The sequence below is a fragment of the Mesorhizobium sp. M0815 genome (assembly GCF_040319995.1).
Lineage (GTDB): Bacteria > Pseudomonadota > Alphaproteobacteria > Rhizobiales > Rhizobiaceae > Mesorhizobium.
In genome coordinates, this window is sequence record NZ_JAMYOU010000018.1 from 1 (window position 1) to 113,942 (window position 113,942).

Below are 113,942 nucleotides of genomic sequence, written 5' to 3' on the forward strand. Positions count from 1 at the left end.
TCTGCGCCGGCCAGCCGGCTTAACCCTCGTACCGTTGCATATCGGATGACGGGCCGCCCTCAGGCCCAGCAATCATAGGGACTAGTTTCTGGTCAAATTGAACAAAACGGGAACAAAAATGTCACGGGCGAATTGAATTCGCGTTCGCCGTCCGGCGTGTTGCGCACCACAGGGCCTGGCTGGTTGGGATAGATGTCGATGGAGGGTTCGAGATTGCCGAGGATATCCCGCAAGGCGCGGGTCCACTGGCGAATGGCCTCCTGGCTGGTCGTGATATTGTAAAGATTGCACATTTCAGGCCGTTCCCGGATGCTTAGGCATCTTGTTGGAAACGGCCCGGAATTTCCAGCGCTGTCCGTTAGGTTGCTGACACGGCAGGCCGTGTCAGCAATGGCTTTGTGAGACCTACCGCGCCGATTGTCTCATAGCTTGTGCGGCGACTGCCGCCAGAAAAGCCCTCGCCGCGGCATCGCAGGCCGCTCGAGACGGGCCCTTGGCGAAAAGAAGAAGCTCGGCGGCTCGAATGTTGAGCCCGTGCTTCCTTGCGAATGTGGCTAGATCGTAAGGCTTGTTGTCGTAAGGCACGTCGTCGTAGTCGATCGTCAGATCGTAGTTTTCTTTCATTTTCTTCCTCCCGTTAGCGATCTTCCCCCTCCTGTCGCTAACGCAAAATTAACGTCGATGGCGTCGGGCGAGTCCACCAATCAGAGATTGTGTAAAAAACGTACGAGCTCGGATGCTCGCCCTCGCCACGGCGCCGCGAGCAATCGCCGCGAGCCGGACCGCTCGAAAGAGCCGATTATGGAGGCACGTTGGAAAAGGCAGCCACGGCCTGGTGCCACGGGGTGTCCGCGACCCTACCGTGCCTAATGGCCGTCATTTTCATCTTCCTGGCCCGGTCCGCAAAGCCGGCCTCGTTGGGTCAGCTAAAGAATAAATCCGGCTAATAACACCGTAAGGAGCAGTGACAGCGGAACAGCCGCAAGACACCAGATCTCCAACGTGTTGTTTTGCAGCGGGTCCATCGTCAGCCTCACTTTTTGGTTCGTCATTGTGACACTAACGGTTGGTCGGAGGTAGCGGTTCCAAGCGACGCTGTTCATAGAGCGCTGCCTGTGCTGCATATTAGCAACAGCTTGACGACCGCTGAGCCCGTACCGCTTGGAGAACTTCACTTGGCGCCGGTGGATGGGCATTCCGCAGGAATGCAAGCGCCCCTCCATCAGGCGTGCGGGGATCGATCGCCGCCTATGATCAGCGCCGAGCCATGCCCCGGAACCCAATGGCTGCGTCGACCTCCGGCCGAAGTTTCGCTACCACCGAGCAGACCCGATGTTCACTCCAGCCAGCGATGCCCGTTTATAGGACCTAAGTCTGACCTGCCTGCGCAATGGTCTCGTGTACGGCCGGCGCCGGGAACAACTGCGCCCGTCTTCAGTTGATGGCGTCACCTCCTCGAGGAGAGATCGGCGCAGAATCAGTCCCTTCAGCGCTGATTAGGGTCCGCCTGCCATTGATGGATTTGGCAGGCGGACCCTTGGTTCTGTACGCTCCAGATCGAAAGCGGGTAAGCTCGGGATCACTCATCATCCCAGAAATCCTGCAGAGAGGCATGGCGGAGGGCTCCTCGCCCTGAGATGCTTGACCTGGCTTGACATCCGAGACGACCTCCCAGCGCGCGCACGCAGCGGGGGGCGCCCTCAGCCCTCCAGCGCCTCGTGCTGGTAAAGCTCGTCCATGCTGAGCGTCGCGAGCGCCGCGAAGGGCGCCTGCTTTTTCACGCGGCCGTGGCTCAGGATCACCACGTCGTCGCAGAACGAGATGGTGCTGCGATGGTGGCTGATGACGATGGTGGTGCGGCGGCCGGCGCGCGACTTCAGCGTCTCGACGATCGCCGCTTCCGACAGCCCGTCCACCGCATTGGTGGCTTCGTCGAGGATGAGGATATCGGGATCGCGCACCAGGGCTCTGGCCAGCGCGATCCGCTGCCGCTGTCCCGCCGAGAGGTTGACGCCGCGGTAGCCGACGACGGTCCTGTAGCCTTGCGGCAGTTGCTCGATGAAGCCATGCGCTTCGGCCAGTTTTGCCGCGCGCTCGGCGTCATCGGCCGAGGCCGCGTCCTGGCCGTAGATAATGTTGTCGAAAATCGTGCCGTCGACCAGCTCCAGCTCCTGGCTGGCGAGCGCGATGTGCTTTCGCCATTGGCTGGGGTCGATGCGGTCCAGAGGCGATCCATCGACGAGGATCCTGCCGCTATCCGGTTCGACGAAGCGGCACAGGAGATTGACGATCGTCGTCTTGCCGGCGCCAGAGCGGCCGATCAGCGCGGTCGAGCGGCCGCTGCGGATGTCGAAATTCGCCGCATGCAGCACCACCGCGCGCTGTTCCGAACCAGAATAGGTAAAGGTGACGTCCTCGAACTTGATGCCTTGGCTGAGCCCGGGGAACGCCGCGTCACCTTGCGGCGGCTCGGGCTTACCGGATGGGTCCAGCATCCACGTCACCTCTTCAAGCGATCCGCTCAGGCCCTGCAACTGGCTCCAGGCCATTTGCAGCGACCGCATGTAGGGCTGCAGCCTGTAGAGCAGGATGACGAAGGCGACGATCAGCGGGAAGCTGACATTGGCGAACCAGGCGCCGATCACCACCGCCAGGAACAGCATGGCGTGCAGAACCTCGGTCAGCGGCGGCAACGCTCCCTGACGCGTCAAAAGCACGAACGCCGCCCGGCGCACTGCATCCGATGCCTGGTCGAATGCCGCCTTCTCGCGTTGCTCCTGGCCGAAGATGCGGATCAGCCGTCCGGCATGCACCAGATGCAGCATCTGTGATGCGAGCTGGCTGTTGCGGGAGGCGACGCTGCGGCTCGGCGCCTTCAGATTGGCCGACAGCATGGCGTGCGCGACCTGCACCAGCGCCAGGCCCAGCGTGACCAGCAGCGTCATCTGCCACGACAGGAGCAGCAGGAAGGTCAGCAGGATGATCGCGGCCGATGCGTTGACGATTGCCCCCAGCGTGATCTGGATGGCATCCGAGGCCCGCCAGGATTCGTTGGAGATGATGTTGAGCAGCCGTCCAGGGCTTTGCTGCAGGAAGAACGGGTAGCCCACCCGCAGCAGCTGCTCCGACAGCGCGCTGCGGATCGAATGGCTTGCCTTGCCGTAGATGAAGGTGGTCAGCAGCGTATTGGCGTAGGCGAACAGGTTCTTGAGCACGATCGAGCCGAGGATGGCGACGGATATGACGATCAGCCGGTCGCGCTCGCTCAGGCTGGATCCGACATGCTGGAAGACGGCGGAAAAGCCAGCCATGCCGGTCTGCCCCTGCCCCATGATTATGTTCAGCAACGGGATGATCAGGCCGATGCCGAACCCCTCAAGCGCCGCACTGAGCAGCCCGAGCACCACCACGGCCGGAAGCAGGCGCAACTGCTTTTGCCCGAGCGCGCGGCGCAGCATCGGCAGGCTGGGCGGCATCAATCGCATGATTGCGGATCACCTCGCCTCGGCATTTGCCTGTTGCTCCTGTCGCATTTGCGCCGGCTGCGGCGATTTCACCAGCGAAAGCACCGCGAACTTGGCCGCGCCGAGCAAGTTCATGCCGATGATCGGCCAGTGCGACAGCTTGAGTTCACGGTCGAACAGAGGGCCTTTCCTCAGTTCGCGCAAGGCCGCCCTCATGGACCAGTAGAAATGGCGAAGCAGCCACGGCGCGTGCCGGATATGTTTCAGGCAAAGCCCGCCATTGCCCATGCTGTAGTCGCGGTGCAGCTTTTCTATGGCCTTGCGATCGCGCCGACCATGATGGTGGTAAATCGTCATGTCGGGCACATATTCGACCGGAATCCCAAGCAGCACCGCCCGCACGAGATAGTCCGTATCCTCGGCCGAGCGCAGCGGGCCGCCGGCGCCGAAGCGTTCGTCGAAACGGCCGATGCGGGCTGCAACATCACGGTGCATCGTCATGTTGCAGCCAAGCACGAAGCCACCGGGATGGACATCCGGCGTAAGCCGCGCGCGCACCGGCGACCGCTTGATGGTGAACGGCAGGTCGCGGGGATCGCCGATCTCGACGCGGCCACCACGGATGACCCGTTCGCCGGCCGAATAGTGCCGTTGCAGATCGTGCAGATAATCCTTGTGGACTGCGCAATCGTCGTCGACGAAGACGAGCACGCGGCCCCGCGCCCGCTCCAGCCCGGCGTTGCGCGCGGCCGCCAGTCCAGGTCGTGGTTCGCGAATAGCGGTGAACGGGATGTCCGACAGTTCGGCGATGCTGGCCAGCCGTTTGGCGGTGCTGTCGGTCGAGCCGTTGTCGACAACCACCAGCTCGGCGGCAAAGTCGGCATAGGCACGACACGCGGCCTGGATCGACCTGATACAGGGCTCGAGCACGGCGACGCGGTCGCGTGTGCAGACAATGAAACTGACCGCCGGCGCCGGTCCTTGCTGCGGCCGCGGCGACATGGCCGCCGGAACCGTCGAGTGGCCGCGCTGCTGGAGCTGGTGCGATTTGACGAACATGCGTTGCTAGCTCAACTGGTTCGAAGGCAAAACCGCCGCGGCCGGCACGGATTGCAGATACCGCGACAGGGCATCCACCTGCCTGGTGACCGACATCGAGGCGAGACTGAAGCGCGGCGCGAAGGCACCGGTGCGAAACACGTACTGCTCGCGGCGCCGGATGAGCTTCCATTTCGCGGTCCGCGTCAGGAATTCGTGCATCAGCAACGGCTGTCTTTCTCCCGATATGAGCTGATAGAGGAAGTAGAACAGGTTCAGCGTGCCGGCCTGGTAGCTCGGCCTCGCCTCGGCCGGCAGCGCGGCAATCCTTTCTTCCAGCGCAAGGATCCACTCGGCGGCACGGCGAACCGTGCCCATCGACAGGACCTCACTGATGTCGCGGAGGTCTTGCGTCTCTTCCGCGAGCCCCTCGCGCTCGAGGTTCTCGGCGACGATCTTCAAATGCGTCCTGCGCATTTCGCGCTTGTGCCTGTTGGTCACGCTGTCGTCATGGATACGATAGGCGATCAGGCTTTCGGGGATCATGGCCGCCGGGTAGCGGTCGGTCAGCCGCCTGAACAGGTCGAAGTCTTCGGCGTGCTTGTACCTTTCGTTATAAAATAGAACGCTCTCTTCGATGACCTTCCTGTTGTAGACGACCGTGGAATGCATGCAGATCGTGAAGAACATCGACAAGATGCGCAGGCTATTGTCCTGGAATATCGGATCGGGCGAACCCCTGACGATGCGGTTGCCGAGCAAGGTGTCGAAACCCGCGCCGCACAGCGCGAGGTCAGGCTGCTGGTTGAACAGCGCGACCTGTCGCGACAGGCGCCGGGGATAGGCGACATCGTCGGCGTCCATCCTGGCGACCAGATCGCCGCGGGCCATGGCCAGGCCTTCGTTCAAAGTTGCAATCAGGCCACGGTTTTCGCGTGAGATGATCGAGATGCGATTGTCGGCCTGGCGGTATTTCTGTAGGATCTGCAGTGAGTTGTCGGTCGAGCCATCATCGATGGCGATGACCTCCAGACGATCGTAATCCTGGCGCAGGATGCTACCCAGCGCAGCGGCAAGATAAGGTCCCGCATTGTAGGTCGGCAGCAGAACGGAGACTAAGGGAGCAGCCATTGGTCAGCCCCGACCGCTTCGTTGCAACTTGCGTGGCAAGCGCGATGCGCCATCAAGCGGCCTGCTCGGATATGCTCCTGCCGCGAGCCAACCGCTGTTGGTCGTATCGATGCCTGTCGGGAAGCCGGCTCGGCCTCTCCGGGCAACATAGGGGAAGTGGCGCTTTAGGCTGTTGAGCGGCTTCTCGAAAAGCAGCCATGAAACCGACGCCAGCATGAGCGTCACCGTTCCCGCCACCAGGAACCGTCCCGGCCCTTGTTCCGAGACGTTGAGCGGAATCCAGGGCTGCGATTTGACGACGAGCGACAGCACTATCGGATGGTAGAGATAAACGCCGTAGCTGATGCGGCCAAGGCCAAGCAGCGGCGGCAGTTCGAGACCTTTTCCGATATAGCCACCAACGCCTGTCGAACAGCTTGCAACGATGACCACCAGCGGCACGAGAGGCAGGATCTGCAACAGCAGCCAGAGGCTCCATTCCTGCACCGGATTTGCGGGCGCCGGCGCAAACCACTGCAGAACGAAAAACGCCACGGCCAGCCACGGCCAGCCAGCTCGAAGCCATTGCGGCAAGCCAGCAGCTCTTGACCGGTAAGCGGCAAGCAGCGCGCCTGACGCCAATGCATCCATCGACGCCGGCGGCAGCAGGTCGCGCGCCAAACCGGGTGTTCCCGCGATCGGCCAATAAAACCGGTAGGCCAGCGACAGCCCGATAACGCCGATGCAGATCGCTTCGAGGCGCCGGCGCGGCGCCAGCAGGACGATCAACGGCCAGGCGATATAGAACTGCTCCTCGATGCTCAGGCTCCAGAAATGGCAGAGCAGCCAGGGCGTCCATTCATTCTGCGCTGCGTACCAGAAATTCGACAGATAGAGCGCGTGCCAGGCCAGCGATCCTCTCGACTGCTCCATGTCCGTAAGCCAGACGAAACCCAGCACGGCGAAATAGGGCGGGAATATCCGCAGCGCCCGCCTGATATAGAAGGATCTCAGCGCCGGTCCGGTTTCGAATTCGGCGGCCGAGCGGGCTTCGAGCAGCAGGCGGGTAATCAGAAAGCCGCTCAGCACGAAGAACAGACGTACGCCGATATGGCCCCAGAACGAGGATCCTCCGGCCGCGAAGAAGTGTGCGTACAGCACCATCGTCACGGCGATGGCCCTCAGCGCGTCCAATTGGGTGTCGCGCGCATTTCCCATCAGCGGCGTGCGCCGGCGGGACGGCGAAACTGCCAATCGGTCAACATAGCGGCGTCGTTCACGGCGCATTTCCAATCGGAAGCGCCCCCCTCACGCAGGATAAGGCGCCACCATTGTGCAACGCAACACAAAAAGTTGACATATTTGAAACAGGAACGTGAGGCGCGGCTAATAAAAGCCAAAAAACAGCGGGAACCAGCCCGAATTGTCCATTTTTGACGATTTTCGCGCGCTGCCTTGGCCCGCCGATATCGGCGGCAGGGTGCTGCGATGCAGCATGTTCGCCGCCATCACGGAACGCGTGAAGCTGATCCGTTCGATCGCCGCCAGCGGCACTGGCGTCAGCCTCGTCACACACGATCTCGCCACGGTGCGGGCGCTGGCCGACAGGATCGTGGTTCTCAGCCTCGGACGCGTGGCCTATGACGGATCCGCCAGGCACTTGAGCGCCGACCAGTTGTGGGGCCTCATGGCGAGCGGCACCCTCGCATCCGCCGGGCAGTAGAAGGCGTTTTGAAGCGGGGACCCGCTTCGCGCGAGCTTCCCGCCTCCGAGCGACAATTACGCCTCCTTGCCGGCATTCGCGAGCGCCACTGTGCGACGCTCCGGAAGCCCCATTCCGACGAGCGCGCCGGCGAGCGAGAGCAGCGCGGAGACGTCGATTGCCGCGGTGAAGCCATCGCTGAACGCGTCGGTGGACGAGAAGCTTCCAGTGCCGGCGAACACCGCACCGGCGATCGCGATCCCGGATACGCCGCCCAGAAAGCGGAATGTATTGAACGTGCCGGCAGCCTTGCCGACCTCCGGCCGCGCGACCGCATTGAGGACCGCATTCTGCGCGGCAGGCATGGCCATCGACACGCCGGCACCGGTAATGATCAGGGGCGCGACTAGCTGGATGTAGGGCAGATCAGGTGCTGCGATCTGCGCCAGCCAGGCCATTCCAGCCGCTTGCAGGATCAATCCGGCCACGACAAGCCAGCGCTCGCCGACGCGGTTGATCAGGCTGCCGGCGATCGGTGCGACCACGAAAAGCGTGGCGGTCCAGGGCAGCAAACCCATGCCGGCGCCGAGCGGCCCACGGCTCTGGGCAAACTGCAGAAACTGCGGCAGCAGGAATACGAGGCCGTACATGGCGGCGCAAAGCAGGAAATTCGCGCCGACGCCCGAGGAGAATGCGCGCGCCTGAAAGAACCGCAAAGGCAGCATGGGCTCACGGGTACGCAGCTGCCAAAGGACGAATGCGATGGCCAGAAGCAGCCCGGCCGTCAGCGCCGACAGCACTTCAGAGCTGCTCCAGCCCACGATGTTGCCGCGCATCAGACCCCAGACCACTCCAAATGCCGCCGCAGTCACCAGGGCGACGCCGAGGACATCGATTGCCGTACCCGGCCCGTGACTCTCCGGAATCCGACGCATCACCAGCGGGATGAGAACGATGCCGACCGGAACATTGAGCCAGAAGATCCAGTACCAGGAGAGGCCTTCGGAGATCGCCCCGCCCGCCATCGGACCGATGATCAGGGCCAGGCCGGTGATGCTGCTAAAGATGCCCAGCGCCTTGCCTCGTTCCTCCGGGGGAAAAGCGACGCTCAGCAGCGCCATGGCCAGCGGCATGACCATTGCGGCACCCGCGCCCTGAACCGCACGGGCCGCAATCAGCAATCCGGCATTTCCAGCGAGCGCGCAGGCAACCGACGCTGCGATGAACAACGCCAATCCGGCAACGAGCGTACGGCGGCGGCCGAACCGGTCACCGAGCGCAGCCCCGGTCATGAGCAGGACGGCAAAGCTCAAATTATAGGCGTTCATCGTCCATTGCAGCGTCTCCAGCGAGGCATCGAGTTCGACCCGCATCGTGCTCAATGCGGTCGCCACGACCATCGCATCGAGAACGACCATCAAGGAGCCTATCGACGTGAGGGCGAGAACCCAGACCTTCGTTGATCCCGCACTTTGCTTGCTCATGATTATGGCGCCTCCGGCTTGAACAGATGGCCCACCAGTCTCGCGGTCCCATGATCCAGAGACGCGGAGGCACCACCAAAGGATTCCAGCTAAAGAAAGTTTTTTTCGACCGAATCCTTTGCCATCGTCGAGCGTCTATAAGACGCTGCGCCTGATGGCGGGCGCGCCTGCCCTGGGAGATACGCAATGAAATCGATCCTTGTGCGATGACCGGATCCGCATCCGGCACGCCAGAAGGACGGGAGCCATTTGACCGGCTGCTCGGCGAATTGCGGCCGAAACTGCACCGCTATTGTGCCCGCATGACCGGTTCGGTGATCGATGCCGAGGATGTCGTCCAGGAAGCTACGGTCAAGGCGCTCGAGGCGTTCCCAGGGACCGGACCGATAGCCAATGTCGAGGGCTGGCTGTTCCGCATCGCGCACAATGCAGCGCTCGACCACCTGCGCCGTCGCGCCAGGGTGGATGCCGCGCATGCCATCGAGGATATCGACATGATACCTGACCCCGGCATGTCGGCCGAGGGTCGACACACTGCAGCCGCAAGCCTGCAGACCTTCATGCGCCTCCCCGCGGCGCAGCGTAGCAGCGTCATCCTCATGGATGTGCTCGGCTATACGATCGAAGAGATCGGCAACATTATCGACAGCAGCGTTCCGGCGGTGAAAGCCGCACTGCATCGCGGCCGTCTGCGCCTGCGCGAAGTCGCCGGCGAGCCTAACGATCGGCCTGTGCCGGTGTTGGCCGAGCCCGAGCGGGCGCGTCTGGCAGCCTATGTGGAGCGGTTCAACGCCCGCGACTTCGATACGATCCGCGACATGCTGGCCGAGGACGTGCGGCTTGACCTCGTCAACCGGCTCCGGGCGAGCGGCCGCACGAAAGTGGGCCGGTACTTCCACAATTACGCGGGTATCCACGATTGGCGGCTGCTTCCAGGCCTGGTGGATCGGCACCCAGCCATACTTGTCATCGATCCGGATGACTCGGCCGGAGGGCCAAGATACTTTATCCTGCTGGAATGGACGGGCGACAGATTGGCGAGAATTCGCGATTTCCGCTATGCGCGCTACACGCTTGATGGCGCCGAGGTGGTGCCTCTGCGAGCATAGCAATTCGCTTTTCATAATGCCGAACAAGCACTGCCAGATCGCGGCCGCTTGCCATCCAAGCGGCCGCCCTTTTCTGCTGATCCGGCTTTAAGCCGGTTGCAACTCCCGGCGCGGCAGCGGCGGGAAGGCGATCGCAATCGCCATCGCGCCAAGCCCGACAAGGGCCGAGCCGATGAACAGCCAGGAATAGCTGGCATAGGCATCGAACACCATGCCGCCGGCGAGCGGGCCGAAAGCCATGCCGAGGCTGGACAGCATGGTTACGGCACCGAACACCGTGCCGAGGATGCGCTGGCCGAAATATTCGCGCGCCAGCACCGCATAGAGCGGCATGACACCGCCATAGGTGGCGCCGAAGATGACGGCGAGCGTGTAGAATTGACCAAGCTCGCTGACCGCCAGATAGGCGGCGATGACCACCGCCTGTATGGCCAGCCCGGTGATCAGCACCGGCTTGACGCCCAGCCGATCGGCAAGCACGCCGTAAAGCAGCCGGCCACCCAGCCCTGCCAGGCCCTCGATGCTGTAGATGCTGACCGCCGCCATCGGCGCTATGCCGCACAGCATCGCATAGCTCACCATATGGAAGATCGGCCCCGAATGCGCTGCGCAGCAGGCAAAGAAGGTCAGTCCCAACACGATGAATTGCGGCGAGCGCAGCGCCTGCGGAACCGTCATGCCGGCACCCTCGGCGGCAACGGTTGGGGCAGCGCCGTCGGCAGCGGGCTGGGGCGGCTGGCGCACCAGAAGCGCGGCCGGCAGTAGCAGCACCCACGCGGTTATGCCGATATCGAACATCGCCGTGCGCCAGTCATAGGCCGAAATCAGCCAGCGCGCGAAGGGCGAGATGGTCATTGGCGCTACGCCCATGCCGGCCGAGACCAGCGAGACCGCGAGGCTGCGGTTCGTGTCGAACCAGGCGGAGGTCAGCGCGATCATCGGCGCGAAGAAGGCGCTTGCCGCGAGGCCGACGAGCACGCCATAGGTCAGCTGGAAAACGAGCAGCGAGCCGGTGCGGCTGGCCAGGACCAGCGCCAGGCCAAGCAATACGGCGCCGGTCATGACGACGATGCGAGCGCCGAAGCGGTCGTAAATGGCGCCCCAGGCGAAGCCGCCGAGGCCCATTACCAGGAAGTTCAGCGTCATCGCACTCGATATGCCGGCGCGCGACCATTGTGTGTCGAGCGCCATCGGTTCGAGGAAGATCGCCAGCGAGAACATCGCCCCGAGGGCGACACAGGTCATCAGCGCGCCAGCCGCGACGATAACCCAACGATAGGGAAGGCTCATTTCACTTTTCTCCCATGCCGGAAGCGTTGATACGGCACGACCTTTTCGAGCTTCGCCGAGCCGCTTGCGTCCGAAGGACGTTGGAGACGTTTTGAATCCGACAATCCGGTTGCATTTTTTATCCAGTCAAGAAATTGCGCCGCTCAATTGCTCCATTGCATTGACCGTGCACAGTGCTGAGCTAGATTTCCAGCCTGGCGATAAGGAGCTATCAGGTATGGAACTTCATCGCGGCCGTCTCATCGACCACATCCAGTTGGTGGTCAGGGATCTCAAGGCCAGCCGGCGCTTTTACGAGGCGGTTTTCAAGGTGCTCGATATTCCGATCGGCGGCAGCGCCGAGGATTATTTCTGGGCCGACGAGCTGTTCATCTCCAGCCCCGACAGCCCGGCAGCCCAGGGAAAGCTGACGGGGCGCCACCACCTTGCCTTCCAGGCAAAGGACCGCGCCATGGTCGACGCCTTCTACAGGGCCGGCCTCGATGGCGGCGGCACGGACAATGGCGCACCGGGCGAGCGGCAGCACTACCATCCCGGCTACTACGCCGCCTTCCTGCTCGATCCCGACGGCAACAATATCGAGGCCGTCCACCACGGCCCGGCCAACCGCAGCGCCGAGTCAGTGAAGATTGCGTTCTGAAGATCGGGTGATGGGGCAAGAATCTTGCTTGCGACGGCGTCGGATCGGCTGCGGAGGTCATTCCGCGCTGCGCTATCGCATCAGCGCCGCCATCTGGCCCGCCAGGAAGTCGACGAACAGCCGCGCCCGGACGGGTAGCTGTCGCCCATACGCATGGACGATGTACACCGGCATGGTCGGCATCGCCACCTCGGGCAGGATGCGGACCAGGCGGCCCGTGTCGAGATCGTCCTGCACGGCAAACCGCATCAGATGCGCGATGCCGGCGCCGGCAAGTGCCGCATTGCGGATGGCACCACCATCATCGGTATCGAGCCGCCCATCCGGCACGATCATCGTACCGTCGGCAAAAGTGACGGGATAGGGCCGGCCGGCCATCTGGTAGCGGACGAATTCGTGGTTCGGTAAATCCTCAACCGATGCCGGACGGCCGCGCCGCTCGACATAGGCCGGTGAGGCCACCAGCACGATCGGCAGATTGGCGATCTTGCGCGCGATGAGCCCGGTGTCCGAGAGCTGCCCCATGCGCACCGCAACGTCATAGCCTTCGCGGATCAGGTCGGCGTGGCGGTCGGTGACGCTGAGCTCTAGTTTGACTGCGCCATGCCGCGAAAGGAACGCCTGCGCCCATGCCGCGATCAGGCCGCGGCCGAGTTCGACCGGCGCTGTGACGCGCAGCAGGCCGCGCGCTGTATCGGCCAGCTGGACGATGTCTTCGGCATCGTCCAGCGCCCTGAGCAGCGGCGCCACGCGCTCGTAATAAGCGATGCCTTCACTGGTCAGCCCGAGCCGGCGCGTCGAGCGCTTGATCAGCCTGACGCCCAGCCGCCGCTCGAGCCGCGCCACGCTTTTCGACACCGCCGATGGGCTGGAGCCGACCAGCCGGCTGGCGGCATGGAACGAGCCGGCATCGACCGTGCGGACGAAGGCGACGAGACCGGCGGTCTTTTCGAGGATGGTGGTCATTCCGGAATTCCAGGCACGAAAGAATGGATCATGATGATCCTAATACGATTTCTGATCATCATTAAATACCGCTCATCATCGACAAAGGAGAGATTTGATGAGCAAGCTGAACGGCAAGGTCGCCATCGTCACCGGCGCCTCCAAGGGTATCGGCGCTGCCATCGCCAAGGGTCTTGCCACGGCCGGCGCCGCGGTGGTCGTCAACTACGCCTCGTCACAGGAAGGCGCCGACCGCGTCGTCGCCGAGATCGAGGACCGTGGCGGCCGCGCCGTCACCGTCCAGGGCGACGTGTCGCAAGCGGCCGACGTGCGCCGCCTGTTCGAGGCGGCGAAATCGGAGTTTGGCGGGCTCGACATCCTGGTCAACAATGCCGGCGTCTTCGCGTTCGAGCCGCTGGAAGCGGTTACCGAGGCCGAGTTCCACCGTGAGTTCGACACCAATGTGTTGGGCATCATTCTGACCACGCAAGCAGCAGTGAGCCATTTTGGCCCGGGCGGCGGCAGCATCATCAACATAAGCTCGGTTGCCAGCCGCAATCCGCAGCCGAACTCGCTCGTCTACGCCGCCACCAAGGGAGCGGTGGACACGATCACGCTGTCGATGTCGCGGGAGCTCGGCGCACGCAACATCCGCGTCAACGCGATCGCGCCCGGCGGCATCGATACCGAAGGCCTCGCGCGCATCGGCATCGTCGGCAGCGAATTCGAGAAGCAGATTATCGCCATGACCCCGCTCGGTCGCTTCGGCCTGCCCGATGACGTCGCCCGCGTCGCGGTGTTCCTCGCCTCCGACGAGGCGTCATGGCTGACCGGCGAGCGCATCACCGCCTCGGGCGGCTGGCGATAGGCATGGAGGGCGCGGACCTGCCGTTTCACGGACCATGCCCCACGCCGCGCGACGTCGAGGACCACCGCAATCGATGACGACAGCGATCTAAGCCCTATGTTTCAGCGAGGGGGAAGCGCCGTGCGCTATCGATGACGGCGAGATGCCAGGGAGGTAACGGATGACGGGCGACGAAACAGCAATCCGAAAGCTGGTCGAGACGTGGATGGATGCGAGTAAGCGTGGAGACATCGCGACTGTCCTCAGCTTGATGACGGACGATGCGATCTTCATGGTTCCCGGCCGGGAACCCTTCGACAAGGAGATCTTCGCGGCGGCCGCGCAGGAGACGGCCGGCGTTCATATCGACGGCACGAGCGATATCGTGGAACTACAGCTTCTCGGCAATTGGGCCTTCATCCGCAGCCGCATCGACATGACCGCGACCCCGCCGAATGGCGAGCCGGTCCATCGATCGGGATATGCGCTGACGCTCCTGCGTAAGGAGCCAGATGGTGAGTGGCGGCTCGCGCGCGACGCTAACCTGCTGACCCTGCAAGGCTAGAGCCGGTCTCCGGCATCTCTGCACCAGGAGGCGCGCTAGGGGGAGCGACAAGGTGGCGAAGATGCGTTCAACGTCGCCCTGAACAGCATTCCCCTCCTCCATCTGATTACACCGGCAAGAGGGCGTTCGGCTTGACATCGGCGATGGAGGCGAAAGTGTGCGTTTCGCGCACGCCGGGCAGAGGCAGGATGACCCGCTGCAGGAAATCCTGGAACACCGCCATTTCAGCGATCCGCGCCTTGACCAGATAATCGAAACCGCCAACCACCATATGGCACTCCAGAACCTCCGGAGCTTTCGCCACGGCTTCGGCGAAGCGGTCAAAGACATGCGGCGCCGTGTGGTCAAGCCTGACCTCGATGAACACCAGCGTTCCCCTGCCGACCTTGCGCGGATCGAGCATAGCCCTGACCGCGGTGATGAACCCGTCGCGGAACAGGCGCTTCACCCGCTGGCTGGTTCCGGTCGGCGACAGCCCGACACGCCCGGCAAGATCAAGCGTCGTCCGGCGCCCATCCTCCTGCAGCAGCCGGAGCAGGCTGCGGTCTATCTGGTCGAGATCGTCCATTCACAATCCACTCTATCTCAGGGATTTGTGTGCTTAATTCACGCACAGATGCCAAAATCAACGTATTTCATCACATAAAACCTCGCAATAGCCTGCGCTTCCCTCACCCACTCAAAGCAGATGTGGTGAGCCGATTTCGACGAACACAGGAGTGCAGGATGACCAAGGAAGCGTGCAGCCCAGCCGGCAAGAGTGCGGCGGAAATCAGCAAGGGAGCGACCGAGATCCTGGTGCTGAGCGAAGCCGACGTGATGGCGTGCATCGACCTCAGCCAGCTTCTCGACGTTCTGGAAGACGGCTTCAAGGCGCTGTCACAAGGTAAGGTCGTCAATCCACCCCGACCACAGCTCGACATCCCCGGAGCCGGCTACAGCCTCGCCATGCCGGCCTGGATGGAGGACATGAACCTGACCGTCAAGATCGTCAATGTCTTCGAAGGCAACCTGGCCAAGAACCTGCCCAGCCATCTCGCCACCATCAGCCTGTTCGATCCGCTGTCCGGCCTGCCGGTCTGCATCATGGACGGCACCTTCATAACCGCGGTGCGAACCTCCGGCTCCGCCGTGCTGTCGGTGCGCGCGCTTGCCCGCCGGGATGCCAGGATAGCGACAGTGATCGGCGCCGGCGTGCAGGCCAACCAGCACCTGCATCTGTTGCCGCTGGTGCGCGACTTTGCCGAAATCCGGGTCGCTTCGAAGAGCTTCGACGATGCGGCAGCGCTTGCCCGGCTGCATCCGTCGGTGGTGGCGGTCGCCGACCTCGAGGCGGCAGTGCGCAGTTCGGACGTGGTGTGCCTGGCGACCCACTCCTACCAGCCGGTGATCGACGCAGGCTGGGTCCAGCCGGGCACGCATGTCTCGTCGGTCGGGGTGGCGCCGCCCGGCGGAGAAATGCCGATCGAGCTCATCGGCAAATCCAGTCTTTTTGTCGAAACCAAGGATGCGTTCAAACCGACCCCGGTCGGTTCTTGCGAGCTTGCCGGCTTCGACCCGGATTTCGGCACCGAGCTTGGCGCCATGCTGCTCGACCGCGCGCCGGGTCGCGTTTCGAATCAACAGATCACCACCTACAAGGCGATGGGCATTGCGATGGAAGACATGGTCGCCGCCGACCTCGCCTATCGTTGCGCCAAGCGTCTGCGCAAGGGAAAGCTCATCGTGCTGTAGGCGCGTGCCGCGAGCCAGGCGGGTTCGACGTTGCTGACAATGGCGCTTTCGTGGGAGCGTTGGGGCTAAAGGCCGGCCCCTCAGGCCGGCTCGCGCTTCAGCGCCTGTGCCATGCAGTGGATGCCGCCGCCGGTCTTCGAGATCTCGCTCATATCGATGGCCGCGACCTCGAAGCCGCGTGCCTTGAGCTGGCCGATCAGCGCCTGGCTGGACGTCGGCGCGATCACCCTGTCCTTGCCCAGCGACATGAAGTTGCAGCCGAGCGCCATCGTGTCCTGGAACGGCACGTCGATGATCTCGTGGCCCTTGCCCTTCAGCCAGTCGACGATGCCCGGCTCCGTGCAGGCGAGGCAGACGGCGGTCAGCTTCTCGGCGATCGGCACCACCATCAGGTCGATATGGACGTAATATTCGTCGATGAACGCGATGCGGGTCTCCCAGCCCTCCTTGTCGAACCAGGCCTGGACCTGGCGGGCGCCCTCCTCCTGCGTGCGGGCGCCGCCGCACCCGATCAGCACCACGCCGTCCTCGATGACGTTGAAGTCGCCGCCTTCGAATGTGCCGGCGGTGACCATGTCATAGACCGGGATGCCGAGCTTCTCATAGGTGCGGATCGCCGCGTAGTTCTCGCCGCGCCGCCACCAGTTGGCCATCGCGGTGATGATGACGCCATATGGCGTCATCACGCTGGAATCGCGTGAATAGACCTGCATCGGCAGTTCCGGCGTCGGCTCATGCCAGTGGATGTTGACGGCGAAATGCTCATAGGCGGCGACAAGGTCCTTGTGCTGCGCCTGCGCGATCTGGACATTGCAAGGCGCCTCGCGCAGATGTTTTCGCGATAGCGAGCTGGTCGAGAGATGGCGCAGGAAATTGGGCGAGCCGAGCAGCACGTCGGTCAGCACGTCGGTCTCGTTGGCGAAGCCCCAGGCGGTCAGCTTCTTGGTGCCGCCGGCCGGGTTGCGGCGCTGCAGCGAAAACGGCTCGGTGACGATGCGGTCATGGACGGTCATGGGTTCTCCTCGTGAAGGGGCGGCCTGGTTGAGTCATGCGGCTTGGTTGCTCGGTATCCACCAGTCCCGTCCGCGCGGGGAGGTGATGTATTCCGGCCAGCGAAATCCAATTGGCGGCTCGTAGTCGCAGAGCGGCGCGATCCAGTTCGAGCCGCCGATGCCGCCACCGGTGCGGGCGACGAATTCGTCCATCGCCGCGTCGCGCGCGGCCTCGTCTTCCAACAGGCGAAGTGCTGCCAGCGCGACCGTCTTTGCGGCGCAGATGACCATCGGGTCGATGGTGGCAGAAATGCCGCCCAGCGCATTCATCGCCCAGGACGGAAAGGCGTGACCGTTCTCCGAGCGCAATGCCGGGCGAGCGACATAGAACCGCGCCGTCGGCGTATGCCATGACATGTCGGTGTAGTCGTCGGACGTCGAATTCACCTGCGACGGCGCCAGGTCGCGGCGCAGGATCGCTTCTGCCTCGCGAGGTTCGATCAGCAGTTCCAGTTCCTCGATGAAAGGCTCCTCGCTCGCCACCCCGCCGGCATTGACCTGGATTTCGCGGGCGATCGCCTTAGCCGTCTCGTCCCAGCGCGGCGGCCCGACCGCCGCCAGCGCGTCGAAGGCAATGCCAGCCATTACGTGATTGGCGAGCCCCGGCCGCGACTTCGACACCCAGTGCCGCTCATAGCGGCAGCCGCCCATCACCGCGACGGCTTCCGCATTGCGGTCAAGCACGGCGGTGACCTGCTCGGCCATCGCCAGCGTCGGCACGCGGATCATGTACTGGATCTCGGCCAGCCCGGCCGGCAGATTGTCGGCGGTCGCCTGCCCCGCCGTCAGGATCGCCTCGCTGATCGACCAGCCGCCCTGATGCGGCAGCACGGAATCGCGTAGCGCCTTCGAGGCCATGTACATCATCATGAGCGCGTCGTTGGCGCCCGGCGCCCGGACCGCCGAATGCGCCTGCGGGATCGGCGCCGCGTTGCCTGCCGCCCTCGCCCAATGTTCCGGCTCGTCGCAGATGAAGCGGTAGATCATCGCATAGGCCGCACCGCAATGCGTGTCCCAGCGCGCCGTGTTGCACAGCGGCAGCATGTAAAAAGGATGGAAGGAGATCATGCCCGCCAGCCCATCGTAATAGCCCTTCGCGGCATGGATCGGCTTCGATCCCCTCACCTTCTCCGCCGGCTCTCCGGTGAAGCGCAGCGTGCCCGATATGCCGTGGCGCTGCATCGCCGCCTTGGTCGCCAGCAGCCCGCCGAGGCTGGCAATGCCGAGCCCGGAATGCGGATCGGTGTGGCCGCCGGCCTGTTCGCCGAGGCCCGGACGCGGTCGCTTCACCGTCGCCGCATCCTGGCAATTGCCAGGCACCGCGTCGTACTCGGCATACATGCCGATTGTCGGGCCGGTCCCGTTGGTCCAGTGGGCGCAGAAGGCGGTCGGCATGCCGCCAGAGCCCTCTTCAACGGTAAAGCCTTCGTGCTTCAGGCGCTCGACATACCAGGCGGCCGACTGGTATTCGCGCCAGGCGGTCTCGCCGAAGTCGAAGATGGTCCGCGTCCACGCCGACAGCGACGGCTGGATGTCGTCCAGACAGGCAAGCGCGGTCGCTTGCGCCGAGGTCACCGGTTTCTCCATGGCGGAAAGAAAGCAGTGAAGCGCCTCGCCAAAAAGTGATATGTTTTCCCGGCTCATGCAAATTCGGTTCACCTCTTGAGAATTCCCTCGACGCAGGCGCTGCGCGCGCTCGACAGTTTTGCCCGCCACGGCAGCGTCTGGCGCGCCGCTGACGAACTGCATCTGACCCGCAGTGCGGTCAGTCATCAATTGCGCCTGCTCGAACGCGATCTCGGCTTCGACCTGCTCGCGCGCATCGGCAAGGGCGTGGCGCTGACGCCACGCGGCCAACGCTATGCCAGCGACGTGCGCAAGGCGCTGACGGTGCTAGGCGACGCGGTGACACGCCATGCCGGCACCGGCATCGGCGGCTCGTTCAGTGTCAGTTGTACGCCGGGTTTCGCCTCGCTGTTCCTGTGCACCCATATCGGCGAGTTCCGGCAGATGTACCCCGATGTCGCACTGCGCATCCTGACGCCGCGGCGCCTCGACGACGTCAGCAATGCCGAGGCCGACGCCTTCATCGCCTTCGGCGTCGGCAACTGGCCGAACCGCGTGGTCGAACCATTGTGCGAAATCTCCTTCACGCCGCTGTGCAGCCCCACGCTGCTCAACAAGATCGGCGGCTTCTCCAAGCCGGCAGACGTGCTGCGCGCCAATCTCCTGCATCTCGGTGACACCGAGGACTGGGCGCGCTGGCTGGCCCTGTCCAAGGTCGAGAACCCCGACCCGGAAGGCGGCATCTTCTTTTCCGACATGAACCTGGTCTTTTCGGCGGCGATTGCCGGCCAGGGCATCGCCATGGGCGACGAGCTGACCAGTCGCCGGGCGCTGAGCGAAGGCCGGCTGGTGCGTCCCTTCGACATCGCGATCAATTCGCCGCGCTCGTATTTTCTGGTTTCCGAGCACGCCAAGGCAGCGCATCCGGTGCTGGAGGCGTTTGGGCGATGGCTGAGGTCGAAGCTGTCGGAGAACAAGGAGCGCTAATCTCCCCCTTGAGGAGGAGATTGGCGCATAGATGAATCAAATTTGCCGATCAGGCGAAAACTATTCGGTTGCGGTGAGCCGCCGCCCTGCCTACGATTTCGCCTACGCTAAGGAAAGGGCAGGATGCAGCAACCCGGCCGGGCCGCAGAGATCAAGGCAATCGGGATCGGCAAGAGCTTCGGCTCGTTCCGTGCGCTGGATGATCTGACGCTCGATATCGGCCGTGGCGAGTTCCTCACCCTGCTCGGCCCCTCCGGTTCCGGCAAGACCACCTTCCTGATGATCCTTGCCGGCTTCATTCAGCCGACCGACGGCCGCCTTTACAGCGACGGCGTCGACATCACCGAGCGGCCGGCCGAGCAGCGTGCCGCCGGCATGGTTTTCCAGGGCTACGCATTGTTCCCGCATATGAGCGTCGAGGCCAACATCGCCTTCCCGCTCAAGGTGCGCAAGAAACCGGCGGCCGAGATCAAACGCCGCGTCGGCGAAATGATCGAGCGCGTCGGGCTCAAGGGCCACGAGAAGAAACTGCCGTCGCAATTGTCCGGCGGCCAGCAGCAGCGCGTGGCGTTGGCGCGGGCGCTGGTGTTCGAGCCGGGCGTACTTTTGCTCGATGAGCCGTTTTCGGCACTCGACAAGGGCCTGCGCGGCCAGATGCAGGCCGAGATGAAGCGGTTGCACCAGGAGACCGGCACCACCTTCGTCTTCGTCACCCATGATCAGAGCGAGGCGCTGGCGTTGTCGTCTCGCGTCGCCATCTTCAACCATGGCAAACTGCTGCAGGTCGGCGCGCCGGACGAGGTCTATGATCGGCCGGACAACCGCTTCGTCGCCGAGTTCCTGGGCGAGATCAACATGCTGCCGCTGAAGGGCGTGCGCCCGGCCGACAATGGCTCGACGGGCCTCTGCGAAGACCGCGCGATCAGCATGCGCTGCAAGGCCGAGAAGGTCCGGGGCGACGCCATCCTGGCGATCCGGCCCGAATACATGTCGATCGCCCGCGAAGCCGCCGCAGGCGAGAACGGCATTGCCGCGACTGCCGTCGCCTCGACCTATCTCGGCGCTGCAACGCGGCTCGATCTGACGACGCGCCAAGGCGCCAAGATGACGGTCTCGGTGCCGAACGAGGTTGCCGCTTCCGCGCTCAGCCAAGGCAATTCCGTCTGGCTGACCTGGCCGGCGGAGAAAGGTTTCCTCCTTCCGGATGGAGGACAATGACGATCGGCGTGGCGAATTCGCCAAGCTGACTTTCAGGAAATACCAACGACAAAAAAGGGGAACTGACATGACAAACCAAACCAAGAAACATTCCATCGAGGCGCTGTCCGCCAGGGCCGTGCGCGGAGAGATCTCGCGCCGGCAGTTCACGCAGCTGGCCGCGCTGGTGCTGGCCGGCACGCCGATGCTGCTGCGCTCGACCGGCGCCTTTGCCGCGGCGAAGGAACTGGTGCTGGTCAACTGGGGCGGCGACGCCATCACCGCCTATGACGCGGCTTACGGCCAGGCCTTCACCAAGGAGACCGGCATCGTCGTTAAGATGGATGGCTCCGGCCCGACCGAAGGCGCAATCGCGGCGCAGTTCAAGAGCGGCGCCCCGACCTGGGACCTGGTCGACGTCGATCCGTTCTCGGCCATCACGCTCGGCGCGCAGGGCATGCTTGAGCCGATCGACTATACGATCGTCGACAAGAAGAAGATGCGCGAGGGCTTCGGTTGGGAACACGCCGCCTCGACCTATTTCTTCTCCTATGTCATCGCCTACGATGCCGAGAAATACGGCAGCCAGGCACCGACCGGCATGGCCGACTTCTTCGACGTGGCAAAATTCCCCGGCAAGCGCTCGCTCTACAAATGGGGCGTGTCGAGCTGGGAAGCGGCACTGCTTGCTGACGGCATCGCGCCGGCCTCGCTCTACCCGCTCGACCTCAAACGCGCGCATGACAAGATCGCCGCCTTCAAGGAGAACGTCGTCGCCTATTGGGGTGGCGGCGCCGAAAGCCAGAGCGTACTGCTCAATGGCGAGGCGTCGATGGCGATCGTCTGGTCGACCCGGGCTTCGCTCATCGAGCAGGATTCCGGCGGCAAGATCAAGTTCATCTGGGACCAGGGTCTGATCTCGCCCGGCGCGCTCGCCGTGCTCAAGGGCAATCCCGGCGGCAAGGACGCGGCGATGAAGTTCATCGCCAGCACCCAGGACCCGGAGAAGGAACTCATCATGTTCGACAAGCTCGGCCAGGGTCCGGCCAATCCGGCCACCGATGCGCTGATCCCCGCCGACAAGAAGCGCATCAACCCGGTCGATCCCGAGAACATGAAAAAGCAGATCCCGCTCGACATGGATTGGTACGCCAAGAACTATGGGGCAGCACTCGACGAATACACGAAGATCATCTCCGCCTGACAAGCCGGGATAACCGGATGAGAGCATACCTCTCCGACAGGATGGGCGCGGCGCTGTTGATGGCGCCGCTGCTCCTCTTTCTTGTGCTGGCCTATGCCTGGCCATTCCTCGGCGTGGTCAAATGGAGTTTTACGCTGCCCACGCCGGGGCTGGGGCAGTACAATGCGCTGCTCACGGATCAGTTGGTGCAGTCGGTCTTTATCCGCACGCTGCGCATCGCGGCGATCGTGACGATCGTTTCGGTTGCCGCCGCCTACGCCATCACCGTTGTCTGGGTGCGCGGCACGCCGGTGCAGCGCGTCGTGGCCGAATTCTGCATCCTGGTGCCGTTCTGGATCTCGGTGCTGACCCGCGCCTTCGGCTGGGTGGCGCTTTTGTCCAATCGCGGCCTGATTAACACCTGGCTGCAGGCGGTCGGCTTCATCTCGGAGCCGCTGGCGCTGGTGCGCAACGAGTTCGGCGTCATCGTCGGCATGACGCATTTCCTCATCCCCTTCGCCGTGTTTCCGCTGGCCTCTTCGATGCGCAGTCTCGACGACCGCGTGCTGCTGGCGGCGCGCGGCCTCGGCTCCAGCCGCATGCGGACCTTCTGGTCGGTGTTCGTGCCGATGACCCGCTCCGGCATCATCGGCTCGGCGCTGATCGTTTTCGTCTTTTCGCTCGGCTTCTTCGTCACGCCGGCGATCCTCGGCGGCGGTCGTAGCGTGATGATCGCCGAGTTGATCTATCTCCGCATCTTCCAGAGCCCGGACTGGGGCCTGGGCGCTGCGATCAGCGTGGTGCTGGTGCTGTTCGTCGGCGCGCTGATGGCGCTGCTGTTCCGCTATATCAGACCAAAGCAGTTGGTGTAGCGCGATGCCGACCTATCGCCCCGGTCCCGTCTCGCTGGTCCTCGCCGCCCTGGTCGCGCTGTTTCTGCTGTTGCCGCTGCTCGCCGTCATTCCGGTGTCGCTGACGCCGAGCCGCATGCTGGCGATGCCGTCGGGCGAATTGTCGCTGCGCCATTACCGGGCGTTGATCGAGGATCCGCGCTGGATCAACTCGATCCTGCTCTCGATCAGGATCGGCGTCGTCAGCAGCGCCTTTTCCACCGTGCTCGCGCTCTGCTTCGGCCTCGGCGTCTGGATGTTCCAGCCGCGCTTCACCGCAGCATTGGTCGGCTTCGTGCTGCTGCCGATGGTGGTACCGCCGGTGGTCTCGGCAATCACGCTCTATTTCCTGCTGACCTCGATCTCGGGTTTCTCGTCGTTCTTCGGCTATGACACCTGGCTGGGTGTCGCCATGGCGCATGCGGTGATGACGGTGCCCTTCGCCACGGTGCTGATCCTGGTGTCGCTCAGCCAGCTCGACCGCCGCATCGATCTTGCCGCGCGCGGCCTCGGCGCCACCGTGTGGGAGCGCGCCACCCGCATCATCATGCCCAACATCAAGTTCGGCATCGTCACCGCGGCGTTGTTGTCCTTCGTGCTGTCCTGGGAAGAGATCGGCGTCACCCTGTTCATCACCTCGGTCAACGCCATCACGCTGCCGCGCTTGATGTGGATGGGCCTGCGCGACAACATCGACCCGGCGATCGCCGCACTCTCGGTGATCCTGATCGTCATCACGGTGCTGGTGCTTGTGGCGCGCAGCGTCGTGGTCAGGCTGCGCGCGGCGCAGTGAGGGCCGCCTCACTGCCGCGGTGACTGGCGCGAATGAAACCTTGCGCCACGATTTTCGTTATAGGTAGTTCAACACGTCGAAGGCTTCGCCATGAATCAAGGATGGTTTTCCAAGCCGGTTGCGATTGCGGTCGGCATCGTGGGAGATATCCGCAACATTTCCAACGCACGGCAGGCTGTCGAATTGCTGGAAGCCCACTGGCGCGACGCTGGCAGCGCCAAACACGGCTTGGCACGGCGCACATGCCGCCGCGCTATGAGCGACGACCGCTGGACCGAAGCCGCCAGGGACGCGTTCATCGAGGCCGCGCGGGAAGCGCATGTCCTGGTCGAGCGAGCCGTTGAACCGCAGGACCGGTCCAGGCAGGCGGGACCGTGATCGATTTGTGAGCCTCGGTGGTTCGGCCGATCTATTGCATCTCAGGCAGCATGCAGCCTTGGAATGGCACTGACGTCAACCTCGCGCTCCGCGTGCCACGCATCGTAAGCGGCCTGCATCCTGAGCCAGATCGCGGCGCCGTCGCCGAACATCTTTCCAAGGCGCGCCGCGACGGCCGGCGAGACCGGCTTCTTTTCGCGGATGATGTCGTAAAGCTGCTGGCGCGAGATTCCGAGCAGATTGGCGATTTCCACCTTGGTCTTTCCGGTTGCCGGGATAATGTCGTCGAGCAGCGCCCCAGGGTGGGATGGGCAGCGCTCCATCGGACGCATCGGCTTATAACAGGTCATGGGCTGGTTGTCCTTCGGTTGGGTCGCCACGTGCCCATAGTGATATTGCTCGAAATCTACCCGGGTTGCCAGACCTCCCGAAAACCTGGCGGCGTTGTGTCACTGCGCCACCCACTACCCCATAGCGTGGCGGATTCTCTTGGACAGGCGGCTCAAAAATGCCGGCCTCGACGACGCATCGAGCTTCCACGACAGCACCGCCGTGGCCATTTTCCGCGGCAACACCCCGACCGACAGGAACCATGCGGCAAGGATGACGCGCCGCCGCAGGGATGCGGTCATTTCGAGGCTGGCGACGGCGCCGGCCGCCCCGAGCGCCAGCCGGGAATCGTCGGCCACCGGATGTCGGTCTCTGTCGGCGCAGAGCGACGCCAGCCGCTCCTCCAGGTGGACCGGATCGTGGCGGACAGCATCCGACGGCACGATGGTCAGGCCGATCCCGGAGGCCTGGTCCGACAGTGCCTGCATGCGGCGGAAATCGTGGGTTACCCGCCAGCGTGCCCGCTCGGCGAGCTTTTCGCCGAAGACCGAATGGTTGGCGCCGTGGATCCGGTAGGCGCCGAGGCATTCGTCGATGGATTGGACGTGCCCGTACATCGGCGCCAGCGTTGCCAGATAGCCGTCAGCGCCCTGGCGGAACTCCGGCTCCGGTATCGGCATGATCGATTCGAGCGTTGCGCGGTCAAAGGCGAGCCCGCTGGTCACGGTCGTCTGATAGCGGCCCTTGTGCAGGAGTTTCGGCATGACGTCGCCGCTGTCGAAAGCCAGTTCGGGCGGCGGAAAGACATCCTTGATGCGTTGCCCTTCGTCGACGATGTGCAGTCTGGACTGGACCTGGGCGGTTGCCTCGTCCCAGGTCTCGACGATGGTGGAGACGGCGGTCGGATAGAGATAATCGTCGGCGTCGAGGAACAGGACGATCTTGCCCGAGCTCGCTGCGAAGCCGGTGTTGAATGCCGCGGCGTGTCCGCCATTTTGCGCTCGCGGACATGCGAGGATCTCGTCGCGATACGATTCCATGATTGTCGTGGAATTGTCCTGCGATGCATCGTCGACGACGATGACTTCGACATCCGCGTAGTCCTGCTCGAGGGCGCTGTCGATGCTGCGTTTGAGGAACCGCGCGTAGTTGTAGTTCGGGATGATGATGGATACCGGAATTCTCGGGACAGTCTGCATCGCGTTTGACCTCGCATCTTGCTTTGGTTCGGCAAAGGCCCGCTCATGGGCCTGCCCCCCTCTTCAAGCGCCCTCTTGGCGCGCAACGAGTTCCCTGGGAGAAAGCCTGCGCTTTCTATCAGGAGACGGGTCACGTTTCGCTTTGCGACTTCGTACTGAGGCCGCCATGCCTTCGAGGGCTGCTGCCATGGTAAGGGGTCGGCGGCAGCAAAAGCCCAGACGGTTCGGCCAAGGTGATGTCGCAACCGAGCCCGACGGAAATGTCTCGCCTCGCGATCAGGTCGGGAGCGAAGCGGACGGGTGCCCTGAAGGCATGGCGGATACTGGCCTTCAAATGCGGCTGGAACAAGCCCCGCGTCGAAAACAGGGCCACTTCAGGTTGCGTTCAGGCGGCATGCCGCGACCGCCGGTGCTTTGCCCCGGAGCCGGCGAACCGCCTCCGGGGCTTATAGTCATGTGGCCTAGACAGTCAGGCGGCCTGCAACCCTGGCAGCGACAGGTCGACTTCCTCGGGCAAGTCGCCGGCCATGGCCGCGGCAAACTTCGTCTGGTCGAGTTCTCCCTCCCAGCGTGCCACCACCACTGTCGCCACCGCATTGCCGATGAAGTTGGTCAGCGCCCGGCACTCCGACATAAAGCGGTCGACGCCGAGGATCAGCGCCATGCCGGCGACCGGCACGGTGGGGACGACCGAAAGCGTTGCCGCCAGCGTGATGAAGCCGGCGCCGGTGATGCCGGCGGCACCCTTGGAGCTCAGCATGGCGACGGCGAGCAGCAGGATCTGGTCGCCGTAGGTGAGTGGCGTGTCGGTCGCCTGCGCGATGAACAGCGCCGCCAGCGTCATGTAGATGTTGGTGCCGTCCAGATTGAAGGAATAGCCGGTCGGGATGACCAGGCCGACCACCGAGCGGTTGCAGCCGGCGCGCTCCATCTTGGCCATGAGGCCCGGCAATGCCGCTTCCGAGGACGAGGTGCCGAGCACCAGCAGCAGCTCTTCTTTGATGTAGCGGATCAGCGCCAGGATCGAGAAGCCATTGTAGCGGGCAACCGCGCCGAGCACCACCAGCACGAACAGCAGCGCGGTCAGGTAGAATGTGCCGATCAGCATGGCGAGGTTGGCGATCGAGCCGATGCCGTATTTGCCGATTGTGAAGGCAATGGCGCCGAAGGCGCCGATCGGTGCGGCCTTCATCAGGATGGCGACGAGGCGGAAGATCGGCGTGGTCAGTGCCTGCAGGAAATCGACGACCGGACGGCCGCGATCGCCGACCAGTGCCAGGGCGACACCGAACAGCACCGAGAAGAACAACACCTGCAGGATGTCGCCCTGCGCGAAGGCGCCGGTGATGGTGTCGGGGATGATGTTCATCAGGAAGCCGACGATGGTTGTGTCGTGCGCCTTCTCGGCATAGGCCGTCACCTTGGTGGTATCGAGCGTGGCCGGATTGATGTGCATGCCGGCGCCGGGCTGGACGACATTGGAGACGACCAGGCCGACGACAAGCGCCAGCGTCGAGAACACCAGGAAATAGATCATCGCCTTGCCGGCGACGCGGCCGACCTTCTGCAGGTCGGAAACACCGGCGATGCCGGTCGCCACCGTCAGGAAGATCACCGGCGCGATCACCATCTTCACCAGCTTGATGAAGGCATCGCCGAACGGCTTCATCGCCTCGCCGGTTTCCGGATAGAAGTGGCCGAGCAGCACACCGGCGGCGATCGCCGCCAGCACCTGCACATAAAGATGCCGGTATAAGGGAAGTTTGCCGCGCGGCTCGGCGGCAGCGATTGCTGTCTGCATGACGTCCTCCATGGCGCCCCGATCGAAAGCTCGACTCCCCGGGGCAGTTGTTTTGACCAGCAGCCTCGCGACTGCTGAATTCGTGTTTGCAACAGCCGTGCCAGATACACAGAAGGGCCTTTCATCATTGATTTTGTTGAGCATTCACAAATGTCCGCACTGCTGGACACACAGACAAGTGCGAATCTCCGCATAGGTCGAATTGTGTTTTGTGCGAGTTCATGCACAAATGGGCGATGCTGCAACGCCCCGCCGGTGCCTTGTCTTCGACGCCCGAGCAACTCGCCAGGCGGGCGCGCCGAGCCTGGCTGCTGTTTGCGGCCGTCGCCCTGCTGATCGTCACGGCAGCGCTCTACGGTGCCGGCCTCTACGGCCGCACCGCCGAGGTCGGGACCCTGGCGGCGCAGGGGCGTACCGACGCCAATCTGAAGGTCGCGCTGCTGCGCGCCGTGCTCGAAAGCCCGCGCGCCCTGCCGCTGCTTCTGTCCGCGGACCAGCAAGTGCGTGACGCGCTGTCGCAGAAAAATGCCGCGGCAATCGATGTTCTGAACCGCAAGCTCGAGGGGCTGGTCTCCGGCACCAAGGCGTCGGTGCTCTATGTCGTCGGCACCGACGGACTGGCGATCGCCTCCAGCAACTGGCGCGAGCCGATCAGCTTCGTCGGCAATGACTACCGTTTTCGCGATTATTTCTCCGGCGCAATGCAGGCCGGAACCGCCGAGTACTTTGCGCTCGGCAATGTCAGCAAGCGTCCCGGCCTCTACATTTCGCGACGCGTCGGCGATGCCGCCGCACCGCTCGGCGTCGTCGTCGTCAAGATGGAGTTCGACCAGCTCGAAGCCGACTGGCGCGAGGCCAACCGCCCGGCCTATGTCAGCGACGAGAACGGCGTCGTGCTGATCACCAGCGTGCCGTCCTGGCGCTTCATGACAACCGCGCCGCTGGCCGGACCTGAGCAAGCCGCGATCCGCGACAGCCAACAGTTCGGCGACGCGCCGCTGGTTCCGCTGCCGATCATGCACCGGCAGGCGCTCAGCCCGGATGTGTCGATCGTCCACGCGGTGACGCCCGGCGGCAGTGAGGCGGAGTATCTCAGCCTTTCCACGCCGGTCCCTTCGACCCCATGGCAGCTCGACTATCTGATCCCGGCCGAAGCGCCGATCGCCGCTGCCGTCCGCGAAATGCGGCTTCTGGCACTGGGTGCCGTCGTCCCGCTGCTCGGCCTGGCCGCGTATCTGTTGTGGCGGCGGCAGTCGGCGCAGATGCGGATTGCCGCCGAACAGGCGGCGCGCACCGAACTCGAACGCCGCGTCGTCGAACGCACCGAGGATCTGAGCCAAGCCCGCGACCGGCTGCAGGCCGAGATAGCAGGCCACCGCAGCACCGAAGCCAAGCTCCAAATCGTGCAGCAGGATCTGGTCCAGGCCAACCGCCTCGCCATCCTCGGCCAGGTCGCCGCCGGTGTCGCCCATGAGATCAACCAGCCGGTCGCCACCATCCGCGCCTATGCCGACAATGCCCGCACCTTCCTCGACCGCAAGCAGACCGGGCCGGCCGAGGAAAACCTCGGCGCCATTGCAGCACTTACCGAACGCATCGGCTCAATCACCGAGGAGTTGAAGGCATTTGCCCGCAAGGGCCGCACCGCCGCCGAGCCTGTTGAATTACGTGGTGTTGTCGAGGGCGCGGTCATGCTGTTGAGAAGCCGCTTTGCCGGTCGGCTCGACGCATTGGCCATCGACCTGCCGCCGCCGAGCCTCAAAGTCATGGGCAATCGGGTCCGGCTCGAACAGGTGCTGATCAACCTCTTCCAGAACGCGCTCGAAGCACTCGACGGCCGCGACGACGCTTATGTGCAGGTATCGGTCGAGGAGACCGCGGACGGCGTGACGGTCGGCGTGTCCGATAACGGACCTGGCATTCCGCCCGGGATTCTCAAGTCGCTGTTCACGCCGTTCAACACCTCCAAGGAAAAAGGCCTCGGCCTTGGCCTCGTCATCTCGAAGGACATCGTCGCCGATTATGGCGGCCGCATCGAGGTTTCAAGCAACGACGGCGGCACCCGCTTCTCCATCCATCTCATGAAAGCAGCGTAAGCCATCATGACGAACGACAATGCCGCGCCGGTCATCTTGATCGACGACGATCGCGATCTCCTCAAGGCCACCGCGCAGACGCTGGAGCTTGCCGGCTTCTCGATCTCGGCCTCTGCGGTGGCGGCCGAGGCGCTGGCCAGGCTCGACGCCGATTTTGCCGGCGTCGTGGTGTCCGATATCCGCATGCCGCAGATCGACGGCTTGCAGCTTTTCAACCGCATCCTGCGGCTGGATGCCGACATTCCCGTCATCCTCGTCACCGGGCATGGCGACATCGCCATGGCCGTCAAGGCGATCAAGGACGGCGCCTACGACTTCATCACCAAGCCTTTCGCCGCCGACCGGCTGGTGCAGAGCGTGCGTCGCGCAGCGGAAAAGCGCCGCCTGGTGATGGAGAACCGCGCCTTGCGCGAGGCGGCCGGAGAGGCGCAGGACGGCCTGCCGCTGATCGGCCAGACACCGGCGATGGACAGGCTGCGCCGCACACTGCGCCAGATCGCCGACACCGATGTCGACGTGCTGGTGACCGGCGAGACCGGCTCCGGCAAGGAGGTGGTGGCAAGCCTTCTGCATCGCTGGAGCCGCCGCGCCAAGGGCAATTTCGTCGCGCTGAATTGCGGTACGCTGCCGGAGACCGTCATCGAGAGCGAGTTGTTCGGCCATGAGGCCGGCGCCTTCACCGGCGCGCAGAAGAAACGGATCGGCCGCATCGAGCATGCCAGCGGCGGCACGCTGTTCCTCGACGAGATCGAAAGCATGCCGGTCTCGACACAGGTGCAGATGCTGCGCGTCTTGGAGATGCGCGAGGTCACTCCGCTCGGCACCAACGAGGTGCGGCCGGTGGATCTGCGCGTCGTCGCCGCCGCCAAGGTCGATCTCGGCGATCCGCGCCAGCGCGGCGCCTTCCGCGAGGATCTCTACTATCGGCTCAACGTGGTGACGATCTCCATTCCGCCGCTGCGCGAGCGCCGCGACGACGTCGCCCTGCTGTTCTTCTATTTCGCCGAGCGCGCCGCCGCCCGCTTCCATCGTCCGGTGCCGGCAGTGCCGGCGACGGTACATCGCCATCTGAGCGACCATGACTGGCCGGGCAATGTGCGCGAACTGGCGCATTTCGCCGAGCGGTTCGTGCTTGGATTGGAGGAAGGCGCCGAAGCACAACCCCCTGCCCCAACTGAATCGAACGCCGCCATGAAGCTGCCGGAGCGGCTGGAGCGCTACGAGGCCGACATCATCCGCGAGGCGCTTGGCCGCAACGAGGGCGATGTCAGGCGCACGATCGAAGCGCTGGGGATTCCGCGCAAGACCTTCTACGACAAGCTCCAGCGCCACGGCATCGTGCGCAGCGATTTTTCCAGGTAATCGCCGCCGGGCCGAGAGGCTCGGTTACTTGGCGTCGTGGAAGATGATACCGACAGTGTGGCGCATGCCGGAGCGTAGCCGGCTGACGCCGTGCCTGAGGTTGACGCGGTAATTGCCCTTGCTGCCCTGGACCGGACGATTGTGGACCGCGAAGGCGACTGCATCGCCCTGGCGCAGCGGCACCACCTCGGCGCGGCTCTGCATGCGCGGACGCTGCTCGGTCAGCACGAATTCGCCGCCGGTGAAATCCTTGCCGGGCTCGGACAACAGGATCGCCACCTGCAGCGGGAAGGCAAGATCGCCGTAGAGATCCTGGTGCAGGCAGTTGAAGTCGCCGGGGACATATTGCAGCAGGAGCGGCGTCGGCCGCGTCTGGCCCTGCTCGTGGCATTGCTCGAGGAACGCGGCGTGTTCGTCGGGATAGCGCTGCGCGACACCCATGCGCTCGTTCCAGTCGTTGGCGACCGCAGCCAGGCGCGGATAGAGCGCGGTGCGCAAGCCGCCGATCAGATCGGGCAAGGGATAGCGGAAATAGCCGTACTCGCCCTTGCCGAAACCATGCCGCGCCATGTGGACATGGCTGCGGAAATGGCTCTCGTCCGGATAAAGTCCGGCAATCTGCCGGCACTCCTGCGGCGTCAGCAGCTCTTCCATCACCGCGCAGCCATAGCCGCTCAGCTCATCGGCCAGCTTCCGCCAGTCATATCCGGCAACGCGCACCTCCGCCGATTTCACCGCCGCTTTCGCGCCTATCGAATGGATGGTCATGGCTTCGCCTCCTGTGGCTTCTCTGTCATTGAGATGGGTGAAACGGCGCGCGCGGACCACCCGTTTCTTGCCGGGTGAACTCGTTAGCGATTGTCTCGGGGATTTCGTTGAATACAATGCAGCGGGGCTTGCCGCGATGGGGGGGGCGAATTGAGCGGACGGGTTCGACAAAGGGACGGGGCAGTCCGGCAATTCCTCGTTTGCCTCGTCGCGATGCTGGTCTCGGCGCTCCCGGCCTTGTCCGCCAGCAGCGACTGCGTCAGCGACGACAAGGTCGAGGCCAGCACGCGGATCGCCGCCTGCACGCGCATGATCGAGGATGCGACAGAGCCCCTCGAAAACCGCGGTATTGCCTATTTCAAGCGCGGCAATGCCCTGACGGAACGAGGCGACTATGACCGCGCGATCGCCGACTACAGCGCGTTCATCGGCATCGCACCGACCGTCGCCAGCGGCTACTACAACCGGGGCATCAGCTGGGTCTTCAAGGGCGACTACGACAAGGGCATCGCCGATCTGGACAAGGCGATCAGCCTGGACCCGAAATATGGCGATGCCTACTACAACCGCGGCGTCGCCTGGACCTTCAAGGGCGAGGACGACCGGGCTTTGGCCGACTATGACAGGGCAATCAGCCTCGATCCCGAAGACGGCAGAAATTACCACAATCGTGGGCTGATCTGGTCACGCAAAGGCGACGACGACCGCGCGATAGCCGACTTCGACCGGGCCATCAGGCTCAACCCGAACGACGTCGGTTCCCTGAATGGCCGAGCCGATGCGTTGACCGGCAGGGGCGAAGAGGAGCGCGCGCTGGCCGACTATGACAAGGTGATCAGCCTCGATCCGAAAAACGCACATGCCTACTACCGGCGCGGCAACGCCCGGCTGACGGGCGGCGATTTTGACGGTGCTATCGCCGACTACAACCAAGTGATCAGCCTCGATCCGAACGATGAGAGCATCTGGTACAACAGAGGGGTGGCCTGGTCAGGCAAGAGCGACAATGACCGCGCCATCGCCGACTACGACAAGGCGATCAGCCTCGATCCGAAAGACCCCAAAGCGTACTTCAATCGAGGTATCGCCTGGGCTAGCAAGGGAGACAATGATCGCGCCATCGCCGACTACGACCAGGTGATCAAGCTCGACCCGAAACAAGCCCTCGCGTATAATAATCGGGGCTTGGCCTGGGTGGCAAAGGAGAACGATGTTCGCGCCTTCGCGGACTACAGCCACGCAATCGATATCGACCCAACACTTGCCATCGCCTACAGCAACCGAGGCTTTCTCTGGAACAAGCGAGGTGAGTACGATCGGGCCATCGACGAATACGACCGGGCGATTGGTCTCGATCCGAAAAATGCAAGAATTTACCACAACCGCGGCATTGCCTGGATGGGAAAGGCCGGCGACGGTCGAGCCATTGCTGACTTCGACCAAGCGATCCTGCTCGATCCGAATTATCCGTACAGCTACTCAAACAGGGGTGTTCTCTATTTCTATTCTGGCTCGCTGGCCAAGGCGCAGGCTGACTTTGAAAAGGCGGCCGCGCTCAGGCCCGACTACGCCTATTTTGCCATCTGGCTGGATATTGTTGAACGACGCAACGGTGCGGCGGGCCATTTGCGGAAGGCAGCTTCCAAGCTCGACATGACGAAGTGGCCGGCGCCTGTGGTTCGAATGCTGCTTGGCGAAAAGACGCCCACCGCGACATTGAACGACGCCGATGACTCGGATCCAACCAAGAAACACGGCAAGTTTTGCGAGATCGGTTTCTACAACGCAGAACTCAGCCGGCTCAAAGGGCAACGCGATCACGCCCTATGGCTTTACAGGCATACCGTCAGCCATTGTCCAAAGAGTTTTATCGAATACCGTGCCGCCAACGCTGCATTACGCGAGTTGGGTGTTTCGCCGTAACTCTGCCCGACGGATGTTCGTTTGCTAAGAAGACTAAGCCGAACAACACGATATAGGTGCATTCTGCCAGACTGATTCAGGCTGTGCCACGTCCATATGTCAGGAGCCTTCGCCAGCGCGATTCCGGTTTTCACTGGCCCGCGCTAGACTGGCAGCAACCGCAACCGGACTGCCCATAGCATGATTGTCCAGACCTGCATCAATGGCGCGCGCAGCGCCGATTTCCACCCCAACCTGCCGCTCGACGCGGAGGCCCTGGCGCGCGACGGCGCCGCCTGCGTCGCCACCGGCGCGGCTGAGCTGCATGTCCATGCGCGCGGGCTGGACGGCCGCGAAAGCCTGGCTCCGGCGGCGATGGACCAGACTGTGCTAGCGCTTCGTCGCGCCTGCCCTGGAACGCTGATCGGCGTGTCGACCGGCGCCTGGATCGAGAATGACGACGAGCGGACGCTGGCCGCGATCGCCGCTTGGAGCGAGCTGCCCGACTATGCCTCGGTCAATCTGAGCGAAGACGCCGCGCCCGCCGTCATGGAGAGTCTGCGCCAGCGCGGCATCGGCATCGAGGCGGGGCTTGCCTCCGTCGCCGACGCCGAACGCCTGGTGAGCCTCGACCATGGCAAACGGGTGCTGCGCATCCTGCTCGAAATCTCCGAGCAGCCCTTGGACGCGGCGCTGGAGGTCAGTGACGATATCGCCGCCGTGCTCGACGGCGCCGGGATGCGCCGCGCGATCCTGCTGCACGGTGCCGACGCCACGGTCTGGCCTTTCGTGCACCGGGCGGCGGAACGCCGTTGGTCGACGCGCGTCGGGCTGGAAGACGGCAAGGAGCTTCCTGATGGAACAGTAGCACCCGGTAACGCCGCGCTGACAGCGGCAGCCGTCGCTATCTTCGAGACCAGCCGTTAGCGCGGGGAAACAGCCAATCTCCTCTTCACTGGGGAGATGCCAGGTTTTGACAGAGAGGCAGGCCAAAGTCGGGCGGGTCTAAAGTATAGCCGCGTGCTGGTGTCAGTAAAACTTATCTAAAACTTTACGCATTAATTAAACTAGCAATTAATCAGCACATCAACGACCCCGTGTGTTAATGCTCCCCGCACAGGGGACCATTTTTCGATGAACATCATTCCAGAGAATGATCACGCTGCGCCGCGCCGGGTTCAACAGTATACATCGGTACAGATCCTGCGGGGGCTAGCAGCCCTCATGGTTGTTATCTATCATCTTCCGGCCGCACTGGGCATGCTCGATCTGGGTATTCCCATCCTAAACAGTGGTGTCGATCTGTTTTTCGTCATCAGCGGTTTTGTCATGGTTCTCTCGACGGAGAACAGACGTCGCGACCATCGTGCTTTTTTGATGCAGCGCTTCACGCGCGTCGTTCCGTTCTATTGGGTTATGACCTTCGTCATGGTCGCCGCACTTTGGTTGTTTGCCGGTCGTGCAGTGTCTCTTGAGCAGCTCACCAATAGCCTGCTTTTCATTCCCTATCTCGACACTGTTACAGGTTATGTCCAACCAGTGCTTGGCGTGGGTTGGACGCTCAATCTGGAAATCCTGTTTTACATTCTGTTCGCGGCAACTATGGGTCTTGGCACCTTGACGCAAATGGCCATGGTCGGCGTTGTCTTTGCAATCGCCGTAGCGGCGCGCATCATCTTCAAACCCGCCGCCGATACTGTGCTGTTTTTCTATACCACGCCAATCCTGTTTGAGTTCCTTGCCGGCATGGCTCTCGGCCACCTGGTCGGCAGGCTGGCGCGTTCGCCTGCCGTCCTGGGTGTCTCGGCACTCGTGTTCGCCATCGTGTCCATGCTGGTGATGGGCCTTGGCTTCAACTTGCCGCGAACCCTTGCTCAGGGAATCCCGGCGTTGATCCTTGTCGCGGCTTGCATAAGCCTGGAAAGCTACTTCCGGCTTCTTGCTCCTCGCGTGCTGGCAAGGTTGGGTGATGCTTCCTACTCTCTCTATCTGACACATCCTATCGTGCTGCTTGCGACCGCTCCTGTCGTTGCAAGCGCCAATGTATCACCATGGCTCGCAGGCATGGTTATTGTCACCGCCTGCATTGCCGTCTCCCTGGCCAGCTATAGTTTTATTGAGAAGCCGCTTTTGGCGATATCTCGGATGAGCCTCTCCGCCTATCAGGTGAAGGCACAATAAGTTGCGGTTGCGCCTCGCAACGATTTTGCGACAACGACATGCATAAAACAAGAAACTTAAAGCGCGTCGCAGGATCCGTTCAATGCGACGCGCTCTAGGTACAAAAATAGCCGCCCGGTTGGACCCGAAGCAGCTTGTTATGCACTTCGACAATGTGTCAGTGGCTACTTTGCAATCATGTAGGCATCGTCAGTGTAGAGTTTGCCAACTCCACCATAGTGGCCCACGCCAAACACGAATGACTGAGGTGTACCTGATCCGTCGGAATCCCGCCCGACCGGCCAGGTTGCGTTCGACGACGATTGCCAAAACACCCCGTCCAGATACCAATCGATGCCTACCCCTTCATAGAGATCCGCGCGCAGCTGAAACCAGCGCCCCTTCGGGGCGGGAACATCGTTAGCCGGATTGTGGACTCCGGCCGCCGCATTCTCCACATGCAGCATCACCACATCGTCAGTCGGATTGTCGGTCAGGTTGACCCACCATGTTGGGTCCTGCTTGAAAGGCGATTGCTCGGTCACCTTGAACTGGAAGATATTCGTCCAGCCGTTTCCCGCGTATTGGTAATCGGAGGAAATGAAAAACCACGCGACATAAGTTCCATCGATCCCTGACGGCGACACCGCCTGGAGCGGACGTCCGAAAGCGTCGTTCTTGGCCAGGCCGCCTGCAAAGAGCCACTCCTTGTAGACTTTGGAGTGGGGCTTCCCGGCATTGATGGCAGCCAGCGTCGTTTCGAACTTTCCGAAGCTGTTGCCGCCGTGCGAGGATACATTCCCTGCGCCGGTCGAGACCAGGCCGCTGATAATTGCGTTCAGGCTGGGATCGGCTTCCGCCGGATTCTCCGCCTGGACGAAAGACCAGTCGGTATAGCACGAGGCTCCGGTGCAAGGCCCCTCCTCCCAGTCCGCTCGCCAGTAGGGCGCATTCTTGGCATATGCGGCGCCAGCTGGCGCCATGGCGGCGGTAATGGTGCAGATTGCCGTCAGCACCAACAGATGAGAAATCTTCTTCATGTCGATCTACCGTTCCTTTCTAAGCTATGGATTCCAGGCACCTCTTGCGCCACTTGCTTCTTTCACCCTCGAACACAGCGCGTCCCGAACGGCGCTGTACCGCCAACTCAAGCCGGCGGCGCTGAACCTTCAAAGGGTATCCGGAAAACAAAAAACCCGCCTCGGGAGGGCGGGTCGGCGGCGCGATTAGCACCATACCCAAATTAGTAGCATAGCTGCCGGCACAAAGCAAGAACAAAATGTGGCATCTGCGACGAAACTGCCGACAGGCACAGGGGCACCGCGGATGACGTGGCTCTTGCCGTTGTTAAAAATCTCTCATAAGGTATTTTCATATCAGAAAGAAAATCCGACCGTTTATTTCCTTTTATGAAAGCCTGAGCGTTTGCGGGAACATCTCGATCAGACCGACCGGCGACTGGTCAAGCTGCTGTCGCAGGATGCGCAGCTTGGCGTCAACCGCCTCGCGGAGAAGATGGCGATCTCGGTGCCGACGGTGCGCATGCGGCTGCGCAACCTGCTCGACCGCAACCTGCTCAAGATCGTCGGACTGCTTAACCTGACCGAACGCCCCGAGCTGATCTCGGCCATCGTCGGCATCAACGCGCAAGGGCGCGGCCGGGCGCGTGAACTGGCGCAGCGCATCTCCGAACTGCCTTTCGTGAACTCGGCCGCCGTCGTCACCGGACGCTTCGACATCATCGTCGACGTAACGGTGGCCGGCGATGTCGCCGATCTCTACCGCGTCACCAGCGAGCTGATCCCCGGCGCCGGTGAGCCGGGCGAAGTCGTGCGCAGCGAGACCTTCGTCGTCATGGCGTCCTGCAACAAATGGGTCAGCCTGCCTGAAGGCTGCTGGTCGGACGAGACGCGAAAGGAAATGGCATGAAGATCGCGGTTCTCGGCGGCCTCGGCCTGCAAGGCCGGGCGGCGATCGCCGATCTCGTTGCCAGCGACGGCGTCGAGCAAGTGGTCTGCCTCGACACCGCAACCGACGGCGCGGCGCGGCTTGGCGGCCTGACCGACCTTGCCCGGGTGCGTTTTGTCGTGCCGGAGGGCGCGATCGGTCCGGTGCTGGCCGATGTGATGAAGGACGTCGACGCGGTCATCGACCTGTTGCCGCAGCCGCTGATGCGCGAGGCGGTGCAGGCGGCGATCGCGACGCGCACGCCGCTGGTCACCACCAATTACGGCAAGGCCATCGCCGATCTCGCTCCCGAGGCCGAAAAGGCCGGCGTCTCGATCGTCACCGAATGCGGGCTCGACCCCGGCATCGACCTTGTGCTCTACGCGCGCGCCGCAAGCCAGTTCGACACCATCACCGCGATCGATTCCTATTGCGGCGGCATTCCCGAACCGAAGGCGGTGGTCGAGCCGCTCCGCTACAAGGTGAGCTGGAATTTCGACATGGTTCTGGTCAGCCAGAACCGCGACAGCGTGCTGGTCGAGGACGGCAACCGGGTCGATGTGCCGGCCGCCCGCCAGCACGACAATCGTTTCATCCACGATATCGAGATCGCCGGGCTGGGCAGGCTCGAGGCCTTCCCCAATGGTGACGCGCCGCATTATGCCGGCATGCTCGCCGCCGCCAAGGGGCTGCAGCGCTCCGGCCGCTATTCGCTGCGCTGGCCCGGCTGGTCGGCGTTCTGGGCGCCGCTGAAGCAGCTTGGCCTCCTGTCCGAGGACAAGGTACCCGGCACCGGCGTCAGCCCACGCGAATTCCTCGGCCGGCTGCTCGGTCCGCAACTGCAATATGGCGCCGACGAAAAGGACCTTTGCGTGATGCGCAACGTCTTTGTCGGCAGCGAAGGCGGCCGCCGCAAGACGGTGACCTCGGAGCTGGTCATCGAACGCGACCTCGCCTCCGGCCTGTTCGGCATGAGCCTTGGCGTCGGCTATCCCGCCAGTATCGTGGCGCAGATGCTGGCACGGCGCGAGATCGCCACGCCCGGCCTGCTCAACCCGCTGCTGCATGTGCCCGATGGCCGCTTCCTCGACGAGCTGGCCAGGCGCGGCATCAAGGTCGCCGAAACGGTGAGCTGGGATTGAAGATTTTCGAACGGTGGTTGCCGCCGGCAACGGCGCCGCCGCTCAAAAGGCGCCCCGATGGGGTGAAACAACAAGTGGAACAACAAACGACAACAAGGAGGAATGCCCAAATGAAGATTGCCAAGCTTTTCATCGCCGGACTTGCGCTCGCCGGCCTCACCGCTGCCGCCAGTGCCGGAACGCTCGACGAGATTACCAAGCGCGGTGAGTTGCGCGTCGCCGTGCAGACGCAGGGACCGCCCTTCTCGCTGGTCGGCGCCGCCGGCGAACGCACCGGCAGTTCGGTCGAACTCGCCGAACTGATGGCCAAGGAAATGGGCGTCAAGATCACCTTCCTCGACTTCGACTGGGACGGCCTGATCCCGGCGCTGCTGTCGGGCAAGGCCGATCTTCTGGTTGCCGACATGACGCCGACACTGGCGCGTGGCATGAAGGTCGCCTTCACCAAGCCTTACATGTACACGGGCAGCACCGTCTTCACCAAGGCTGGGACCGCCTTCAAGTCCACCGAGGACTGCAAGGCCAAGGGCACCAAGATCGCGGTGCTGCTCGGCGCCACCGGCGAGAAGGAAGCCAAGGCCGCCTTCCCCGATGCCGACATCAAGAGCTACAAGGGCGGCGGCCCGCTGCTGCTCGACGCCGTCAACAACGGCCAGGCCGATTGCGGCGTCAACGACGTCTCGGCGGTCAAGGGCCAGTCAACCGCTTATCCGGCCGGCAGCTTCATCATCATGCCGGACATGCTGTCGAAGGAGCCACTGGCCTTCGCCACGCGCTATGACGAGCAGGACCTGCTGACCTGGATGAACCTGTTCCTCGACCAGGTCAGCCTCGACGGCCGCCTGCAGAAGAACCTCGATTACTGGGTCAATTCCGACGCCTGGAAGAAGGATCACTGAGTAGAGGGAATAGGGAGTAGGGAGTAGGGAGTAGGGAACGCTACTCGCTACTCGCTACTCGCTACTCGCTACTCGCCATTCACCAGTCACCAGTCACCGCCTCACCATGCTCGAAAACTTCAGCTTCCGCACCATCGTCGAATATCTGCCCCTGTTCGGGCAGGGCCTCGTCACGACCGTGTGGCTGTCTGTCCTCTCCTTTGCCGGCGCGCTCGCCGTCGGCATCGTACTCGCCGCGATGAACCTGCAGCGCGGCCGGCTGTTCCGCGTCCCGGCCAAGGCCTATATCGATGCAGTGCGCGCCACGCCGCTGCTGGCGCAGCTTTATTTCCTCTATTTCGGCCTGCCGCGGCTCGGCTTCGTCCTGCCCGAGCTCGTCGTCGGCATCCTGGCCCTGTCGCTGAACAGCGGCGCCTATGTCGCCGAGATCATCCGCGCCGGCATCCTGTCGATCCCGCGCGGCCAGGTGGAGGCCGGCGTCGCTTCGGGCATGACCTATGTCCAGCGCATGCGCCTCGTCATCCTGCCGCAGGCGTTTAAGGTGACGATCCCGCCGCTGCTCGGCCAGGCGATCGTGCTGGTCAAGGATTCCGCGCTGTTGTCGCTGATCTCGGTCGCCGAACTGACGCGCGCCGGACAATTGCTCGCTTCCGACCGCTTCATGCCGGCCGAAGGTTTTATCACCATCGCCGCCTTCTACCTGCTGCTCTATTACGGGCTGAAGGGACTGGCGGCACTCTCCGGGCGCTGGCTCGGCCTGGCGGGGGCACGGACATGATCTGGCAGCAACTGCAAAGCATCGCCGGCAGCTATCCCCTCGCCTTGCGCGGCCTCGGCATGACCGTGGTGCTGTCGTTGATCAGCCTGGTGCTGGGCACCTTGCTCGGCTTCGGCCTCGGCATCCTGCGCACAGGCGGCAACCGGCTGATCGGCAGCGCGATCGGCGGCTGGGTCGACCTGATCCGCGGCACTCCGTTCCTGGTGCAGATTTTCCTGATCTTCTTCATCCTGCCGGAACTCGGCATCGAGCTCGACGCCTTCACCGCCGGCATCATCGCGCTGACCAATCTGGCCGCCTGCTTCATCTGCGAGATCGTCGTCGCCGGCATCCGCTCGGTGCCGACCGGCCAGGTCGAGGCGGCGCTGGCGTCCGGCCTGTCGCGCTGGCAGCGCATGCGCCAGGTGGTGCTGCCGCAAGCGATGCGCATCGTGCTGCCGCCGCTGGTCGGGCAATATGTGCTGCTGATCAAGGATTCCTCGGTCGTTTCGGCCATCGGGCTCACCGATCTCACCCGCGTCGGCTGGCTGGTGGTGCAGCGTGTGCCGAACGGCCTGCTCGTCTTCTTCCTCGTCGGCGTCGGTTATTTCATCGTCTGCTACCCCCTGATCATGCTGGCCCGACGGCTGGAACAGCGCATGGGCGCAGCCCATGGCGAGGTGCAGCTATGACGAACCTCAGCAGCAAGAATGGTGCCGGCATGATCGAATTTCGCGGCGTCAACAAATGGTTCGGCCAGCTCAACGTGCTCAGGGATATTACGCTGAGCGTCGAGCCGCGCGAAGTGGTCGTCGTCTGCGGCCCGAGCGGCTCGGGCAAGAGCACCCTGATCCGCTGCATCAACGGGCTGGAGACGATCCGCGACGGCGACCTGACGGTCGACGGCCAGCGCCTCGGCGACCCCGCCACCAACATGACGCGACTGCGTACCGAGATCGGCTTCGTCTTCCAGTCGTTCAACCTCTATCCGCACAAGACGGCGCTCGAGAACGTCACCCTGGCGCCGATCCATGTCCGCAAGATCCCGCGGACTGAGGCCGAGAAGGCCGGGCGCGAGCTGCTCGCCAAGGTCGGCCTCGCCGACAAGGTCGATGCCTATCCGGCGCAGCTCTCAGGCGGCCAGCAGCAGCGCGTGGCGATCGCGCGCTGCCTCGGCATGCGCCCCAAGATCATGCTGTTCGACGAGCCGACCTCGGCGCTCGACCCCGAGATGATCTCGGAAGTCCTCGACGTCATGGTTGCGGTGGCCGAGGAAGGCATGACCATGATGGTGGTGACGCACGAGATGGGCTTTGCCCGCAAGGTCGCCCAGCGCGTCGTGTTCATGGACGCAGGCGCCATCGTCGAGAGCGGCACGCCGGACAAGTTCTTCTCCAACCCGAAGACCGACCGCAGCCGCGCCTTTCTGAGCAAGATCCTGCGGCATTAGAGTTCAAACTCAACTCAGCTGGCTGTCGTCGATGGCCGAGATGGATGGAAAGCGGCCCTTCGCTGGACATTCCCTAATACGACAGATGCGCGCCGGGCTTCCTCTTAGGGCGGCCATTGCCGCACTTCCACCAGCCGCTTCCCTTATGCGGGCATCAAATCGATGACCCGCATGATCGCGACCGCACTGCTCGTGTTCTGGGTGCCTTCTGTCGTAGCGCCATTAGCGCAGGCCCAAACATCGCCCTTCTTGACTGTGAACTTTTGTTTGTTGTGAACGACCGAAAGTTCTCCCTCAGTCATGTGGCAGAGCATGTCGTTCTTCATCATGTTGTCAGCCGTCTTCGCTCCGGGCTGAATGACAACATCGCGCAGCTTCACCGTTGCATAGGCTGGTATGACCGACTTGCGCTCACCAAGCGCTACAACTCTGACGCCGGGTGAGACCTCCTTGCCCTCATCGGGGCCGTAAGTCTGGGCGGATGCTGGTGTCCCCCAAGCGATCAGAGGCGTTGCGGCCAGTGTAAGACCGAGTGCAAGTGTGGATCTACGATTGACGGCTTCCATTGTTTCCTCCCTGTTCAAAAGTTGGTCGGAAAGGCAGGCCAACAATCAACGATGGGCCGTTGCGGCGAAGAGTCAACTGACCTTCCGAGTTAGTTCAGTCTCGCTCGCGGCTAGCGAGATTTCACAAACCACCCGGGTCGCCGAGACGGAGAGGGGGAATTGCGCTGACCATGTCATTGCGTGCGACCTTGTCCCGACATTAAAGACATTTCATTCTTGCGAATGCCCTCGCTGCCAAAGACCCCTCTCCGGCCGCTTTGCGGCCACATCTCCCCCCGCTTGGCGGGGGCGAGGAAGCCAAACCTATTGCATATCGGCGTGGGTGCTCAATTCGGCCCTCTTCTCATCCGAGACGACGGCGAGGTCGAGGACCTTCTGCAATTCGGCAGCATGCCGGAACGACGGTTCGGCCTGGACGCCGTTGCGGACTGCATCGATGAAGCGCTGGTAGTTGGTGGGCACCGTTCCGGCGTCCAGAACTTGCCATTTAGCGTTCTCGACGTCTTCGCCGAGGAAGGCATGACCATGATGGTGGTGACGCACGGGATGGGCTTTGCCCCCAAGGTCGCCCAGCGCGTCGTGTTCATGGACGCCGGCGCCATCGTCGAGAGCGGCACCCCGGACGAGTTCTTCTCCAACCCGAAGACCGACCGCAGCCGCGCTTTCCTGAGCAAGATCCTGCGGCATTAGGAGGGCATTAGGACAAAGCGGACCTCAGACGATGCCGTGCTTTCCCAACAGCGCCTGCTCGTCGTCTGATATCCAGCCGAAAACCTTCGGCTCCGCGTCCAATTTCTGCACGAGGTAGTGGACGTCAAAATCTATCGCCACCTTCGATTGATCCCTGCGGGCATAGGTTGCCGTCCAGGCGACATGGGCCACGCAATGATGTTCGTCTATCGGCGAGAGCCTGAGGTTGCGTATCCGCATTTCCTTCGTACCTATCGCGCGATAGTGCGCATAGCCTTGCGCCATGACCTGCTTGAGTTGCCCATCGTTCTTTCCAGTCATGACCCCGGCGGGCGAAGCCGCTATGAAGTCCGAAGCATACAGCGATGCGACTTCATCCATGTCCATGTCGCCGCCGAGGGACTGGTTGAAAAAGCGCTCATATCTCTCGAATAGCTTCCTTACGCTGGTTTCCATCATTTCATCTCCAGGTGAGGCTATGTTGGGTGGGAGCAGGAAACGCTCCGCCGATCTCCGACATCCGCAATGGCCTCAGCCATGATGACTTCGTCCCGGGGGTGGAGCAAGGAGCGAAGCGACGCGGCGCAGACCCTGGGATGACGAATGCGTGGTGCGACCCGATTGTGCACGACTTCGATGCCACCCTTGTCGCCGCAGACGCAACAAGCGAAGCCCTGTTGCTCGGCCCTCGTGATGGCGAGCGCGCGGCTGTCGGAGGCGCGCTCGACCCATTTCAATTTGGGCGATCGGAGCTATAGCCGCGCCCCTAGTCAAGCACGACCACGGCCTCCACCTCGAAGAGCATCGGGTCGATTGCAAGCTTGGGAACGGGAATTAGAGTCTGCGCCGGCAGCGCCTCGCCGAACATCTCCTTGACGTTCTTGGTCAAGACCCCAAGCTTGGACATATCGTGATCGACCACAAAGACCGTGAGCTTGGCGACCTGATCCGGCCTGGCACCGAGCGCATCGAGGGCGGTGCGCAAATTTGCGTAGGCCTGCGCAACCTGGACAGCGAAGTCGGGCGACAAGGCTCCGTGTTGTCCTGGCCGCCCTGTCCGGAGATGTAGGCCAGCCGGGCTCCGCGGGGCGTGATCACCGCCGTGCTGTAGCCATTCGGCGATGGGTCATAGAGGTTTTGTGGATTGACGATGGTCAGCTTGAGATCATTCGCTGTGGCAGTGGAAACGCCCATGGTCATCACGATTAACCCTCCCATAAGCAGGCGCTTGGCGCGTGGCATGATTTTCTCTTGGCTCTGCCGACTGCGAGCAACACACCCTCGCGGCCGGCATGATTGATATCGGCGATCGACTCGTACGCCGCACGAGCCAGTCGCATGGTACGTCGTACGAGTCAATCGTTCAGGATCGACATTCGTCGCGTTGCCGGTCAAAATCGACGGCCCGAACAGCGAGGAAGACGGATGGCAGCCAAACGTAGCGGCGCCCGGAGCACGCGGTCTCAGCGGACAAGCGGGTCGCTCCAGCCCGTGCAGAAGCCGCGCAGTGAACCGCCTCTCTCGCGGGAACGTATCGTGGCGACCGCGGTAGAACTGCTGGACGCTCAAGGGGTCGACGGATTGACGATGCGTCGGCTGGCCGATCGCCTCGGCTCGGGCGTGATGAGCCTATATTGGCACGTCGACAACAAAGAGGATGTCTTTGATCTGGCGCTCGATTCGGTGCTCGAATATGGCGGACCGCCGCAACTGGTTGAACCTCGAGACTGGCGCGGAGAAGTCGTCCATATGCTCGAAGACTGGCGCGCCAGCATGCTGCGCCATCCTTGGTCGGCATCGCTGTTGCCGCGCCGGGCGCTCGGCGCGAACATCCTCAGTCGCCTTGAACTGCTGAGCAAGACCTTGTCCAGGGCCGGTGTGGCGGACGCAGATTTGAACGTCGCGATATGGTCGCTGTGGAACTATGTGATGGGCGCCACCATCAGCCGGGCGAACTTCGACCTCTCGGACGACGGCAGAGCCGACACGCAGCAGCGCCTTACAGGGCTCAGCGAACGCTATCCGACGATCGAACGCTCTCGTCTGCTGTTGGATAACGATTGGGATGGTGCTTTCCGGAAAGGCCTCGGCTTCCTGCTCGATGGCCTCTCTCCAAGACAATGAACTCTGCTTTCAGAGCCGTGACTTCCTGCCGTGAATGGCGGAGATGCAAACTCGGTTTTGTTTTGACCCTGACCGCCCCGGCCCCGCGGCGAGGAACCCAGGCCTATTGCGCATCCGCGTGCGTGCTCAATTCAGCCCGCTTCTCATCCGAGACGACGGCGAGGTCGAGGACCTTCTGCAATTCGGCAGCATGCCGGAACGACGGTTCGGCCTGGACGCCGTTGCGCACTGCATCGACGAAGCGCTGGTAGTTGGTCTGCACCGTTCCGGCGTCCAGAACCTGCCATTTGGCGTTCTCGACATCTTCGCCGATGCAGGCTTTCAGCTCTGAGCCGGTCAGATTGTGCACGACTTCGATGCCGCCCTTGTCGCCGTAGATGCGCAGGCGGAGTTCGTTCAAATGGCCGGTTGCCCAGCGGCTGGCATGGACGACGCCGAAAGCGCCATTGCTGAAATCCAGCGACATGGTGAAACTGTCATTGGCGTCGAGCCCGTACTCGCCGATCCGGTTGCCGGGCGCCTTGTCGAAGGATCTCAGCCGGCAGAACACATGGTCGATGTCGAGCGCCGCGCCATAGCTGGCGAAATCGAGGATATGGATGCCGACGTCGCCCAGCACGCCATTGGAGCCGTGGCCGCGCGACAGCCGCCACAACCATTTCGGATCGGTGCGCCAGTCGCCCCAGAACTTGGACACCAGCCAGCTCTGCAGATAGGACGCCTCGACATGCCTGACCGTGCCGATCTCGCCGGCCAGCACCATGGCGCGCGCTCTCTGCAGCGGCGCGACGTTGCGATAGGTCAGGTTGACCATGTTGATGATGCCGGCCCGCTCGGCGGCATTGGCCATCTCACTGGCCTTCTCGAAATTTTCGGCCAGCGGTTTCTCGCACAGCACCGGCTTGCCTGCCGCGATCAGCATCATGGTGGTCGGATGGTGGATGCGATCCGGCGTCACGTTCGCCACCGCGTCGAACTTGCCCCATGCCAGCGCCTCGTCCAACGACGCGAACCGGTTGGGGATACCGTAGATGTCCGAAAACTTGTCGACACGCGTACGGTCGAGATCGACGGCGCCGATCAGTTCGACGCCCTCGATCTTGCCGAACTGCCTGGCGTGCTCCTCCGCCATCCAACCGGTGCCGAGTATCAAGAGGCGCATGATTCTTATCCTTAGGACAGGGCTTTATCTTCTTGTTCGACCATGGATTTGTGGTCTAGCGAAAGCCGGCTTCGCCGGCGGAATGAAGTTTTCCGCCGCGCTCGACGATCGGCTCGAGCGCTTTTTCCGCCGGCACGTTCGGCGCATCGAGGATGGCCGGATTGGAGCCGAGCGGGTTGTGCGCCCATTTCACCGCATTGCGCAGCACCTTGTGGACGTTGGCATCGTGATAGGTCGGATAGGTCTCGTGGCCGGGCCTGAAATAGAAGATGTTGCCGGCGCCGCGGCGATAGGTCAGCCCCGACCGGAACACTTCGCCGCCCTGGAACCACGAGATGAACACGGTCTCGAGCGGCTCCGGCACGGCGAACTGCTCGCCATACATCTCCTCGTTCTCGAGCTCGAAATACTCGCCGATCCCGGCTGCGATCGGGTGGTTGGGGCTGGTCACCCAAAGCCGCTCGCGCTCGCCCGCCTCGCGCCATTTCAGCGTACAGGGCGTGCCCATCAGCTTCTTGAAAATCTTCGAGAAATGGCCGGAATGGAGAACGATCAGCCCCATGCCCTCCCAGACACGGCGCGCCACGCGCTCGACCACTTCGTCGGCGACGGCGCCATGGTCCTTGTGCCCCCACCACAGCAAGACATCGGTCTCGGCCAGACGGTCGGCCGGCAGCCCATGCTCCGGCTGCTCCAGGGTTGCCCACGACACCGAAATCTCGGGGTCGAGCTTCAGCGCATTGGCAATCGTCGCGTGCATGCCCTCGGGATAGATGCCGGCGACCACCTCATTGGTTCGCTCATGGATATTCTCGCCCCAAACGACAGCGCGTATTGTCATGATGTCCTCTTGATTGTTTGAAGCTGGAGCCGCCCGACCGGTCAGTCATAATATCCCCGGCCGGGAATGAAAACCGTTTCGCGGCCGGCTGCTGACAATCTGTTGGAAATCGGGCGGGAAAGTCCACGCGGCAAAACCAGCGATGCCGGCGCTGTTCCCGCCGACATCTCACATGTTTGCGCTGCCTGCGAATAACCTAAGCGCCGCGGCCCTCTTGGGCGACGCGTGTCAGCGGCTTCGACAGCCGCGGCACCACGACAAGGCGCTTGATCTTGCCTTTCTTGTAGGCGGCGAGGAAGCGGGCATAGTCCTTGAAGACGACGCAGCCATTGGATTCGGCGCGGCCGCCGCGCAGCATGTAGGTGTGGGCGAGCAGGCCGTCGCGGCCATATTTGTTGCTGCCGCTGGCAGGGGTGAGACGCAGTGCCTCGACGCCGTGGAAGCGCGATTCCCGCAGCGTCAGATTGTAGGTGTCGGGCGGCGTCGGACCGACATTCTTCTTGTGAACGTAGCGCGGCTGGTCGACCATCGAACCGTATCCCGAATGTGCCTCCAGCCGCGAGCCGTCGGGCATATAGACGGTCTTGGCCGAGATGTCGTAGACGGCCACGCCGCTGCCCATGCCAGGCGTGGTGAACAGGTTCCTGAAGGCCCCGCCGAGTCCGCCGGAAGGCATGTCGGGCTTGGCATAGGCCAGCATGTCGCCGCCCTGCGTCTTCGACCGTTTGCCCGGCTTGCCCGACACGGCCGGCACTGCCGCTTGTGACGAATTGCGAGGCGACAGGCTGCCGGGTTGCGTCTCGACCGGCGGAGCATCGGCCGTCTGGACCTTGCTCGCCCTGGATGCCTGGGTCTTCGATGCCTGGGCCTTGGATGCCTGGGGCGGCTCCGTTTTTGCTGCCTGATCCTTTGGCGTCCGGTCTTTCGGCGCCCGGTCTTTCGAGGCTTGAGTCTGGGGCGCCGGCTGATCGATGACCGCCCGCGGACGCAGCGTCGGCAGCGGAATGCTGTCGGGCATGTCGTCCTGCGGCGGCAGCGAGGCCAACTGGACCTCAGGTTCTTGCGGCTCTTGTGAAGCCGCGGGCTCGCTTGCCATGACGGCTGCCGGGAGCACGTCGATCATCTGCTCCGGCAACGTATTCGCCAGCGCCAGCGCCAGGCGCGACGAGCGTTCGATCTCCGCCACCGCCGGCCCGAAGCGCACCGATGGCGGGCCGTTCGGGTCGGGTATGCGTACCGGCTCGGCGAACCGGGCATCGGCCGGCAGGCTGGCGAGCATGACGGGTGAGCCGGAGGAGGCACGGGCAAAGGCAGCGGCAAGCTTTTGCGGCGACAGCGCGGCTTTGGCCACCACGTCGTCGAAGCTGGATTGCCGCGATGCATCGGCGACAAGCGGCACGGTATTGCGCTTGAGACGCGCCGATTTTCCCTGGTGAACGAAGTTCGACGCCGACCGCAGGCAGTTGGCATCGCATCCGTGCTGCAGCAACTGGGCCGACAGCGCTGCGTTTGCCGCGGCCCATGTCGGGGCCTGCGCCTTTGCAAGGCTGCGGCGAGGATCGGCGAGCGCGATGGTGCGCGGCGCGAGCAGGCTTTGCGGGAGACCGTTGGAAGCGGCGGTGAGCGAGGTTCCCATCGAATAAAGGCCGGCCAAGGTCGCCACCGACCATAAAGCAATGGCTGCGCCGACGGCCGGAACCGCGACCCAGCGCAGGCCGGGCCTCATCGAAGTCAATCCAGTTGCAGGACTGTCACCCCGGGTTTTCGCACTTACAAACGCCATTCAACCACTCTCAATCGGCCGTTGCCGGCTAGCGGATTTCGCAGCCGTGACATTCACAGTTCGCCTGGTGCCCCCAGCACACTTCGCGTCTGTTGCCGATTGATTCAAAAGATGGACAAAGTTGGTTAACCAATCCCTCTACCGACCGCCGATTGGGCGACGGTCAAACCGAAAAACGCCCTCCAAAACCTGCATAGTTGGCAAAACTGCCCTCCAATGATGACTTTGCTGCCCGTTTTTGTCGGCCGAGTCAAGAAAGCGAAATGACTAGACCTTGCTGGGCGGAGTCGGCGACGGCTGCCAAAGTGAAGCCAGGCCGACCAGAATCGCGCCGCCGGCAGCCGCCGCCATCAAGCCCCGGCGATCGGTCGAACTGGCGATTATCGACCTGCCACTTGTCGACCTGCCACTCGGGCGAATGAACGATTAACGTCCGGGAATTCAGGATAGCGGCAAGACGTTTGCTGCTCAGCGCTGGAACGGAATATCCAGCACCTCAAGCAAATTCCAGGAAAAGTGTGAAACGGTTTTCCGCCCGGAAAACGATGAACCGTTCAGACCACAGCCATGATTATGTGAGCCTGGATTTTGGCAGCAACCCCGCCGCTGCCATGCCTGTCTGCAATCGCGGCTGCGGCGTAGTCGGTTGCAGCATCCAGTTTTCCCGCCTCCCTGGCCTCGATTTCGTTGCGAAGGAGAGTGCCCTGGCAATAAGCAACGGCCGGAAGGCGCGGCGAGGAGGCACGGCTTTGTTCGGCCCTCGTCTCGATCACCACACCGGAAAAACCTGCGTCCTCCAGTTCGCGGCGGATCAGTGCCGTATCGTGGTAGCCATGCGGCGTGCGGGCCAGAAAGCGCGGCGGATCGTTCGGAAAAATCCGCGCCAGAGCATTCGTCACATCGTCGGCAAATACATTCTCCTCGATGCGATCCCATACGCTGAATAGGAAATGTCCGCCAGGCTTCAGAACTCGCCGGGCTTCGCGGTAGGCAGATGAGCGGTTGGGAAAGAACATCGCACCGAACTGACAACAAACGAGATCGAAGGCCGCATTTTCAAACGGCAGCGCCAGAGCATCGGCCTGGCGCCATTCGATGCGATCGTCGGGAGCTTGCCGCGAAGCGGCGTAGTCGAGCATCGGCTGGTTGAGGTCGGTTACGACATAGCTTGCACCGGAGGACAGTTTTGGCGCCAATGCGCGGGTCACAACACCGGTGCCCGCGGCGGTTTCCAGAACGGCCCTGGGCGACAAGGACGCGGCCCGTCGTGCAAGATCTGCGGCGAACGGCTCGAAAATCAACGGCACCATATAGCGGTCGTAGTTTTCCGGAATCGAGCCAGCGAACACCTTGTCCGTTTCCAACATTGCTATCCCCCGCCGTCCGTTTTATGGCTCGTCAGCATAGCATGGAATTGTCTGTTTTTCGGTCGCATTCGACCGAGCGGCGGTTCGCTCATGGACCCTCCGAAACGGCGTTCTGCAGTTATCTGCAAATGTGCTAACATAGAGTGGCCATGCACATTGGTGCGCGGCCAACATAATGGGAGGACGCGATGAAAACCATAAATCGCAGGTCTGCAATTGCGCTCGGCGTGACGGCGGCCGCGGTAACGCCTTTGTTCACGCTGGCGGCAGCTGCAAAGGCCAAGAAATACGGCCCGAAGGAAGGCAGGGAAATAGCCCCCGGCGTCAGGGTAGTTGAGGTCGGCACCGGCAATTCCGATATCCCCGCCTACAAGAGCATCTCAATTGTCGATGTGGTCTTTCAGCCGGGAGCAGCCGCTCCCGCAATGGTAATGGACAACGACATGGTATGTACCATTGCCGCCGGTGAATTCACGATCAAGAAAGCCGACAAGCAATTCAAGCTCAAGGAAGGTGACATGTATACCTGCTCCAAGGGCAAGACCGAGGCGGCAGCCAACACCAGCAAGGTGGTCGGCATCCACCGCATCGCCGTCTTGATACCTGCCTAGCGCATGCCAACGAAAACCGGCCCGCGTCCTCGTCCGGGACGCGGGCCTTTTTGATGATGTTCGTGGCGGTTTCTCTCTCGGTCCGCTTTGCAAGTGTGCGTTTATATTAGAGATCACGCAAGTTTCTGGATCACTGCCGGCCGGTATGCGCCCTGCATTGGCGGATTAGCAATCCGGCAGCGCGCTGAGCGTTTGGCTTCACGAAACGGCTCGGTGCTCTTCCCGGGCAGCCTCCCAGACCTCGCGCGCCGCGTCTGCATTCAGTGCCGCAATTCCCAGCCCGACGATCAGATCCGGCCATGCCGAGCGCCATAGGAAGGCGGTCACCAGTCCGGCCAGTATGATCGCGATGTTGGCGACGGCGTCGTTGCGGGCCGAGAGGAATGCCGCCCTGGTAAGACTGCCGCTGTGGTGGCGGTAGCGCGCCAGCATGTAGGCGCATGACAGGTTGACCGCCAAGGCGCCCAACCCCGCCAGCGTCAGGGCCGTTGGCTGCGGCGGCACCGGCATGTTGAACTTTTCCCACGCGGTCCACAGCGTCGCCAGGCCCGGCACCAAAAGGATAAGTGCCAGCGCCATGCCGACCCGCGAGCGGGCACGCAGCGACCATCCCATGGCGAGCAGTATCAGGAGGTTGACCGAGGCATCTTCCAGGAAATCGACGCTGTCGGCGAACAGCGACACCGAGCCGATCGCCAGCGCCACGGCGAATTCAATGCCGAAATAACCGAGGTTCAGCAGCGCGACGACAAGCACCACCCGGCGAAGGCCGTCCGACGTAATGGCTTGCTGCATGGTCTGTCCCGATGTGATGGTGTTGATGTTATTGCTGGCCGCCCCGGCTCTCGATGGTCTCGATCTCGCAGGGGCTTGCAAAAACCGCTATTTGAGGCCAGCCTAGGCCGAACATGGCACGTCTGTCACCAAAACACCTCCTGACTATGCTGCTCGCGGTCCTCGTGATCGCCGGGTTCAGCCTGTCCGCCGCTCAGGCTGCCGTCATGTCGGCCAGGATGGCGATCGACAGCCGCATGACCATGGCCGCAGATGCCGGCACCACCGACGCCGACATGGCCAAGATGGCCGATGCCAAGGGCGGCGACTGCAGCGCTTGCCTCAAGAGCTCGGCCGACAACGACAAACCGATGCAATGTGCGCCGACCTGCGTCGCACCGGTTCTGGCGGTGCTGCCGGAAGCTCTCCCCGTGACGGGACTGCTGCGGGCAGAGCTGCCGCCGGCGCTTCCCGCCGCGTTCCTGCACGGGCGAAGTCTGTTGCCCGAGCCATTCCCTCCAAGACCCAGCGCTCTCGTCTGACGCCGTTTCTGCCGTTTCCGCGGCTGATTGGCGGCGTTTGATCGTCCGGCTGCGCACAATGCGCAGCGGGCGCGGCAGCAATCCAATCGACGTCGCGACGTTCGCCGTCGGTTACCGCAGGGGTCACAAGGGTGAATTCCGTTTCAAGTCCGTTCATAACGCGCCGCAAATTCCTGTTTGCGGCAGCGAGCATTGCCGCCTCCGTGCCGATCCGCCCTGCACTGGCGCTGGCTACCGGCGAACACCGGATCAGGGTGGCGCCAGGCCAGGCACGGCTCACCGGCCCCGATGGTCCGCGCACTCCGGTATGGGCCTATGATGGCACGGTCCCCGGCCCGACACTGCGCTTACGCCAGGGGCGGCCCGCTCGCATCATCGTTGAGAACGGACTGGGCGAGGACACCACGGTTCACTGGCACGGCATCCGGCTGCCGAACGCGATGGACGGCGTGCCGGGATTGACCCAACCGCCGATCAGGCCGGGCGAAAATTTCGTGTACGAGTTCACCCCGCCCGATGCCGGCACCTTCTGGTACCATCCGCATGCCGACAGCCTGGTTCAGCTTGGCCGTGGCCTTGCAGGCGCACTGATCGTCGAGGAAGCCGAACCGGTCGCGGTCGACCGCGAGCTTCTATGGCTGCTGCAGGACTGGCGGCTCACCAAGGATGGGCAAATCGCTGCCGGCTTCGGCAACATGATGGATGCAGCGATGTCGGGCCGCGTCGGCAATGTCGTCACCGTCAACGGTGCACCGCCGGCCGACCTGACCGTGAAGGCCGGCGAGCGCGTCAGGTTGCGGCTGGCCAATGCGTCACTCGCTCGCATCATGGCTTTGCGTTTCGAAGTCCACCGTCCGGTCATCGTCGCCATCGACGGCCAGCCCTGCGACCCGCATGAGCCGGAGGGCGGACGCCTGGTGCTGGCGCCTGCCATGCGCATCGATGTCGTGCTCGACATGCAGGGCGACCCGGGCAAGCGCTACGCGGTGATCGATGAGTTCTACGACGGCCTTGCCTACTCCCTGACCACGCTCGCCTACGACGCCGGCGCGCCGCTGCGCGACCATCCTCTCGATGCGCCGCTTCGTCTGCCGGCCAATCCGCTGCCGGCCCCCGACCTGGCCAAGGCCGAACGGCATGAAATCGTCCTGCAGGGCGGCATGATGGGCGGCGGCAAGCTGGCCGGCGTCGGCGGCATGATGGGCATGGCGATGCCCGGCATGAGCGGCGCCGCCGCCTGGGCAATCAACGGCATGTCGATGACCGGCGACGGCCACGCGGGCATGGCGCCACAGTTCACGCTGGAACGCGGCGCCAGCTGCCGTCTCACCATGCGCAACGAAACCGCGTGGTGGCATCCCATGCACGTCCACGGCTTCAGCCTGTCGGTGCTTTCGCGCAACGGCTCGCCAGTACCGCACCGGCAATGGCAGGACACGGTGCTGCTCGCCCCCAAAGACACGATCGAATGCGCCTTCGTTGCCGACAATCCCGGTGACTGGATGCTGCACTGCCATGTCGCCGATCACCAGATGGCCGGCCTGATGACAGTGTTCCGCGTGACCTGAAAGTTTTGTCCAACCAAGGAGAACTGCAATGAAACTGACCTACCGCCTAGCCGCACTGTCCCTGCTGATCGCAACGCCGCTGCCTGCCTTTGCCGCCACGATCAACGCCGTCATGTACAAGAACCCGCAATGCAGCTGCTGCGAATCCTACGCCAACTATCTCGAGCACAACGGCTTCAAGGTCGACATCAAGCCGGTCAACAATCTCTCTCAGATCAGCAGCGATGCCGGCGTGCCGGCCGACCTCGAAGGCTGCCACACGCTGATGGTCGACGGCTATGTCGTCGATGGCCTGGTGCCGGTCGAAATCGTCAAGAAGCTTTTGACCGAACGCCCTGCCATCACCGGCATAACGCTGGCCGGCATGCCGACGGGCGCTCCAGGCATGGGTGGTGAGAAGCAAGGCCCCTTCGTCGTCTACGCCTTCACCAAGGACGGCAAGGCGCCCACCGTCTACGCGACCGAGTGAGGCTATTGTGAGCAAACTGGCCATGGTCCTGATTGGCATGCTGCTGGCATTTTCGCTGCCGGTATCAGCCGCCGAGCCGCCGCAGAACTTTGTCGTTCACGAGGCGCCCGTCCCCGTACCGGAAATCAGCTTCGAGGATGGCAATGGCAAGCCGAAAACGCTTGCGGATTTCCGCGGCAAGGTCGTGCTGCTCAATCTCTGGGCGACATGGTGCGCGCCTTGCCGCAAGGAGATGCCGACGCTCGATCGTCTGCAGGCCAAACTGGGCGGTCCGGATTTCGAGGTCGTCGCGCTGTCCATGGACCGTGCCGGTCCGGAGGTTGTGAAGAAGTTCTTTGCCGAGATCGGCATCAAGCACCTCGCCCTCAACATCGATGCCTCGGGCAAGGCCATGTTCGCCATCGGCTCCGTCGGCCTTCCGGCAACCCTGCTGATCAATCGCGACGGCAAGGAGATCGGCCGGCTGATTGGGCCGGCCGAATGGGACGCGCCCGACATGGTCGACTTCATCGGCAGCCGCATCGCTGCCGAGTGAGAAAGGAACAGATATGTCCGGGTTGAAGGCTCACTGCCTTGCATCGGCTTTGAACGAGTGGAGATGTTTGCTGCTGGGCGCCATTGCCATTGCGGCGCTGACCGTGGGGTTTTCGTATCGGGCGCAAGCCCACTCGCTCGACGAAATCGACACCATGCTTGAGGGCGACGAGAAATATTTCCAAACGATCGACAAGCCGGCGCCTGAATTCACGCTGCGCACCGCCGATGGGCGTGTCGTGCGAACGGCAGATCTGCGCGGCAAGGTGGTCGTCCTCCACTTCATCTACACATCGTGCCCGGATGTATGCCCCCTGCATGCCGAGAAGATCGCCGAGGTCCAGAAAATGGTGAACGGCACGCCGATGAGAGGCCAGGTCAGCTTTGTGACCATCACCACCGACCCCGCCAGGGACACGCCGGACGTGCTGCGCAGCTACGGGCAGACGCACGGGCTCGATCCCGTCAATTGGCTGTTCCTGACCACGACGGCGGATCAGCCGGAGGATGCGACCCGCAGACTGGCGGAGGCCTTCGGCCACAAGTTCACACTGACGGACGATGGTTATCAGATGCACGGCACCGTCACCCATGTGATCGACAAGGAGGGCCGCTGGCGGGCGAATTTCCATGGCCTGAATTTCGCTGCGGTCAATCTCGTCACCTTCGTCAATGCGCTCACCAACAATGTCGAGCGCCCGCACCATGAGCCGGAAACGGGATGGTGGGCGACGATCAAGGGCATGTTCTGAGGCACCATTCACATGCCGGCGGTCCGGCGAAACAGAGGGAAGGAGAACCCTGTGATCCACAAATCCAATTCATGGCGCGGAGCCATCGGCAAAATGGCCCGTGCCTTCGTCCTGGCCGGTGCGACGGCCTGGCTCGCGCTCGGTCTCCACGGTCAGACGATCGCCGCGGGCGAGATGTCCCAGGACCAGTTCGACCAGCGCATCCACGATTATATCCTCGCGCATCCCGAGGTCGTCATGGAGGCGCTGCAGAGCCTCGATGCCCGCCAGCGCGAGGCCGCGGCAAAAGAGGCGAAGGCTGCCCTGGCGGCCAAGGCCGACGATATCTTCCGGGACCCGGCGAGCCCGGTCGGCGGCAACGCCGAAGGCGACGTCATCATGGTCGAGTTCTTTGACTACAACTGCCCCTATTGCCGCCAGGTTGCGCCGATCCTGGCGCAAGCCGTGGCCGACGATCCGCAGCTCAAAATCGTCTACAAGGAATTCCCGATCCTCAGCACGGATTCCGTATTTGCTTCCAAGGCGGCTCTCGCCGCAATGCGCCAGGGCAAGTACATGGCATTCCACAAGGCCTTGTATGCGGTGAAGACGCGGGTGACCGAAGCGGTCGTGCTGAAGGTTGCTGCCGACGTCGGTCTCGATGTGGCTAAGCTGAAGACCGACATGCAGCGGCCCGATATCCAGGCGTCGATCGACCGGAATACGCAACTGGCACAGGCGCTGAAGATCAGTGGAACGCCAAGCTTCGTCGTTGGCGAGCAGATTTTCCCCGGCGCGACCGACCTCGCAACGATGAAGAAACTGATCGAGCAAGCGAGGAACAGCAAATGAGCCGGATATGCCATCCAACCCGACGGACGGTTGTTCTGGGCAGCGCCTTTGGCGTCGCTGCGGTCGTCGGCTTGCTCAAGGGGCCGGATTTGACGATCGCCGCGGAGGATTCCGATCTGGTGCGCCGCTTCAAATATCTCAGCCAGAACGGCAACAGCACGTGTTCGGCCAAGTTCACGGAGTCGATTGCGACTATGCCGGCGATGTCGCGGATCACGGGCTCGTGCTGCAGCCCAATGGAGACAAAGCGCTATGCCGAGCAGGTGAACGGTTTGGCCAGGTACCGCGAGATCGCGATGATCCCGAACGATCCGTACGATATTCCGGCCGGCATCGCACAGAAGATGATGCCCTACTACGATGTGAAACTCTCCGGCGACGAGCAGCAGGCCTATGACTATGCGATGGCCAATTCCAACGAGAAAGGCCCTTGCTGCTGCCAATGCTGGCGCTGGAAAGTGTATGGCGGATTGGCGAAGTTCCTGATTCGCGAGCAAGGTTTCACCGGCAAGCAGGTCGTCGACGTCTGGGATCTCTCGGACGGCTGCGGCGGAGGTATGTGAGACGGACAGGACAGGACACTTCCGGTTGGCGGGACAAGGCGACAGGCGGCCGATCGGTTTCCTGGTCGTCTTGACCGAAGTCCCCGGCGAGCTAATTGCCTTCGCAGTCGCCGATGCTTACCGACGAAGGCGGGCCTTCACTGACCGTAAAGGTGATTGCAATGATGAATGGTCCAATGGATACGTGGATGATGGGCGGCATGGCACTCGTCTGGGTCCTGGTGTTCGTCGCCCTCTTGCTCGCGATTGCAGCCTTGGTCAAATACCTGCGAACCTGAAGCCGCGGACGCAGTCAGGTATACGACTATGCGATGACAAATTCCGGGGAGAAGGAGCCAGCTGCTGCCAACTGTGGCGGTGGCATGTAAGGCGACCAGGGCAGCACGACGCCGCGTCACTCGTCAGGCAAAGCCGGGAACCCGCTTGGTCTTGCCGCTCAGTTGCGCGCCCAGTGTCAGTGTCTGCGGGAAATTCCGGACGATCGCCGCCATCAAGGTGGCGCTGCCGGGGCGAAGGGCAATTCCGGCAAGGGCCGCGGCAGCGTAGACCCGTGTCGAAAACAGTCTTTTCCAGGCCGCCTCATAGCGCCTGGCGGCAGCCTCGCGCCCTGCTCGGCCACCTGGCGCGCATGCGAGTTCGCAAGCCAGCAGCCAGCCGGACTGCAGCGCCATCGAGATACCCTCGGCGATAACAGGATGAGACTCTCCGGCTGCGTTGCCGACGCGGAAGATGTCCTCTTCGTAGAACGAGCGAATTCCCGGCCGGATCGGACCTGCGGCAAGCCACGGACCGTCGAGAAGCGCCGGTTCCAGAGCGTCCCGCACGCCCCGGCATGAGTCGACGAGATGGCGGGAGACCGCATCGGCGGCCGGCACATGGCTCCGGTGTTTGGGGCCATGTTGTTTACGCAACCGCGCCAGCATATCGCGGCGAATGCAGCACGAGATCGACAAGCGGCCATGATCGGCCGAGACCATGCCGCCATAGCCGCCGGGGAAGGCCAGCAGAGGCATCAAATCCGGCGCCAGCGACGACCCGGTGAAATGCGCCTTGAAGCCGAGCAGGTCCGACGGGCGATTGGCCTTTGCGAGCTGGCTGGGCAGCGGCCCCGGTTCCCAGGAGCCGTGTGCGGCGACAATCACCGGGGCGCGCAACATCGCCGTTTCGTCCCCGGCTTGAATTCGTACCCTTTGCATCTCGCCGTCCCGGTCGATGGCGACGGCGCGGCAGGGCTGGAAGATTTCGACACCCGCCGATCGCGCCGTCTGCAAAAGCAGAGAGTCGAGAATGTCCCGGCCGAGTGCCCGGCCGAAGCCGTCTTTTGCAGGAGGCCCAGCTCCTGCACGTGGCATTGCCGCCTCGACGCAGGTTTCGCCGGAAAACAAACCGACGCGGCGGATTTCGGGGCCGGCATCGGTACGCCAGGCATCGCCGATCTCCAGCTGGTCGAGAAGCGCAAGATTGCTTGCCGAGATGTATTCGCCGCAGACCTTGCGGCGCGGAAATGCGGTCTTTTCCACAATTGCCACGGCCCATCCGCGCCGGGCCAGCGTGAGCGCGACGGACGTCCCCGCCGGGCCGGCACCGATGACGATCGCGTCATGAGTCGACAATCGCGTCATGAGTCGCTGCCGGCACTGGCGCCGACGAAGATGTGGGAGAAGAGGCCGGCGCGCCGCTCCTCGACCGGTTTGCCGTTGGCCGCAAGCCAGAGACCGGAAAGCTCGCTGCCGCGAAAGCCGGCACGCACGCTTTGCGCCGCATCGTTTCGTGTGACGTCATTGGCGCCGATTGCCGGGAGAAGACGGGTCGCGGCCAGCGCCAGTTTCGCCCGCAACGGCTCAGTCGCCAGCAGCAACGGGGCTTTCGGCCTGATCAGCGAAAACAGACGCACGAGCTGCGCATCGTCGAGATGATGCAGGAACAGATTGACCGTGACGGCGTCGAACCGTGCGCCCTCGATCTTTCCTGCCCAGTCGAAGACATCGGCGGTGATCCCTTCAGCCTTCCATCCCAGCCTGTCAAAATCGCCGCGCAATTGCGCGGTGACGAGGCTGACGCGGTCGAGCATCATCAGTTCGACCCCAGGCCAATGCCTGGCCATGCGCCGCGCCACCGCCAGCATGAAGGAGCCATCGCCGGCGCCGATCTCCAGAATGCGGCGTGGCGGCTTTGGCACAAACCTCCTGAGCAACGACGTCATGATCGGCACCTGAAACATCAGCATATTGATGCGCCGAAGGTCGCGGCGCGCGGTCAGCGCTCGCGGATCGTCGGCCGCAAGGCCGTCAAGGATTTCCGGCGCAAGCTGCCGATGCTCCAGGCCGCTCATGACACCGTTCGAAAGAGCATGGTTTCGGCCGTCAGCCCGGGTCCGAACGACATGCCGCAGCCGAGCAGGCCGGCAGGCGCCTTCAGCATCTCTTTCATCACGAACATGACGGTCGCCGACGACATGTTCCCGTATTGGCGCAACACCGCGCGCGATGGTTCCAGCGCGGTGGGCTCCAGTTCCAGAGCCCTTTCGACGGCATCGAGCACCGAACGCCCACCCGGGTGCACGGCCCAAAGGTCGATCGCCTCGGTCGGCCGGCCACCGAGGATGGCGGCCTGGTTGCTCCGCAACGCTTCATGAATCGCTGCCGGCACTTGGCCGGAAAGAACCATTTCGAATCCGTGGTCGCGAATATTCCAGCGCATCAGATCCCGCCGCTCCCTCGCCACCAGACAGTGAAAGCTATCGAGCTCGATGCCGAGCGGCTCGGAAGTGATGAGCGCAGCCGCACAGCCGTCTCCCCAGAGGCAGAACGACAGCAGTTTTTCCAGTTCGGTGGTTTGACGCAGGTGCATCGTGCAGAGCTCGATATTGACCAGCAGGACCTTGGCCTGCGGGTCGGAGCGGACGATGTGACGCGCCAGCTTGAGGCCGTTGATCGCCGCGTAGCAACCCATGAAACCGATCATCGTGCGTTCGACCCCGTTCGGCAGCCCGCAACGCGCAACCAGCTCGAGATCGATGCCCGGCGCCGAAAAACCGGTGCAGGTAGTGACGATAAGATGGGTGATGCGGGAAGCGTCGCCGCCAAGTTGCAATCCGTCGATGCCCTTTTGCGCCAGAACAGGTGCGGCATCGTCGAACATCGCCATTCTCATGGCCGTTCCGGGAAACGCGCCCCGAATGAAGGTCCCGGCCAGGTCGGCGGATGGTCCTTCGGGATCGGACGCCGGCGCAAAGCAGGAATAGCGGTGCTCGATGCCGGCAAGATCGGCCATGCGTTCGAAGATCCTCCGGCGATCGGCCGCGAGCATCGAGGCCGCGAAACGCAGGTAGAATTGATGAACCTCGTGCTCCGGCACCGCTGTCGCGATCCGGTTGATATAGGCCTTGACGGGCATGTTCTATCTCCTCGGCGTCTGCACGGCGTAACGTGCCGCCGGAGGGTCCTTGCTGATCGGTACCTGGTGCCGGGCGCCGAGTTTGAGCGCTGTTCGATAAACGTTTCCGAAAACTGATTTCTTCCCGAAGGTTCAGTATGCGCTGTTGGCAGGCAAACGGTTGGAGCCGGCGGGCGGTTGCGTCGGGCATCCAAAATCGCCACATCATGTTGACCTTCCATCTACTGGAAGGTCTATTTCCTCCGATAAAGGAGATTTCCGATATGAACATCGGCGTCGCATCCGAAAAATCCGGCCTACCGGCCAAGACGATCCGCTACTACGAGGACATCGGGCTCTTGCACCCGGCCCGGACAGACAATGGCTATCGCGATTACTCGACGGCCGATATTCACCGGCTGCGCTTCCTGCAGCGCTCGCGAAGCCTGGGGTTTTCGGTCGACGAATGCCGCCAGTTGCTCTCGCTGTACCAAGACAGGGAACGTGACAGCGCTGACGTGAAGGCGATCGCGAAAGCCAAGTTGGTGGAGATCGACAGGAAGATCGCCGAACTGGTCGGATTGCGTGGCTTGCTTCACCATCTGGTCAGTCACTGCCACGGCGACGAGCGGCCGGAGTGCCCGATCATCGACGAGTTGGCGGGACAAGGCGTGGCCCAGTGAGGCTCGCAGCCGCTCTAACAGTGCTGTCGCTTGCCTGCGTCTCTGTCGTGCTCGCTGCCGCCCATTCGAGCCGTGATGCGGTCATCGAGGCTCGCCAGGCCTCGATGAAGGAAATGGCTGCGGCGGCAAAGGCGATCGCCGGGATGTTCGACGGCAAGCGGGCGTATGACGCCGCGGCTTTCAAAGCGGCGGCCGAGGCCATCCGCGCCCGCACCGGCCCTTCCCTCATTGCCGAATTCCCCAGCGCGACATTGGGTGCGCCTTCAGGCGCCAAGCTGGATATCGACCCTGCCCGCGCGGAGTTCGAAGGGCTGGCTCGCCACATCGGGACGCTGGCCAGCGCCCTGGCCTCCGACGCCGAGCGGGTGCCGCCGCGCATTACCGACGACATGAGAATGGGTTCCGGCCCGGCGATGGGCGGTGGCAGCCTGCTTGGCAAGCGACCGGGGACGGCGGAAGCCGATCCCGCCAAATTGCCGGCGGAGCACCTCCTGCATCTCATCTTGCAGGATTGCTCGAGCTGCCACTCGAAGTTCCGGCAAAAGGTCGAGTGATGGCGTCAGCTCCGCAGCTGCTGATCCCCCATGAAATTGCGCCAGCCGCCGAAATGCGAAATCTCTTCTGCATCGGTAAGGCCGGCACTTTCAACGAGGAAGCCTTTCGGCGAAGTTCCGTCGTCGAGCAGAAGCGTCCCGATGCCGAGCGGCGGCGGGATCGCCGCGACGAAGCGACCGAAGGCTTGCGGCGACAGCCGCCAGACTTCGACCTCGATGGCTGTGCCCTTGCCATTGCAGGTGCGCTCGAGCCCCGGTCTCGACACCGACTGGCCGGCGAGTGCGTAAAGCCGGTAGAGCGGCGCCGTTCTCGCAGCCCGGGCGAAAATCGCGCCGAGCTGCTGCAACTGGCCGTTCAGCGCCATCCCCGATAGATGCGCGCCGACCACGGCCAGCTCGATCGTGCCTTCATCCACGTCCACGCGGATATCGCCACGCGGCGGCAGCGGCCAGCCGGTAGCGCCCAGCGCAAGGCCGCTTGCCGCATGGACATCGCGCGCAAGCGACGCCGTCAGATGGTCCTTGCCCGCCGCGGCAAGCAAGGTGACGCTCATCGGCAAACCGTCGCTGCGGGTTCCGGTCGGCACGGCGATGCCGCACATGTCGAGCAGATTGACGAAGTTGGTGTAGGTGCCGAGCCGGCTGTTGGTGACGATAGGGTCAGCCATCACCGCTTCGACTGTGTAATGCGTCGGCGCGGTCGGCACACAGAAAAGATCGACCGAGGCGATAACCGGCGCAAGCTTGGCCTTGTAGGCCTGCAAGGCATAGAGCCCGTTGAAGGCGTCCGCTGCGGAAAGTTTTCGCGCACCGCCGATGATCTGCCGCGTCACCGGATGCATGGCCGCCTCGTTGGCATCCATGAAGTCCCTGATCGCGGTGTAACGCTCGGCCACCCAGGCGCCCTCGTAAAGCAGATTGGCGGTGGCGTAGAAATCGCCGAACGGGATTTCGACCAGCCTGCAGCCCAGCGTCTCCAGCGAGGCAAGAGCGGCCTCGAAGCCCGCCTGCATCGCCTGGTCGCCGAAGAACGTCCGATCGGCCTTGGCCGGCACGCCAACCGTCAGCACCGGTGGGCGCGCGGCAAGCGGTTGGATGCCGAGGTCACGTGAATAGGGATCGGCGTCGTCCTTCGCCGCCGCGACCTCGAACACGCTGTAGGCGTCGTCGACGTTGAGTGCGAAGACGGAGACGCAGTCGAGCGTGCGGCAGGCCGGCACGACGCCGGCGGCCGACAGCGCGCCGACGCTCGGCTTCAGCCCGACGATGTTGTTGAGGCCGGCGGGTATGCGGCCCGAACCGGCGGTGTCGGTGCCGAGCGCGAACGAGACGATGCCACGCGCCGTCGCCACGGCCGAGCCGCATGAGGAGCCGCCCGGCACCAGTGTCGGGTCGATCGCATTCCTCGGGATTGGATAGGGCGTGCGCACGCCGACCAGGCCGGTAGCGAACTGGTCGAGATTGGTCTTGCCGACGACCAGCGCGCCGGCGGCCTTGAGCCGCGCGACGACGGTGGCGTCGTTCGCCGGCAAGTAGGCATATTCCGCGCAGGCCGCCGTGGTCGGCATGCCGGCAACATCGATGTTGTCCTTGACCGCGAACGGAACGCCCCACAGTGGCTTTGCCAACGGATCGAACGGGCCGAGCTTTTCCGCCTCGGCAAGCATCTCCGCCCTGCTCGCCAGATGGATGAAGATGCCCGGGTCATCGGCCGCCGCGAGCCGCGCATGGACCGTATCGATCATATCGCCAATACTGAGGCCGGCCTGATAGGCGGCGTGCAGGCTCGCTATGTCGAAGCGGATGTCGCTCATTCGGCCTCGCCCTGAATGACGACCGGCAGGTTCCACTGGATGAGTACGACGCAGCCGTCTTTTGTCCACACCGAATGCTCGGTTCCAACCGGGTTCAGGATCACACTGCCCGCTGCATAGTCGCCGTTCTCGTCGCTCTGCGAGCCTTCCAGCACGATGATCGTTTCCAGCCCGGCGTGGCGGTGACGCGGCACGCCGGCGCCCGCCCGGTAGTTGAGAATCGCGACCGACGGTTCCGTCGATCCCCCCTTGAGCAGCCAATGCACCGTGATGCCTTCGCGAAAAGGCTCGAATGGCAGATCACGCCAGCCCCCTTGGATGAGGGCCTGGTATGCAATGTTAGGCATTGGAAATTCCCTCGAGCACCTGGTCCGTTGTCGCCGTCCAGCCGACGATCGCGCCCTGCGCCCTGATCATGGCAAGGGCTGCCGTCTTGAACTCCGGAAAATAGCTCTCCGTCGCATCCTCCGCCAGCAGGCATTCATAGCCGCGGTCGTTGGCCTCGCGCATCGTCGTCTGCACGCAGACCTCCGTCGTCACCCCGGCAAAGACCAGTTGCTGTGCGCCGAGCCGCTTGAGGTCATCGCCGAAGCTGGTGGCATAGAACGCGCCCTTGCCGGGTTTTTCGATGACGATCTCGCCAGGCAATGGTGCAAGTTCATCGAGGATCGCCGTTCCCGGTTCGCCGACGATCAGCACGCGACCCATGGGACCGATATCGCCGATGCGGATCGACGGATTGCCGCGATTGCGCTTGGCCGGCGGCAGATCCGAAAAATCTGCCTTGTGGCACTCCATCGTGTGGATCACCGGCAGGCCAGCGGCGCGAAACCCTTCGAGCAGCCTTTTCACCGTGGGCACGATCGCCGTGATCCGGCTGACGTCGTTGCCGAGGCTGGCGCCGAAGCCGCCGGGCTCGGCGAAATCGCGCTGCATGTCGATGACGACCAGCGCCATCGCCTCAGGCTTGAAGGCAAACGGGAACGGCAGCGCCTCGATCTCCGCCATCAATGATGTCCCGCCATGTGCTCGCCGATCGTCTGCACGCTCGCCTGCGCGATCGGCGTCTCGTAGACCAGCGCGCCATCCGACATGACGAAGATGCGGTCCGAGAGCTCAAGCAGCTCGTCGAGGTCCTCCGACATCAAAAGGACTGCAGCACCGGCATTGCGCGCCTTCATGATGCGGGCGCGTATTTCGGCGACGGCGGAGAAGTCGAGGCCGAAGCAGGGGTTCGACACGATGAGCAAATCGACCTCGCCGGTCAGTTCCCGCGCCAGCACCGCGCGCTGCACATTGCCGCCCGACAATGATGAAATCGGCGAAGCGAGCGAGGCCGTCTTGACCTTGAACTGTTCGACAAGACGGGCCGCGTAGTCCCTGATCGCGCTCATCCTGATCCAGTTGACCGGCTTGCCGGCCTCGTTGAGGTCGAAGGTCCGGAAGGCCATGTTTTCGGCCACCGTCATCCGCGGTGCGCAGGCATTGCGCAATGGCTCCTCCGGAATGAAGCGGACATTGAGCGTGCGCGCCTCGCTGCGGCTGGCACCATAGGGCGAGCCTTTCACCAGAACGTCGCCCGCATTGCGTGCCCGCTGTCCGGCAAGGACTTCGAGAAACTCCTTCTGGCCGTTGCCGGAGATGCCGGCGATGCCGACGATCTCGCCGGACTTCACGTCGAGCTCGCCGATGTCGATGCTTTTCAAGCCGGTGCGGTCAGGCGCCTTCAGCGACTTTACCGTCAGCACCTGCCTGGCGCCGGCCGGCACCGGAGCGCGACTGTCGAGTGCTGCAATCGGTTGGTCGCCGATCATCATCGCCGCCATCTGCTTGTGCGAAAGTTCGGAGACCTTTCCGGTTCCGGTCAGCCTGCCCTTGCGCAACACGGTGATGTCGTCGGCAAAGGCCGTCACCTCGTGGAATTTGTGCGAGATCATCAGCACGGTGAGGTCGCCTGTCCTGGTCATGTCGCGCACCAGGCCAAGCACTTCCTGTGCCTCGCCAGGGGTGAGCACCGAAGTCGGCTCGTCGAGCACCAGGAAACTGCGGCCGAGATAGAGCTGCTTGACGATTTCGAGCTTCTGCTTCTCGCCGGCCGCAAGTTCCGCCACCTTGACGTCGAGCGGCAGCTTGAACGGCATCCGCTGCATGAATTGCGCAAGTGCGGCGCGCTCCTTGCGCCAGTCGATGACGCCCGGCACTTTCTCGCGGGAAATGACCAGGTTTTCCGCACCGGTCAGCGACGGGACGAGGGTAAAATGCTGATAGACCATGCCTAGCCCGAGCGCCGAGGCATCCTTCGGGCTGGCTATCGCGACCTCGCGGGCATCGACCAGCATGTCGCCGGCGGTCGGGCGGTAAAAACCCATCATGCATTTGACCAGCGTCGACTTGCCGGCACCGTTTTCGCCGAGCAGCGCATGGAATGATCCCGCTGGCACCTTGATCGAGACATCGTCCAGCGCGGTGAAGGCGCCGAAGCGCATGGTCATGCCGATAGTCTCGACGCCGACGGCTTTCTTGACGATGGTTCCGCTCAAGATCGCCCCCTCACGGCAGCTGCGCGACGAAGGACGCCGAGCTCGACACCGCGCCGAACACGCCGCCCTGCATCTTGATCATCTTGATCGCGGCGAGATGGTTGCCGTAGTCGGTCGCGCCGCAGCAGTCCTCAAGCATCACGCATTCGAAGCCGCGATCATTGGCCTCGCGCATGGTCGTGTGGACGCAGACATCGGTGGTGATGCCGGTCAGCACGATGTTTTCGATGCCGCGCTGGTGCAGGATCAGCTCCAGATCGGTGGCGCAGAACGAGCCCTTGCCCGGCTTGTCGATGATCGGTTCGCCCGCCGCCGGATAGAGGTCGGGGATGATATCCCAGCCTGGTTCGCCGCGCACCAGGATGCGCCCGCAAGGTCCGGGGTCGCCAATGCCGGCATTGATGCGGCGTGAGCGCCAGCACTTGTTGGCCGGCAGGTCGGCGAGATCGGGCCGGTGGCCCTCGCGCGTGTGGATGATGGTGTAGCCCTGGGCCCGCATGGCTGCAAGCACCGACTTGATCGGCTCGATCGGCGCCCGCACCAGCGAAAGATCGTAGCCCATATGATCGACATAGCCGCCCGGCCCGCAGAAATCGGTCTGCATATCGATGATGATCAGAGCCGTATTGTCCGACCGCAGCTCGCCATTGTAGGGCCATGGATAAGGGTCGGCGTCGATGTAGCGCTGGGTGATCTCGGCTCTGGCGTTCATCGGGAAAACTCCAGTCATTTGGTGATCGACAACTCGCCCGGCGCGCCGGCAAGCGAGCGGCTCGGCGACGAGGTGGCGATCATGATGATGAGCGTGAGGATGTAAGGTGCGGCGTAGAAGAGATAGTAGCCCTGCGTTACCCCGACCGATTGCAACGCCGGGCCTAGCGCCCCGGCGCCGCCGAACAACAGTGCCGCGGCAAAGCAGCCGAGCGGGTTCCAGCGTGCGAAGATGACCAGCGCCACCGCCATCAGCCCCTGCCCCGACGAGATGCGTTCGGTCCAGCTGCCGGGGTAATAGAGCGACAGATAGGCGCCGCCGATGCCGGCGAGCGCGCCGCCGACGCCTGTCGCAAGCAGGCGCACGGTGTTGGGATTGAGGCCCATGGCGCGCGCCGCATCGGAGCTGTCGCCGACGACGCGTACGATCAGGCCGGCGCGGGTGTTACGGAAGGCCCACCACAGGAACAGCGCAAGTGCGGCCCCGATCAGGAACAGCACGTTGACGTTGAGCGCCGCCTGCACCTGCGGAATATTCGACCAGCCACCGAAGGCGATGGCCGGCAGGTCTGGCGCCGAGGGCTGGATGAACGGCTTGCCGAAGAAGAAGGCGAGACCCGAGCCGAACAGCATCAGCGCGATGCCGATGGCGATGTCGTTAACCCCGCGGAATTTGCAGATCCAGCCATGGAACAGCCCGAAGCAAAGACCGGCACCGGCGGCAGCCAGCACGCCGAGCCATGGCGAGCCGGTCACCACTGCTACCGCATAGGCGGTCATTGCGCCGAAGACCAGCGTGCCTTCGAGGCCGAGATTGATGCGGCCGGAGCGCTCGGTGATGGCTTCGCCGAGCGACACGAAGATGAACGGCGTCGAGACGCGGATGGCGCCGCCGAGAATGGCGAGCGGCACGCCCCACAGGCCGATCTCGGTCGCGTCCATCAGGAGCCCCTCTTCCACAGATCGGGATTGAAAACCTTGAAGCGGCCGTAAAAGGTTTCGCTGAACAGGATGACCACGAAGAGCATGCCTTGCAGCACCAGCACGGTGGCGTCGGGCAGGTCCATGCGGCGCTGGATCAGCCCGCCGGAAGCGCCGATGCCGCCGAGCAGGAAAGCGACCGGGATGATGGCGAGCGGATTGTGGCGGGCGAGGAAGGCGACGAGGATGCCGGTATAGCCGTAGCCGGCGGCGAGCGAGGCGTTGGCGCTGCCTTGCACGGCGCCGACTTCCAGCATGCCGGCCAGCCCGGCAAAGCCGCCGGCGAGCCCGGTAAAGCCGACGATCAGCGGGCCGACGGCAAGCCCTTGCACCTGGGCCGCCCTGACATTGCCGCCGGCAATGCGGGCGGCAAACCCCCAGCGCGTCTTTTCGATCAACAGCCAGGACAGGACGCAGGCGACGATGCCGACGACAAGGCCCCAGTGCACGTCCATGCCTGGAATGTTGCCGATGCGGTAGGCATCCGCCAGCGGCTCGGTCGAGGGTTTGTTGAGCGAGGCCGGATCGCGCAGCGGCCCTTCGACCAGATGGTTCATCAGCGCGATGGCGATATAGGCCATCAGCAGGCTGGATATGGTTTCGTTGACGGCGCGGTAGTGGCGGAGTGCGCCGACGGCACCTATCCAGATGCCGCCGGCGACCATGCCCGCCACGCCCATCAGCAGGATGACCACAAAAGCCGGCGCGCCATTCGCCGCGACGCCGATGGCGGCGGCGGCAACGCCGCCCAGCACAATCGCGCCTTCGCCGCCGATGACGACGAGGCCGAGCCGAGCCGGCAGCGCCACGCAGAGCGCTGCCAGCAGAAGCGGTGCTGCCCGCGACAGCGAGTTCTGGATCGAGAACCACGAGCCGAAGCCGCCGCGCCACATCGTCTCGTAGAGCTGGACCGGCGACTTGCCGACCAGCGCGATGAATAGGCTGAACAGCACCATGCCGACGATCAGCGCCGCGAGCGGGATGACGAAGGCTTCGGCGCGCCGTGCCACCCATTCGAGTGCCGCCCGATAATTCCTGGCGCCAAACAGCGCCGGTGCGCCCGCAGTGCTGACCGTGTCTGCCATGGCCCGTCTCCGATCCGGTTCAGGCGGTCGAACCGACGACGCCCTCGACGAGGTAGTCCATGCTTTCGAGCTCGAGCGCGGTCTCGACGAAGGCCTGGCCCTCGGTCGCGACGACGACGCCCTTGTTGCTCTTCAGCGGACCCTTGATGACGGAAAATCCGCCTTTCATCATTTCGGCCAGCGTGCCGTCGAACTGCTTGCGGGCGGCATCGCCGACGGCGGGGCCGAGCGGGCTCATCTTGACGAAGCCGTCTGCCAGGCCACCGCGTGTGAAATTGGGCAGCGGCGTGCCGGCCACCAGATCGTCGACGAACATCTTGTAGACCTTGGCCCAGTTCCATTCCGCGCCGGTCAGGTATTTCTCCGGCGCCAGCGGGCTCTGGTTGGCATGATAGCCGCAGACGAAGGCGCCACGTCCGGCCGCCGTCTCGACCACCACCTTGGGGCTGTCGACATGACAGGTGATGACGTCGGCGCCCTGGTCGACCAGCGCATTGGTGGCCTCCGCCTCCTTGACCGCCAGCGACCACTCGCCGGTGAAGATCACCTGGCAGGTGATGGTCGGGTCGACCGAGCGCGCGCCGAGCAGGAAGGAATTGATGTTGAGCAGCACCTGCGGGATCGGCTTTGCCGCGACGAAGCCGAGCTTCTTGGTTTTGCTGGTGTGGCCGGCGACGACGCCGTTCAGATACTGGCCCATGCCGATATAGCCGAAATAGGAACCGGCATTCATCGGATGCTTGTCCTTGTTCCACATGCCGCCGCAATGACGGAACTGCACGTCGGGGAATTTCGCGCACATGGCCAGCATATGCGGATCGAAATAGCCGAACGAGGTCGGGAAGATCAGCGACGCACCGTCGAGATTGATCATCGATTCCATCGTCTTCTGCACGTCGACCGTCTCCGGCACGTTCTCCTCTTCGACGACGGAAATGCCTTCGATCCCCTTCAGCGTGGCGGCGCCTTCGGCATGCGCCTGGTTGTAGCCGTAATCGTCCTTTGGCCCGACATAGATGAAGCCGACGGTTGCGGTCGCGGCGAAGGCCCTGCTGATCGGAAACGATGCGGACGCAAGACCGAGCGCCGCTCCGGCGGCGGAAGTCTTGAGCAGGTCGCGGCGGCTAAGCATGAATCGCTCGGTCATGTGAATGCTCCCTCTATGGGGCCTTTGGGGCCGGTTAACACCTCAATGAAAGAAGTGTATGCAATCAGCGTGCCAGTTTCAGAAATGGGATTTATTCAGCAATATCAACGAGTGTGCCGATGTGGCCTGCACAAAGCCGGAGCAATTGCATACACTTTTTGCCTCTAAAACGGCCAATTTGACATGAAGGCTAAAACATAGGCATACAGAGCTGCGGAGGAATCGAAGCCGGTGCGTGGCTTATGGCTGCGCGAAGAGACTGGACGGAGGAGACGTGTCGGCAAAGCGCAATTTGATCAGGTCGGGCACGACCGTCGATCAGATGGTGAGGGCGATCAGCGACCGGATCGTCACCGGTTTCCTGCGTCCCGGCGAAAAACTCGACGAAGCCTCGCTCGCCGCCCGCTTCGACGTCTCACGTACGCCGATCCGGGAAGCGCTCAGCCGGCTCAGTGCCATGGGACTGGTCGAAAGGCGGCCCAACCGCGGCGCCACCGTCGCGGTGATGACGCAGGAGCACCTCGCCTCGATGTTCGAGAGCATGGCCGAGCTCGAAGCGATCTGCGCGCGGTTCTCGGCCGAGCGCATGACCGCCGGCGAGCGCCGCACGCTGGAGGCTGAGCATCAAGCCTCCGCGCGCTTTGTGCAGCTCGGGGCCGAAGAAGAGTATGAGCTTTTCAACACCGGGTTCCACACCCGGCTCTATCGCGGCGCCCACAGCAAGCACATTTATGAACTGACCGTCATGACCCGCAGCCGTCTGGCGCCGTTCCGGCGCGCGCAATTCATGCTGCCCGGCCGGCTGGCCCAGTCGTGGCAGGAGCATGACGCCATCGTTACCGCAATCATGCGCGGCGACAGTACGGCCGCCGGAACAGCCGCCAAGGATCATGTCTCGATCGTCAGCGAGGCGAGCGCCGTCTTTGCCATCGGCGACCGCGCCAAAGGCAAGGCCGAGCCGTTTCCGACATCGGCTTCCTAGCCTCAATCGACCAGCACGGCCACCACGGCGGCACAGTCGCCAGTCTTGACCAATCCGGGGAAATGCCGCGCCGCCAACAGACCGGACATTTTGGCCCGGATCTCCTGCGGAGCGCCCCCGGTGCGGCCGATCGAATGGATGCGCGCCAGCACCTGGTTTTCTGCCACCGGCTCGCCGAGATCGATCATGGTTTCGATCATCCCGTCGTCCTCGGCGAACGAGAAGCAATCTCCCGATGGCATGTCGAGCCAGCGGGTCGGCTGCATCTCGACCGCGCCGGCGACGATGCCGGCATGGCGCAGCACATTGAGCACGCCGCGACGCGCGATCCGCACCGTTTCCGCGCGCGAAGTTCCGCCGCCGCCGAGCTCGGTGGTGATGAACAGCTTGCCCATCTCTTCGGCGGCAGTGTCGAACATGCCGACCGCGTCGATCTCCAGCATCTTCATCGACCAGGGTGCCGAGAAAGCTTCAACCGCAGCGAACCCCTTCTCTTCCAGCACCTTGTCGGGCCGGATATGGGCGGCGCAGAACGGCACGAAGTCGAGCGTCTTGCCGCCGGAATGGAAATCGAGCGCGATGTCGGTGCGCGGCAGAAGTTCGCGCTGGAAATAATCGGCGATCTTCTCGGTCACCGTACCGTCGGGCCGGCCGGGAAAGCTGCGGTTGAGATTGCCCTTGTCGATCGGCGAGGTGCGCGTGCCGGCGCGGAACGCCGGATAATTCATCGCCGGCACGATGATGACCGTGCCGCTGACCTGCCTCGGATCGAGCGTGCGGGCGAGATCGTAAAGCGCCAGCGGCCCCTCATATTCGTCGCCATGATTACCGCCGGTGAGCAATGCACTCGGCCCGTTGCCGTTGCGGATGACGCAGATCGGGATCATCACCGATCCCCAGGCGGAATCGTCACGGCTGTAAGGCAGGCGCAAGAAACCGTGCTGCACGCCGTCGCGCTCGAAATCGACGCTCGGCGTGATCGGTGATGGGCGAAGGCTGGACATCGGGCTCAATTCTTCACCACCAGCTTGCGCGGCACATTGGCCAGGCACTCGACCCCGGTTTCGGTAATCAGGATGGATTCGGTGATTTCCAAGCCCATCGTCTCCAGCCACAGGCCGGTCATGAAATGGAAGGTCATGCCGGGCTTGAGCTCGGTGCGGTCGCCTGGGCGCAGGCTCATCGTGCGTTCGCCCCAGTCCGGCGGATAGGAAAGCCCGATCGGATAGCCGGTGCGGTTGTCCTTCACGATGCCGTATTTCTTCAGAACCGCGAAGAAGGCGTTGGCGATGTCCTCGCAAGTGTTGCCGGGCTTGGCGGCGGCAAGCCCGGCCTCCATGCCTTCCAGCGTCGCCTTTTCGGCATCGAGGAATTCCTGCGTCGGTTTGCCGAGGAAAACGGTGCGCGACAGCGGACAATGGTAGCGGTTGTAGCAGCCGGCGATCTCGAAGAAAGTGCCCTCGCCCGATTTCATCGGCCTGTCGTCCCAAGTCAGATGCGGTGCCGATGCGTCGGCGCCGGACGGCAGCAGCGGCACGATCGCCGGATAGTCGCCGCCAATGCCGTCGACGCCGCGCGTGCCGGCATCATAGATCTCGGCGACCAGGTCGCATTTGCGCATGCCGACTTCGATCTTGTCGACGATGCGCTGGTGCATCGCTTCGACGATGCGGGCGGCTTTGCGCATGTAGTCGATTTCGGTCGGGCTCTTCACCGCGCGCTGCCAGTTGACCAGTGCCGTGGCATCGACGAAGCGGGCATTGGGCAAGTGCTTCTGCAGCGATGCGAAGGCAGCAGCAGAGAACCAGTAATTGTCCATCTCGACACCGATGCTGAGCTTGCCCCAGCCACGATCGGCGAGCACGCTGGACAGAAAATCCATCGGATGGCGCTCGGTCGACTGCACATAGTTGTCGGCATAGCCGACGATGTTATCGTGCGCGAGATAGGCGGTGCGCTTGGCGCCGTTGGCGTCCTGGCCGCGCCCGTACCACACCGGCTCGCCCGACGGTGGCACTACGACCGCCTGGTGTACGTAGAACGACCAGCCGTCATAGCCGGTCAGCCAGGCCATGTTGGACGGATCGCTGACAACAAGCAGATCGACGCCCTTGGCCTCCATCGCCTTCCGCGTCTTGGCGAGGCGCTCCGCATATTCGCCGCGCGAGAATTTCAAATTAGGCTGCATTGTTCTTGGTCCTCGTTTGTTGGGCCTTGCGGCCGGTATCAGCTTTCGAAAATCGTACCGGTCTTGGCTGCACGCGCACGGTCGCGGGCGAGCGTGGCGATCGCCGTGTCCTGCACGCCGGTGCCGGTCAGATCGGCAATGGTGATGTCGCTGTCCGAACGCCGGCCATGCCTTTCGCCGGCGATGATGTGGCCAAGCTCGGTGATCTCGGCATCGGCCGCCATCACGCCCGCCACGATGGCATGGTGCAGTTCGCCCAGGCGCCGCGTCTGTTTCGCACTGTCGGCGACGTAGAGGTCGGCCATGCGCAGGATCGCCGGCGCGATCTCGTTCTTGTGCTCCGCGTCCGAGCCCATCGCGGTGATGTGCTGGCCGGCGGAGACGAAGCCGGCCTTGATCAGCGGCTCGGTCGACGGCGTCGTGGTGACGATGATGTCGGCATCGGCCGCAGCCTTTGCCGCGTCCGGCTCGGCGTGAACGGCGATGCCCAGTCTTTCGGACAATGCGTCCGCCGCGGCTTCGGCCTTGGCGGCATCCCTTGCCCAGATCCGAGCCTCGGTGATCGACCGCACCAGCATCAGCGCCTCGAGCTGCAGTCCGGCCTGAACACCGGCGCCGAAGATTGCGGCAACGGAGGAGTCCGGACGCGACAGATGTTTGGCGGCGACCGCGCCGGCCGCCGCCGTGCGGATGTCGGTGAGATAGCCATTGTCGAGCAGCAGCGCCTCGACCAGCCCGGTCTTCGCCGACAGCAGCACCATCATGCCGTTGACGCTAGGCAGGCCGAGCTTCGGATTATCGAAAAAGCCGGGGCTGATCTTGATCGCAAAACCGTCGATGCCCGGCACATAGGCGGTCTTGACATCGACCTCGCCGCGATGCTCGGGAATGTCGAGCCGCAGGATCGGCGGCATCGCCACCAGCAAGGTGGCGAGCGCGCGAAACGCGTTCTCGACACAGGCAACGGCATCGAGATCAAGCTTCACGATCTTGCGCAATTCAGCTTCGGTGAGGATCGTCATTCGGCTCATGCTGCGCTCTCCGCAATTGCTTCGCCGCAAATGATCTTGCGGTGCAGTGTCATGTCGATGTTGCGGCCGGACAGCACGAGCACCGTCGGGCCGTTCGCCCCGACCTTGCCGGCAAGCACAGCCGCAATGCCGACCGCGCCGGCGCCTTCGACGATCTCGCGCTCCTGCTCATAAGCATGGCGGATGCCGGCGGCGATCTCGTCCTCACTGAGCAGGATCACATCATCGAGCAGATCACGGCACATGGCGAAGGTCAGCCGGTTGTCGAGCCCAATGCCGCCGCCGAGCGAGTCGGCCAGCGTCGGCAGTTCCTCGACCGACACCGGATGCCCGGCGTCGAGGCTTGCCTTCATCGCCGCACCGCGCGCCATCGAAACGCCGATGACCCTCGTTGCCGGGCTGACGCCCTTGACGGCAGCGGCAACGCCAGCCGCCAGCCCACCGCCGGAAAGCGGCACCAACACCAGCGCGGCGTCCGCAACTTGTTCCATGATCTCCAGCCCAAGTGTTCCTTGCCCGGCAACGACCGCAGGATGATCGAAAGGCGGCAGCATGATCAGCCCCTCTTCCGCGACCAGCCGTTCGACCTCCCGCTGCGCATCGTCCTGGCTGTTGCCGACGATGCGGATCTCGGCGCCGAGCCGACGGATTTCCTCGAGCTTGTTCTCAGGCACCAGCCGCGACATGCAGATCGTCGCGTGGATGCCTTGCAGTCGAGCGGCATAGGCAAGCGCCCGGCCATGGTTGCCGGTCGAGGCCGCGACGACGCCGCGCGCGCTCTCCTCTTCTGTCAACGAGGCGATAGCGTTTGAGGCACCGCGCAACTTGAAGGCGCCGGTGGTCTGCCGATGTTCGAGCTTGAGATAAACAGGAGCGTCCAAGTGTTGGGAAAGACTCGGGGAAGTGACGGTCGGCGTGCGCTCGACCTTGCCTGCGATGCGCTCGCGTGCGGCGCGGATATCGGAGAGGCTTATCCTGGACGTGGTCATGGCTCTGCAATCAGTTCAACGGCAGCGTCATCAGGCGGCCGAATTCGGGGCGTGGCTCGTCGTCGCCGCAAAGCCGCAGGCAATTCCAGGCTGTCGCCTGGTTGCTGGTGACGACGGGACGGCCGATGGCTTCTTCCATACCGACAACTGCCAGCGCCGACCGCAGCGCCGTGCAGGACACGAACAGCGCGTCGGCCTGCGGGGCCGTCGCCTCGCGGGCCAGATCGACCAAGGATTTCGGCGCAATCCGCGCCATCTCGCGGTCATCCTCGAAGCCGAGGCAAGTGAAGCTGGCGATCTCGAAACCGTGTGCCGCGAAATAGGCCGCCATTGGCCGGCTCGTCTCGACCGTATAGGGGGTGAGGATGCTGATTGTCCTGGCGCCCAGCGCCTTCAGGCCGCGCACTCCGGCCATCGGCGGCGTCACCACCGGCGCGCCGGGTTTCGCGGCCTTCACCGCCGCCTCGATTTCGGCATCGCCGATCACGACGGAGGCCGAGGTGCAGGAATAGCAGATCGCATCGAGCGGTTCGTCAGGAAGGATCAGGGCCGCGCCCGCCGTCAGTGACGGCTGCATCTTGCGCAAATTCTCCGGCGTCGTCGGGTTGGCGTAGGGAATACGCGCGACATAGACGCCGATACGATCGCTTGCCACCATGCGGTGAAAATCCGGTTCGCTCGTATGGTCGGTGGCAAGGATAATCAGGCCGACCCGCTTTTCCAGCGGACGTGCATCGAGCGCTGGACGGGCCGAGCGCAGGCGGATATCGGGTGCAGCGCTCATCGTTCGATCCGCCCATAACGGTGTTCCAGCCAGCGCAGCAGCACCACCGAGAACAGGCTGATGGCGAGGAAGAAGGCGCCGACCAAGGTGATCGGTTCGATATACCGATAATAGGTATTGGCGACGCTCTTGGCCTGGTTCATCAGTTCCAGCACGGTGATCGCCGACAGCAGCGGCGTCTCTTTGAACATGGCGATGAAATAATTGGCAAGCGCCGGGATCATCGGCGGGATCGCCTGCGGCATGATGATGTGCGTCCAGGTCTGCGTGGCGTTCAGATTGCAGGCCTTGGCCGCTTCCCATTGGCCGCGCGGCACATTATCGATGCCGGCGCGGTAGACCTCGGCTGTGTAGGTGCCGTAATGCAGCCCGAGACCGATGACGCCCGCCACCAGCGGCGGCAACAGGACGCCGAAATCCGGCAGCACGTAGAAGATGAAATAGAGCTGCACCAATAGCGGCGTGCCGCGGATGAACTCGGCAAGGAAGCCGATCGTGCGCGACAGAGCCCTGTTCGGCGAACGGCGCGCCAACGCGATGCCCAGCCCAACGATGGCCGCCAGCACCGAGCCGAGCAGCGTCGCCAGGATGGTGATCTTCACCCCCTGGATCAGCGTCGGCAGGATCTGCCGGACAAAATCCCAATCCCATTCCATTACAGAGCCCGATCCATCAGACGCGCACCCCGTCGAGGCCGCGCGCCATGCGGCGTTCCAGCGACCGCACGCCCCATGAGATGAGTAGCGCCAGCACGAAATAGATGACGAGAATGGTGCTGAACGGCACCAGCGTGTTGCCGGTCTGCGAGCGCACCACCTGCGCCTGGAAGGTCAGGTCGGCAAGCGAGATCAGCGAGACGACGGCGGTGGCCTTGAGCAATTCAATGGCGTTGTTGCCGAAGGTCGGCAGCATCACCAGCAGTGCCTGTGGCAGGATGATATGGCGCATGGCTTGCCAGCGGCCGAGATTGAGCGCGGTGCAGGCCTCGTATTGTTCGCGGCCGATCGACTTGATGGCGCCGCGCACCACTTCCGCCGCATAGGCCCCGACATTCAGGCCCAGCGCCAGCACGCCGGCCTGCAGCGGCGTCAGCGAGATGCCGGCGAAAGGCAGCACGAAATAGGCCCAGAACAGCTGCACGAAGATCGAGGTGCCGCGGAAGAACTCGATATAGGCGGTGGCCAGCGCGCGTAGCACAAAAAACCGCGACAGCCGCCCCAGCCCGGCAAGAAAGGCCATGATCAAGGCCAGCACCGACCCCATCAGCGTCAGCTCGATGGTGACAAGCGCTCCTTGCAAAATCAGGCCGAAATAGCCGGACCATTGGGTCATTGGTCGAAAGGGCTCCGCATTGAATATTTGGCGAGGCGATCACTTCAGCGTCCTTCTCCCCATTCACGGGGAGAAGATGCCGGCAGGCAGATGAGGGGCAGAGCCAATCTGTCAAAAGCTGGGCGTCGCCCCTCATCCGGCGCCCTTCGGGCCACCTTCTCCCCGTCAACGGGGAGAAGGAAGAACGCGCCTACTTCGCCGAGCAGAGCTTGTCGCGGCTCGTCGACATCGCCGCCGCCGCCGAGAAGCCGTAGGGTTCGATGATCTTGGCGAACTCGCCGGACTTCTTCAGTTTCGCCAGCTCGACATCATAGGCATCACGTAGCGCTTCGTCGCCCTTTTTGAAGGCCGCGCCATCGCAATAGACCGGCGCACCGACCACCGGCGCGATGACTTCGAGGTTCGGATCATTGGCTTTCTTGACCAGGTCGTTGATCGACAGCACTGGCAGTGAATAGGCATCGATGCGGCCGTCCTGCAGCATCTTCAGGCCGCTCTGGCCGTCCGGCACGACGATGACGCGCTCGCGCGGCACACCTGCGGTGAGCGCCAGCTTTTCCTCTGTGCCGCCACCGGGTGCGCCGATCGTCGCGCTGGTGTCCTTGGCGACGTCCTCGTAGCTCTTGAAGCCCTTCGGGTTGCCCTTCTTCACCAGCATCGCCTCGGCGTCGCACAGCACCGGTTCCGAATAGGCGACCGCAGCACAACGTTCCGGCTTCATGAACAGGCCGGCGGTGACGACGTCGAAACGGCCGGCCTGCAAGCCGGGGATCATGGCACCATATTCCGAGATAGAGGCGACGATGTCGTTGACGCCAAGGCGTTTGAAGATTTCACGGGCAACGTCAGGCGCCGCACCCGAGACCTTGCCGTCGGCGGCGACCGCCGTATAGGGCGGCTCGTTGGCGATGGCGACGCGGGCAAAGCCTTGCGCCTTGAGCTCTTCGAGCTTGCTGTCATCGGCCGAGCCGGTCGTCGAGGCGGCCAGCACCGCCGTCAGCGCAATACCGGCGACGCCGGCCAAAATGGCAAATTTCTTCATTGTTCCCAACTCCTTGTTTGTCTGTCTTCTTGGCTTGCTTGAGGCGTCGCCGCCTCGCATGGCAGTCAGACCCGATGTCCGGCCGCAATGATCTTCTTCAGGAAACCTTGCGTACGCTCCTGTTTGGGATGGCGGAAAATCTCGTCGGGCTTGCCTTCCTCGACTATTCTGCCGCGATCGAAGAACAGCACCCGGTCGGCGAAGTCATGGGCGAAACCCATCTCGTGGGTGACCAGCAGCATGGTCATGTCGGTCTCGGCGGCGAGCTTGCGCATGACGTTGAGCACCTCGTCGACGAGTTCCGGGTCGAGCGCCGAGGTGACCTCGTCGAACAGCATGATCTTCGGCGACAGCGCCAGCGCCCGGGCAATCGCGACGCGCTGCTTCTGTCCGCCGGAAAGCTGCGCCGGCATCGCTTTGGCCTTGTCGACCATGCCGACCATGTCGAGCAGCTCCATCGCCCGCTTTTCGGCGGCGGCCCGCGGCATGCCTTTGGTCAGCATCGGTGCCAGCGTCACATTGTCGATGACGCATTTGTGCGGAAACAGATTGAACAGTTGGAAGACCATGCCGATCTTCTGGCGCATCTTTGCCAAATGCCGTTCATCCGCCGTCAGCAGCCGGCCGTTACGCTCCATGTGGTACAGCTGCTCGCCGTCGACCTGAATATGGCCGCTGTCGATACGCTCTAGCGTCATCAGGATGCGCAGGATCGTCGTCTTGCCCGAACCCGACGGGCCGATCAGCGCCAGCTTCTCGCCGGGCATGACCTGCATCGAGAGGCCATCCAGCACCTTGAAGGTGCCGAAGCTTTTCGAAATGCCGTCGATCTTGATGATGGGCGCCGACAATGAATTTCCCGTGCTGGAGAAGCTGTACCTTTAACGATGCGGATCGCGGCAAATCATGTCAATCAAGAAAATAATATCATGACAATATTTCGGACTCCGCACAATTCCCCGCCAATTGTTGCCTAGATCGCAAGCAGGAGATGCTCGGGATCGCCGAGCAGAAGCTTGGTGACAACGCCGAGACCGGCACGCAGTTCCCCCTCCGTGGTCGAGCCCAGCGAAATCCGCACGGCTGGATGCCAAGGCATCTGCGAAATGCGAAACGACGTGCCGGGCGCGATCGCCACGCCCTGCAGGCGGGCCTGGGAAACAAAGCCTTCCTCGCCGCGATCATCGGGCAGTTGCAGCCAGACATGCAGCCCGTCGCGATGAGCCCGATAGTCCACTCCGGCGAGCGCCTCGGCGGCGATGTCCAGACGCCGCCGCAAAGCCATCCGCTGCCATCGAACGAGTTCCATCGCGGTGCCGTCGGTCACCCATTTGGTGGCGATCTCGGCCACCAGCGGCGTCGCCATCCAGTTCGAGACGAGGTGGCGGTTGGCAACCGCGGCGACATAACGATCGGGTGCCGCGAGATAGCCGATGCGCAGGCCCGGCACCACGATCTTGGTGAAGGAGGTGACGTAGAGCGTGCGCTCGGGTGCAAACGCCGCGACCGGCGGCGGCCGGTCCTCGACCAGCGGGCCGAGGACGTCGTTTTCGATAATGGCGATGTCATGCCTGCGCGCAACGGCGGCAATCTGTTCGCGCCGGGCGGCGTCCATCAGCGTCGCCGTAGGGTTGATCACCGAGGGCTGCACGAACACCGCGCGGATGTCCGACAGCCGGCAGGCCTCGTCCAGCGCTTCCGGGATCAGGCCATTGTCGTCGATCGGCAAACCCTCGAGGTTGAAACCGAGATAACGCGCCAGCGGGATCAGTGTGTGATGGCCGATCGCCTCGGTGGCGACGGTCGAACCGGGCGGCGCCACGCTCATCAGCGCCACTGTCATCCCTGCGGTGGCGCCGTTGGTCAGGCTGATGTTCTGCGGCGACGCGTCGAGGCCGCAGAAGCGTAGCCACTCGACACCCACCGCGCGGTGGCGCGGGAACACCATGTTCGGCCTGAACGACAGCGCCGAGCTCGACGGCAGGTTTTCGGCGAGCCAGCCCAGCGCCTGCTTCAGCCGCTCCAGATGCATCGGTTCGCAGACCGGCTTCAGGATAGAGAGGTCGATGACCTCACCCAGCCGCTCCGGCAAATAGGGCGGCTCCGGCTCGCGGCGCTGCGTCTGCACGAAGCTGCCGCGGCCGACCTCGCCGGACACCAGCCCGCGGCGGATCAGTTCCTCATAGGCGCGGCTGACCGTCTGCACGGAAAGTTTGAGATCGTCGGCCAGCTGCCGGTGCGTCGGCAACCGGGCGCCATTGGCCAGGCGCCCGTCATGGATGGCCCGCGCGAACTGGTCGGCGAGCGATTGGTAGGCCGGCCGCCGGATAAGAGCGGGATCTGGTCGCCATAATGTCATGACTTATTAGAGATCGAAATCAGTGCAATTGACAATCGAAATAATGCGCCATCATGGTGTCCGGCACTGGAAGTGGACGATCATGGCTGCAGCGAAACTCGATCCGATCGACCTGAAAATCCTCGACGCCATCCAGCGCGACGGGCGCATCACCAAGCTGGCGCTGGCCGAGAAGGTCGGCCTGTCGCCGACGCCGTGTTGGATGCGGCTGCGCAAGCTGGAAAAGGCCGGCATCGTCTCCGGCTATCACGCCAGGATCGCCATGCGTGGCATCGCGCCGGTCGCCACCGTGCTGATGGAGGTGACGCTGGCCAGCCACCGCCAAGCCGATTTCGACCGTTTCGAGCGCGTCATCCGCGACATCCCCGAGATCGTCGCCTGCTGGTCTGTCGGTGGCGGCGTCGATTACCTGCTGAAGGTGATGGCGCGCGACATCGACGCCTATCAGCGGCTGGTTGACACTCTGCTCGAACGCGAGATCGGCATAGACCGCTATTTCACCTACATCGTCACCAAGACGGTGAAGGAGGAGAGTGTGCTGCCAGTGGCCGATCTGCTGCCCGCATCTTCCTGATACAGGAGAGATCGTCTGCCCGGGCGATGCAATAGAGACAATCTCTCTACGTGCAGGCACCGAAACAGCCTCTCTGTTTGCGCGGCAGAGATAGTCTTGCGGCGTCACCCGAACCGGGAGCCCGATGATGTCCGCACATTTTGCCCGCTCGCAGCGCCATGAAGCGCTTGATCGCCTCGCCGACCGACGGCTGCTGCGTGAACTCGCCTATGTCGATGGCCACTGGACGGCAAGCGAGACCGCGGAGAGTTTCGAGGTGACCGATCCGGCCACCGGATCCACCGTCGCTTTCGTTGCCGCGCTCGATGCCCGGCAGACGACGTCGGCGATCGATGCGGCATCGCGCGCCTTTCCCGCCTGGCGCGCATTGCTGCCGCAGGAACGTTCGAAAATCTTGCGCAAATGGTTCGATCTGATCATCGCCGCCAAAAATGACCTGGCGCTGCTGATGACGCTAGAACAAGGCAAGCCGCTGAAGGAATCGCTCGGCGAGATAGACTACGCCGCCTCTTTTGTCGAATGGTATGCCGAGGAGACCAAACGCCTCAACGCCGAAAGCGTCACCAGTCATCTGCCGGGCGCGGAGATGATGGTGCGGCGCGAGCCGCTCGGCGTCGTCGGCGTGGTCACGCCGTGGAATTTTCCAGCGGCCATGCTGACCCGCAAGGCGGCTGCCGCTCTTGCCGCCGGCTGTACCATCGCCGCGCACCCTTCCTCGGAAACGCCGCTGTCCGCACTGGCGCTGGCCGAGCTTGGCGAACGTGCCGGCCTGCCGGCTGGCGTGTTCAACGTCCTCACCGGCAAGGCTTCGACCATCGTTGGGCGGATGTGCGAAGACCCGCGCGTTCGCGCCATGAGCTTCACCGGCTCGACCGAGGTCGGCAGGTTGATCGCCGCGCAGAGTGCGCCGACGATGAAGCGTCTGGTGATGGAGCTCGGCGGTCATGCGCCGCTGATCGTCTTCGCCGACGCCGATTTCGACAAGGCTGTGGCCATCGCGGTCGACGCCAAATTCGCCACCTCCGGCCAGGACTGCCTCGCCGCCAACCGCATCTATGTCCAGCGTCCGCTATACGATCGGTTCTGCGCTGCTTTCGCCAAACGCGTCCAGGCATTGCGGGCCGGCAATGGCCTGGCTGACGACACCGAAATCGGACCCTTGATGCATGAACGCGCCGCCAAGAAGGTCGAGGAGCAGGTGGCCGATGCGCTCGCCAAAGGCGCGCGCTGCCTGACCGGCGGCAAGCGCCATCCGGCCGGGCCGCTGTTTTACCAGCCGACCGTGCTTGCCGACGTTGGAGACGACGCTTTGATCATGCGCGAGGAGACCTTCGGTCCGGTTGCGGCAGTGACGCCTTTCGACAGCGAGGACGAGGTCATCGCCCGCGCCAACGCCACCGAATACGGCCTGGTTGCCTATGTCGTGACTGAGAATGGCGGTAGGCAATTGCGCATGGGTCGCGCGCTCGACTATGGCATGGTCGCCATCAACCGCGTCAAGATCACCGGCGCGCCGATCCCCTTCGGCGGCGTCAAGCAGTCCGGCATCGGCCGCGAGGGCTCGCGTCACGGGCTCGAAGCCTTTACCGATCTCAAATATCTCTGCCTCGACGTTGCGTGAGCCGCGCCCGACACATTTTTCTCAGGAGTAAAAAAATGCTCGACCAGTCAAACGAACTCGCCGCCTGGGATCGCGATCACTTCTTCCATCCCTCGACCCATATGGGCACCCATGCGCGTGGCGAGAGCCCGACGCGTGTGATTGCCGGTGGCGAAGGCGTCACCATCTGGGACAATACCGGTAAGAAGAGCATCGACGCCTTCGCCGGGCTCTACTGCGTCAATGTCGGCTATGGCCGCCAGAAGATCGCCGACGCCATCGCCGCACAGGCCAAGAACCTCGCCTATTACCATGCCTATGTCGGCCACGGCACCGAGGCATCGATCACGCTTTCCAAGATGATCATCGACCGCGCGCCGCAAGGCATGTCGAGGGTCTATTTCGGCCTCTCCGGTTCCGACGCCAACGAAACCAACATCAAGCTGATCTGGTACTACAACAACGTGCTCGGCCGGCCCGAGAAGAAGAAGATCATCTCGCGCTGGCGCGGTTATCACGGCTCCGGCATCATGACCGGATCGCTGACCGGCCTCGACCTTTTCCACAACGCCTTCGACCTGCCGCGTGCGCCGGTCCTGCACACCGAGGCGCCCTACTATTTCCGCCGCGCCGACCGCTCGCTGAGCGAGGAGCAGTTTTCGCAATACTGCGCCGACAAGCTCGAGGAGATGATCCTGGCCGAAGGGCCGGAAACGGTCGCCGCCTTCATCGGCGAGCCGATCCTCGGCACCGGCGGCATCGTGCCGCCGCCGGCCGGCTACTGGGAGAAGATCCAGGCGGTGCTGAAGAAGTACGACGTGCTGCTGGTTGCCGACGAGGTCGTCACCGGCTTCGGCCGGCTGGGCACCATGTTCGGCTCCGACCATTACGGCATCAAGCCCGACCTGATTACCATCGCCAAAGGCCTGACCTCGGCCTATGCGCCGCTCTCCGGAGTCATCGTCTCCGACAAGGTCTGGCAGGTGCTGGTGCAGGGTTCCGACAAGCTCGGCTCGCTCGGCCATGGCTGGACCTATTCGGCGCATCCGATCTGCGTCGCCGCCGGCGTCGCCAACCTGGAACTGATCGACGAGATGGACCTGGTACGGAACGCCGGCGAGACCGGCGCCTATTTCCGCGCCGAGCTGACGAAAGCCGTCGGTGGCCACAAAAACGTCGGCGAGGTGCGCGGCGACGGCATGCTGGCGGCAATCGAGTTCGTCGCCGACAAGAACGATCGCGTGTTCTTCGATGCCTCGCAGAAGATCGGTCCGCAGATCGCGACCGCGCTTGCGGCAAGCGGCGTCATCGGCCGCGCCATGCCGCAGGGCGACATTCTCGGTTTTGCGCCGCCGCTCTGCCTGACGCGGGAAGAGGCAGACATCGTCGTCTCCAAGACGGCCGATGCGGTGAAGAGCGTGTTTGCCAACATCTGAAGAACCGACATGCCAACATCTGAAGAACCGACATGAATGCCATGACCAAGACCATCCCCGCCACCATGGCCGCCGTGCAGTTGATCGGGCACGGCGGACCGGAAAAGCTCGTCTACCGCACCGACGTCAAAGTACCCTCGCCCGCCCCGGGTGAGGTGCTGGTCAAGGTCACCGCTTGCGGTATGAACAACACCGATGTCTGGGTGCGACAGGGCGCGTATGGCACTGAGGAGGATGCCGCCGCTGTGTCGACCTGGCGTCGACAGGGCAATACGCTGACCTTCCCGCGCATCCAGGGCACCGACACGGTCGGCAACATCGTTGCCGTCGGCGACGGCGTGTCGCCGGCTCGCATCGGCGAGCGGGTGATGGTCGATTTCTCCATCTACAATCGCGACGACGATTCACTCGCCGACATCGACTATATGGGCCATGGCCGCGACGGCGGCTATGCCGAATACCAGGCAGTACCGTCCGAAAACGCCCATGTCGTCGATACCGATCTGACCGATGTCGAGCTTGCCACTTTCTGCTGCGCCTATCTCACCGGCGAGCAGATGCTGGAACGCGCCGCGTTGAAAGCCGGCGAGCGGGTGCTGGTCACCGGCGCCTCGGGCGGCGTCGGCTCAGGCATCGTGCAGCTGGCGCGGGCACGCGGCGCCATTCCCTATGCCATTGCCGGCAAGGGCAAGGAAAAGGCGGTGCGTGATATCGGCGCCGAGGCGGTGATCACCCGTGGCGTTGCCGATCTGCCGGCCGCCGTTCGCGCGGCGACCGGGGGCCAGCCGATCGACGTCGTCGCCGATCTGGTCGGCGGCACGATCTTCAACGACCTCCTGCGCATCTTGAGGCCGGAAGGCCGCTATACCACGGCTGGTGCAATTGCCGGCCCCGTCGTGCAGCTAGATCTGCGCACCATGTATCTGAAACAGCTGCAACTGCATGGCTCGAGCCAGGGCACACGGGCGGATTTCCGCCGCATCGTGCGCTACATCGAGGAGAAGAAGATCCGGCCGCTGGTCGGCGGCGTCTACAAGCTGTCCGATTTCCATCGCGCCCAAGCCGATTTCATCGCCAAGGATTTCGTTGGCAAGCTGGTCGTCGTGCCGGATGCGGTCGGCATCGCTAAATAGCGCGATCAGCTTGGCGATCGGACCTGCTTGACGGCAGCCTCGAGCGATCTTTCAAACGCGTCGATCACCTGGTCGACCTGCGGCTCGGTGATGATCAGCGGCGGGCAGAAAGCAAGCGCATCGCCCATATTGCGCGAGATGACGCCGTTCTGCTGCATGAAGCCGTTGACGAGCCCGCCCAGTTCACCGGTCTTCCCCCACGGCGCCTTGTTCGCCTTGTCGCCGACCAGTTCGACCGCCGCGATCAGGCCGATGCCGCGCACCTCGCCGACAAGCGGGTGCGAAGCGAGCGTGCGCAGCCGCTTCTGCATATGCGCGCCGACCGCACGCGCATTGCCGACAAGGTCGCGCTCCTCGATCAGCTTCAGGTTCTCGAGCGCGACCGCTGCCGCAACAGGATGGCCGCCGCCGGTGAAGCCGTGGCCGAAGGTGCCGATACGATTGCTTTCGTCGGCAATCGGCTGGAACACCTTGTCGTTGATCAGCAAGGCCGAGATCGGCAGATAGGACGAAGAGATCTGTTTCGACAGCACCATGATGTCGGGCCTGATGCCGAAGGTCTGCGAGCCGAACATCTCACCTGTCCTGCCGAAGCCGCAGATCACCTCGTCGGCGACCAGCAGGATGTCGTATCTCGACAGCACCGCCTGGATCTTTTCCCAGTAGCCGGAAGGCGGAACAATGACGCCGCCAGCACCCATGATCGGTTCGCCGAAGAAGGCGGCGATGGTTTCCGGTCCTTCGGCCAGGATCAGCTTTTCCAGCTCGTCGGCGAGCCGGCTCGAAAACTGCTCTTCGTTTTCACCCGGCAGCGCCTCGCGCCAATGGTGCGGTGTCGAGGTATGCAGCACATTGGCGATCGGCAGATCGAACGAGATGTGGTTGTTGGGCAGTCCGGTCAGGCTCGCCGAGGCAATGGTGACGCCGTGATAGCCCTTCTTGCGGCTGACGATCTTCTTGCGCGCCGGCTGGCCGAGCGCATTCGACCGGTACCAGATCATCTTCATGGCCGTATCGTTGGCCTCGGAGCCGGAATTGGTGAAATACGCCTTGCTCATCGGCACCGGCGCCATCTGCACCAGTCTCTCGGCGAGATCGATCAGCGGCGAATGCGATTTGGAGCCGAAGTCGTGATAGTAAGGCAGCTTCGACATTTGCCGTACCGCCGCATCGACCAGCCGCCTCTCCGAAAAACCGACCGCGACGCTCCAAAGCCCGGCCATCGCCTCGATATAACGGTTGCCGGCAAGGTCCTCGACATAGATGCCGTCGCCCTTCTCGATGACGAGCGGCCCTGCCTCCTGATGCGTGCGGGCGTTGGTGTAGCCATGCATGTGAAAGCTTATGTCGCGGGCTTCGGGGGAGTTCGGTCGTGCGTCCATGATGGCTCCTGTGCGGGTCCGCATCGGCAGGCCCCGTGCATTATGCGGTTTGATGCATCTTTCTCGAACGATATAGTGTCAAGCGCTTTCGACAGGGCCAGTGGATGGATGGACGCATGCAGAACTTCGGCTTGACCTGATCGTGGACCAAATCGACTGCATTGTCGCCGGCGCCGGCGTCGTTGGCCTGGCGATCGCGCGAGAGATGGCGAAGCGCGGCATCGACACGCTGGTGCTGGAAGCCGAGAGCGCCATCGGCACCGGAACAAGTTCGCGCAATTCCGAGGTCATCCACGCCGGCCTCCACTATCCACTTGGATCGCTGAAAGCCCGGTTCTGCGTGGCGGGCCGGGAAAAGCTCTATCGCTACTGCGACGAGCGTGCGATCCCGCATTTGCGCTGCGGCAAGCTCATCGTCGCCACAAATGCCGAACAGGAGCCGGTGCTCGCCTCGATCCGGGCCAATGCGCGCGCTTGCGGCGCCGGCGACCTGGCGCCCTTGAGCGAAGCCGAGGCACATGCGCTGGAGCCCAGCCTCAAGTGCACGGCGGCGCTGCTGTCGCCGGCCACCGGGATCGTCGACAGCCATGCCCTGATGCTTGCCTTGCTGGCTGATGCCGAGGAGCACGGGGCGGCACTCAGCCTCAACACCCGCGTCGCCGCCGGCCGCATCGAAGCGGGCCGCGTCGTGCTCGACACGGTGGACGCTACCAGCGGCGAGCGCTTCGAGATCGCTACCACACGCTTCGTCAATGCGGCCGGGCTTAGCGCCGCAGCGCTTGCCCGCTCGCTTGAAGGGCTAGATCAGCAGTTCGTGCCAAAGCTCCATTACGCCAAAGGCAATTATTTTTCGGTGGCCGGCCGGGCGCCCTTCTCGCGGCTGATCTATCCAGTACCCGAACCAGGCGGACTCGGTGTTCATCTGACGCTCGATCTCGACGGCGTCACCCGCTTCGGGCCGGACGTCGAATGGACTGATCAACTCGACTATCGCGTCGATCCAGCTCGTGGCGAGCGCTTCTACAGCGAGATCCGCAAATACTGGCCGGACCTGGCCGATGGCAGCCTGCAGCCCGCCTATAGCGGCATCCGGCCAAAACTGTCCGGTCCCGGTGAGGCCAATGCCGACTTCGTCATCCAGGACGTGGCGGTGCATGGCGTGGACAGCCTGCTCAACCTGTTCGGCATCGAAAGCCCCGGCCTGACCTCCTGCCTGGCGATTGCCGATCATGTCGCGCAGCGCCTCGCGCCGAAGTTGTAGCGTGCGGCGCCCGCGCCACGATCTGAGGCGCATTGCGTGAACTTTCAGGCGCAAGTCGCCTAAGAGGCACATCGCGCACTTGCAGCCCGCTCCGCGCTCTGATTCCCTGCATTCTGGGCTGTTCTGATTCGCACTGCCCGGTTCAAAGTTTTCGCAGTGCGCCCGGGACAAGCTTCCAGCGACCACTCGGCGTATCCAGGGAGAACGGCAATGAACACCGCGACGAGGCCGGTAATCTCGGAGATGAGGCCTAAGATCACCGTCGTCGGGGTCGGCGGCGGCGGCGGCAACGCCGTCAACAACATGATCGCCGAAGGCCTGCAGGGCGCGGAATTCATCGTCGCCAACACCGATGCCCAGGCCCTTGCCATGTCGAAGGCAACGAGGCTGATCCAGTTGGGCGCTCATATCACCGAAGGTCTGGGCGCCGGGTCCCTGCCCGAGGTCGGCCGTGCCGCGGCCGTGGAATCCATCGACGAGATCATGGATCACCTTGCTGGAACGCATATGTGCTTCGTGACCGCCGGTATGGGAGGTGGAACCGGAACAGGTGCCGCGCCTGTTATAGCGCAGGCAGCGCGGGCAGCTGGAATACTGACCGTCGCCGTCGTCACCAAGCCATTCGTCTTCGAAGGCAGGCGCCGCATGCACGCTGCCGATGACGGCATCGAGCGCCTGCGCGAAAGCGCCGATACCGTCATCGTCATCCCCAACCAGAACCTGTTCAGGATCGCCGACGCCAGAACCACGTTCGCCGACGCATTCGCCATGGCCGACCGGGTTCTCTATGCAGGTGTCGGCTGCATCACCGATCTGATCGTCAAGGAAGGGCTGATCAATCTCGACTTCGCCGATGTGAAGTCGGTGATGCGCGACATGGGCCGCGCCATGATGGGAACCGGCGAGGCCGCCGGAGAAGGCCGTGCCAAGAAGGCGGCGGAAGCGGCAATCGCCAACCCGCTGCTCGACGAAGCTTCGATGATGGGCGCCAAGGGCGTCCTTGTCTCGATATCGGGCGGCATGGACATGACGCTGTTCGAGGTCGATGAAGCGGCTACCCGCATCCGCGAGGAGGTCGACAACGATGCCGACATCATCGTCGGCGCCATCTTCGACAAGGCACTCGCCGGAAAATTCAGGGTGTCGGTCGTCGCCACCGGCTTGCGGCGTGGCCTGGAGATTCCACTGCTGGCGGAACCGGAAGTTCGAATGAACTGAACGCGTATCGCGTGCGGCTCGCTCAGCCGATTGCCAGCCTCTCCTCACCAGGGCCGCGCGCCGTCGATGACTTCCATGGCGCGTGCAGCGAAATGGCCGGCCAGCGGTGCCACATCCGCCGCATCGGCCGCAACCGCGCTGCCGGCCAGCACACGGTCGGCGATGCCGACGAAGATCACCGCAAAGCGGAACATGGCAAACACCAGATGGAACCGTTGCAGCGGCGCCGTCGGCACGGCGTGGGCGAAGTAATGATCGAGGAATTCGCGTTGTGTCGGAATCCCGAGCGCGGCCTGATCGAGGCCGAGGATGCCGCCATATTCGTCAGGCGAGGAATGCCAGGGCATCGAGCAGAAGCCGAGATCGGCAAGCGGATTGCCAAGCGTCGATAACTCCCAGTCGAGTATGCCGATCACTTCGGGCCGCTCGGGATGGAAGATGAGATTGCCGAAACGGAAGTCGCCATGCGCGATCGAGACGTGGCCGTCATCTGGCGGAAGATGTCGCGGCAGCCATTCGGCGACGGCTTCGAGCGCGGTGATGCGCTCGCTCGGCGATTCCCGCAACTGTCTGGTCCAGCGCGCGATCTGTCGCTCAAAATAGTTCCCGGGACGGCCATAATCGCCGAGCCCGACTTCTTCCGGCCGGACTGCGTGCAGCTTTGCCAGCGCCTCGGCCATGCCGAAATAGATGCCGCGCCGCTCGTCCGGCGCCAGTCCCGGCAACGCACCATCGTGGAACACCCGGCCGTCGAGCCGCTGCATCAGATAGAACGGCGTGCCAAGCGGCTCGTCGCCGTCGTGAAAGAGCACCGGCCGCGGCACCGGCACCTCTGTCTCCGCGAGCGCTTCGATCACCCTGTATTCGCGATCGACGGCATGAGCGCCGCGCAGGATCGGTCCCGGAGGTTTCTTGCGCAGCACCATGCGGCGGCCGCCATAGTCGACGAAATAGGTCGGATTGGATTGGCCGCCGACGATCCGCTCAAGCGACATCTGGCCATCGCCAAAATGCGCTCTCAGAAAATCCTCCAGGCGCGTTGGATCGAAATCCGTCCTCATTGCCGGCTCAGCCGTTCCCGCTGCGACCTGTGTCATCTTGCGTGCCGGCTTCGACATGCCAGCGCCAGAAGCCTGTACCTTCCTCGTTGAGGAAGCGATTGAGCACCATCTTGTGAACCTCGTCGGCGCCGTCGACCAGGCGAGCCTGGCGGGCATAGCGGTAGATCCATTCGAGCACAGTGTCTTTCGAATAGCCGCGGGCGCCGTTGATCTGGATCGCCACGTCGGCGGCGTCATGCAGCACATTGGCGACCTGGATCTTGGCCATGGAAACCTCCTTGCGGGCAAAGCCACCGCGATCGAGCTCCCAGGCCGCCTTCATCACCAGCAAGCGACCGATCTCGATGCGCATGGCAAGGTCGCCGAGCAACAGCTGGATACTCTCGCGGTCGGCCAAAAGCTGCCCGAAGCCGCTACGCTCGGCGGCATAAGCGCGCGCGATTTCGACGCAGCGCTTGGAAAGGCCGAGCCAGCGCATGCAATGGGTGAGCCGCGCTGGACCGAGCCGGACCTGGGTAACCCTGAGGCCGCTGCCTTCGCCGGCAAGCACGTCCTCGACCGGGATTTCAAGCCCGTCGAATTCCAGCTCGCAATGGCCGCCATGTTCTTCCGGTCCCATGATCTCGATGCGCCGCAGGATCCGCCAGCCCGGCTGGTCCTTGTGGAACAGCAAGGCCGAAAGGCCGTGACGCGGATCGTCCGAGGTGCGTGCGACAAGGATGAAATGGCTCGCCTCTTGCGCCCCGGTGATAAACCATTTGCGGCCGCTGACGACATATCTGTCGCCGCGCCGCTCGGCTCTGGTCATGATCATCGACGGGTCCGACCCGCCGCCCGGATGCGGTTCCGTCATTGCGAAAGCCGAGCGCACCTTGCCATCGACGATCGGCTTCAGCCATCTCTGTTTCTGCTCCGGCGTCCCCAACCGTTCCAGCACCATCATGTTGCCGTCGTCGGGAGCCGCGGAATTGAACACGACCGGACCGAAGATCGAGCGGTTCATCGCCTCATAGCAGACAGCTATATCCACCTTGGAAAGGCCCGCCCCGCCAGTCTCGGGTTTCAACTGCAGGCACCACAGGCCAGCCGCCTTCGCCTTTGGCCGCAGCGTTTCGAGCAGCGGCAGCGCGATGTTGCCATGGCCGTCATAGGAAGCCTTGTCTGCCTCGAGCGGCAGGATTTCGCGCTCGACGAAATCGGCGATCCGGCTGCGGAAGGCCTCGGTGCGGACGGGGATGTCGAAATTCATGGCGCTCACAACGATGAAACGAGATGCCGCCATCGATCTCGATGGTCGAAACGGTAGTGTAGCTGCCGGCATCGAATGTGAGCAACGGCAATGGCGATACCAGCCTGTGAGCTGCCGATACCGGTCGACTTCCAGGATCAGGCTTACTCAGTTTCGTTTTGCCACGTCCGCGACGCTTTGCGGCGTAATGTCGGGACTGGTCCCGCCCCACTTGACGCGCAAGTAATTGCCGAGATCCACGACTTCCTGGTCGGTCAGCAGTTCACGGAAGCCCGGCATGTCCTGCCGCGCTTCGCCGTTCGGATAGATGCGAGCCGGAAGGCCGTCCAGCACGATTACCAGCAAATTGTGGGCGCTCGGCAGGCGCAGCGACACATTGGTGGTCACTGCCGGCGCGACATGCGGCGTGCCTTCGCCGTTCAGGCCATGACAGCCGGAACAGGCCTCGACATAGACGCGTCGGCCGGCGGCAGCCTCGGTCGCGGCAGACGGCTTGCCGGGTTCGGGTGCGGACGCCGCCTCGCCGATCAGATAGGTCGCAATCGCCTTGGCGTCCGCCTCGTCCAGATGCCGTGTCGAATTGTGCACCACGTCGAACATGCCGAAGCTCATCACCCCCTCCGGCCCAAGCCCGGCGCGCATGTAAGCGGCGAGACCGTCGCGGTCGAAGCCGAACCGCGCCAGGCTGGCCGTGGTGATGTCCGGTGCGTCGACATTGTCGATCCGCGCGCCCTGGAGATATCGGCTCGGGATCGTGGCCATGGTGAAATCGCGTGGCGTGTGGCATTCGCCGCAATGGCCGAGTGCATCAACCAGATAGCGTCCGCGATGCCAGTCCGGCGATTTGGCCGCGTCCTCGGCAACCGTTCGGGAGGGAAGATTAATCAGGTTCCAGAAGGTCATGAACCGGCGGACATAGGGGAACGGAAAGCTGCCCGCCCGATTCGCCTGCCGGATCGGCTCGCGTGTCATCAGGAAGGCGTAGATCGCATCGACATCTGCCTCCGTGAGCCGCCGATAGGACGTATAGGGCATGGCCGGATAAAGATGCCGGCCATGCGCCCCGACGCCGTCGCGGACGGCGCGATGGAAGTCGGCCCGGGTCCAGGCGCCGATGCCGGTCTCTTTGTTCGGCGAAATGTTGGAGGCGTAGAGCGTGCCGAAGGGCATGGCAAAGGCGAGACCGCCGGCGAAGGGCGCGCCGCCCGGCGCCGTATGACAGGCGGCGCAATCGGCCGCCTGGGCAAGATACCGGCCCTGCGGAGCCAATTTTTGCATCTCCTCGGCTGACAACGGCCTATCGACCACCGCGCTGACGGCGCTCTTTTCGAACAGGCCGAGGAAGACCGCCAGCGCTGCGATCACAGTGACCGCCAGACCGAGAATTAGAAAGCGCGGCAGGCGGAATATCCAGGGGCGCCTCATCATCGCGCCTCAGCCCTGTACCAGCCCGGGCGTGCTCAGGATCACGTCACGAACGGCCTCGTAATAGCGGACATAACCGGTGCAACGGCAGATATGCGGCGCAAGCGCCTGCTCGATCGGTTCGGGTGTTGAACAGTTGGGCAAACTTACGCATATGTTTGATCGAGACGCAATAATTAATTTACAAAATTAAGGAATAAATCCGTGAAGCTCAAGGGTGACCCGAGCACGACCCGGGCGATGAACCGGAGACTGATCCTCAATCTCTTGCGGCAGGAGGGTCCGCGCAGCCGGGCCGACATAGCGTCCGTTACCGGCCTCAGTCCGGCGGCCGTCACCTTCGTCGTGGCGGACCTCATCGAGGATGGCCTGCTGATCGAGGGCAAGACAGTCGTGGGCTCGGCCGGGCGCCGCCCTATCCCGGTGGATATCAACTACGCAAACGGCCTCGCCATAGGTTTCAAGCTGATGGTCGGGTCGGTCGAATGCGTGGTCACCGATCTTGCGACCAATCCGCTGGGTTCCATGCGCGTCAAGCTCTCGGACAGCGATCCCGACCGTATTACAAAGGCGTTGGCCAAGGCGGTGCCGGAGCTGATTGCGATTGTCGATCGGCCCGGCGCCAAGCTTGCCGGGATCGGCGTTTCAATGCCTGGCGTTATAGACAACCAGAAGGCCGTGTGTATCCGCAGCAATCGCTATAACTGGGACAACGTTCCCCTTGGCCCGATGCTGGCCGAACGGGTGGACGTCCCCGTGTGGCTTGAGGACGACACCAATGCCTACGCCATTGCCCAGCAACTCTTCGGCCTCGGACGCCAGCACCGCAATATGGCGGTGCTGGCGATCGGCGTCGGGATCGGCTGTGCGCTCGTCTTCGAAGGCAAACTCTATCGCGGTGCGAACGGTGCTGCCGGCAAATTCGGTCACACCTCCTATGAGGAGAACGGCCGCCTTTGCGAGTGCGGAAAACGCGGCTGCCTGATGGCCTATTACGCCGAGCCGGCGATCCTGCGCACATGGCGCGAAGCCACCGGGCACGACGAAGCGGATTGCAAAGCGACCCTTATGGAAGCCTTGGCAGACCGCGAACCGCGAGCCGTCGCCATTCTCGAAGAAGCCGGACGTGGCATCGGCCGGCATCTCGCCAATCTTGTCAACATCACCGACCCGGAGGTCATTGTTGTCGGCGGTGAAGCGGTATCGTTTGGCGACGCGCTGTTTGGCCCGATGCGGGTGATGCTCGGGCAAAACACCTTTCGACAAGCACCGCCAATGCTGCTGGACTGGGAGGACAATTCCTGGGCAAGAGGGGCGGCTGCACTGGTGACGCAGAAGCTCTTCGATTTCGAGACATCGGCCGGCAACGCCGCGCCGCTTTCAAAGCGGGCTTTATGGTCGGCATAGGCGAGTGAAATAGACAGCCCTGCGCCTCAGGCCGCCCGAACGCTGCGCGCTCCGCGCGTCCAGGCCGGCAGCCAATCGCCATGCGCAACCAGCAAATCATCGACCAGCGACCATATCTGGTCGAGGTCGAGCTCAGCCGCCGTGTGCGGGTCCATCATCGCCGCGTGATAGATGTGCTCGCGGTTCTCGGTCATCAGCGCCTGGACCGTCAGCTCCTGGACGTTGATATTGGTGCGGATTAGCGCAGTAAGCTGCACCGGCAGGTCGCCGATGAAGGTGGGTTGAATGCCGGAGGCGTCGACGAGGCACGGCACCTCGGCCGCGCAATTATATGGCAATGACGTGATGCAGCCATTGTTGCGGACATTGCCGTAGATCACCGACGGCTCGCCGGTCCAGACCGAATTCATGATCGAGGACGCATATTCCTTCGACTGCTCCACTTCGATCTTGTCAGCCGAGCGATAGGCTTCCGCTTGCCCCTTCCAGCGTTCGATCTGCTCGATGCAGCGCTTCGGATACTCGTCGAGCGGGATACCGAATTTCTCGATCAGATCTTCGCGCCCGTCCTTGATGAAATAGGGCGTGTATTCCGCGAAATGTTCGGAGCTTTCAGTGACGAAGTAACCGAGGCGCTTCAGCATCTCGTAGCGCACCTTGTTCGGGCAGCGCGGGTTCCACCCCGGCTTCGGCGCCCGCCCTTCGCTATAGGCGCGCAGCAGATCCGGATAGAGGTTGCGATAGGTGCCGTCCGGCTGGCGATGCTCGAACTTCAGGTAGAAGGCCATGTGATTGATGCCGGCCGAGCGATAGCGAATCTCCTCGTAGGGAATGTCGAGATCATGCGCCAGCTCCATTGCCGTGCCTTGCACCGAATGGCAGAGGCCGACCTGCTTGATGTCGGGGTATTTCTCCGCGATCGCCCAGGTGTTGATCGCCATCGGGTTGACATATTGCAGCATGATAGCCTGCGGGCAGACCGCGAGCATGTCTTCGCAGATCTTCCACAGATGCGGCACGGTTCTCAAGCCTCGCATGATGCCGCCGACGCCGAGCGTATCGGCGATGGTCTGGCGCAGCCCGTATTTCTTCGGAACTTCGAAGTCGGTGACCGTGCAGGGCTCGTAGCCGCCGATCTGGAAGGCGACGACGACGAAATCGGCGCCCGCCAGCGCCTTGCGCTGGTCCGAATAGGTTTCGGCTTTGGCCTTTACGCCAAGCGTCGAGATCAACTTGCCAACGACGATTGCACTTTCTTCAAGTCTTTGCGGATTGATGTCCATCAGTGCGATCGTCGCGCCGGATAAAGCCGGACGCTGCAATATGTCACCAACGATGTTCCTCATGAACACCGTCGAGCCAGCTCCGATGAAAGCGACCTTGGGATTTCTTGCCACAATAACCTCCGGCATAACAATCAGGCTACCTCGAAAGCGGCTTTGACCAGCCGTTCGGTATAAGCGGTTTTGGGATGGGACAGGACTTCGTCGACAGGCCCCTCTTCGACGATCCGGCCGTGCTGCATGACGATGACGCGATGGCACAGCGCCCGCACGACTTTGAGATCGTGCGAGATGAAGATGTAGCTCAGGCCCCGTTCGCGCTGCAGCTTGCGCAGCAGTTCGATGATCTGCGCCTGGACCGAGAGATCCAGCGCCGATGTCGGCTCGTCGAGTACGATGAATTCCGGTTCGAGCGCGACGGCGCGGGCAATCGCAATACGCTGGCGCTGGCCGCCGGAAAACTCGTGCGGGAAGCGCGACAGGATATCGCCCGGCATGCCGGCGCTGATCAGTGCCTCGCGCACCCGCTCGATCCGATCGTTCCTCGTGGCGCCGATGCGGTTGACGACAAGCCCTTCCTCGATGATCTGGCCGATCGTCATGCGCGGGTTGAGCGACGAGAACGGGTCCTGGAAGACGACCTGCATGCGCGACCGCAGCGGCCGCATCTGCGCCCGCGAACAGCCATGGATCGGCTGGCCATCGAAATAGATCTCGCCGCTGTCCGTGGTGTTGAGCCTGAGCAACGCCTCGCCGAACGTGGTCTTGCCCGATCCGGATTCGCCGACGAGGCCCAGCGTCTCGTGCCGCCGGAGGGTCAGGCTGAGGCTGTCGACGGCGACAAGTTCGCGCAGATCCGGCTTCATGAACGTGCCGTGCCGCAGCATGAAGGAGACGCGCACACCCTTGGCCTCAAGAATGACGTCGGCGCCTTCCGGCAACGGATTTGCCTGGCCGCGCGGCTCGGAGGCAAGCAGGTGGCCTGTGTAGGGATGCTGCGGATTGGCGAACAGCTTCTCCGTCACATTGTGCTCGCGCATCTCCCCATGCTGCATGACGTAGACATAGTCGGAGAACTGCCGCACCACGGTCAGGTCGTGCGTGATCAGGATCACCGCCATGCGCAGTTTCTTCTGCAGGTTGCGGATGAGATTGAGGATTTGCGCCTGAACCGTCACGTCGAGCGCCGTCGTCGGCTCATCGGCGATCAGCACGTCCGGATCGTTGGCCAGCGCCATGGCGATCATCACACGCTGGCGCTGACCGCCGGAAAGCTGGTGCGGATACTGCTTCAGCCGCGCCTGGGGCTCAGGAATTTGCACCTGCTGCAGCAGCTCGAGCGCCCTTGCCTCGGCCTGCCTGCGGCTCATCTTGCGATGCACCCGTATCGCCTCGACGATCTGGCTGCCGATCGTGTAGATCGGGTTGAGCGAACTCATCGGCTCCTGGAAGATCATCGAGATGCGGTCGCCGCGCAGTTTGCGCCGGGCACGCTCGGAAAATTTCAGGATGTTCGCCCCATTGTATTCGACGGTCGATTTCGGCGACACGACCGCACGCTTCGACAACAGTCCCATGACGGTGCGCGCCGTCACCGACTTGCCCGATCCGGACTCGCCGACAATGGCGATCGTCTCGCCGCGATAGAGCTGGAAGGAGATGTCCTTGACCGCTTCCACCATGCCGTGCTCGACCTTGAAATCGACGGCGATGTTGCGGGCATCGATGACCGGGTTTTCCGAACGTCCATCATGGTCGAGCCGGACAGGCGGTGCGAAAGATTTGACGAGCGCGTGTTGCATCATGTCACGTCAATAAGGATCGACTGCATCGCGCAGTCCGTCGCCAAGCGCGTTGAACGCGAAGACGGTGACAAGCACGAAGCCGACCGGCGAGAGGATCCAGGGATAGGTGCCAATGACCGAATAGGTGGCGGTGTCTTGCAGCATCAGCCCCCAGGAGATCAGTGGCGGCTTCACCGCGAAGCCGAGAAAACCGAGGAAGGATTCGAGCAGGACGACACTGGGGATCGCCAATGTGACGGCAACGATCACGTGGCTCATCACGTTTGGGAAAATGTGCTGCATGATGATGCGGCCATCCGTGGCGCCGACCGCCATCGCCGCACGGACGTAGTCGATTCGCGCCAGCGCCAGGGTCTTGCCGCGCACCTCGCGCGACATCTGCGCCCAGCCAAGCGCCGACATGACGACGATCACGAAGGCCAGGAAGACATTTGTCGGCGCCGTCACCGGAACCAGCGACGTTAGCGCCAGATAAAGCGGCAATTGCGGAAATGCGAGCACCAGTTCGACGAAGCGCTGGACCCAGACATCGAATGTGCCGCCGAAATAACCCGACACCATGCCGACCGTCGTGCCGATCACGGTGACGATGAAAACCACGGTCAATGCGATCATCAACGAGATGCGCGAACCGTAAATCGCACGAGCCAGCACATCGCGGCCGAATTTGTCGGTGCCAAGGAAGTGCACCGGCTGGCCGTCGGTCGAGCCGAAGAAGTGCCGGTTCGCGGGAAGCAGGCCGAGCAGTCTGTACTCCGCTCCCTTGACGAAGAAGCCGAGCAGCCGCGGATGGTCGTAGTCCGGCCCGACGACGGGTTGGAAGGTAACCGGGTCGAGGTCTTCCGAATCCGCCAGGGCATAGACGCGTGGCTGGAAGACGAAGTTGCCGTCCTTGTCATGGAAGCTCATCATCTGCGGCGGGGCGAAGCCGACATCGGTCACCTTGGGATCCATCGGTGCGAAGAAGTCGGCAAACACCGCCAGCAGCACCAGAAACGCGACCAGGATGAGCCCGGCCATGCCGGTCCAGGACCGTTTCAGGCGGCGCCAGACGAGTGCGATGTAGCTCTCATTGCCGCGCGGCTTGATCTTGGCCGGCTCCTCGGCAAGTGGCGGCAGCGAGGGCTCGAACACAAGCATCTCAGGACCCTGCATATTGGCGCACACGCGGATCGAGCATGACGAGCAGCATGTCGGCGATGATGTTGCCGACGATCAGCGTCGCCGACAGCACCATCATGAAGGTCGCCGTGACATAGACGTCGCCAACCGCCATCGAACCGACGATCGCCGGGCCGACGGTCGGCAGGGCAAAGATGATCGCAGTCTCGATCTCGCCGGTCAGCATATAGGGCAGCACCACGCCCTGATACATGACCAGCGGATGCAGCGCATTGGGCACCGCATGGCGCATCACGACCGCACCACCGCTGAGACCCTTGGCGCGAGCGGTTTCGACATATTGCGCGTTCAGCGTGTCGAGCAAATTGCCGCGCATCACCCGCATGTTGTAGGCGAGCCCGCCAAAGGTGGCGATGGCGACAACCGGCCAGACATGCCGGACGAGATCGACGAACTTCGCCCAGGACCACGGGGCCCCGCCAAATTGCGGCGAAAAGAAGCTGCCGATCTCGGACACATTGAACTGGAAGACCAGCAGGTAGACGATGATCAGGGCCATCAGGAAGCGCGGCACCGTCATGCCGAGGAAGGAAATCGCTGACAGCGTACTGTCGATCCAGCTGTACTGTCTGGTCGCCGCCCAGATGCCAAAGCCGATGCCCAGCACCGAAGCCAAGAGATGGCAGACAAGCGCAAGCAGCAGCGTGCGCGGCAGCCGCTCGCCCACCACGTCGGCGACGGGCTTGTTGTAATACAGGCTGTAGCCGAAGTCGCCGCGGGTGACGATGCCGGCGATCCAGTTCAGGTATTGGAGCGGAACCGGCTTATCGAGGCCATGCTCCACGCTATAAGCCTTCGCCTGCGCATCGGCCTCGGCAAAGGAGGCTCCACCCTGGTTGATGAGCTGCAAGCGGATGTAGTCGGCATAGTTGCCCGGCGGGGCCTGGATGATCGCGAAGGTAACCACGCTCAAAATGGCGAGAACCGGTAATGCGGATGCTATGCGCATAAGCAGAAATCGCAGCATCGGCCGTTTCTCTCCTCGCTCGGTTTCAGTTATCCCCTTGCCGCTGGCTTTGTCCCGGCCGCGCCAGCAGCGCGGCCGGGAATTTTCAAGTCAGGGGAGGAAACTCAGTTCGTCGGACCCTTGTCGCCGGGCTTTCCGGGAAGCTGTTCGGGGAACAGTTCATATTTCTGCTGCTTGTCGACAGCGACCCAGACCCTTTCACGAATGATCGAATCTTCGGCCCAGTTGAACATGAAGATCGGCGTTCCCTGCGGGATATTGGAGAAGCGGTTGTTGATGATCAGCGCGCCGGGATATTCGGTCAGCCCGACGGTATAGACGTGTTGCGTCGAGATCTTCTGGAACTGCTTCATCAGGCTGGCGCGCTCGTCGTTGTCCTGCGCCGAGACGAACTTGTTGACGATGTCGACGAGGTCCTTCTCGAACGGCATCAGATCGACCTGGCCGTTTTCCGGAGCGCGATGGTTCCAGCTTGTGCGTGGGCCGATCGGCGCCAGTTGCTCGGTGTTCTGTACGACCGAGGTGAGCTCCTCATCATTGCGCCTGACCATCCAATCGAAACGGCCAGAATACATGGACGCGTCGCGCTGGACGCCGTTCAACCCGTTCAGGACAACGCGAAGACCTAGCCTCTCCATCTGGCCGACGACGCCCTCCGCGAGGCTCTTGTCGGTGGTGTAGTCATTGTTGACGAGCATCACGATCTCGACATTCTTTCCGCCGGCGGTGCCGGCAGGAAAATTGACGAAGCCGTCGCCGTCGCTGTCCTTCAGGCCTGCCTTGGCGAGTTCCGCCTTGGCGCCTTCGAGATCGAAGGGGTAGTAGACCGTCGACTTCCGGTCGTAGAAGCTCGTACCCGAGGAGAAGCCGCCCGGATAGATGGCGGTGAACGGACCCTTGACCAGCGAGTCGCCGAGCGCCTTGCGGTCGAGCGCCATGGTAACGCCCTTGCGGAAATCCTCGTTGCGGTTCAGCTCGCGAACCGCCTGCCCACGCTCGTCGGGATTGCCCCAGCCGTTGGCGGAGAAGTTCATCCGCAGATTATAGCCGATCAGCCGCGGACCGAAGGCAAGCCGGGCCGGCGCGTCCTTTTGCGCCGCCCGCTTCAGCGAGGCGACGAAATTCTCCGGCTGCTCCAGATTGGAGATGTCGGCCGCCCCCGACACCGCCTGAACGTCGCGGTCGGCCCAGGTCGATAATTTGTAGTGCAGTTCATTGAGATACGGCAGTTGGTTGCCCTTCTCGTCGACCTTCCAATAGTACGGATTACGGCGCATGACGATGATGTCGTCGGGGCGGTATGCCACCGGCACCCAGGCACCCATCACGGGCATGTTCATATATTCCGGCGGGAACGCGTTCTTGAACTGCTCGTAAGTGTTCTTCGAGTATTTCGGATGCTGCGGCTTGAGGATGTGCGACGGTCCGGGGCAGAACTTGCCGTAAGCCATGGCGTAGAGGTGTTGCTTCGGAAAGGCGTCCTTGAAGGTCCACTCGACGGTGTAGTCGTCGATTTTCTTCAGCGTCGTGCCGACGCCGAAGGTCTCCTGCGTGGCGCCGTTCAGCGGCGAGACATTGGGGTCGATCACCTCGTCGTCCCAGTAGAACATCACATCGTCGGCGTTGAACGGAACGCCGTCCGACCATTTCGCGCCCTCGACCAGATGCATCGTCAGCGTGTGGCCGTCCTTCGACCAGCCCCAGCCCCTGGCGAGGTTCGGCAGCGGCTCGGTGTCCTTGGCTTCGACCTGGAAAAGCGGGGCCGTTCGCGTAAGGCATTCGGAGAGGCCGATGTCGATGCCGCCCCAGCCTTGCGTCTGCCCCGCGCCGTAGTTCCAGCCCTCCGGCCGGCCGCCGATGACATGGCGCATCGTGTCACCGTAGACGCCGACGCCGTCCGGCATGTTGCCGGTCTTGAAGACCAGCGGCTCCTTCGGGAGCCGGTCCTTGACCGGCGGCAGCTTGCCTGGCTTGACGTATTTGTCGGTGACCCAATCGGGTTCGTGGTATTCTGGAAGTGCCTTGAACTCCAGGATGGAGTCGCGCGCGACATATTTGATCTTTCCCTCGGCGGGAAATTGCGCGGGCACCGGCGGCACGGTCGGCTCGGATGCATATGCGCTCAGCGCCGAGGCCGAGACGCCAAGCGCCAGCCCTGCGAGAATGCCAATGTTTCGAAAATTCCTCATCGTCTCTCCTCCCTGTTGTTCAGGAGCGCGTTGACGCCGCTCCATTTCTCCTCGAACGCTATGCAGACGGTGCGGCGCCGAAATCCCTCCGAAACTTTACCGCAATCCGTCCCGATGAAATTCAGACGGCCTGCTTGAGAGCCGTTTTTTCCGCACGCAATTCCTCGATCGAACGGACGTCGCGCCGTGCCGCACCGGCCCATTCTCGGGTCTTGACCCTGGATTTCGAAAGCCGTTCCTTCGCGGCCGGCACCGCATCGGCATATTGCGGCAGCCAGCGGGCCTGGGCGACGACCATCTCGTCCACCATTTGCCAAACCTCTTCCGGGGTCGAAACCGCGCCGACCAGTGGGTCGTGCAGGACCGCGAGCTTCAGCAGGTCGATATCGCCGGAGATTGCCGCATGAACCGACATGCGCTGGACGTTGATCGAGGAAATGCAAGTGGCGGCGCAGCCCTCCGGCAGCGTGATGCCGGCCACCATGTTGATACCGAAGCGATCGACGAAGCCGGGCGACTCGACGATCGCATCCTGCGGCAGGTTGGCGATGATGCCATTGTTCTTGACGTTGAAATGGCCGCGATAAACGCGGTTCGTCTCCAGCGCCTCGAGAATATGGCTGGCATGCTCGTTGGAGCGCTTGGCAGGATCGATCGGCCTCGCGGCGGATTCCAGAAATTGCGGGAATTCGGTTTCGAACCAGTTGCGCGTTTCGGTCGAATAACGAAGGTAGCCGCCGGTCTCGCCGTGGATCCAGTCGGACATGTCGATCCAGCGGGTGATTTCGTCCGGCCGCTTGCGGTACCAGGGCAGGTATTCGGAAAGATGGCCGTTGCTTTCGGTCGAATAGACGCCGAATCGCTTCAGGACGTCGATGCGCAGCTTTTCCTGTTGCGAATAGACCGGATGCGCCTCGAAGGCGGCAACCAGCTCGTCCTTACCGATCTTGCGGCCGTTGAGACGCAGGTCGATGAACCAGGTCTGGTGATTGATGCCGGAGCAGATGTAATCGAGTTCGGTGCGCGACTTGGCGCCGAGCACTTCGGCGATCTGGTCGGCGCCGTGCTGGACGCCGTGGCAGAGACCGACGGTATCGACCTTGCCATATTCGATCGCCGCCCAGGTGTTCATGGCCATCGGGTTGGCGTAGTTCAGGAATTTCGCCCCAGGCTCGGCGACCTCGAGGATATCCTTGCAGAAATCGAGGATCACCGGAATGTTGCGCTGGCCGTAGAGGATGCCGCCGGCGCAAATCGTGTCGCCGACGCATTGGTCGATGCCATACTTCAGCGGAATGCGGATGTCGTCGGCATAGGCTTCGAGACCGCCGACGCGAACGCAGCTGATGACGTAGCGGGCACCCTCAAGGGCAGCACGGCGGTCGGTCGTTGCTGTAACCTTGGTCGGCAGCCTGTTGAATTCGACGACCCTGTCGAGGATCGACTTGATCATCTGGAGATTGCGCTCGCTGAGATCGGTCAGCGCGAATTCGACATCCCTGAATTCAGGAACGCACAAAATGTCGGTGAAGAGCTTCTTGGTGAAGCCGACGCTTCCCGCACCGATGATAGCGATCTTGAAACTCATCAGTCTCACCTCGACCTGATCGAATGTTAGGGCAAAGGCGGCGAAAACAGGCCTGGCCCGCCTGCCATGGCGTGCAGGCTGGACTCCGGCGCTTCCTCCCGTCCGCTCTTTGACCGCGGTTTCTTTTGCTTTTCTCGAGGGATTATGCGCCTAATTCAGCACGCGGCCAGAGAAGGATTATGCTTTTAGGGGTAATTTTGTGCTGCGGAACTTGATCGACGCCGGGCCGGCGGGCAGGACGGTATCGCTGCCGCGCGGCCGCCAGCGCCTGCACACCATGCCGACAAGCACGGGCTATGAAGTGCGCGAGAACGAGGTCTACGACTGGGATGGGCGCAGGCGCGGCCAGACGCCGTTTACCGTGCTCCAGCACACGATCAGCGGCATCGGCCGATTGCGCTACGAGAACCGGAACTACCGTCTGCAAAGGGGCGATACGTTGCTGGTTCTCGTGCCGCACAACCACCGTTACTGGCTGGCCAGGGGCGAACGCTGGGAATTCTTCTGGATATCGATGAACGGCGAGGAGGCACTGCGCATTCACAAGTCGATCCTTGCCGCCGTCGGTCCGGTGCTTCGGCTGAAGCCCTCGACGATCGATCATCTCGCGGATTGCAGCGTACGCCTGATCACAGGCGCGGTCTCGCCCGGAGCCGCCTCGGCTGTCGCCTATGAAGCCGCCATGGCGCTCTACGACGATGTCTTCGGCTCGCATGCCGTCACCGACGACAAGAGCGCCATGCAACCGGTCATCGATCACATCAAGGCCAATCTCGACAGGCCGCTCCGCGTTGCCGATCTCGCCGAGATCAGCGGCCTGAGCCGCGCGCATTTCTCGCGCTGCTTCGCCGAGAGTGAAGGTCTTCCGCCCGCCGAATTCGTGCTGCAGCAGCGACTGCAGCGCGCGGCGAAGTTGCTGACGAAGGCCGATTTCCTGCCGGTCAAGGAAGTCGCCATCATGTGCGGCTTCGAGGATGCCAATTATTTTTCGAAGGTCTTCCGCCGCCTCTACGGCATCAACCCGACGCAATTCCGCACCAACGGAATGTATGCCAGCCTGGGAACCGCCCGATAGATTCGCACCGCGCTTGGCGTCGGAATCGGGAACGCTTTTGCTTCCCCCTGGTTTAGGACAAGAGAGCCTGATCGCCGCTGCGACAACCCACTCTGAGCGGAGATCAGGCCACAGATGTCAGGGAGTGATCGATGGACAATCCCGATCCGAACAACCCGAATCCACTGCCGGACAATCCCAATCCCGAGCCGGCCCGGCCGCCTGCCCCGCCGGAGACTCCGCCGGGAGAACCTCCAGGCGTACCCCCACCCTCGCCGGATCCAATTCCAATGCCGGACCAGGAGCCAATCGGGATTCCTCCTGGCACCCCTTCCGAAATTCCTTCGGAACCGACTTTTCCCGGGCCGACCGCCTGAAGGGCGGTCGGAGTGGAGGATGGCAAGGGTGATTTGGCGGAGCGCTCGAAACGGGTCTTGCCATGGAACGTTTTGCGCTGGCGCTCATTCACCCTTCCATCACGGAATTCGGCGGCAGGGCCTGCAACCAACGGAGGTTAAAATGAAAGTTGGCAACTGCATGACAAAGGACGTCGAGATCGCCAGTCCGCAGCAAACCCTACGTGATGCGGCAGAAATGATGGGTCGCCTCGACGCCGGCGCGATGCCGGTGGGCGAGAACGACCGGCTCGTCGGCATGATAACCGATCGCGACATCGCAATCCGCGGCGTCGCCCAAGGCAAGACACCTGACGCCAAGGTACGGGAAGTGATGAGCACCGAGGTCAGGTATTGCTTCGACGACGAAGACGCGGAGGATGTTCTGCGCAACATGGCTGATCTGAAAGTGCGCCGGTTGCCGGTGCTTAATCGGGACAAGCGCCTGGTCGGCATCGTTTCGCTGGGCGACCTCGCCACCAACAGCGAGACGGCGACAGCCGGTGAAGCGCTAAGCGGCATCTCGCAACCCGGCGGCGAGCATTCGCAAACGATACACTGACGGCGCACCGTCGACCGGCCTTGCCACGACCGAACCGCCGGCCGGATAGACGCCAGCCTGCCGGTGAAACTGTTCAGAGGCGAACTGGACCGCAAACCGACGAGGAGCAAGCCATGATTACCATGAAGGCCGTCCGTATCCACGATTTTGGTGGACCGGAGGCTCTTTCGCTGGACACGGTTCCGTTGCCTCAGCCGCATGACGACGAGGTCACGCTCAAGGTCTACGCGGCAAGCGTCAATCCCGTCGACTACAAGGTTCGCGAGGGCTCTTCGGGCGCGGATCTGCCCGTCACGCTCGGCCGTGACGTATCCGGCGTGGTGGAACTGTGCGGCACGCGGGCCCATACGCTGAAGAAGGGCGATCCGCTATATGCCATGCTCGGCAACGACCGCGGCGGCAACGCCGAATATGTCGTCGTCAAGGCAACGGAGGCGGCGGCGAAGCCGCAACGCTTAAACCACGCCGAAGCCGCCGCCGTGCCGCTTGCGGGCCTTACCGCGTGGCAAGGCCTTTTCGATCACGGCGGCCTTAAATCCGGGCAGCGGGTCCTCATCCATGGTGGCGCCGGCGGCGTCGGTCATCTGGCGGTGCAGTTTGCAAAGGTTGCGGGCGCCTTCGTCGCGACGACCGTTTCCGCGCAGGATTTCAATTTCGTCCGCGCGCTTGGCGCCGACCAGGCGGTCGACTACAAGAACCAGCGCTTCGAGGAGGTTGTCGAGGACGTCAACCTCGTCTTCGACCTAGTAGCAGGTGAAACACAGGACCGCTCGTGGGACGTGCTCAAACCCGGCGGCACGCTCGTCTCAACGCTTTCCGAACCGTCGGCGGAAAAGGCCCGCCAGCATCGGGCTCGCGGCGTCTCCTATCTGACCAAGCCGAACGCAGCACAGCTTGCCGAAATCAGCCGCCTCATCGACGCCGGGAAGGTCAGGCCGTTCGTGCAGGCAATCTATCCTCTCGAGGACGTCGCCAAAGCCGAGGAACGGCTCGAGAAGCAGCATACGCGCGGCAAGATCGTGCTTCAGGTAGCCGCCTAGCGGACGCAGGCCGTTTCTTCTGTTCAGAAGCCCGGCGGCCGAGAGTTTGACACAGGACGGCGCGCCGGGCCTGGCCGGCTTAGACAGGCGCCGGCCGAAGCAGCATGCGTCGGGTTTGCCGGAATACGCAAATCAAACAAATCAGGGAGATGCAACGGAATGTGAGGCACCTCGCGACGGCACCGGCGCACGGCCCGCTGTCAGTGAAATGCGAAGCGAAGGGGCACAGCGTTTACCGACAGGCGGGTTAGGTTCCTACGGCCCGCAAGCCGCAAAAAACCGCTTCAATCTGTCGGACAGCGGCGATAGGCTCGAACCATGTCTCAATCTGCCAATCCGATCTCCATTGCCCGTCGCGATCAGATGTTTCCCGCGCTGGCTGAACCTGACCTGGACCGCATGGGCCGTTTCGGCGAAGCCGTGTCCTATGCTGCAGGCGAACAGATCGTCAAAGCCGGTGAGCTGGCGCCCGGTCTGATCGTGGTCCTGTCCGGCAAAGTGGATATAATCCAGGGCGGCAGCTTCGGCCGGCGCGAAACGATCGTCACGCACGGTGCGGGCAATTTCGTCGGCGAGCTGGCGCAGCTTTCAGCCCGGCCCTCACTGGTGGATGTGGAGGCGGTCGAGCCGGTCGAGGCGCTCGTCATCGCCTCGCAAAGGCTGCGGGACCTGATGGTACAGGAAGCAAACCTCGGCGAGCGCATCATGCGGGCGCTGATCCTGCGCCGTGTCGGCCTGCTCGAGAGCGGCACAGCCGGACCGATCATTGTCGGACCGGTCGACAGCGGTGACGTATTGCGGCTGCAAGGTTTCCTAGCCCGCAGCGGTCAGCCGCATCGGGTTCTCGATTCCGCTACCGATCCCTGCGCCAAGACGCTGATCGAACGCTTCCATGTCGATATCCACCATTTGCCGATCGTGCTCTGCCCGAACGGCAAGCTGCTGCTCAATCCCGGAGAGAACGAGCTCGCCCGCTGCATCGGCCTGGTGAGGCCGATCGACGCCGACAAGCTGTACGACGTGGCCATTGTCGGCGCCGGACCAGCCGGCCTCGCGGCGGCCGTCTATGCGGCTTCCGAAGGGCTGTCGACGATCGTGCTCGATTGCCGTGCCTTTGGTGGACAGGCGGGCGCCTCCTCGCGCATCGAGAACTATCTCGGCTTCCCGACCGGCATTTCGGGAATGGCGCTGATGGCGCGCGCTTACAATCAGGCGCAGAAATTCGGCGTCGAAATGGTGATACCGGACGAGGCGAAGCGGCTGGGCAGTGCAAGCGACACGCCGGGCGCCCATTACACGCTCGCCGTCGGCGGCGGGGAGACCGTGCGGGCACGGTCGGTGGTGATCGCCAGCGGAGCGCGCTATCGCCGCCTTGATATGGCAAACCTGGCGCAATTCGAGGGAACCTCCGTGCACTATTGGGCTTCGCCGATCGAAGCCCGGCTTTGCGCCGGGCAAGAGGTGGCCCTGGTCGGCGCCGGCAATTCGGCTGGCCAGGCTGCTGTTTATCTGGCGGCGCATGTGAAGAAGGTATGGCTGCTGGCGCGCGGCAGCAGCCTGGATGCGAGCATGTCGCGCTATCTGGTGGAGCGCGTCAGGGCACAGCCGAACATCGAGGTGCTGGCTGAGACCCAGATCACGGCTCTGGAAGGCGACGACGGCAATCTTGGCAATGTACGCTGGCGCAACCGCGACACGGAGACAGCACGTCCGATCCACCATCTCTTCCTGTTCATCGGCGCCGATCCGAACACCGATTGGCTGGCGCAATGCGGCTTGGCGTTGGACGCGAAGGGCTTCGTGCGCACTGGGCCGGACATTGGCCAAGCGGGTGCGCTGGAGACGAACCGCAGCGGCGTGTTCGCCATCGGCGACGTGCGCGCTGGCTCGATCAAGCGCGTCGCCGCTGCCGTCGGTGAAGGTGCCCAGGTGGTTGCGGCGCTGCATGCATATCTCGCGCAAGGCGGCAGTCTTGCCGTGGCGCCTCAACTGGCCAGGAGCGCATGATGGCGGACGAATGCAGGCATGCCGGGGACATTCGCGACGTGACGCCGAGCGCGCTCGGCTGCGAGGAATGCCTGAAGAGCGGTTCGCAGTGGGTGCATCTGCGGCTCTGCCGCACATGCGGCCATGTCGGCTGCTGCGACGACTCGCCCAACCGTCATGCCACCAAGCATTTTCGGGCAACCGGCCATCCCGTCATCGAAGGCTACGATCCGCCGGAAGGCTGGGGATGGTGCTACATCGACGAAATCTTCCTCGACCTCGGCGACCGCACTACGCCGCAAAACGGTCCAATACCGCGCTTCATTTGAGCTTTTTTGCCAGCGTCCCGCTAGTCCAAGGCTGCTTCGGCTTGGGCGGGGATATCGCGCCCCTCTGGTGGTGCCAATGAACGCTCGCGCATGTGCCTGACGGTCTGAAGGACACGATCGGCAAGGGATGCAAGCGCGCCCTGTGCCGTGCGCGTTCCGATGACGGATTCCAGCGTAACCGCCTGCGTTGAGAATTTGTGTTTGAACGACTCTGCACCACAGAGGAAATCGACCACGCTCAAGCCGTGATCGATCGACCACTGTACGTAATCCATCAACAGGATCACACCCGGCGACGCCCGGCCGAAATCCGGATCGAAGGTCGTTACGAAGGCCATCATCACGTCGTGCTGGACGAAGTTGATCGACACCGCGACCATTATGCCATTGCATTCCAGGACGAAGATATGCAGCACGCCGGCGTGCGCCAGCGCGTCGACGAGCGCGGCGAGTACCGGCACGCCCTCTTCGAACAGGTCGGACTCACGCATGCGCTCGGTCAGCCATTTCCGCTTCAAGGCCGCGAGGCGCTCCAGTACCGGTTGCAGCGGCTCGTCGGGGGCAAGCAGGCGAAATCTCACCTCTCCGGTTTCTTCCAGCGCTTTGATGCCGCGCCGATAGTTCTGGCGCGTCTTTTTCGACTGATCCGCGAACCATGCCGCTCCGCTTTCCCATTGTCCGGCAACGCGATAGCTGACTTCCGTTCGGTGAAACGGACGAAGCCTGATGCCGCTGGAAGCTCCCGGCGTGAAAATTTTGCGGGCCGCCGCATCCGGTGAGAGACGATTGATCAGGGCAAGATCGAAGCCACCGGCATCGCAGAGTTGGCTCCATAGCTCCTGCAGCGCCGACAACGAGCAGTCCGGGGCAACGAGAATATCTCCATAGTCGGTATAGCTGCCGGCCGCCCATTCGAGAAACCGCAGCCCCCTGCGCCTGCCGATCGCCAGCGGAACGACGGCAACGAGTTTCTCGCCCTTCCACACCAGGCCGATCCGCAACGCGCGCTGGTCACGGCGTTGTACGGTACTCCACCATGCCGAAATCCAGGCATGGCTTTGAAAGATCAGCCCGTCGGTACGATGCCAAAGGTCCATCCAAGCGGCTTCGACCGCCGCCAGGCGATCCGCCGAACGGACGATTTCCAGACGCTCCGCGCCTAGGACGTCGATGGAAACAACGGTGTTCATGAAGGAGAACTGTCCTGTGGCTGCGCGACCACATTGGGCCGCCTGTGAAACAGTCGCATGACATGCCTTGTCATCTTCTTGAGCGGCAGGACGTAGAGCCCAAAGAGCGACTGATAATCGCGCACATCGCGATCGATCAGGCCAAATTTCAGGTCTTCATCAGGCTCCGGGACAAATTGCGTTCCGAACAGCCGATCCCAGAACGAAAAAAGCAGGCCGAAATTCTTGTCATAATGACGTGGGTCGATGCTGTGATGCACCTGGTGCCAGTGCGGACACAGGATGATGTTGTTCAACGGGCCGAACGAGATCTTGAGATGCGTATGGCGAACAAAATCCATCATAAGGATGTTGCGGATGACGTAGACGTTGATGCCGAAGATAGCGACCTCTACCGGATCGAGTGCAATGAGGCTCCAGATGCCGAAGCAGATGCCCGGGATGACGCCATCCCACATACGGTTCATCAGATCGTCCAGCGGATGAACCCGGTCCTTGGTGATCCCCACCATCACCTCGGCCGAATGATGCACCTTGTGCAATTCCCACAGGAACGGGAAGCGGTGCTGGGCGACGTGGTAGAGGTAGTAGGAAATATCATAGGCGACCAGCATGGTTGCGGTGAAGATGACGATCGTCATCGGTCCCGCCGGGCCGCCGAGAAGCGGCGCGTGGATGTTAAGGAGCCAGCCGATTGCCTCGCGTGTGCCGTAGCCCACCGCGACGACGAAGGTGACGCCGGCAGGAATGAGCAGGAAAGGCATCATCGCCCGTTTCGTGATCCAGAACAGGGCGTCGGCTCGCGCCGACGGGTGCAGGATGACTTCCGCCGGGAAGGCGAAGTCGAAAAAGTCCCTGAGGGACTTATGTTCGGCAGTTCGCCAGTAGGCGATCACCGCGCTGCCCAGTGCGGTGAGGAGAAGCAGGCCGAGCGTGGTCAGATTGACGTTCGAAAGCTTTTCCACAATCGCTCTGGCAAATTCGGAAAACATCGTTGCAGCGGCTCCTGGGGCGAATTGCAAAGCACGAAATCCCCGCCACACCTGCTACGCCGCCTGCAACCAGTGGCTGTTGCGGGCGCAGCGGGCAAAGCAGGCTGGATGATGCGAGACTAGCAGATCAACGGTAACGAAACCGCTAAATGTCCAAACGTAATTAATGTCGAATACGGCTGGAACTCGCCCGGCAACTCTACGTTGGCGCCGGTTTTTGCCGTTGCGGCGGGTGAATTGGGGCAAGATGGATATGGATTCCAGCTTCGCCCACTTCACCGTGCCAGGCGAGGCGTTCGGCTTGCTGCCTGGTGCCAAAACGCAGTGAAACCCAACCGCCTTGCCCCGGCATGTCACCGCCGGCGCGGATATCGAGCGCGGCATCAGGAAAGCGGATGGCCAATAGCGCCTCGTCGCCGCGCAACACCGTGACCGTGTTTTCATGCCGGTCGGTATGGAGGCCGGCGGCCAGTTGGAAGACGATCTCGGACTGATGCTTGCCGCTGAGCAGTTGGTCGGTGATGAGGATGCCATCGGCCTGGCGCGCCAAAGTGCGCTGATGCATGACGCCGAAGCGGCTTCTATACCCGTCGTGCCGGCCACACAGCCTCCAGTGCGTTCCAGGCTCGCTGTCCACCAGCGTCGCAACTGCCTTGTGCGACCAGTTGAAATTCCCAGCGATGGTGCTTTGGTTTTTACCCTCGATGTTCAGCGTGTTGTGCGCCGGCGTGGAGCGGAACCAGTCGCGCCATGCGCCTCCCGAACCGTAGAGCCAGGTGCCCGGATCGACCAGCACCGGCTCCCCGTCGATGCACAGGGTGAGCGACAGCGCGTCGGCATGGCCGTGCGCCGCTATCGAGAGATAGCCGAGCGGCCCATGGTCGAACGTCAGTTCGACATCGCGGCCATTCATTGCTCCGCGCCAGACGGAGAGCCCACCTCGCGCGAATGTCTGCAAGCCATGCACCGCCGGTGCCGGGCCCGACGGCGCACCAAAGAAAAGCGAACGAAAGTCGTCAGGCCCCGGCGCGTTGCCCGGCGTCCCCAGTAAGCTTTGGATGGCGGCCGCGACGGATCGGATATAGTTCGGCTCGTCCCCCAGCTTCAGCACGCGGCCCTCATCGTCGTCGCCGAAGCGGGCGGCTTTCAGTGGCAGCCAGCCGACGAAATTGGCGAAGGCACCCAGACGCGCTTCGACAGCGGGGGGAAACGGCGTTCCCGCCTGGCGTGCCGCGGCGGCGCACAGCAAGATGAGTTCGGCGCTGAAGGCTGCGTAGGTCGGCGTTTGCTCGGCACCGGCGCCGTCGGCGAGTATCTGCTTGTGCGTCTCATTCAGGAGGGCGCCGCGGGCGATTTCGGATTCGGCCCCGAGCGCCAGGCCGACCAGATATTCGCCAGCCAATTCTGCGACGAGATGGTTGTTGGCGGAGGAATATCGCGATGGAAACCGCGGCAGCCAATAGGCGCTTGCCGCGAGTATCTCACCGGCTTTCCGCAGGGTCGCCGGGTCAAGCCGGTCGCCAACGAGGTCCAGGGTGACGATCAGGTTGATGGCTCGCAGCGCTACCTCGATGCCGGACGCCCAGCCAATGCCTCGGAACGGCGGATTGGCGGAATGCCAACTGCCGATTGCCACCTCGATGGCCCTCCGGGACCGATTGTCCTCGCTGAGGAGCAGGTGTGCAGCCAGTGGCGGCAATTGCTGCAGCCGGTTGATTTCCCAGACATATTTTATATCGCCAAGGTCGCCGCCATGGCGAAAATCGATGTCGAAAGTATGAGCCTCGGAGCCAGGCCAAAGCCTGCCGGTCACCGGATCAAGACGCCAAAGCTCAGCAGGAAACAAAACATCGGGCTCGCGCTTTGGCCATGTCCGCCCGAGTGCCGAAAACCGGCCCTGAAGCGTCTCTTGCGCGGCCGCCGCTATGGCTTGCCGTTGAGCGTCGGTCGCTGCCAGCACAGCGTGGCGAAATCCCGGCAGCACCGGGTGCAACTGCGGCGATGGATAGCGCTCCCACCCATCATCGCGGCGGCGCGACGCGATCCTTCGACGTTGCTCGCTCAGCCGGTGCAACACCTCGGCCGGTCCCATGCTGCGCAATCGGTTGATGTACCAGCCGATTCTCATGCACGCCCCGTCAACGTTTCGGTCCTTGTATACCATGCCGTCGAAAAGCTGCGCGCCGGCAATCTTCTTTCCCGTTCGTTGCGGTTAATATCTCCGGCACCATGCGGAGAGAGCGATGAGAAAAGCGGTGTGTGTTGTTGCCTGGGTGCTCGCCTTGGTTATGGCGGCCGAGGCAGCGCCCATCCCTCTCAAGCGCGGCGTTGGCGTGCATGAGTGGCTCAACTGGTCGCCGGTGGAGAAAGACGGAACCTACGTTTGGCCGCCCTATCGCAGCGAAAAGGAGTGGCTTGCGGGAAGCAGGCCGTTCACCGATTGGCCGGCCGGGGAGGTGTTTGCCCACATCCGATCGATGGGCTTCGACTTCGTCCGGCTGAGCGTCGATCCCGGCCCTCTGCTTGCCAGCGAGGGCGCCAGGCGGCAGCAGGCGCTGGACATACTTGCCGCCGCCGTCGAGCGGATCACGTCGACCGGCCTCAAGGTGGTTTTCGACCTGCATGGCGTCACTCAGGTTCCGGACTACAGCATGGAGATGATCTACGGCGGCGCCGACAGCGAGGGCGTTGCCGGCTACCGCCAGATGGTTGTGGCGGTCGCCGCCATGCTGGTCAAGATAGGCACCGACAAAGTCGCCCTCGAACCTTACAACGAGCCAGCATATTACCCTTGCGATCCAAGCGGCAGCGATGACTGGCAGCGGATCATGGCGGGGACCGTCCACGACATTCGAGCGGTCAGCAGCGAACTCACCATCGTTGCGACCGGCGCCTGCGGCGGCAGCATTGCCGGACTGGTCAACCTCAGCCCCGGCTTTGACGACCCAAACCTCTATTACAGCTTCCATATGTATGAGCCGCACAGCTTCACCCACCAGCGGCCCGACGACACAAACAGCTTTGTTTCGGGACTTCCCTGGCCTGCCGACAGCAGTACACCCGAAGTGGTGAC

The 113,942-nt window shown here is 63.1% G+C and carries 106 protein-coding genes and 4 pseudogenes (1 of these 110 running past the window's edge); 50 read left to right on the forward strand and 60 right to left on the reverse strand.

Annotation, left to right across the window (positions count from 1 at the left end; all coding sequences use genetic code 11):
• Positions 1–137 precede the first annotated feature (137 nt).
• From NKI01_RS19820 to NKI01_RS19845, 6 genes and pseudogenes are all read right to left on the reverse strand, one after another.
• Positions 138–293: pseudogene (locus NKI01_RS19820) on the reverse strand (SOS response-associated peptidase); the annotation flags it as partial.
• 112 nt (positions 294–405) lie between these two features.
• A complete protein-coding gene (locus NKI01_RS19825) occupies positions 406–624 on the reverse strand; it encodes a hypothetical protein (protein ID WP_051409764.1) in 219 nt (72 codons plus the stop codon).
• Positions 625–1,700: 1,076 nt separating this feature from the next.
• The gene (locus NKI01_RS19830; protein WP_502895814.1) at positions 1,701–3,485 is read right to left on the reverse strand and encodes an ABC transporter ATP-binding protein; all 1,785 of its coding nucleotides are present in this window, start codon (positions 3,483–3,485) and stop codon (positions 1,701–1,703) included.
• A gap of 9 nt (positions 3,486–3,494) precedes the next feature.
• A complete protein-coding gene (locus tag NKI01_RS19835; protein ID WP_502899445.1) occupies positions 3,495–4,523 on the reverse strand; it encodes a glycosyltransferase family 2 protein in 1,029 nt (342 codons plus the stop codon).
• A gap of 6 nt (positions 4,524–4,529) precedes the next feature.
• Entirely contained in the window at positions 4,530–5,633 is a 1,104-nt protein-coding gene (locus tag NKI01_RS19840) for a glycosyltransferase family 2 protein (RefSeq protein ID WP_352964341.1), read from the reverse strand.
• A 3-nt stretch (positions 5,634–5,636) separates the two neighbouring features.
• A complete protein-coding gene (locus tag NKI01_RS19845) occupies positions 5,637–6,830 on the reverse strand; it encodes an acyltransferase family protein (RefSeq protein ID WP_352964342.1) in 1,194 nt (397 codons plus the stop codon).
• 205 nt (positions 6,831–7,035) lie between these two features.
• Here NKI01_RS19845 and NKI01_RS19850 point away from each other — a divergent pair, with 205 nt between their 5' ends.
• The gene (locus NKI01_RS19850) at positions 7,036–7,335 is read left to right on the forward strand and encodes a P-loop NTPase family protein (RefSeq protein ID WP_156948281.1); all 300 of its coding nucleotides are present in this window, start codon (positions 7,036–7,038) and stop codon (positions 7,333–7,335) included.
• 56 nt (positions 7,336–7,391) lie between these two features.
• On the opposite strand, the gene NKI01_RS19855 is transcribed toward NKI01_RS19850, so the two are convergent.
• The gene (locus tag NKI01_RS19855) at positions 7,392–8,798 is read right to left on the reverse strand and encodes a DHA2 family efflux MFS transporter permease subunit (RefSeq protein WP_352964344.1); all 1,407 of its coding nucleotides are present in this window, start codon (positions 8,796–8,798) and stop codon (positions 7,392–7,394) included.
• Positions 8,799–9,004: 206 nt separating this feature from the next.
• Here NKI01_RS19855 and NKI01_RS19860 point away from each other — a divergent pair, with 206 nt between their 5' ends.
• Positions 9,005–9,907 carry a sigma-70 family RNA polymerase sigma factor gene (locus NKI01_RS19860; protein ID WP_352788153.1) on the forward strand — a complete coding sequence of 301 codons (903 nt, stop codon included), beginning with the start codon at positions 9,005–9,007 and terminating at the stop codon, positions 9,905–9,907.
• 87 nt (positions 9,908–9,994) lie between these two features.
• Here the strand turns inward: NKI01_RS19860 and NKI01_RS19865 are convergent, their stop codons facing one another.
• Positions 9,995–11,197: an MFS transporter gene (locus NKI01_RS19865; protein ID WP_023722387.1), complete on the reverse strand. Its 1,203-nt coding sequence runs from the start codon at positions 11,195–11,197 to the stop codon at positions 9,995–9,997.
• Between the two features lie 217 nt (positions 11,198–11,414).
• Here NKI01_RS19865 and NKI01_RS19870 point away from each other — a divergent pair, with 217 nt between their 5' ends.
• Complete coding sequence (locus tag NKI01_RS19870; RefSeq protein WP_023722388.1) at positions 11,415–11,837, forward strand: VOC family protein; 423 nt, start codon at positions 11,415–11,417, stop codon at positions 11,835–11,837.
• 72 nt (positions 11,838–11,909) lie between these two features.
• Here NKI01_RS19870 and NKI01_RS19875 read toward each other — a convergent pair whose 3' ends face one another.
• A complete protein-coding gene (locus NKI01_RS19875; protein ID WP_023722389.1) occupies positions 11,910–12,803 on the reverse strand; it encodes a LysR family transcriptional regulator in 894 nt (297 codons plus the stop codon).
• 97 nt (positions 12,804–12,900) lie between these two features.
• Between NKI01_RS19875 and NKI01_RS19880 the strand changes: the two genes are divergently transcribed.
• Positions 12,901–13,650, forward strand: coding sequence for an SDR family NAD(P)-dependent oxidoreductase (locus tag NKI01_RS19880; RefSeq protein WP_023722390.1), 750 nt, complete (start codon positions 12,901–12,903; stop codon positions 13,648–13,650).
• A 160-nt stretch (positions 13,651–13,810) separates the two neighbouring features.
• On the forward strand, positions 13,811–14,194 hold the full coding sequence (locus tag NKI01_RS19885) for a YybH family protein (protein ID WP_023722391.1): 384 nt from the start codon (positions 13,811–13,813) through the stop codon (positions 14,192–14,194).
• Between the two features lie 106 nt (positions 14,195–14,300).
• On the opposite strand, the gene NKI01_RS19890 is transcribed toward NKI01_RS19885, so the two are convergent.
• Positions 14,301–14,762 (reverse strand): Lrp/AsnC family transcriptional regulator, encoded by a 462-nt coding sequence (locus NKI01_RS19890; RefSeq protein ID WP_023720584.1) that lies wholly within the window; start codon positions 14,760–14,762, stop codon positions 14,301–14,303.
• Positions 14,763–14,920: 158 nt separating this feature from the next.
• Between NKI01_RS19890 and NKI01_RS19895 the strand changes: the two genes are divergently transcribed.
• Positions 14,921–15,928, forward strand: coding sequence for an ornithine cyclodeaminase family protein (locus NKI01_RS19895; RefSeq protein WP_023720585.1), 1,008 nt, complete (start codon positions 14,921–14,923; stop codon positions 15,926–15,928).
• An 80-nt stretch (positions 15,929–16,008) separates the two neighbouring features.
• Here NKI01_RS19895 and NKI01_RS19900 read toward each other — a convergent pair whose 3' ends face one another.
• Together NKI01_RS19900 and NKI01_RS19905 are read right to left on the reverse strand one after the other, a co-directional pair.
• Positions 16,009–16,941 (reverse strand): dimethylarginine dimethylaminohydrolase family protein, encoded by a 933-nt coding sequence (locus NKI01_RS19900; protein WP_352788147.1) that lies wholly within the window; start codon positions 16,939–16,941, stop codon positions 16,009–16,011.
• 33 nt (positions 16,942–16,974) lie between these two features.
• Positions 16,975–18,567, reverse strand: coding sequence for a zinc-binding metallopeptidase family protein (locus NKI01_RS19905; protein ID WP_352788228.1), 1,593 nt, complete (start codon positions 18,565–18,567; stop codon positions 16,975–16,977).
• A gap of 75 nt (positions 18,568–18,642) precedes the next feature.
• Between NKI01_RS19905 and NKI01_RS19910 the strand changes: the two genes are divergently transcribed.
• The 6 genes from NKI01_RS19910 to NKI01_RS19935 all read left to right on the forward strand — a co-directional run bounded on the left by NKI01_RS19910 (position 18,643) and on the right by NKI01_RS19935 (position 23,974).
• Positions 18,643–19,533 carry a LysR substrate-binding domain-containing protein gene (locus NKI01_RS19910; protein ID WP_352641004.1) on the forward strand — a complete coding sequence of 297 codons (891 nt, stop codon included), beginning with the start codon at positions 18,643–18,645 and terminating at the stop codon, positions 19,531–19,533.
• A gap of 123 nt (positions 19,534–19,656) precedes the next feature.
• The gene (locus NKI01_RS19915) at positions 19,657–20,751 is read left to right on the forward strand and encodes an ABC transporter ATP-binding protein (RefSeq protein ID WP_352494433.1); all 1,095 of its coding nucleotides are present in this window, start codon (positions 19,657–19,659) and stop codon (positions 20,749–20,751) included.
• Between the two features lie 67 nt (positions 20,752–20,818).
• A complete protein-coding gene (locus NKI01_RS19920; protein WP_031194461.1) occupies positions 20,819–21,934 on the forward strand; it encodes an ABC transporter substrate-binding protein in 1,116 nt (371 codons plus the stop codon).
• 17 nt (positions 21,935–21,951) lie between these two features.
• The gene (locus NKI01_RS19925) at positions 21,952–22,785 is read left to right on the forward strand and encodes an ABC transporter permease (protein WP_031194462.1); all 834 of its coding nucleotides are present in this window, start codon (positions 21,952–21,954) and stop codon (positions 22,783–22,785) included.
• Positions 22,786–22,789: 4 nt separating this feature from the next.
• A complete protein-coding gene (locus tag NKI01_RS19930; protein WP_023720592.1) occupies positions 22,790–23,596 on the forward strand; it encodes an ABC transporter permease in 807 nt (268 codons plus the stop codon).
• A gap of 90 nt (positions 23,597–23,686) precedes the next feature.
• A complete protein-coding gene (locus NKI01_RS19935) occupies positions 23,687–23,974 on the forward strand; it encodes a DUF982 domain-containing protein (RefSeq protein ID WP_023720593.1) in 288 nt (95 codons plus the stop codon).
• Between the two features lie 41 nt (positions 23,975–24,015).
• On the opposite strand, the gene NKI01_RS19940 is transcribed toward NKI01_RS19935, so the two are convergent.
• From NKI01_RS19940 to NKI01_RS19950, 3 genes are all read right to left on the reverse strand, one after another.
• Positions 24,016–24,324 carry a HigA family addiction module antitoxin gene (locus tag NKI01_RS19940; RefSeq protein WP_031194464.1) on the reverse strand — a complete coding sequence of 103 codons (309 nt, stop codon included), beginning with the start codon at positions 24,322–24,324 and terminating at the stop codon, positions 24,016–24,018.
• A gap of 114 nt (positions 24,325–24,438) precedes the next feature.
• A complete protein-coding gene (locus NKI01_RS19945; RefSeq protein ID WP_023720595.1) occupies positions 24,439–25,503 on the reverse strand; it encodes a glycosyltransferase family 2 protein in 1,065 nt (354 codons plus the stop codon).
• Positions 25,504–25,972: 469 nt separating this feature from the next.
• The gene (locus tag NKI01_RS19950; protein ID WP_352964349.1) at positions 25,973–27,304 is read right to left on the reverse strand and encodes a dicarboxylate/amino acid:cation symporter; all 1,332 of its coding nucleotides are present in this window, start codon (positions 27,302–27,304) and stop codon (positions 25,973–25,975) included.
• Positions 27,305–27,540: 236 nt separating this feature from the next.
• Here NKI01_RS19950 and NKI01_RS19955 point away from each other — a divergent pair, with 236 nt between their 5' ends.
• Positions 27,541–29,400 carry a sensor histidine kinase gene (locus NKI01_RS19955; protein ID WP_352788136.1) on the forward strand — a complete coding sequence of 620 codons (1,860 nt, stop codon included), beginning with the start codon at positions 27,541–27,543 and terminating at the stop codon, positions 29,398–29,400.
• Between the two features lie 6 nt (positions 29,401–29,406).
• A complete protein-coding gene (locus NKI01_RS19960) occupies positions 29,407–30,762 on the forward strand; it encodes a sigma-54-dependent transcriptional regulator (protein ID WP_023720598.1) in 1,356 nt (451 codons plus the stop codon).
• 24 nt (positions 30,763–30,786) lie between these two features.
• Here NKI01_RS19960 and NKI01_RS19965 read toward each other — a convergent pair whose 3' ends face one another.
• Complete coding sequence (locus NKI01_RS19965) at positions 30,787–31,530, reverse strand: 2OG-Fe(II) oxygenase (RefSeq protein ID WP_352964351.1); 744 nt, start codon at positions 31,528–31,530, stop codon at positions 30,787–30,789.
• A 150-nt stretch (positions 31,531–31,680) separates the two neighbouring features.
• On the opposite strand from NKI01_RS19965, the gene NKI01_RS19970 reads away from it, so the two are divergent.
• The 3 genes from NKI01_RS19970 to NKI01_RS19980 all read left to right on the forward strand — a co-directional run bounded on the left by NKI01_RS19970 (position 31,681) and on the right by NKI01_RS19980 (position 35,613).
• Positions 31,681–33,453 (forward strand): tetratricopeptide repeat protein, encoded by a 1,773-nt coding sequence (locus NKI01_RS19970; RefSeq protein WP_352788131.1) that lies wholly within the window; start codon positions 31,681–31,683, stop codon positions 33,451–33,453.
• Between the two features lie 180 nt (positions 33,454–33,633).
• Complete coding sequence (locus tag NKI01_RS19975) at positions 33,634–34,359, forward strand: 3-keto-5-aminohexanoate cleavage protein (RefSeq protein WP_352964354.1); 726 nt, start codon at positions 33,634–33,636, stop codon at positions 34,357–34,359.
• 207 nt (positions 34,360–34,566) lie between these two features.
• Positions 34,567–35,613, forward strand: coding sequence for an acyltransferase family protein (locus NKI01_RS19980; RefSeq protein ID WP_352494439.1), 1,047 nt, complete (start codon positions 34,567–34,569; stop codon positions 35,611–35,613).
• 164 nt (positions 35,614–35,777) lie between these two features.
• Here the strand turns inward: NKI01_RS19980 and NKI01_RS19985 are convergent, their stop codons facing one another.
• Positions 35,778–36,632 carry a hypothetical protein gene (locus NKI01_RS19985; RefSeq protein ID WP_352964356.1) on the reverse strand — a complete coding sequence of 285 codons (855 nt, stop codon included), beginning with the start codon at positions 36,630–36,632 and terminating at the stop codon, positions 35,778–35,780.
• 385 nt (positions 36,633–37,017) lie between these two features.
• Between NKI01_RS19985 and NKI01_RS19990 the strand changes: the two genes are divergently transcribed.
• The 6 genes from NKI01_RS19990 (at position 37,018) to NKI01_RS20015 (ending at position 41,787) form a co-directional block, all read left to right on the forward strand.
• Entirely contained in the window at positions 37,018–37,521 is a 504-nt protein-coding gene (locus tag NKI01_RS19990; RefSeq protein ID WP_023677254.1) for an Lrp/AsnC family transcriptional regulator, read from the forward strand.
• Complete coding sequence (locus NKI01_RS19995; RefSeq protein WP_352641020.1) at positions 37,518–38,681, forward strand: saccharopine dehydrogenase family protein; 1,164 nt, start codon at positions 37,518–37,520, stop codon at positions 38,679–38,681. The genes NKI01_RS19990 and NKI01_RS19995 overlap by 4 nt, the downstream gene beginning before the upstream one ends.
• A gap of 110 nt (positions 38,682–38,791) precedes the next feature.
• Positions 38,792–39,580: an ABC transporter substrate-binding protein gene (locus NKI01_RS20000; protein WP_023720608.1), complete on the forward strand. Its 789-nt coding sequence runs from the start codon at positions 38,792–38,794 to the stop codon at positions 39,578–39,580.
• A 106-nt stretch (positions 39,581–39,686) separates the two neighbouring features.
• The gene (locus tag NKI01_RS20005) at positions 39,687–40,358 is read left to right on the forward strand and encodes an amino acid ABC transporter permease (RefSeq protein WP_023720609.1); all 672 of its coding nucleotides are present in this window, start codon (positions 39,687–39,689) and stop codon (positions 40,356–40,358) included.
• Positions 40,355–41,029, forward strand: a complete 675-nt coding sequence (locus NKI01_RS20010) for an amino acid ABC transporter permease (protein ID WP_352964358.1) — start codon at positions 40,355–40,357, stop codon at positions 41,027–41,029. Before NKI01_RS20005 ends, NKI01_RS20010 begins: the two co-directional genes overlap by 4 nt.
• 29 nt (positions 41,030–41,058) lie before the next feature.
• Positions 41,059–41,787 (forward strand): amino acid ABC transporter ATP-binding protein, encoded by a 729-nt coding sequence (locus NKI01_RS20015; RefSeq protein WP_502899449.1) that lies wholly within the window; start codon positions 41,059–41,061, stop codon positions 41,785–41,787.
• Between the two features lie 143 nt (positions 41,788–41,930).
• On the opposite strand, the gene NKI01_RS20020 is transcribed toward NKI01_RS20015, so the two are convergent.
• On the reverse strand, positions 41,931–42,353 hold the full coding sequence (locus NKI01_RS20020; RefSeq protein ID WP_352641025.1) for a hypothetical protein: 423 nt from the start codon (positions 42,351–42,353) through the stop codon (positions 41,931–41,933).
• 303 nt (positions 42,354–42,656) lie between these two features.
• Positions 42,657–42,872: pseudogene (locus tag NKI01_RS20025) on the reverse strand (Gfo/Idh/MocA family protein); the annotation flags it as partial.
• Between NKI01_RS20025 and NKI01_RS20030 the strand changes: the two are divergent.
• Positions 42,846–43,043 (forward strand): annotated as a pseudogene (locus NKI01_RS20030) (polar amino acid ABC transporter ATP-binding protein); the annotation flags it as partial. The pseudogenes NKI01_RS20025 and NKI01_RS20030 sit on opposite strands and share 27 nt — an antisense overlap.
• A gap of 24 nt (positions 43,044–43,067) precedes the next feature.
• Here NKI01_RS20030 and NKI01_RS20035 read toward each other — a convergent pair.
• Positions 43,068–43,499 carry a DUF6841 family protein gene (locus NKI01_RS20035; protein ID WP_352494444.1) on the reverse strand — a complete coding sequence of 144 codons (432 nt, stop codon included), beginning with the start codon at positions 43,497–43,499 and terminating at the stop codon, positions 43,068–43,070.
• Positions 43,500–43,809: 310 nt separating this feature from the next.
• Positions 43,810–44,285, reverse strand: a pseudogene (locus NKI01_RS20040) (RidA family protein).
• A gap of 183 nt (positions 44,286–44,468) precedes the next feature.
• Here NKI01_RS20040 and NKI01_RS20045 point away from each other — a divergent pair.
• A complete protein-coding gene (locus tag NKI01_RS20045; RefSeq protein ID WP_352548881.1) occupies positions 44,469–45,167 on the forward strand; it encodes a TetR/AcrR family transcriptional regulator in 699 nt (232 codons plus the stop codon).
• Positions 45,168–45,270: 103 nt separating this feature from the next.
• On the opposite strand, the gene NKI01_RS20050 is transcribed toward NKI01_RS20045, so the two are convergent.
• The 4 genes from NKI01_RS20050 to NKI01_RS20065 all read right to left on the reverse strand — a co-directional run bounded on the left by NKI01_RS20050 (position 45,271) and on the right by NKI01_RS20065 (position 50,320).
• On the reverse strand, positions 45,271–46,329 hold the full coding sequence (locus NKI01_RS20050; protein ID WP_352484006.1) for a Gfo/Idh/MocA family protein: 1,059 nt from the start codon (positions 46,327–46,329) through the stop codon (positions 45,271–45,273).
• Between the two features lie 55 nt (positions 46,330–46,384).
• Entirely contained in the window at positions 46,385–47,170 is a 786-nt protein-coding gene (locus NKI01_RS20055) for a ThuA domain-containing protein (protein WP_023720619.1), read from the reverse strand.
• A gap of 196 nt (positions 47,171–47,366) precedes the next feature.
• Positions 47,367–48,896 carry a DUF2778 domain-containing protein gene (locus NKI01_RS20060; RefSeq protein WP_023720621.1) on the reverse strand — a complete coding sequence of 510 codons (1,530 nt, stop codon included), beginning with the start codon at positions 48,894–48,896 and terminating at the stop codon, positions 47,367–47,369.
• 611 nt (positions 48,897–49,507) lie between these two features.
• A complete protein-coding gene (locus NKI01_RS20065) occupies positions 49,508–50,320 on the reverse strand; it encodes a class I SAM-dependent methyltransferase (RefSeq protein ID WP_031194473.1) in 813 nt (270 codons plus the stop codon).
• Between the two features lie 188 nt (positions 50,321–50,508).
• On the opposite strand from NKI01_RS20065, the gene NKI01_RS20070 reads away from it, so the two are divergent.
• On the forward strand, positions 50,509–50,931 hold the full coding sequence (locus NKI01_RS20070; protein ID WP_023720624.1) for a hypothetical protein: 423 nt from the start codon (positions 50,509–50,511) through the stop codon (positions 50,929–50,931).
• A gap of 198 nt (positions 50,932–51,129) precedes the next feature.
• On the opposite strand, the gene NKI01_RS20075 is transcribed toward NKI01_RS20070, so the two are convergent.
• A complete protein-coding gene (locus NKI01_RS20075) occupies positions 51,130–51,726 on the reverse strand; it encodes a cation efflux transmembrane domain-containing protein (protein WP_023720625.1) in 597 nt (198 codons plus the stop codon).
• A 113-nt stretch (positions 51,727–51,839) separates the two neighbouring features.
• Here NKI01_RS20075 and NKI01_RS20080 point away from each other — a divergent pair, with 113 nt between their 5' ends.
• The 8 genes from NKI01_RS20080 (at position 51,840) to NKI01_RS20115 (ending at position 57,242) form a co-directional block, all read left to right on the forward strand.
• Positions 51,840–52,247 (forward strand): hypothetical protein, encoded by a 408-nt coding sequence (locus NKI01_RS20080; protein ID WP_031194474.1) that lies wholly within the window; start codon positions 51,840–51,842, stop codon positions 52,245–52,247.
• Between the two features lie 131 nt (positions 52,248–52,378).
• On the forward strand, positions 52,379–53,815 hold the full coding sequence (locus NKI01_RS20085; protein ID WP_352964361.1) for a multicopper oxidase family protein: 1,437 nt from the start codon (positions 52,379–52,381) through the stop codon (positions 53,813–53,815).
• A gap of 28 nt (positions 53,816–53,843) precedes the next feature.
• Positions 53,844–54,284 (forward strand): DUF411 domain-containing protein, encoded by a 441-nt coding sequence (locus NKI01_RS20090; protein ID WP_023720628.1) that lies wholly within the window; start codon positions 53,844–53,846, stop codon positions 54,282–54,284.
• 7 nt (positions 54,285–54,291) lie between these two features.
• Positions 54,292–54,819 carry a TlpA disulfide reductase family protein gene (locus NKI01_RS20095; protein ID WP_352494452.1) on the forward strand — a complete coding sequence of 176 codons (528 nt, stop codon included), beginning with the start codon at positions 54,292–54,294 and terminating at the stop codon, positions 54,817–54,819.
• A gap of 13 nt (positions 54,820–54,832) precedes the next feature.
• Positions 54,833–55,570 (forward strand): SCO family protein, encoded by a 738-nt coding sequence (locus tag NKI01_RS20100; protein WP_031194475.1) that lies wholly within the window; start codon positions 54,833–54,835, stop codon positions 55,568–55,570.
• 51 nt (positions 55,571–55,621) lie between these two features.
• Entirely contained in the window at positions 55,622–56,401 is a 780-nt protein-coding gene (locus NKI01_RS20105) for a DsbA family protein (RefSeq protein ID WP_352964363.1), read from the forward strand.
• A complete protein-coding gene (locus NKI01_RS20110; protein ID WP_023720632.1) occupies positions 56,398–56,964 on the forward strand; it encodes a hypothetical protein in 567 nt (188 codons plus the stop codon). The genes NKI01_RS20105 and NKI01_RS20110 overlap by 4 nt, the downstream gene beginning before the upstream one ends.
• A 113-nt stretch (positions 56,965–57,077) precedes the next feature.
• Entirely contained in the window at positions 57,078–57,242 is a 165-nt protein-coding gene (locus NKI01_RS20115; RefSeq protein WP_352589569.1) for a hypothetical protein, read from the forward strand.
• Between the two features lie 123 nt (positions 57,243–57,365).
• Here the strand turns inward: NKI01_RS20115 and NKI01_RS20120 are convergent, their stop codons facing one another.
• From NKI01_RS20120 to NKI01_RS20130, 3 genes are read right to left on the reverse strand one after another with little or no spacing between them, the layout of a single operon-like run.
• Positions 57,366–58,586 carry an NAD(P)/FAD-dependent oxidoreductase gene (locus tag NKI01_RS20120; RefSeq protein WP_352484016.1) on the reverse strand — a complete coding sequence of 407 codons (1,221 nt, stop codon included), beginning with the start codon at positions 58,584–58,586 and terminating at the stop codon, positions 57,366–57,368.
• Positions 58,583–59,296, reverse strand: coding sequence for a methyltransferase domain-containing protein (locus NKI01_RS20125; protein ID WP_023720635.1), 714 nt, complete (start codon positions 59,294–59,296; stop codon positions 58,583–58,585). Before NKI01_RS20125 ends, NKI01_RS20120 begins: the two co-directional genes overlap by 4 nt.
• Positions 59,293–60,360, reverse strand: coding sequence for a type III polyketide synthase (locus NKI01_RS20130; protein ID WP_023720636.1), 1,068 nt, complete (start codon positions 60,358–60,360; stop codon positions 59,293–59,295). Before NKI01_RS20130 ends, NKI01_RS20125 begins: the two co-directional genes overlap by 4 nt.
• Before the next feature lie 263 nt (positions 60,361–60,623).
• Here NKI01_RS20130 and cueR point away from each other — a divergent pair, with 263 nt between their 5' ends.
• Both cueR and NKI01_RS20140 read left to right on the forward strand, forming a co-directional pair.
• Entirely contained in the window at positions 60,624–61,022 is a 399-nt protein-coding gene (gene cueR, locus NKI01_RS20135; protein WP_031194477.1) for a Cu(I)-responsive transcriptional regulator, read from the forward strand.
• A complete protein-coding gene (locus NKI01_RS20140; protein ID WP_352855734.1) occupies positions 61,019–61,576 on the forward strand; it encodes a cytochrome c in 558 nt (185 codons plus the stop codon). Before cueR ends, NKI01_RS20140 begins: the two co-directional genes overlap by 4 nt.
• Positions 61,577–61,581: 5 nt before the next feature.
• Here the strand turns inward: NKI01_RS20140 and atzF are convergent, their stop codons facing one another.
• From atzF to NKI01_RS20180, 8 genes are read right to left on the reverse strand one after another with little or no spacing between them, the layout of a single operon-like run.
• Complete coding sequence (gene atzF, locus NKI01_RS20145; RefSeq protein ID WP_352964365.1) at positions 61,582–63,390, reverse strand: allophanate hydrolase; 1,809 nt, start codon at positions 63,388–63,390, stop codon at positions 61,582–61,584.
• Complete coding sequence (locus NKI01_RS20150) at positions 63,387–63,737, reverse strand: cupin domain-containing protein (RefSeq protein WP_023720640.1); 351 nt, start codon at positions 63,735–63,737, stop codon at positions 63,387–63,389. Before NKI01_RS20150 ends, atzF begins: the two co-directional genes overlap by 4 nt.
• Positions 63,730–64,398, reverse strand: a complete 669-nt coding sequence (locus NKI01_RS20155; RefSeq protein ID WP_023720641.1) for a cysteine hydrolase family protein — start codon at positions 64,396–64,398, stop codon at positions 63,730–63,732. Before NKI01_RS20155 ends, NKI01_RS20150 begins: the two co-directional genes overlap by 8 nt.
• The gene (locus tag NKI01_RS20160; RefSeq protein ID WP_023720642.1) at positions 64,398–65,930 is read right to left on the reverse strand and encodes an ABC transporter ATP-binding protein; all 1,533 of its coding nucleotides are present in this window, start codon (positions 65,928–65,930) and stop codon (positions 64,398–64,400) included. Before NKI01_RS20160 ends, NKI01_RS20155 begins: the two co-directional genes overlap by 1 nt.
• 10 nt (positions 65,931–65,940) lie before the next feature.
• A complete protein-coding gene (gene biuH / locus NKI01_RS20165) occupies positions 65,941–66,642 on the reverse strand; it encodes a biuret amidohydrolase (RefSeq protein ID WP_352964367.1) in 702 nt (233 codons plus the stop codon).
• A gap of 14 nt (positions 66,643–66,656) precedes the next feature.
• Entirely contained in the window at positions 66,657–67,583 is a 927-nt protein-coding gene (locus NKI01_RS20170; RefSeq protein ID WP_023720644.1) for an ABC transporter permease, read from the reverse strand.
• On the reverse strand, positions 67,583–68,707 hold the full coding sequence (locus NKI01_RS20175) for an ABC transporter permease (protein ID WP_352639440.1): 1,125 nt from the start codon (positions 68,705–68,707) through the stop codon (positions 67,583–67,585). Before NKI01_RS20175 ends, NKI01_RS20170 begins: the two co-directional genes overlap by 1 nt.
• Before the next feature lie 19 nt (positions 68,708–68,726).
• Entirely contained in the window at positions 68,727–69,854 is a 1,128-nt protein-coding gene (locus tag NKI01_RS20180) for a BMP family ABC transporter substrate-binding protein (RefSeq protein WP_023720646.1), read from the reverse strand.
• Between the two features lie 322 nt (positions 69,855–70,176).
• Between NKI01_RS20180 and NKI01_RS20185 the strand changes: the two genes are divergently transcribed.
• Complete coding sequence (locus NKI01_RS20185; RefSeq protein ID WP_198030523.1) at positions 70,177–70,836, forward strand: GntR family transcriptional regulator; 660 nt, start codon at positions 70,177–70,179, stop codon at positions 70,834–70,836.
• Between the two features lie 2 nt (positions 70,837–70,838).
• Here NKI01_RS20185 and doeB read toward each other — a convergent pair whose 3' ends face one another.
• From doeB to ehuR, 10 genes are all read right to left on the reverse strand, one after another.
• A complete protein-coding gene (doeB, locus tag NKI01_RS20190) occupies positions 70,839–71,840 on the reverse strand; it encodes a N(2)-acetyl-L-2,4-diaminobutanoate deacetylase DoeB (protein WP_352964370.1) in 1,002 nt (333 codons plus the stop codon).
• A 5-nt stretch (positions 71,841–71,845) separates the two neighbouring features.
• Positions 71,846–73,024: an ectoine hydrolase DoeA gene (gene doeA / locus NKI01_RS20195; protein ID WP_352909602.1), complete on the reverse strand. Its 1,179-nt coding sequence runs from the start codon at positions 73,022–73,024 to the stop codon at positions 71,846–71,848.
• Between the two features lie 38 nt (positions 73,025–73,062).
• Entirely contained in the window at positions 73,063–74,055 is a 993-nt protein-coding gene (locus tag NKI01_RS20200; protein ID WP_352964372.1) for a cyclodeaminase, read from the reverse strand.
• Positions 74,052–75,044, reverse strand: coding sequence for a hydroxyectoine utilization dehydratase EutB (eutB, locus tag NKI01_RS20205; RefSeq protein WP_352484024.1), 993 nt, complete (start codon positions 75,042–75,044; stop codon positions 74,052–74,054). The genes NKI01_RS20200 and eutB overlap by 4 nt, the downstream gene beginning before the upstream one ends.
• A 10-nt stretch (positions 75,045–75,054) precedes the next feature.
• Complete coding sequence (eutA, locus tag NKI01_RS20210) at positions 75,055–75,828, reverse strand: ectoine utilization protein EutA (protein ID WP_352484025.1); 774 nt, start codon at positions 75,826–75,828, stop codon at positions 75,055–75,057.
• Positions 75,825–76,484 (reverse strand): ectoine/hydroxyectoine ABC transporter permease subunit EhuD, encoded by a 660-nt coding sequence (ehuD, locus tag NKI01_RS20215; protein ID WP_023720653.1) that lies wholly within the window; start codon positions 76,482–76,484, stop codon positions 75,825–75,827. Before ehuD ends, eutA begins: the two co-directional genes overlap by 4 nt.
• Before the next feature lie 16 nt (positions 76,485–76,500).
• The gene (gene ehuC / locus NKI01_RS20220; protein WP_023720654.1) at positions 76,501–77,160 is read right to left on the reverse strand and encodes an ectoine/hydroxyectoine ABC transporter permease subunit EhuC; all 660 of its coding nucleotides are present in this window, start codon (positions 77,158–77,160) and stop codon (positions 76,501–76,503) included.
• A 190-nt stretch (positions 77,161–77,350) separates the two neighbouring features.
• A complete protein-coding gene (ehuB, locus tag NKI01_RS20225; protein ID WP_352484026.1) occupies positions 77,351–78,202 on the reverse strand; it encodes an ectoine/hydroxyectoine ABC transporter substrate-binding protein EhuB in 852 nt (283 codons plus the stop codon).
• 65 nt (positions 78,203–78,267) lie between these two features.
• Positions 78,268–79,053 (reverse strand): ectoine/hydroxyectoine ABC transporter ATP-binding protein EhuA, encoded by a 786-nt coding sequence (gene ehuA, locus NKI01_RS20230; protein ID WP_352524912.1) that lies wholly within the window; start codon positions 79,051–79,053, stop codon positions 78,268–78,270.
• 122 nt (positions 79,054–79,175) lie between these two features.
• Complete coding sequence (gene ehuR, locus NKI01_RS20235) at positions 79,176–80,561, reverse strand: MocR-like ectoine utilization transcription factor EhuR (protein ID WP_352484027.1); 1,386 nt, start codon at positions 80,559–80,561, stop codon at positions 79,176–79,178.
• Positions 80,562–80,643: 82 nt separating this feature from the next.
• On the opposite strand from ehuR, the gene NKI01_RS20240 reads away from it, so the two are divergent.
• The 4 genes from NKI01_RS20240 to NKI01_RS20255 all read left to right on the forward strand — a co-directional run bounded on the left by NKI01_RS20240 (position 80,644) and on the right by NKI01_RS20255 (position 85,304).
• Positions 80,644–81,135 (forward strand): Lrp/AsnC family transcriptional regulator, encoded by a 492-nt coding sequence (locus NKI01_RS20240; RefSeq protein WP_352964374.1) that lies wholly within the window; start codon positions 80,644–80,646, stop codon positions 81,133–81,135.
• 127 nt (positions 81,136–81,262) lie between these two features.
• Positions 81,263–82,756: an NAD-dependent succinate-semialdehyde dehydrogenase gene (locus NKI01_RS20245; RefSeq protein ID WP_352484029.1), complete on the forward strand. Its 1,494-nt coding sequence runs from the start codon at positions 81,263–81,265 to the stop codon at positions 82,754–82,756.
• Positions 82,757–82,791: 35 nt separating this feature from the next.
• Positions 82,792–84,171 carry an aspartate aminotransferase family protein gene (locus NKI01_RS20250; RefSeq protein ID WP_352494465.1) on the forward strand — a complete coding sequence of 460 codons (1,380 nt, stop codon included), beginning with the start codon at positions 82,792–82,794 and terminating at the stop codon, positions 84,169–84,171.
• Positions 84,172–84,203: 32 nt separating this feature from the next.
• Positions 84,204–85,304 (forward strand): alcohol dehydrogenase family protein, encoded by a 1,101-nt coding sequence (locus tag NKI01_RS20255; protein ID WP_352964376.1) that lies wholly within the window; start codon positions 84,204–84,206, stop codon positions 85,302–85,304.
• Between the two features lie 5 nt (positions 85,305–85,309).
• Here the strand turns inward: NKI01_RS20255 and NKI01_RS20260 are convergent, their stop codons facing one another.
• Positions 85,310–86,686, reverse strand: coding sequence for an aspartate aminotransferase family protein (locus NKI01_RS20260; RefSeq protein WP_352964379.1), 1,377 nt, complete (start codon positions 86,684–86,686; stop codon positions 85,310–85,312).
• A 142-nt stretch (positions 86,687–86,828) separates the two neighbouring features.
• Here NKI01_RS20260 and NKI01_RS20265 point away from each other — a divergent pair, with 142 nt between their 5' ends.
• Both NKI01_RS20265 and ftsZ read left to right on the forward strand, forming a co-directional pair.
• On the forward strand, positions 86,829–87,947 hold the full coding sequence (locus NKI01_RS20265) for an NAD(P)/FAD-dependent oxidoreductase (protein ID WP_352964380.1): 1,119 nt from the start codon (positions 86,829–86,831) through the stop codon (positions 87,945–87,947).
• 210 nt (positions 87,948–88,157) lie between these two features.
• Positions 88,158–89,165 (forward strand): cell division protein FtsZ, encoded by a 1,008-nt coding sequence (gene ftsZ, locus NKI01_RS20270; RefSeq protein WP_023720665.1) that lies wholly within the window; start codon positions 88,158–88,160, stop codon positions 89,163–89,165.
• 44 nt (positions 89,166–89,209) lie between these two features.
• Here ftsZ and NKI01_RS20275 read toward each other — a convergent pair whose 3' ends face one another.
• The 3 genes from NKI01_RS20275 to NKI01_RS20285 form a co-directional block, all read right to left on the reverse strand.
• Positions 89,210–90,262, reverse strand: a complete 1,053-nt coding sequence (locus tag NKI01_RS20275) for a phosphotransferase family protein (RefSeq protein WP_502899448.1) — start codon at positions 90,260–90,262, stop codon at positions 89,210–89,212.
• The gene (locus tag NKI01_RS20280) at positions 90,234–91,475 is read right to left on the reverse strand and encodes an acyl-CoA dehydrogenase family protein (protein WP_352494541.1); all 1,242 of its coding nucleotides are present in this window, start codon (positions 91,473–91,475) and stop codon (positions 90,234–90,236) included. The genes NKI01_RS20275 and NKI01_RS20280 overlap by 29 nt, the downstream gene beginning before the upstream one ends.
• Positions 91,476–91,622: 147 nt before the next feature.
• Complete coding sequence (locus tag NKI01_RS20285) at positions 91,623–92,903, reverse strand: cytochrome c (protein WP_352964382.1); 1,281 nt, start codon at positions 92,901–92,903, stop codon at positions 91,623–91,625.
• A 201-nt stretch (positions 92,904–93,104) separates the two neighbouring features.
• Here NKI01_RS20285 and NKI01_RS20290 point away from each other — a divergent pair, with 201 nt between their 5' ends.
• On the forward strand, positions 93,105–94,307 hold the full coding sequence (locus tag NKI01_RS20290) for an ROK family transcriptional regulator (protein WP_023720673.1): 1,203 nt from the start codon (positions 93,105–93,107) through the stop codon (positions 94,305–94,307).
• Positions 94,308–94,333: 26 nt separating this feature from the next.
• Here the strand turns inward: NKI01_RS20290 and NKI01_RS20295 are convergent, their stop codons facing one another.
• The 6 genes from NKI01_RS20295 to NKI01_RS20320 all read right to left on the reverse strand — a co-directional run bounded on the left by NKI01_RS20295 (position 94,334) and on the right by NKI01_RS20320 (position 103,321).
• The gene (locus NKI01_RS20295) at positions 94,334–95,704 is read right to left on the reverse strand and encodes an alpha-glucosidase/alpha-galactosidase (RefSeq protein ID WP_031194483.1); all 1,371 of its coding nucleotides are present in this window, start codon (positions 95,702–95,704) and stop codon (positions 94,334–94,336) included.
• A 20-nt stretch (positions 95,705–95,724) separates the two neighbouring features.
• Complete coding sequence (locus NKI01_RS20300; protein WP_031194484.1) at positions 95,725–97,392, reverse strand: ABC transporter ATP-binding protein; 1,668 nt, start codon at positions 97,390–97,392, stop codon at positions 95,725–95,727.
• A 9-nt stretch (positions 97,393–97,401) separates the two neighbouring features.
• Positions 97,402–98,535 carry an ABC transporter permease gene (locus tag NKI01_RS20305; protein WP_031194485.1) on the reverse strand — a complete coding sequence of 378 codons (1,134 nt, stop codon included), beginning with the start codon at positions 98,533–98,535 and terminating at the stop codon, positions 97,402–97,404.
• Position 98,536: 1 nt separating this feature from the next.
• Entirely contained in the window at positions 98,537–99,544 is a 1,008-nt protein-coding gene (locus NKI01_RS20310; RefSeq protein WP_031194486.1) for an ABC transporter permease, read from the reverse strand.
• A 104-nt stretch (positions 99,545–99,648) separates the two neighbouring features.
• Positions 99,649–101,733, reverse strand: coding sequence for an ABC transporter substrate-binding protein (locus NKI01_RS20315; protein ID WP_352856465.1), 2,085 nt, complete (start codon positions 101,731–101,733; stop codon positions 99,649–99,651).
• Between the two features lie 121 nt (positions 101,734–101,854).
• On the reverse strand, positions 101,855–103,321 hold the full coding sequence (locus tag NKI01_RS20320) for an alpha-glucosidase/alpha-galactosidase (RefSeq protein WP_352494473.1): 1,467 nt from the start codon (positions 103,319–103,321) through the stop codon (positions 101,855–101,857).
• A gap of 277 nt (positions 103,322–103,598) precedes the next feature.
• On the opposite strand from NKI01_RS20320, the gene NKI01_RS20325 reads away from it, so the two are divergent.
• From NKI01_RS20325 to NKI01_RS20345, 5 genes are all read left to right on the forward strand, one after another.
• Complete coding sequence (locus NKI01_RS20325; protein WP_084642854.1) at positions 103,599–104,396, forward strand: helix-turn-helix domain-containing protein; 798 nt, start codon at positions 103,599–103,601, stop codon at positions 104,394–104,396.
• A 498-nt stretch (positions 104,397–104,894) separates the two neighbouring features.
• Positions 104,895–105,332, forward strand: a complete 438-nt coding sequence (locus NKI01_RS20330) for a CBS domain-containing protein (protein ID WP_023720681.1) — start codon at positions 104,895–104,897, stop codon at positions 105,330–105,332.
• Between the two features lie 113 nt (positions 105,333–105,445).
• Positions 105,446–106,372 (forward strand): NADP-dependent oxidoreductase, encoded by a 927-nt coding sequence (locus NKI01_RS20335; RefSeq protein ID WP_352964383.1) that lies wholly within the window; start codon positions 105,446–105,448, stop codon positions 106,370–106,372.
• 318 nt (positions 106,373–106,690) lie between these two features.
• Positions 106,691–108,379, forward strand: a complete 1,689-nt coding sequence (locus NKI01_RS20340; RefSeq protein WP_352484041.1) for an FAD-dependent oxidoreductase — start codon at positions 106,691–106,693, stop codon at positions 108,377–108,379.
• Positions 108,376–108,687, forward strand: coding sequence for a UBP-type zinc finger domain-containing protein (locus NKI01_RS20345; protein WP_036238601.1), 312 nt, complete (start codon positions 108,376–108,378; stop codon positions 108,685–108,687). The genes NKI01_RS20340 and NKI01_RS20345 overlap by 4 nt, the downstream gene beginning before the upstream one ends.
• A gap of 20 nt (positions 108,688–108,707) precedes the next feature.
• On the opposite strand, the gene NKI01_RS20350 is transcribed toward NKI01_RS20345, so the two are convergent.
• The 3 genes from NKI01_RS20350 to NKI01_RS20360 all read right to left on the reverse strand — a co-directional run bounded on the left by NKI01_RS20350 (position 108,708) and on the right by NKI01_RS20360 (position 112,997).
• The gene (locus NKI01_RS20350) at positions 108,708–109,877 is read right to left on the reverse strand and encodes a GNAT family N-acetyltransferase (RefSeq protein ID WP_352494478.1); all 1,170 of its coding nucleotides are present in this window, start codon (positions 109,875–109,877) and stop codon (positions 108,708–108,710) included.
• Positions 109,874–110,869, reverse strand: coding sequence for a sterol desaturase family protein (locus tag NKI01_RS20355; protein ID WP_352494479.1), 996 nt, complete (start codon positions 110,867–110,869; stop codon positions 109,874–109,876). The genes NKI01_RS20350 and NKI01_RS20355 overlap by 4 nt, the downstream gene beginning before the upstream one ends.
• Positions 110,870–111,068: 199 nt before the next feature.
• Positions 111,069–112,997, reverse strand: a complete 1,929-nt coding sequence (locus NKI01_RS20360) for a heparinase II/III family protein (RefSeq protein ID WP_352494480.1) — start codon at positions 112,995–112,997, stop codon at positions 111,069–111,071.
• Positions 112,998–113,112: 115 nt separating this feature from the next.
• Between NKI01_RS20360 and NKI01_RS20365 the strand changes: the two genes are divergently transcribed.
• Positions 113,113–113,942: the 5' portion of a glycoside hydrolase family 5 protein gene (locus NKI01_RS20365; RefSeq protein WP_023720689.1), read on the forward strand. The gene runs 412 nt beyond the window's last position; 830 of the gene's 1,242 nt are visible here — the first part of the coding sequence; the start codon lies at positions 113,113–113,115; its stop codon lies off the right edge, out of view.

Coding starts and splice junctions, on each gene's coding strand:
- NKI01_RS19965 (WP_352964351.1), bottom strand. CDS start 31,530: ATGACCATCCATTCGATAGGCGCGAAAGCGGCGGTGAAATCGGCGGAG.
- NKI01_RS20130 (WP_023720636.1), bottom strand. CDS start 60,360: ATGCCCGTCAAGGCCTATATCAACCGGATCGCGACAGCGGTGCCGGAG.
- atzF (WP_352964365.1), bottom strand. CDS start 63,390: ATGAGCGACATCCGCTTCGACATAGCGAGCCTGCACGCCGCCTATCAG.
- NKI01_RS20055 (WP_023720619.1), bottom strand. CDS start 47,170: ATGACAATACGCGCTGTCGTTTGGGGCGAGAATATCCATGAGCGAACC.
- NKI01_RS19895 (WP_023720585.1), top strand. CDS start 14,921: ATGACCAAGGAAGCGTGCAGCCCAGCCGGCAAGAGTGCGGCGGAAATC.
- NKI01_RS20260 (WP_352964379.1), bottom strand. CDS start 86,686: ATGGACGCACGACCGAACTCCCCCGAAGCCCGCGACATAAGCTTTCAC.
- NKI01_RS19875 (WP_023722389.1), bottom strand. CDS start 12,803: ATGACCACCATCCTCGAAAAGACCGCCGGTCTCGTCGCCTTCGTCCGC.
- NKI01_RS20070 (WP_023720624.1), top strand. CDS start 50,509: ATGAAAACCATAAATCGCAGGTCTGCAATTGCGCTCGGCGTGACGGCG.
- NKI01_RS20115 (WP_352589569.1), top strand. CDS start 57,078: ATGCTTACCGACGAAGGCGGGCCTTCACTGACCGTAAAGGTGATTGCA.
- NKI01_RS20175 (WP_352639440.1), bottom strand. CDS start 68,707: ATGGCAGACACGGTCAGCACTGCGGGCGCACCGGCGCTGTTTGGCGCC.
- ehuB (WP_352484026.1), bottom strand. CDS start 78,202: ATGAAGAAATTTGCCATTTTGGCCGGCGTCGCCGGTATTGCGCTGACG.
- NKI01_RS19900 (WP_352788147.1), bottom strand. CDS start 16,941: ATGACCGTCCATGACCGCATCGTCACCGAGCCGTTTTCGCTGCAGCGC.
- NKI01_RS19855 (WP_352964344.1), bottom strand. CDS start 8,798: ATGAGCAAGCAAAGTGCGGGATCAACGAAGGTCTGGGTTCTCGCCCTC.
- NKI01_RS19885 (WP_023722391.1), top strand. CDS start 13,811: ATGACGGGCGACGAAACAGCAATCCGAAAGCTGGTCGAGACGTGGATG.
- NKI01_RS20180 (WP_023720646.1), bottom strand. CDS start 69,854: ATGACCGAGCGATTCATGCTTAGCCGCCGCGACCTGCTCAAGACTTCC.
- NKI01_RS19830 (WP_502895814.1), bottom strand. CDS start 3,485: ATGCGATTGATGCCGCCCAGCCTGCCGATGCTGCGCCGCGCGCTCGGG.
- biuH (WP_352964367.1), bottom strand. CDS start 66,642: ATGAACGCCAGAGCCGAGATCACCCAGCGCTACATCGACGCCGACCCT.
- NKI01_RS20185 (WP_198030523.1), top strand. CDS start 70,177: ATGGTGAGGGCGATCAGCGACCGGATCGTCACCGGTTTCCTGCGTCCC.
- NKI01_RS20010 (WP_352964358.1), top strand. CDS start 40,355: ATGATCTGGCAGCAACTGCAAAGCATCGCCGGCAGCTATCCCCTCGCC.
- NKI01_RS20005 (WP_023720609.1), top strand. CDS start 39,687: ATGCTCGAAAACTTCAGCTTCCGCACCATCGTCGAATATCTGCCCCTG.
- NKI01_RS20020 (WP_352641025.1), bottom strand. CDS start 42,353: ATGGAAGCCGTCAATCGTAGATCCACACTTGCACTCGGTCTTACACTG.
- doeB (WP_352964370.1), bottom strand. CDS start 71,840: ATGTCCAGCCTTCGCCCATCACCGATCACGCCGAGCGTCGATTTCGAG.
- NKI01_RS20045 (WP_352548881.1), top strand. CDS start 44,469: ATGGCAGCCAAACGTAGCGGCGCCCGGAGCACGCGGTCTCAGCGGACA.
- NKI01_RS20300 (WP_031194484.1), bottom strand. CDS start 97,392: ATGCAACACGCGCTCGTCAAATCTTTCGCACCGCCTGTCCGGCTCGAC.
- NKI01_RS20125 (WP_023720635.1), bottom strand. CDS start 59,296: ATGAGCGGCCTGGAGCATCGGCAGCTTGCGCCGGAAATCCTTGACGGC.
- NKI01_RS19915 (WP_352494433.1), top strand. CDS start 19,657: ATGCAGCAACCCGGCCGGGCCGCAGAGATCAAGGCAATCGGGATCGGC.
- NKI01_RS20325 (WP_084642854.1), top strand. CDS start 103,599: ATGCCGACAAGCACGGGCTATGAAGTGCGCGAGAACGAGGTCTACGAC.
- eutB (WP_352484024.1), bottom strand. CDS start 75,044: ATGACCACGTCCAGGATAAGCCTCTCCGATATCCGCGCCGCACGCGAG.
- ehuR (WP_352484027.1), bottom strand. CDS start 80,561: ATGACATTATGGCGACCAGATCCCGCTCTTATCCGGCGGCCGGCCTAC.
- NKI01_RS20065 (WP_031194473.1), bottom strand. CDS start 50,320: ATGTTGGAAACGGACAAGGTGTTCGCTGGCTCGATTCCGGAAAACTAC.
- NKI01_RS19955 (WP_352788136.1), top strand. CDS start 27,541: ATGCTGCAACGCCCCGCCGGTGCCTTGTCTTCGACGCCCGAGCAACTC.
- NKI01_RS19905 (WP_352788228.1), bottom strand. CDS start 18,567: ATGGAGAAACCGGTGACCTCGGCGCAAGCGACCGCGCTTGCCTGTCTG.
- NKI01_RS20060 (WP_023720621.1), bottom strand. CDS start 48,896: ATGAGGCCCGGCCTGCGCTGGGTCGCGGTTCCGGCCGTCGGCGCAGCC.
- NKI01_RS20250 (WP_352494465.1), top strand. CDS start 82,792: ATGCTCGACCAGTCAAACGAACTCGCCGCCTGGGATCGCGATCACTTC.
- ehuD (WP_023720653.1), bottom strand. CDS start 76,484: ATGGAATGGGATTGGGATTTTGTCCGGCAGATCCTGCCGACGCTGATC.
- NKI01_RS20200 (WP_352964372.1), bottom strand. CDS start 74,055: ATGAGCCGAATGACGATCCTCACCGAAGCTGAATTGCGCAAGATCGTG.
- NKI01_RS20240 (WP_352964374.1), top strand. CDS start 80,644: ATGGCTGCAGCGAAACTCGATCCGATCGACCTGAAAATCCTCGACGCC.
- NKI01_RS20320 (WP_352494473.1), bottom strand. CDS start 103,321: ATGAGTTTCAAGATCGCTATCATCGGTGCGGGAAGCGTCGGCTTCACC.
- NKI01_RS19860 (WP_352788153.1), top strand. CDS start 9,005: ATGACCGGATCCGCATCCGGCACGCCAGAAGGACGGGAGCCATTTGAC.
- NKI01_RS20315 (WP_352856465.1), bottom strand. CDS start 101,733: ATGAGGAATTTTCGAAACATTGGCATTCTCGCAGGGCTGGCGCTTGGC.
- NKI01_RS19980 (WP_352494439.1), top strand. CDS start 34,567: ATGAACATCATTCCAGAGAATGATCACGCTGCGCCGCGCCGGGTTCAA.
- cueR (WP_031194477.1), top strand. CDS start 60,624: ATGAACATCGGCGTCGCATCCGAAAAATCCGGCCTACCGGCCAAGACG.
- NKI01_RS20150 (WP_023720640.1), bottom strand. CDS start 63,737: ATGCCTAACATTGCATACCAGGCCCTCATCCAAGGGGGCTGGCGTGAT.
- NKI01_RS20155 (WP_023720641.1), bottom strand. CDS start 64,398: ATGGCGGAGATCGAGGCGCTGCCGTTCCCGTTTGCCTTCAAGCCTGAG.
- NKI01_RS20330 (WP_023720681.1), top strand. CDS start 104,895: ATGAAAGTTGGCAACTGCATGACAAAGGACGTCGAGATCGCCAGTCCG.
- NKI01_RS20255 (WP_352964376.1), top strand. CDS start 84,204: ATGAATGCCATGACCAAGACCATCCCCGCCACCATGGCCGCCGTGCAG.
- NKI01_RS19930 (WP_023720592.1), top strand. CDS start 22,790: ATGCCGACCTATCGCCCCGGTCCCGTCTCGCTGGTCCTCGCCGCCCTG.
- NKI01_RS20050 (WP_352484006.1), bottom strand. CDS start 46,329: ATGCGCCTCTTGATACTCGGCACCGGTTGGATGGCGGAGGAGCACGCC.
- NKI01_RS19950 (WP_352964349.1), bottom strand. CDS start 27,304: ATGCAGACAGCAATCGCTGCCGCCGAGCCGCGCGGCAAACTTCCCTTA.
- NKI01_RS20305 (WP_031194485.1), bottom strand. CDS start 98,535: ATGCTTGTGTTCGAGCCCTCGCTGCCGCCACTTGCCGAGGAGCCGGCC.
- eutA (WP_352484025.1), bottom strand. CDS start 75,828: ATGAGCGCTGCACCCGATATCCGCCTGCGCTCGGCCCGTCCAGCGCTC.
- NKI01_RS20080 (WP_031194474.1), top strand. CDS start 51,840: ATGGCACGTCTGTCACCAAAACACCTCCTGACTATGCTGCTCGCGGTC.
- ftsZ (WP_023720665.1), top strand. CDS start 88,158: ATGAACACCGCGACGAGGCCGGTAATCTCGGAGATGAGGCCTAAGATC.
- NKI01_RS19825 (WP_051409764.1), bottom strand. CDS start 624: ATGAAAGAAAACTACGATCTGACGATCGACTACGACGACGTGCCTTAC.
- NKI01_RS20015 (WP_502899449.1), top strand. CDS start 41,059: ATGATCGAATTTCGCGGCGTCAACAAATGGTTCGGCCAGCTCAACGTG.
- NKI01_RS20355 (WP_352494479.1), bottom strand. CDS start 110,869: ATGTTTTCCGAATTTGCCAGAGCGATTGTGGAAAAGCTTTCGAACGTC.
- NKI01_RS20285 (WP_352964382.1), bottom strand. CDS start 92,903: ATGATGAGGCGCCCCTGGATATTCCGCCTGCCGCGCTTTCTAATTCTC.
- NKI01_RS20100 (WP_031194475.1), top strand. CDS start 54,833: ATGTCCGGGTTGAAGGCTCACTGCCTTGCATCGGCTTTGAACGAGTGG.
- NKI01_RS20345 (WP_036238601.1), top strand. CDS start 108,376: ATGATGGCGGACGAATGCAGGCATGCCGGGGACATTCGCGACGTGACG.
- NKI01_RS19975 (WP_352964354.1), top strand. CDS start 33,634: ATGATTGTCCAGACCTGCATCAATGGCGCGCGCAGCGCCGATTTCCAC.
- NKI01_RS19840 (WP_352964341.1), bottom strand. CDS start 5,633: ATGGCTGCTCCCTTAGTCTCCGTTCTGCTGCCGACCTACAATGCGGGA.
- NKI01_RS19940 (WP_031194464.1), bottom strand. CDS start 24,324: ATGACCTGTTATAAGCCGATGCGTCCGATGGAGCGCTGCCCATCCCAC.
- NKI01_RS20170 (WP_023720644.1), bottom strand. CDS start 67,583: ATGGACGCGACCGAGATCGGCCTGTGGGGCGTGCCGCTCGCCATTCTC.
- NKI01_RS20340 (WP_352484041.1), top strand. CDS start 106,691: ATGTCTCAATCTGCCAATCCGATCTCCATTGCCCGTCGCGATCAGATG.
- NKI01_RS20120 (WP_352484016.1), bottom strand. CDS start 58,586: ATGACGCGATTGTCGACTCATGACGCGATCGTCATCGGTGCCGGCCCG.
- NKI01_RS19985 (WP_352964356.1), bottom strand. CDS start 36,632: ATGAAGAAGATTTCTCATCTGTTGGTGCTGACGGCAATCTGCACCATT.
- NKI01_RS20075 (WP_023720625.1), bottom strand. CDS start 51,726: ATGCAGCAAGCCATTACGTCGGACGGCCTTCGCCGGGTGGTGCTTGTC.
- NKI01_RS19835 (WP_502899445.1), bottom strand. CDS start 4,523: ATGTTCGTCAAATCGCACCAGCTCCAGCAGCGCGGCCACTCGACGGTT.
- NKI01_RS20090 (WP_023720628.1), top strand. CDS start 53,844: ATGAAACTGACCTACCGCCTAGCCGCACTGTCCCTGCTGATCGCAACG.
- NKI01_RS19925 (WP_031194462.1), top strand. CDS start 21,952: ATGAGAGCATACCTCTCCGACAGGATGGGCGCGGCGCTGTTGATGGCG.
- NKI01_RS20000 (WP_023720608.1), top strand. CDS start 38,792: ATGAAGATTGCCAAGCTTTTCATCGCCGGACTTGCGCTCGCCGGCCTC.
- NKI01_RS19945 (WP_023720595.1), bottom strand. CDS start 25,503: ATGCAGACTGTCCCGAGAATTCCGGTATCCATCATCATCCCGAACTAC.
- NKI01_RS20110 (WP_023720632.1), top strand. CDS start 56,398: ATGAGCCGGATATGCCATCCAACCCGACGGACGGTTGTTCTGGGCAGC.
- NKI01_RS19870 (WP_023722388.1), top strand. CDS start 11,415: ATGGAACTTCATCGCGGCCGTCTCATCGACCACATCCAGTTGGTGGTC.
- NKI01_RS20350 (WP_352494478.1), bottom strand. CDS start 109,877: ATGAACACCGTTGTTTCCATCGACGTCCTAGGCGCGGAGCGTCTGGAA.
- NKI01_RS19935 (WP_023720593.1), top strand. CDS start 23,687: ATGAATCAAGGATGGTTTTCCAAGCCGGTTGCGATTGCGGTCGGCATC.
- NKI01_RS19865 (WP_023722387.1), bottom strand. CDS start 11,197: ATGAGCCTTCCCTATCGTTGGGTTATCGTCGCGGCTGGCGCGCTGATG.
- NKI01_RS19890 (WP_023720584.1), bottom strand. CDS start 14,762: ATGGACGATCTCGACCAGATAGACCGCAGCCTGCTCCGGCTGCTGCAG.
- NKI01_RS19960 (WP_023720598.1), top strand. CDS start 29,407: ATGACGAACGACAATGCCGCGCCGGTCATCTTGATCGACGACGATCGC.
- NKI01_RS19920 (WP_031194461.1), top strand. CDS start 20,819: ATGACAAACCAAACCAAGAAACATTCCATCGAGGCGCTGTCCGCCAGG.
- NKI01_RS20245 (WP_352484029.1), top strand. CDS start 81,263: ATGTCCGCACATTTTGCCCGCTCGCAGCGCCATGAAGCGCTTGATCGC.
- NKI01_RS20035 (WP_352494444.1), bottom strand. CDS start 43,499: ATGGAAACCAGCGTAAGGAAGCTATTCGAGAGATATGAGCGCTTTTTC.
- NKI01_RS19880 (WP_023722390.1), top strand. CDS start 12,901: ATGAGCAAGCTGAACGGCAAGGTCGCCATCGTCACCGGCGCCTCCAAG.
- NKI01_RS20280 (WP_352494541.1), bottom strand. CDS start 91,475: ATGAATTTCGACATCCCCGTCCGCACCGAGGCCTTCCGCAGCCGGATC.
- NKI01_RS19995 (WP_352641020.1), top strand. CDS start 37,518: ATGAAGATCGCGGTTCTCGGCGGCCTCGGCCTGCAAGGCCGGGCGGCG.
- NKI01_RS20310 (WP_031194486.1), bottom strand. CDS start 99,544: ATGCTGCGATTTCTGCTTATGCGCATAGCATCCGCATTACCGGTTCTC.
- NKI01_RS20360 (WP_352494480.1), bottom strand. CDS start 112,997: ATGAGAATCGGCTGGTACATCAACCGATTGCGCAGCATGGGACCGGCC.
- NKI01_RS20335 (WP_352964383.1), top strand. CDS start 105,446: ATGATTACCATGAAGGCCGTCCGTATCCACGATTTTGGTGGACCGGAG.
- doeA (WP_352909602.1), bottom strand. CDS start 73,024: ATGCAGCCTAATTTGAAATTCTCGCGCGGCGAATATGCGGAGCGCCTC.
- NKI01_RS19845 (WP_352964342.1), bottom strand. CDS start 6,830: ATGGGAAATGCGCGCGACACCCAATTGGACGCGCTGAGGGCCATCGCC.
- NKI01_RS20275 (WP_502899448.1), bottom strand. CDS start 90,262: ATGACACAGGTCGCAGCGGGAACGGCTGAGCCGGCAATGAGGACGGAT.
- ehuC (WP_023720654.1), bottom strand. CDS start 77,160: ATGACCCAATGGTCCGGCTATTTCGGCCTGATTTTGCAAGGAGCGCTT.